This window comes from Cognatundibacterium jejuense (assembly GCF_014284255.1).
GTDB lineage: Bacteria > Pseudomonadota > Gammaproteobacteria > Burkholderiales > Burkholderiaceae_D > Undibacterium > Undibacterium jejuense.
This window is the reverse complement of the sequence record NZ_JACOFV010000012.1, coordinates 57,672-164,399: the sequence shown is the minus strand read 5'-3', so window position 1 is coordinate 164,399 and position 106,728 is coordinate 57,672. Positions and strand designations below refer to the sequence as shown.

General features: G+C 46.1%; 93 protein-coding genes and 1 tRNA gene (1 of these 94 cut by a window edge). 41 read left to right on the top strand and 53 right to left on the bottom strand.

Features of this window, described 5'->3' with window-relative positions; genetic code table 11:
* Positions 1-124 precede the first annotated feature (124 nt).
* From tnpB to H8K32_RS13815, 6 genes are all read right to left on the bottom strand, one after another.
* Complete coding sequence (gene tnpB, locus H8K32_RS13840) at positions 125-457, bottom strand: IS66 family insertion sequence element accessory protein TnpB (protein WP_186913129.1); 333 nt, start codon at positions 455-457, stop codon at positions 125-127.
* Entirely contained in the window at positions 454-825 is a 372-nt protein-coding gene (tnpA, locus tag H8K32_RS13835; RefSeq protein WP_186913128.1) for an IS66-like element accessory protein TnpA, read from the bottom strand. The genes tnpB and tnpA overlap by 4 nt, the downstream gene beginning before the upstream one ends.
* Positions 826-880: 55 nt before the next feature.
* On the bottom strand, positions 881-1,348 hold the full coding sequence (locus tag H8K32_RS13830) for a DUF7946 domain-containing protein (RefSeq protein ID WP_186913127.1): 468 nt from the start codon (positions 1,346-1,348) through the stop codon (positions 881-883).
* Positions 1,349-1,798: 450 nt separating this feature from the next.
* Positions 1,799-2,020: a hypothetical protein gene (locus H8K32_RS13825; protein ID WP_186913126.1), complete on the bottom strand. Its 222-nt coding sequence runs from the start codon at positions 2,018-2,020 to the stop codon at positions 1,799-1,801.
* 416 nt (positions 2,021-2,436) lie between these two features.
* Complete coding sequence (locus H8K32_RS13820; protein ID WP_186913125.1) at positions 2,437-3,342, bottom strand: amidohydrolase family protein; 906 nt, start codon at positions 3,340-3,342, stop codon at positions 2,437-2,439.
* Between the two features lie 184 nt (positions 3,343-3,526).
* Positions 3,527-4,747, bottom strand: coding sequence for an MFS transporter (locus H8K32_RS13815; RefSeq protein WP_186913124.1), 1,221 nt, complete (start codon positions 4,745-4,747; stop codon positions 3,527-3,529).
* Between the two features lie 168 nt (positions 4,748-4,915).
* Here H8K32_RS13815 and H8K32_RS13810 point away from each other — a divergent pair, with 168 nt between their 5' ends.
* Both H8K32_RS13810 and H8K32_RS13805 read left to right on the top strand, forming a co-directional pair.
* Positions 4,916-5,641, top strand: coding sequence for a GntR family transcriptional regulator (locus H8K32_RS13810; RefSeq protein WP_186913123.1), 726 nt, complete (start codon positions 4,916-4,918; stop codon positions 5,639-5,641).
* Positions 5,642-5,673: 32 nt separating this feature from the next.
* The gene (locus H8K32_RS13805) at positions 5,674-6,519 is read left to right on the top strand and encodes a DMT family transporter (RefSeq protein ID WP_186913122.1); all 846 of its coding nucleotides are present in this window, start codon (positions 5,674-5,676) and stop codon (positions 6,517-6,519) included.
* 82 nt (positions 6,520-6,601) lie between these two features.
* On the opposite strand, the gene H8K32_RS13800 is transcribed toward H8K32_RS13805, so the two are convergent.
* On the bottom strand, positions 6,602-7,921 hold the full coding sequence (locus H8K32_RS13800; RefSeq protein ID WP_186913121.1) for a M48 family metalloprotease: 1,320 nt from the start codon (positions 7,919-7,921) through the stop codon (positions 6,602-6,604).
* A 334-nt stretch (positions 7,922-8,255) separates the two neighbouring features.
* Between H8K32_RS13800 and H8K32_RS13795 the strand changes: the two genes are divergently transcribed.
* On the top strand, positions 8,256-10,418 hold the full coding sequence (locus H8K32_RS13795) for an alkaline phosphatase family protein (RefSeq protein WP_186913120.1): 2,163 nt from the start codon (positions 8,256-8,258) through the stop codon (positions 10,416-10,418).
* Entirely contained in the window at positions 10,418-11,095 is a 678-nt protein-coding gene (locus H8K32_RS13790; RefSeq protein ID WP_186913119.1) for a hypothetical protein, read from the top strand. Before H8K32_RS13795 ends, H8K32_RS13790 begins: the two co-directional genes overlap by 1 nt.
* Positions 11,096-11,191: 96 nt before the next feature.
* Here H8K32_RS13790 and H8K32_RS13785 read toward each other — a convergent pair whose 3' ends face one another.
* Positions 11,192-11,950 (bottom strand): phosphodiester glycosidase family protein, encoded by a 759-nt coding sequence (locus tag H8K32_RS13785; RefSeq protein ID WP_186913118.1) that lies wholly within the window; start codon positions 11,948-11,950, stop codon positions 11,192-11,194.
* A 147-nt stretch (positions 11,951-12,097) separates the two neighbouring features.
* Positions 12,098-12,292 (bottom strand): hypothetical protein, encoded by a 195-nt coding sequence (locus tag H8K32_RS13780; RefSeq protein ID WP_186913117.1) that lies wholly within the window; start codon positions 12,290-12,292, stop codon positions 12,098-12,100.
* Positions 12,293-13,491: 1,199 nt separating this feature from the next.
* On the opposite strand from H8K32_RS13780, the gene H8K32_RS13775 reads away from it, so the two are divergent.
* The 5 genes from H8K32_RS13775 to H8K32_RS13755 all read left to right on the top strand — a co-directional run bounded on the left by H8K32_RS13775 (position 13,492) and on the right by H8K32_RS13755 (position 19,385).
* Positions 13,492-16,059 carry a TonB-dependent receptor domain-containing protein gene (locus tag H8K32_RS13775; RefSeq protein ID WP_186913116.1) on the top strand — a complete coding sequence of 856 codons (2,568 nt, stop codon included), beginning with the start codon at positions 13,492-13,494 and terminating at the stop codon, positions 16,057-16,059.
* Between the two features lie 192 nt (positions 16,060-16,251).
* Positions 16,252-16,635, top strand: coding sequence for a thiol-disulfide oxidoreductase DCC family protein (locus H8K32_RS13770; RefSeq protein WP_186913115.1), 384 nt, complete (start codon positions 16,252-16,254; stop codon positions 16,633-16,635).
* Between the two features lie 194 nt (positions 16,636-16,829).
* Positions 16,830-17,279: a DoxX family protein gene (locus tag H8K32_RS13765; RefSeq protein ID WP_186913114.1), complete on the top strand. Its 450-nt coding sequence runs from the start codon at positions 16,830-16,832 to the stop codon at positions 17,277-17,279.
* 30 nt (positions 17,280-17,309) lie between these two features.
* A complete protein-coding gene (locus H8K32_RS13760) occupies positions 17,310-18,578 on the top strand; it encodes a sensor histidine kinase (RefSeq protein ID WP_222613111.1) in 1,269 nt (422 codons plus the stop codon).
* 3 nt (positions 18,579-18,581) lie between these two features.
* On the top strand, positions 18,582-19,385 hold the full coding sequence (locus tag H8K32_RS13755; RefSeq protein WP_186913112.1) for a LytR/AlgR family response regulator transcription factor: 804 nt from the start codon (positions 18,582-18,584) through the stop codon (positions 19,383-19,385).
* 154 nt (positions 19,386-19,539) lie between these two features.
* Here the strand turns inward: H8K32_RS13755 and H8K32_RS13750 are convergent, their stop codons facing one another.
* The 6 genes from H8K32_RS13750 to H8K32_RS13725 all read right to left on the bottom strand — a co-directional run bounded on the left by H8K32_RS13750 (position 19,540) and on the right by H8K32_RS13725 (position 23,955).
* Entirely contained in the window at positions 19,540-19,986 is a 447-nt protein-coding gene (locus tag H8K32_RS13750; RefSeq protein ID WP_222613110.1) for a hypothetical protein, read from the bottom strand.
* 114 nt (positions 19,987-20,100) lie between these two features.
* Positions 20,101-21,417, bottom strand: a complete 1,317-nt coding sequence (locus H8K32_RS13745) for an Nramp family divalent metal transporter (RefSeq protein WP_186913111.1) — start codon at positions 21,415-21,417, stop codon at positions 20,101-20,103.
* Positions 21,418-21,469: 52 nt separating this feature from the next.
* Complete coding sequence (locus H8K32_RS13740; protein ID WP_186913110.1) at positions 21,470-22,729, bottom strand: MFS transporter; 1,260 nt, start codon at positions 22,727-22,729, stop codon at positions 21,470-21,472.
* 2 nt (positions 22,730-22,731) lie between these two features.
* Positions 22,732-23,040, bottom strand: a complete 309-nt coding sequence (locus tag H8K32_RS13735) for a 4Fe-4S dicluster domain-containing protein (protein WP_186913109.1) — start codon at positions 23,038-23,040, stop codon at positions 22,732-22,734.
* A 2-nt stretch (positions 23,041-23,042) separates the two neighbouring features.
* Positions 23,043-23,366 carry a hypothetical protein gene (locus tag H8K32_RS13730; RefSeq protein ID WP_186913108.1) on the bottom strand — a complete coding sequence of 108 codons (324 nt, stop codon included), beginning with the start codon at positions 23,364-23,366 and terminating at the stop codon, positions 23,043-23,045.
* 10 nt (positions 23,367-23,376) lie between these two features.
* The gene (locus H8K32_RS13725) at positions 23,377-23,955 is read right to left on the bottom strand and encodes an RNA polymerase sigma factor (protein WP_186913107.1); all 579 of its coding nucleotides are present in this window, start codon (positions 23,953-23,955) and stop codon (positions 23,377-23,379) included.
* A gap of 369 nt (positions 23,956-24,324) precedes the next feature.
* Here H8K32_RS13725 and H8K32_RS13720 point away from each other — a divergent pair, with 369 nt between their 5' ends.
* A complete protein-coding gene (locus H8K32_RS13720) occupies positions 24,325-26,061 on the top strand; it encodes an ABC transporter permease (protein ID WP_186913106.1) in 1,737 nt (578 codons plus the stop codon).
* Positions 26,062-26,075: 14 nt separating this feature from the next.
* Positions 26,076-27,410: an ABC transporter ATP-binding protein gene (locus H8K32_RS13715; protein WP_246447358.1), complete on the top strand. Its 1,335-nt coding sequence runs from the start codon at positions 26,076-26,078 to the stop codon at positions 27,408-27,410.
* A 64-nt stretch (positions 27,411-27,474) separates the two neighbouring features.
* Here the strand turns inward: H8K32_RS13715 and H8K32_RS13710 are convergent, their stop codons facing one another.
* Complete coding sequence (locus tag H8K32_RS13710; RefSeq protein ID WP_186913104.1) at positions 27,475-29,937, bottom strand: TonB-dependent receptor; 2,463 nt, start codon at positions 29,935-29,937, stop codon at positions 27,475-27,477.
* A 706-nt stretch (positions 29,938-30,643) separates the two neighbouring features.
* On the opposite strand from H8K32_RS13710, the gene H8K32_RS13705 reads away from it, so the two are divergent.
* Positions 30,644-31,489, top strand: coding sequence for an undecaprenyl-diphosphate phosphatase (locus H8K32_RS13705; protein ID WP_186913103.1), 846 nt, complete (start codon positions 30,644-30,646; stop codon positions 31,487-31,489).
* Positions 31,490-31,580: 91 nt separating this feature from the next.
* Here H8K32_RS13705 and H8K32_RS13700 read toward each other — a convergent pair whose 3' ends face one another.
* The 5 genes from H8K32_RS13700 to H8K32_RS13680 all read right to left on the bottom strand — a co-directional run bounded on the left by H8K32_RS13700 (position 31,581) and on the right by H8K32_RS13680 (position 38,478).
* Complete coding sequence (locus H8K32_RS13700; RefSeq protein WP_186913102.1) at positions 31,581-32,978, bottom strand: MFS transporter; 1,398 nt, start codon at positions 32,976-32,978, stop codon at positions 31,581-31,583.
* 107 nt (positions 32,979-33,085) lie between these two features.
* Entirely contained in the window at positions 33,086-33,451 is a 366-nt protein-coding gene (locus H8K32_RS13695; protein ID WP_186913101.1) for a hypothetical protein, read from the bottom strand.
* Between the two features lie 127 nt (positions 33,452-33,578).
* Positions 33,579-34,589: a glycoside hydrolase family 18 protein gene (locus tag H8K32_RS13690; RefSeq protein WP_246447356.1), complete on the bottom strand. Its 1,011-nt coding sequence runs from the start codon at positions 34,587-34,589 to the stop codon at positions 33,579-33,581.
* Positions 34,590-34,957: 368 nt separating this feature from the next.
* Complete coding sequence (locus H8K32_RS13685) at positions 34,958-36,793, bottom strand: AMP-dependent synthetase/ligase (RefSeq protein WP_186913100.1); 1,836 nt, start codon at positions 36,791-36,793, stop codon at positions 34,958-34,960.
* Between the two features lie 413 nt (positions 36,794-37,206).
* Positions 37,207-38,478, bottom strand: coding sequence for an O-acetylhomoserine aminocarboxypropyltransferase/cysteine synthase family protein (locus H8K32_RS13680; RefSeq protein ID WP_186913099.1), 1,272 nt, complete (start codon positions 38,476-38,478; stop codon positions 37,207-37,209).
* Positions 38,479-38,701: 223 nt separating this feature from the next.
* Between H8K32_RS13680 and H8K32_RS13675 the strand changes: the two genes are divergently transcribed.
* The 16 genes from H8K32_RS13675 to H8K32_RS13600 all read left to right on the top strand — a co-directional run bounded on the left by H8K32_RS13675 (position 38,702) and on the right by H8K32_RS13600 (position 55,403).
* The gene (locus tag H8K32_RS13675) at positions 38,702-39,925 is read left to right on the top strand and encodes an acyl-CoA dehydrogenase family protein (protein WP_186913098.1); all 1,224 of its coding nucleotides are present in this window, start codon (positions 38,702-38,704) and stop codon (positions 39,923-39,925) included.
* Positions 39,926-39,940: 15 nt separating this feature from the next.
* Complete coding sequence (locus H8K32_RS13670) at positions 39,941-40,738, top strand: methionine ABC transporter ATP-binding protein (RefSeq protein WP_186913097.1); 798 nt, start codon at positions 39,941-39,943, stop codon at positions 40,736-40,738.
* Positions 40,731-41,393 (top strand): methionine ABC transporter permease, encoded by a 663-nt coding sequence (locus H8K32_RS13665; protein WP_186913096.1) that lies wholly within the window; start codon positions 40,731-40,733, stop codon positions 41,391-41,393. Before H8K32_RS13670 ends, H8K32_RS13665 begins: the two co-directional genes overlap by 8 nt.
* A 28-nt stretch (positions 41,394-41,421) precedes the next feature.
* Positions 41,422-42,249: a MetQ/NlpA family ABC transporter substrate-binding protein gene (locus H8K32_RS13660; protein ID WP_186913095.1), complete on the top strand. Its 828-nt coding sequence runs from the start codon at positions 41,422-41,424 to the stop codon at positions 42,247-42,249.
* A gap of 3 nt (positions 42,250-42,252) precedes the next feature.
* Positions 42,253-43,647 carry an LLM class flavin-dependent oxidoreductase gene (locus H8K32_RS13655; protein WP_186913094.1) on the top strand — a complete coding sequence of 465 codons (1,395 nt, stop codon included), beginning with the start codon at positions 42,253-42,255 and terminating at the stop codon, positions 43,645-43,647.
* Positions 43,648-43,925: 278 nt separating this feature from the next.
* Positions 43,926-44,681, top strand: coding sequence for a septum site-determining protein MinC (minC, locus tag H8K32_RS13650; protein ID WP_186913093.1), 756 nt, complete (start codon positions 43,926-43,928; stop codon positions 44,679-44,681).
* Between the two features lie 65 nt (positions 44,682-44,746).
* Positions 44,747-45,562 carry a septum site-determining protein MinD gene (gene minD, locus H8K32_RS13645; RefSeq protein ID WP_186913092.1) on the top strand — a complete coding sequence of 272 codons (816 nt, stop codon included), beginning with the start codon at positions 44,747-44,749 and terminating at the stop codon, positions 45,560-45,562.
* Position 45,563: 1 nt separating this feature from the next.
* On the top strand, positions 45,564-45,827 hold the full coding sequence (gene minE, locus H8K32_RS13640; protein WP_186913091.1) for a cell division topological specificity factor MinE: 264 nt from the start codon (positions 45,564-45,566) through the stop codon (positions 45,825-45,827).
* Between the two features lie 302 nt (positions 45,828-46,129).
* Complete coding sequence (locus H8K32_RS13635; RefSeq protein ID WP_186913090.1) at positions 46,130-46,822, top strand: response regulator transcription factor; 693 nt, start codon at positions 46,130-46,132, stop codon at positions 46,820-46,822.
* Positions 46,823-46,879: 57 nt separating this feature from the next.
* Positions 46,880-48,583: a FecR family protein gene (locus H8K32_RS13630; protein WP_186913089.1), complete on the top strand. Its 1,704-nt coding sequence runs from the start codon at positions 46,880-46,882 to the stop codon at positions 48,581-48,583.
* A gap of 10 nt (positions 48,584-48,593) precedes the next feature.
* Complete coding sequence (locus tag H8K32_RS13625; RefSeq protein ID WP_186913088.1) at positions 48,594-50,987, top strand: CHASE2 domain-containing protein; 2,394 nt, start codon at positions 48,594-48,596, stop codon at positions 50,985-50,987.
* 89 nt (positions 50,988-51,076) lie between these two features.
* Positions 51,077-52,363: a glutamyl-tRNA reductase gene (gene hemA / locus H8K32_RS13620; RefSeq protein WP_186913087.1), complete on the top strand. Its 1,287-nt coding sequence runs from the start codon at positions 51,077-51,079 to the stop codon at positions 52,361-52,363.
* A 90-nt stretch (positions 52,364-52,453) separates the two neighbouring features.
* On the top strand, positions 52,454-53,533 hold the full coding sequence (prfA, locus tag H8K32_RS13615; protein ID WP_186913086.1) for a peptide chain release factor 1: 1,080 nt from the start codon (positions 52,454-52,456) through the stop codon (positions 53,531-53,533).
* Between the two features lie 110 nt (positions 53,534-53,643).
* A complete protein-coding gene (locus H8K32_RS13610) occupies positions 53,644-54,144 on the top strand; it encodes a disulfide bond formation protein B (RefSeq protein WP_186913085.1) in 501 nt (166 codons plus the stop codon).
* Complete coding sequence (gene prmC / locus H8K32_RS13605) at positions 54,144-54,977, top strand: peptide chain release factor N(5)-glutamine methyltransferase (RefSeq protein WP_186913084.1); 834 nt, start codon at positions 54,144-54,146, stop codon at positions 54,975-54,977. The genes H8K32_RS13610 and prmC overlap by 1 nt, the downstream gene beginning before the upstream one ends.
* A 9-nt stretch (positions 54,978-54,986) precedes the next feature.
* A complete protein-coding gene (locus tag H8K32_RS13600; RefSeq protein ID WP_186913083.1) occupies positions 54,987-55,403 on the top strand; it encodes a GNAT family N-acetyltransferase in 417 nt (138 codons plus the stop codon).
* Positions 55,404-55,508: 105 nt separating this feature from the next.
* Here H8K32_RS13600 and H8K32_RS20600 read toward each other — a convergent pair whose 3' ends face one another.
* From H8K32_RS20600 to cyoA, 8 genes are all read right to left on the bottom strand, one after another.
* The gene (locus H8K32_RS20600) at positions 55,509-55,634 is read right to left on the bottom strand and encodes a hypothetical protein (RefSeq protein ID WP_281388555.1); all 126 of its coding nucleotides are present in this window, start codon (positions 55,632-55,634) and stop codon (positions 55,509-55,511) included.
* A gap of 84 nt (positions 55,635-55,718) precedes the next feature.
* Positions 55,719-56,255 carry a response regulator transcription factor gene (locus H8K32_RS13595; protein ID WP_186913082.1) on the bottom strand — a complete coding sequence of 179 codons (537 nt, stop codon included), beginning with the start codon at positions 56,253-56,255 and terminating at the stop codon, positions 55,719-55,721.
* A 13-nt stretch (positions 56,256-56,268) separates the two neighbouring features.
* A complete protein-coding gene (locus H8K32_RS13590) occupies positions 56,269-57,606 on the bottom strand; it encodes an ATP-binding protein (RefSeq protein ID WP_186913081.1) in 1,338 nt (445 codons plus the stop codon).
* An 81-nt stretch (positions 57,607-57,687) separates the two neighbouring features.
* The gene (locus H8K32_RS13585; RefSeq protein ID WP_186913080.1) at positions 57,688-58,512 is read right to left on the bottom strand and encodes an SURF1 family protein; all 825 of its coding nucleotides are present in this window, start codon (positions 58,510-58,512) and stop codon (positions 57,688-57,690) included.
* The gene (gene cyoD, locus H8K32_RS13580) at positions 58,509-58,961 is read right to left on the bottom strand and encodes a cytochrome o ubiquinol oxidase subunit IV (RefSeq protein ID WP_186913079.1); all 453 of its coding nucleotides are present in this window, start codon (positions 58,959-58,961) and stop codon (positions 58,509-58,511) included. The genes H8K32_RS13585 and cyoD overlap by 4 nt, the downstream gene beginning before the upstream one ends.
* Positions 58,958-59,593, bottom strand: a complete 636-nt coding sequence (cyoC, locus tag H8K32_RS13575; RefSeq protein WP_186913078.1) for a cytochrome o ubiquinol oxidase subunit III — start codon at positions 59,591-59,593, stop codon at positions 58,958-58,960. Before cyoC ends, cyoD begins: the two co-directional genes overlap by 4 nt.
* A complete protein-coding gene (cyoB, locus tag H8K32_RS13570; RefSeq protein WP_186913077.1) occupies positions 59,586-61,589 on the bottom strand; it encodes a cytochrome o ubiquinol oxidase subunit I in 2,004 nt (667 codons plus the stop codon). Before cyoB ends, cyoC begins: the two co-directional genes overlap by 8 nt.
* Positions 61,589-62,614 (bottom strand): ubiquinol oxidase subunit II, encoded by a 1,026-nt coding sequence (gene cyoA, locus H8K32_RS13565; RefSeq protein WP_186913076.1) that lies wholly within the window; start codon positions 62,612-62,614, stop codon positions 61,589-61,591. The genes cyoB and cyoA overlap by 1 nt, the downstream gene beginning before the upstream one ends.
* A 149-nt stretch (positions 62,615-62,763) precedes the next feature.
* Between cyoA and H8K32_RS13560 the strand changes: the two genes are divergently transcribed.
* On the top strand, positions 62,764-64,110 hold the full coding sequence (locus H8K32_RS13560; RefSeq protein WP_186913075.1) for an MFS transporter: 1,347 nt from the start codon (positions 62,764-62,766) through the stop codon (positions 64,108-64,110).
* A gap of 230 nt (positions 64,111-64,340) precedes the next feature.
* Here H8K32_RS13560 and H8K32_RS13555 read toward each other — a convergent pair whose 3' ends face one another.
* The 5 genes from H8K32_RS13555 to H8K32_RS13535 all read right to left on the bottom strand — a co-directional run bounded on the left by H8K32_RS13555 (position 64,341) and on the right by H8K32_RS13535 (position 68,949).
* Positions 64,341-65,174 carry a hypothetical protein gene (locus H8K32_RS13555; protein WP_222613109.1) on the bottom strand — a complete coding sequence of 278 codons (834 nt, stop codon included), beginning with the start codon at positions 65,172-65,174 and terminating at the stop codon, positions 64,341-64,343.
* A 55-nt stretch (positions 65,175-65,229) separates the two neighbouring features.
* A complete protein-coding gene (lpoB, locus tag H8K32_RS13550) occupies positions 65,230-65,844 on the bottom strand; it encodes a penicillin-binding protein activator LpoB (RefSeq protein ID WP_186913073.1) in 615 nt (204 codons plus the stop codon).
* 60 nt (positions 65,845-65,904) lie between these two features.
* Positions 65,905-66,300, bottom strand: coding sequence for a YcfL family putative periplasmic lipoprotein (locus H8K32_RS13545; RefSeq protein WP_186913072.1), 396 nt, complete (start codon positions 66,298-66,300; stop codon positions 65,905-65,907).
* Positions 66,301-66,333: 33 nt separating this feature from the next.
* Positions 66,334-67,827, bottom strand: a complete 1,494-nt coding sequence (locus tag H8K32_RS13540; protein ID WP_186913071.1) for a COG3014 family protein — start codon at positions 67,825-67,827, stop codon at positions 66,334-66,336.
* A gap of 144 nt (positions 67,828-67,971) precedes the next feature.
* Positions 67,972-68,949 (bottom strand): acyl-CoA thioester hydrolase/BAAT C-terminal domain-containing protein, encoded by a 978-nt coding sequence (locus H8K32_RS13535; protein WP_186913070.1) that lies wholly within the window; start codon positions 68,947-68,949, stop codon positions 67,972-67,974.
* A gap of 122 nt (positions 68,950-69,071) precedes the next feature.
* Here H8K32_RS13535 and H8K32_RS13530 point away from each other — a divergent pair, with 122 nt between their 5' ends.
* Entirely contained in the window at positions 69,072-71,420 is a 2,349-nt protein-coding gene (locus H8K32_RS13530) for a Tex family protein (RefSeq protein WP_186913069.1), read from the top strand.
* A 115-nt stretch (positions 71,421-71,535) separates the two neighbouring features.
* Here the strand turns inward: H8K32_RS13530 and H8K32_RS13525 are convergent, their stop codons facing one another.
* Positions 71,536-72,402, bottom strand: coding sequence for a LuxR C-terminal-related transcriptional regulator (locus H8K32_RS13525; protein WP_186913068.1), 867 nt, complete (start codon positions 72,400-72,402; stop codon positions 71,536-71,538).
* A gap of 602 nt (positions 72,403-73,004) precedes the next feature.
* On the opposite strand from H8K32_RS13525, the gene H8K32_RS13520 reads away from it, so the two are divergent.
* From H8K32_RS13520 to H8K32_RS13510, 3 genes are all read left to right on the top strand, one after another.
* A complete protein-coding gene (locus H8K32_RS13520; RefSeq protein ID WP_186913067.1) occupies positions 73,005-74,087 on the top strand; it encodes a PAS domain-containing sensor histidine kinase in 1,083 nt (360 codons plus the stop codon).
* Positions 74,088-74,449: 362 nt separating this feature from the next.
* Positions 74,450-74,761 carry a Grx4 family monothiol glutaredoxin gene (grxD, locus tag H8K32_RS13515; protein ID WP_186913066.1) on the top strand — a complete coding sequence of 104 codons (312 nt, stop codon included), beginning with the start codon at positions 74,450-74,452 and terminating at the stop codon, positions 74,759-74,761.
* A 10-nt stretch (positions 74,762-74,771) separates the two neighbouring features.
* Positions 74,772-75,356 carry a UbiX family flavin prenyltransferase gene (locus H8K32_RS13510; RefSeq protein WP_186913065.1) on the top strand — a complete coding sequence of 195 codons (585 nt, stop codon included), beginning with the start codon at positions 74,772-74,774 and terminating at the stop codon, positions 75,354-75,356.
* A gap of 200 nt (positions 75,357-75,556) precedes the next feature.
* Here H8K32_RS13510 and H8K32_RS13505 read toward each other — a convergent pair whose 3' ends face one another.
* From H8K32_RS13505 to H8K32_RS13490, 4 genes are all read right to left on the bottom strand, one after another.
* Complete coding sequence (locus tag H8K32_RS13505) at positions 75,557-78,229, bottom strand: EAL domain-containing protein (protein WP_186913064.1); 2,673 nt, start codon at positions 78,227-78,229, stop codon at positions 75,557-75,559.
* Positions 78,230-78,361: 132 nt separating this feature from the next.
* Positions 78,362-81,508, bottom strand: a complete 3,147-nt coding sequence (locus tag H8K32_RS13500) for a response regulator (RefSeq protein WP_222613108.1) — start codon at positions 81,506-81,508, stop codon at positions 78,362-78,364.
* A 141-nt stretch (positions 81,509-81,649) separates the two neighbouring features.
* A complete protein-coding gene (locus tag H8K32_RS13495; RefSeq protein ID WP_186913062.1) occupies positions 81,650-82,453 on the bottom strand; it encodes a substrate-binding periplasmic protein in 804 nt (267 codons plus the stop codon).
* A gap of 466 nt (positions 82,454-82,919) precedes the next feature.
* Entirely contained in the window at positions 82,920-85,106 is a 2,187-nt protein-coding gene (locus H8K32_RS13490; protein ID WP_186913061.1) for a S9 family peptidase, read from the bottom strand.
* 1,071 nt (positions 85,107-86,177) lie between these two features.
* Between H8K32_RS13490 and H8K32_RS13485 the strand changes: the two genes are divergently transcribed.
* From H8K32_RS13485 to H8K32_RS13465, 5 genes are all read left to right on the top strand, one after another.
* Positions 86,178-86,555 (top strand): hypothetical protein, encoded by a 378-nt coding sequence (locus H8K32_RS13485; protein WP_186913060.1) that lies wholly within the window; start codon positions 86,178-86,180, stop codon positions 86,553-86,555.
* Positions 86,556-86,639: 84 nt separating this feature from the next.
* Positions 86,640-87,428 carry a hypothetical protein gene (locus tag H8K32_RS13480; RefSeq protein ID WP_186913059.1) on the top strand — a complete coding sequence of 263 codons (789 nt, stop codon included), beginning with the start codon at positions 86,640-86,642 and terminating at the stop codon, positions 87,426-87,428.
* A 157-nt stretch (positions 87,429-87,585) separates the two neighbouring features.
* A complete protein-coding gene (locus H8K32_RS13475) occupies positions 87,586-88,059 on the top strand; it encodes a (2Fe-2S)-binding protein (protein ID WP_186913058.1) in 474 nt (157 codons plus the stop codon).
* A gap of 10 nt (positions 88,060-88,069) precedes the next feature.
* Positions 88,070-90,310, top strand: a complete 2,241-nt coding sequence (locus H8K32_RS13470) for a xanthine dehydrogenase family protein molybdopterin-binding subunit (protein WP_186913057.1) — start codon at positions 88,070-88,072, stop codon at positions 90,308-90,310.
* A 20-nt stretch (positions 90,311-90,330) separates the two neighbouring features.
* Positions 90,331-91,371, top strand: coding sequence for an XdhC family protein (locus tag H8K32_RS13465; RefSeq protein WP_186913056.1), 1,041 nt, complete (start codon positions 90,331-90,333; stop codon positions 91,369-91,371).
* A gap of 81 nt (positions 91,372-91,452) precedes the next feature.
* Here H8K32_RS13465 and H8K32_RS13460 read toward each other — a convergent pair whose 3' ends face one another.
* The 7 genes from H8K32_RS13460 to H8K32_RS13430 form a co-directional block, all read right to left on the bottom strand.
* Complete coding sequence (locus tag H8K32_RS13460; protein ID WP_186913055.1) at positions 91,453-94,617, bottom strand: CusA/CzcA family heavy metal efflux RND transporter; 3,165 nt, start codon at positions 94,615-94,617, stop codon at positions 91,453-91,455.
* Positions 94,618-94,649: 32 nt separating this feature from the next.
* Complete coding sequence (locus tag H8K32_RS13455; protein ID WP_343068004.1) at positions 94,650-95,873, bottom strand: efflux RND transporter periplasmic adaptor subunit; 1,224 nt, start codon at positions 95,871-95,873, stop codon at positions 94,650-94,652.
* Entirely contained in the window at positions 95,870-97,192 is a 1,323-nt protein-coding gene (locus H8K32_RS13450) for a TolC family protein (RefSeq protein WP_186913054.1), read from the bottom strand. Before H8K32_RS13450 ends, H8K32_RS13455 begins: the two co-directional genes overlap by 4 nt.
* Positions 97,193-97,302: 110 nt before the next feature.
* Positions 97,303-97,725, bottom strand: a complete 423-nt coding sequence (locus H8K32_RS13445; protein WP_186913053.1) for a hypothetical protein — start codon at positions 97,723-97,725, stop codon at positions 97,303-97,305.
* A 19-nt stretch (positions 97,726-97,744) separates the two neighbouring features.
* Positions 97,745-98,926, bottom strand: a complete 1,182-nt coding sequence (locus tag H8K32_RS13440) for a sterol desaturase family protein (RefSeq protein ID WP_186913137.1) — start codon at positions 98,924-98,926, stop codon at positions 97,745-97,747.
* A gap of 271 nt (positions 98,927-99,197) precedes the next feature.
* Positions 99,198-99,767 carry a DUF4760 domain-containing protein gene (locus H8K32_RS13435; RefSeq protein WP_186913052.1) on the bottom strand — a complete coding sequence of 190 codons (570 nt, stop codon included), beginning with the start codon at positions 99,765-99,767 and terminating at the stop codon, positions 99,198-99,200.
* A gap of 48 nt (positions 99,768-99,815) precedes the next feature.
* Positions 99,816-100,412 (bottom strand): hypothetical protein, encoded by a 597-nt coding sequence (locus H8K32_RS13430; protein WP_186913051.1) that lies wholly within the window; start codon positions 100,410-100,412, stop codon positions 99,816-99,818.
* A 135-nt stretch (positions 100,413-100,547) separates the two neighbouring features.
* Here H8K32_RS13430 and H8K32_RS13425 point away from each other — a divergent pair, with 135 nt between their 5' ends.
* The gene (locus H8K32_RS13425; RefSeq protein WP_417851977.1) at positions 100,548-100,724 is read left to right on the top strand and encodes a tyrosine-type recombinase/integrase; all 177 of its coding nucleotides are present in this window, start codon (positions 100,548-100,550) and stop codon (positions 100,722-100,724) included.
* A 51-nt stretch (positions 100,725-100,775) separates the two neighbouring features.
* On the opposite strand, the gene H8K32_RS13420 is transcribed toward H8K32_RS13425, so the two are convergent.
* The 6 genes from H8K32_RS13420 to petA all read right to left on the bottom strand — a co-directional run bounded on the left by H8K32_RS13420 (position 100,776) and on the right by petA (position 105,101).
* A tRNA-Thr gene (locus H8K32_RS13420) sits at positions 100,776-100,851 on the bottom strand.
* A gap of 58 nt (positions 100,852-100,909) precedes the next feature.
* Entirely contained in the window at positions 100,910-101,389 is a 480-nt protein-coding gene (locus tag H8K32_RS13415; RefSeq protein ID WP_186913050.1) for a ClpXP protease specificity-enhancing factor, read from the bottom strand.
* A 130-nt stretch (positions 101,390-101,519) separates the two neighbouring features.
* Positions 101,520-102,131, bottom strand: a complete 612-nt coding sequence (locus H8K32_RS13410; RefSeq protein WP_186913049.1) for a glutathione S-transferase N-terminal domain-containing protein — start codon at positions 102,129-102,131, stop codon at positions 101,520-101,522.
* Between the two features lie 153 nt (positions 102,132-102,284).
* The gene (locus H8K32_RS13405) at positions 102,285-103,049 is read right to left on the bottom strand and encodes a cytochrome c1 (RefSeq protein ID WP_186913048.1); all 765 of its coding nucleotides are present in this window, start codon (positions 103,047-103,049) and stop codon (positions 102,285-102,287) included.
* A 25-nt stretch (positions 103,050-103,074) separates the two neighbouring features.
* Positions 103,075-104,487, bottom strand: a complete 1,413-nt coding sequence (locus H8K32_RS13400; RefSeq protein ID WP_186913136.1) for a cytochrome b N-terminal domain-containing protein — start codon at positions 104,485-104,487, stop codon at positions 103,075-103,077.
* The gene (gene petA / locus H8K32_RS13395; RefSeq protein WP_186913047.1) at positions 104,487-105,101 is read right to left on the bottom strand and encodes a ubiquinol-cytochrome c reductase iron-sulfur subunit; all 615 of its coding nucleotides are present in this window, start codon (positions 105,099-105,101) and stop codon (positions 104,487-104,489) included. The genes H8K32_RS13400 and petA overlap by 1 nt, the downstream gene beginning before the upstream one ends.
* A gap of 319 nt (positions 105,102-105,420) precedes the next feature.
* On the opposite strand from petA, the gene mscL reads away from it, so the two are divergent.
* A complete protein-coding gene (mscL, locus tag H8K32_RS13390) occupies positions 105,421-105,840 on the top strand; it encodes a large conductance mechanosensitive channel protein MscL (RefSeq protein ID WP_281388552.1) in 420 nt (139 codons plus the stop codon).
* Positions 105,841-105,906: 66 nt separating this feature from the next.
* Here mscL and H8K32_RS13385 read toward each other — a convergent pair whose 3' ends face one another.
* Positions 105,907-106,674, bottom strand: coding sequence for a Nif3-like dinuclear metal center hexameric protein (locus H8K32_RS13385; RefSeq protein ID WP_186913046.1), 768 nt, complete (start codon positions 106,672-106,674; stop codon positions 105,907-105,909).
* Positions 106,675-106,684: 10 nt separating this feature from the next.
* Between H8K32_RS13385 and H8K32_RS13380 the strand changes: the two genes are divergently transcribed.
* Positions 106,685-106,728: the 5' portion of a Do family serine endopeptidase gene (locus H8K32_RS13380; protein ID WP_186913045.1), read on the top strand. Its footprint extends 1,120 nt past the window's final position; only the first 44 of its 1,164 coding nucleotides appear in the window; the start codon lies at positions 106,685-106,687; the stop codon falls past the right edge of the window.

Below are 106,728 nucleotides of genomic sequence, written 5' to 3'. Positions count from 1 at the left end.
GAATCAGTTGTTCTTTGGTGTAATCGTCGATGGCGGTAGCAAAGTTCATGTCTGGCAGTGTGCCAGAGCAGAGGTGATTTAATCAAAGACGTTTACAGAAGTTTACAACTTTGTGGTCTCAGTACTACAGCACCGAAATCGAGTGACCGTGAGCCAGGTTCTCCCATGGCAGTCCGGTCACTAATGCCCTTAATTGTTCCGGATTAAGTTCTGCCATATCGACGCCATGACCAACCCACGTAAAGCGGCCTTTGTTCAAACGACGACTCGCCAGCCAGATGCCAAATCCGTCGTAGACCAGTACTTTGATACGTGTCGAACGCTTGTTGGTAAACAGATAGGCATGATGCGGTCGCGCTGCACCGAAGACCTTAACTACCTTGGCCAGTGCAGTGTCCATACCGATGCGCATATCAATTGGTTCGGTTGCCAGCCAGATGGAATCTATCCGAATCATCTTAGCCAATTCTGCAGCCAACTAGCACACTCTGCGGCGGCAGCTTGCGGCCAGCGTACAGTCACATTAGCGGCTCCTCGTTTGATTTCAATCACGATGTCCGGAGTCACGGTAGCGGCGCTCGGCGCAGGTAATGGAATTGGAATAAATTCAGGAACTGAGGTGACTGGTGTAGCTTGCGCCGACTGTATCGTCAATTGTTCATGAGCCCTGATCCAAATGCGGACCTGATTGGCGTTTAACTGGTAACGTAAAGCCGTAGCTGCAATTGAAACTCCCGGTTGTTTGCAGGCTTGAATTACCTGAGCCTTGAATTCGGCACTGTGTCGCCGACGCCGTCTAGGCGTATTGATTCCATCTTCCATCATGTACAAGTGTCCACTTAATAAGTGGACACGATCATCTACGCTTACGCTCTTAACTTCAAGATGACTTCACCGGGTGCTTACTATGAATCAACTGCAATGGTGCTTCTAAAGCATCTGCAATTTCATAAATAAAAAGATCATTCTTATGTGCAATTTTTTTAATTTGCGATGTTTGTGGTTGATAGTCATCACCAATCGCATATGACCAAGACCAGGCCATGTAGTCCCAGAAGACATTGGGGAGTACAGAAGGACCAATTTTATTTGTTATTTTAGAGTCAAAGAAAATATCAACTTGTTCTTCAAAACAACCTTTCTTTGAAGAGTGTATAAATGCTTTTGCTCCATGCGCACTCTGATTTTTCTTCCTAACCTCTTCATCGTTTCCAAATGAATGAGAGACTAAATTTACAGCTCTAGCAAGTCCATAAATGGTGTTTGCTGCATCATAAACGTCCAACAGTCCTTTATCTGCAATTCCACCCTCAATACGCAAAATCAAACTTATCTCTTTTTCTGACATCCTTAACCTCCATCTATTTATCTAAATGAAATTTCAAAAAAATATTATTTTTTGATAATTATCACATAGTTCCAAACTTCAGATGTTGATATCCGGCAATGATGCAAGAAAATACTTTTTTTATTCTACAAATATTTAAGCACTAATACTGGTCAATAAGAATTAATAGACTCGATGCAATATTTTGCAGAACGGAAATACTACAACTCATTGAAATAATTGAAGATTTTGAATAATTGAAAATCCTTGTGTCGGTGGTTCGATTCCGCCCCGGGCCACCAAGTATATAAAGGGTTAGAGCCGTAAGGTTCTGACCCTTTTTTATTTTGGTCGTCATTTCCACAGGGATACGCACACATCCATTTTTGTCGTATGGATGTGCCCCCTCCCCTCCAAGGTGAGCGAAGATTCAACATCGAATCCATTGCCGATGCCGATCTTTCTCTTTGCTCACGGGAACGTCAAATCCAACCCAAGCGTACTTGCTAAGACGTAAGTAAAAAGTCCCAGGAACGTTAGCGCTATCGCAAAGACGATGATTACTTTGCCGCTTTTGCGCAGCGCCACGCGCTTTTCCTTTTCTTGATCGTAATGCCATTTGATGGCGAAAAACATGCCCGTGCCGAGCACGAGAAGCTTGAATGTTACGAAGACTATCGGTACCCAATTCATGATGTGACTACTTTCCAGGCGGTTCATTAACACGATTTATCGTGCGGAGCACCATCTCAAAACGCTGCTTCAGCAATGTGTTTTTTTTAACGATCCGTCAGACAATCTGCTGCATCTGTCATGACATTAATCGATGAGAGCAGAATAGCATCCGGTGGAATAACTTACCGGTTGCAGATCTGAGGGAAGAAAACGTCAACGACTGCCATGTAGGAATGGCGTCGTTGTACGTCAGAGGCATGCTACTTGAAAGCAATGTCCATACATCGGGACAAAATGTCTCAGTTGTGAAATATGCAAGATGGCATTCGCCAATTTGGTCGCAGTGATGTGTCGTCAACGGCGGGGCGCGTGATTAGCAGCTTAAGTCGTAACGTTGATCGCTAACGCTACGACTCCCTGCAGCGAAACTAACTCTAAAACCGAAATAACTTGCGTGGCACATCCGCCAACACCGTATGCCTGTCGTTCGCATCGGGCAACCATTGATTAAGCAAAGTACGCTGGTCGGAATAAAAAGCGGTTTTTTCAAACAAGGTATGCGGCCAGTCGCTGCCCCAGATGAGTTGTTGGAGGCCGTAGCTTTCGCGCAGCAATGGCAACGCATCGAGGGCGATTTGTTGGCCGCGGCCATCGGCACCGTTTCTGTATGCACCAGATAATTTGATCCACACGCGGCGGGTTGCGCCGAGGGTCAACAAATATTGAAAGCCGGGATCATTGATCCCCAGCTTGGGATCAGGCCGACCGAAGTGGTCAATGACGACGTTGACACCGCTTGAAAGCAAAGGATCGACAATCGGCTTTAATGATTGTGCCAATTGATGTACTTCGACTTGCCAGTTTCGGTACCACAGTTCTTTAAGCAACGCTGCCCATGCAGGTGAAGCAAAATCAGGAGCGGGTAAGCCGATTTGATTGAGTCGGATGCCGACCACGCCGGCATCTTGCAATTGATCGAGTTGCTTACCGGTGACGGTCGGATCAACCACAGCGATGCCGCGAAAGCGATTTGGATATTTGCGTAAAGCGGCGACCAGATAACTATTGTCCGTCCCCAGAAAACTCGGTTGCACCAGGACGCCATGCGTCATGCCATTTGCTTCTAACCTATGCAGAAAATCTTCTGGCGAAGCATCGTAACCAGAGGGAGCACGGCGCGGATCTGGCATAGGCAGATTACGCAAGAAGACATGCGCGTGGCAATCGACAGCCATCGACGATATAGTTGGTTTGATTGCTGTGCATGCGGCGAGCGAAGCAAGGCCGGCGCTGGCTCCGGTGGCGATCATTGACATGGTAAATTCTCTTCTGGTCAACATGGTTTACTGCTCCTTACGGTGTCAGCTGCCGCACGATCACGATGCGGCAAATTAACCTTTAAGATGTTTAGTTACGATGCTTAGTTACGATGCTTAGTTACGATGCTTAGTTACGATGCTTAGTTACGATGCTTAGTTACGATGCTTAGTTACGATGCTTAGTTACGATATTTATCGACGCTATCTAATTGAGACTGCGGCCAGTTGTCTCTGGCAAGAACATAATCGTCAGCACCACGATGCCATAGGCGATACCGGCATCAATACCAATTGCCTGTCCTAATGGCATGGATTTGCTCATATAGCCAACCAATACCGGGAAACCCGCCGACGCGATGCGTCCAAAGTTATAGCAAAAGCCAACGCCCGTGCCGCGTATATGTGCTGGGTACAATTCGTTGAACAGCGCTCCCAGACTGGCTGGAATACCTGCCGCAAAAAAACCGAGCGGAAATCCAAGGAACAGCATTTCGGTATCACTTAGAGGAAGCAACAAATACATGCACACGGTAATCGTGCAGCAAATCGCAAACAAGGCGACGTTACGGCGGCGGCCTATGCGGTCAATCAAGGTCGCGCTCGCCATACAACCAAACCAGAATGCGACGATGATCACGGCGAGATAGCCGCCGGTACTTAACACCGAAAGATGGCGTTCGGTTTTTAAATAGGTCGGCAACCAGGTCATCAGTGCGTAATAGCCGCCATGTGCGCCCATGCCCAACAATGCGCCAAGGATGGTGGTCTTTAATACTTCGGGGGCGAAGATACCGACGAGGGGAATTTTTTCACCGGATGATTGCGGGACAGCACGTTTTTCTGGCTCGGGAATAGAGCGTCGCACATAGACTACCAATAGCGCAGGCACCAGGCCGATCATGAACATCGCACGCAGGGCGGTTTCTGGCGGTAAAAAGTAAAACAATGCCGTATAAAAAATTACCGAAGCCCCCCAACCTACAGCCCAGGCGCTTTGTACCGTTGCCATGACTTTGCCACGACGCTCACTGCGGATGGTCTCTGCCATCAAGACTGCGCCAGCCGCCCATTCGCCGCCAAAGCCAAATCCTTGCAGCGCCTTAAGAAAAATCAACTGCGGAAAAGACTGCGCAAAACCGCACAGAAAGGTGAAAACAGAAAACCAGAGTATCGTGATTTGCAGTGTACGCACGCGACCAATGCGATCTGACAAGGTGCCCGCCACCCAACCACCCAATGACGACGCCACCAACGTAACACCACTAATGAGGCCTGCTTGCGTCTTGTCTATGCCAAAAACGGCGATGATGGTAGGAATGGCGAGCGTGAACATCTGCACATCCAGTGCGTCCAACCCCCAACCGCTAAAGCACGCCCAAAAGGTTTTTCTCTCTAACGATGATACTTGTCGATACCACTTAAACATGTTTTGTCTCCGGAAACCAGTCTTGAATTATTCTTATAAACATACAGTCATATATATGTTTATATGAAAGTTAAACCTATCTATCGGCGATGTCAACCAAAGTTTAGCTCTGGACGAACAACGGGGCTTCGGGTTACAGTGCAAACAAGTAATCATCTATATGTAGATATGAATCAATCTGACGACCGCCTTCCGCTCTACCACCGCTTACGCGATGACATGATAGAAAAAATCATGAATCGTGAATGGCAACCTGATTCCGCCATTCCGACTGAGGCCGAGCTCACCAAAACTTACAAGGTGGCGATTGGCACCGTTCGCAAGGCAGTTGATACGCTGGTCGCAGATGGCTTGCTTGAACGCTCACAAGGACGCGGCACCTTTGTGCGCAGGCCAAATTTTAATTCGTCGCTGTTTCGTTTTTTTCGGCACCAGACGGAAGGAACAAAGAATAAAGTCCCCGAGGGACGCATTCTTCAACGCGCGTTGTTGACACCACCAGAGCCAGTCGCATCTGCATTAGGTCTGACTAAGCGCGCGAAAACGATCCGACTGGATCGCTTGCGCCTGGTGGATGGTCAAGCCGTTTTGCTAGAAGAAATCTGGTTGCCTTACGCACAATTTGGCGCGCTGATGCATTTGGAGTTGCCTGATTTTGGTGATCTGCTGTACCCGCTGTATGAAGAAAAATGCGGACACACAGTCGCCTCAGCGCAAGAAACATTGACGGTAGAAACCGCCGATGCTGAGGTTGCAAAACAACTCGGTATATCCAAAGACAAACCAGTCATCGTGATCGACAGGCTGGCACTTGGTTACGACAGACAACCGTTAGAATGGCGACGTTCGCGCGGGCCTGCTGATCGCTTCCGTTATCAAGTAGAAATTCGCTAATGCGAAATAAAGCAAAGTAAAACAAAAACCAGATGAAATCAGATCTCCTGGCTCTCTCCGCTATCGCCCTTTGGTCTATCCTCGCGGCTCTTGGGCTCACGCTATCGCACGTACCGCCGTTTTTACTGACCGGTATTGCATTGATTATCGGTAGTTTGATTGCTGTTCCGCTTTCCGGCTTTCGTCTTTCAGCATGGAAAGTACCTCCGTTGACCATGCTATTAGGTGTCTACGGTCTATTTGGTTTTCACTTGCTATTCTTCATCGCTTTGCGCACAGCACCCGCGGTGGAAGCGAATTTAATCAATTATCTGTGGCCGCTTGGCATAGTCGTGCTTGCGCCATTAATATTGCCGAAAACCCGATTACGTCGCGCACATATCGGTGCAGCGTTGTTAGGTTTTAGCGGTGCGGCCGTTGCTATTATCGGACGCAGTAGCAATGCGGGATTAAGCGGTGGATTTCATATCGGCTATCTATTCGCCTTTGGCTCTGCGCTGATCTGGGCAACGTATTCATTGGGTACACGGCGCGTTGCGCATTTTGACACAGCGGCGGTAGGAAGCTTTGCTGCCATCTCAGGCATGCTGTCTTTGGCATGTCACTTTTTGTTTGAACCTGCGACAACGCTATCGTCTGGCGATTTATTCAGAATCGCAGTGCTGGGTTTGGGGCCATTGGGCGGCGCGTTTTTTCTGTGGGATGCGGCAATGAAAACCGGTGATCCACGCCGCATTGGGGTATTCGCCTTTCTGACGCCCTTGCTATCAACTATTGTTGTGGTGAAGACCACGGGGCAGCCGTTTAGTTTCAATATCGTGGTATCAGCAGCGATGATCATTGCTGCCGCAGAATGGGGACGACGGGCGACAAAGTAATAAGTCTAAGCAAGCTATTCAAAAAAATAGACCTGATGGCAGTCTGGTCTATTTTTTCAACAAATCACTTCAATGATCGTCCTCAAGGTTTTAATTGTTCCGCTCTCCAGCGCATTGCAGCGTAGATGCGCTTCTTTGGGCTTGGATGATCGAAGAAAATAAATTCTTCGACATGACCGGGATCAGATTTGCGATATTCAGTTAACTTCAGCATAGCTTCTGCAAAACCGAGAGGCTCCGCCGAGGCGTTTAAACCAAACATATCAGCTTCGGTTTCTTGCGTCCGTATCAACGTATTGTTAATCGGTGTGGCAATAAACATGAATACTGAAAACAAAGCGACAAATAAAGGGAAGCCAGCAATATCGGCATGATCTTTGATACCAAACTCGACTCCCCATTTAGCAATAGACCAATCCAATGACCATTTAACGAAAGCAAATCCGATAACCAGGACGATCGCAACTTCCATCCAGGCTTTATAGATATGGTTCATCGTGTAATGACCAAGCTCGTGCCCTAATACCGCCTTGATTTCGCTCACAGTGCTGCGGTTAAGCAGGTTGTCATTCATCCGTACTGCGGCGGAACCAAAAATTCCGGACACGTTGGCACTGACGCGATTGCTTTGTTTAGAGGCGTCAAACTGATACAGATTATCAATCGGCACACCATTGGCGCGCATCATTGCCATCACCGGTGTTTTGATGCGTTCTTCTGTAATCGGCTTATAGGTATTAAATAAAGGATCAATATAAGTTGGCGCCAACAACATCATGACACCGATCAACACAACGCCGATACCAGCGCCCCAAATCCACCAATTGCGGCTCGTGCGACGCAGAGCAATATAAAGAAGTCCAACCGCTATCCCCATCGCTACCGTTGAAATACTGAGCATCATGATATTTTCAACAAACCAATCAATCGCACTCAGGTTGGACAGGCCGTATAGATGTTCGCGATAGTAGCCTTCATAAGCCGCCACCGGAAATGTAATGAGCGAAACCAAAACGCTATAAACCATCGCTGTAAAGGTATCGATCAGCCACATTGGGCGTACTTTTTTTGCAATCCAATCACGCGTACTTGCCAGTGCTCTGGTTCGCAACAAAAGAAGTGCAGCAGCCAGACCAACGATGAGATCAAGCAATTGTAGCCAATATCCACCTTCAAAATACGCATCTGAACGTGCTTTTGCTGCTGGCGAAATACGTGACATGTAGGCCTCTGTTGCCGCCACCGGATCACGCGGTAATGCAGCTCTCCATGCATCATCCACTACAGCGATTTGTGCCGTGGCACGCGACGCATCGCCTTGAGACGTTGGTGCCATCGCCGCGATCACTATCGAGAACAGTACAGCCAAGGCTATCACTATCCATAAAATCTTTTTACTCAATTCAGTCTCCTCTTAACATTATTCGTTTTTGTAAAGCCATAAGAACTTGAATCACGTACGCCGGGTCTTGCTTAATATCTTTTTCAAAAAAAACAGAAAGATTCATTAGCTGAAGTGACTAGTTAAGCAGTCAGCCAATGTGCGAAGAGAATAATTTAATAATTTCAAATTAGCAATAATTTATTAATATATCTAAGCCAATAAATTACATAGCAAACCCCGTTCAGCTACACCTTGTCACTACTGTGTAACTTTATTCCAATAACATCAGCCTGCCTGATTTAGCACCCCACCTGTCATACCACTGTTCCTTATACGCACGGAGTTCATTTCCATGAAATATGCAATGTCTATGGTTGCCACACTGACTGCCAGCTTAATGCTAGGTGGTTGTGGCAGTTCCTCTACTACACCAGCAACACCAGTAACGCCAGTAACACCAGCGATCACTGCAACACGCACGATCATTATGGTGTGGGACGGTTTGCGTCCAGATTCTGTTAACGCCACCGACACACCCAATTTGTACGGCTTGCGTCAATCCGGAGCCAACTTTACCGATAACCATTCGACGTATCCAACCTTCACAATGATGAATGGCTCATCATTTGCCACAGGTTCTTTTCCTAAAACCAGCGGTTTTTATGGCAATACATTCTGGACGCCGCCACAAGGCACAGGCAATACCATTCCTGTCGGTAATGGTGCTGGTGGTAGCGCACAAGATTACGTTGATCCAGTCTTTACCGAAGACTATCAAGTACTCAATACCTTGAACAATTACTACAGTGGTCAGTTGTTGCTCGTAAAGAGCTTGTTTGCGACGGCGCAAGCGGGTGGCCTGGTGACTGCGACCATCGGTAAGAGTGGCGCGGCGTATATTCAGGATTTGGGTAAGGGTGGTTACTTTCTGGACGAGAATACGGTCTCGCCACGTAGCCTGGTAACAGAACTTCAGACGGCTGGATATGCATTGCCTACCAATACTGTACGCGGCTATTCAGGTACTGATGCAGTAACGCTGTCTGCCACAAACGGCAATCCAACTGCACGTGCTGGCTATGTGACATTCAATACCACTGCATTTGATCCTAATGGTGTGCAAGCCATTGCGTCGCGCGATCCTAGTGATGCGACCCAAGGTGCACCAGAAGATGCAGCAAATAAATACATGATGTCCGTATTTACTTCCTATATTCTGCCAACCAAAAAACCAATGTTGTCTCTGATCTGGTTCCGTACCCCAGATAATGTCGAGCACGGCTATGGACCAGGCACTGCCAATGCCAAAGCAGGTTTACGTTCACAAGATGCTCGTTTAGGTGAATTGATCTCGGCCTTACGCAGCAACGGTTTGGACAGCACAACTAATATTATCGTTGTGTCGGATCATGGCCACTCCAGCGTTTCTGGTCCATTGAATCTTTACCCATTGCGTACTATCAATGCTTCCACAGCACTGCCAAATGGGCCGTTGGTCAATGGCTCCACTAGCGGCACCAACACTGCGAGTATCGGCGGTGTTGCTGCGAGCGGTGGCTATTCATTCTCTGGTGACGTGCGTTCCGCAGATTTGCTGACCTATCGCGGCTTCAGTGCTTACGATGGCACTAAGTGTGCTGTTTCTCCTATGTACGGTTTGAACGCTGCAGGTACCCCAACTTTAGCAGTTCAAGTGGATACAACAGGATCACTGTGCGGCGCGGCTAACACGAAATACCAGGCAATCAGCGCAAGCCTCGCCAAGCCTGTTGCAGCATTTGCAGTTCCAGCACCAGGTTCACTGCCTGCAAATGGTATCGTTGTAGCCGCCAACGGTGGTTCGGATTATTTCTATGTTCCTGGTCACGACGCAACTACAGTAAAAAATCTGGTCAAGTTCCTGCAACAACGTGAAGAATACGGTGCGATCTTTGTGGATAGCCGTTATGGTTCGATCCCAGGCACATTAACAATGGCGCAAGTCAATCTGGAAAATGCAAATCGCCAGAACAATGGTCAGCCAGACGTTGTGGTCAGCTTTAACTGGGATAGCACGGTATCCATCCAAGGTATGCCAGGCATCGAATTTGAAAGCTTTAGCGCCGGTCAACATGGTATGCATGGTAGCTTCGGCATCACTGATGTCCACAATACCTTGATTGCATCGGGTCCTTCATTCAGCAACGCGACCATTGCCGGACCTTCTGGTAACGTTGACGTTGCACCGACTGTTGCCTACTTATTAGGTTTGTCGATGCCACAAGCGGATGGTCGTATCCTGAATGAAGCCTTGGTGACGCCAGCCAGCAAATCAGCGCCAAGTGTTGTTGTCAGCACTGTTTCCCCAACAAGCCCAGCGACAGGTCTGCGTTTTGAATTGCCAACCGATCCAACTGGAGCAACTGCGGATTCTTCGTTGACTGGTAGTTACAACATTAACCTCGGTGTTAAAGATCTGACCGTTGATGGTAAGACTTACCGTTATTTTGATTACGCAAAAGCGATTCGCCAATAATGAAATTTTTTATCCCTCGCACAGCGAAGGGATTCAGATTGTGGCTCGCGATAGGTGCTATCGCGAGCTTTTCTCATCTGAATGCCCACGCAGATTCTCTAAGTTTTAATAAAATTTTTAGCGACAAAGGTGAAAGCAAGCGCCTGCATTACCAAGCCGTATTCACGGCAAAAGGTGAAGAGCACCAATTAGAAGTTTGGCGTGATGGTCAACAACGTTTAAAACGGCGTACTGACGACACGATAGAAATCTATGCGAATCGCAAACCTGGTGATGTTGAGTACAGCTTATCGATTTTGGATCTAAAAAAACACATCCACACCCGAATTGATCGCACTAATTTGTACCGTATAGGAAATTTTACGGATTGGTTTGATTTGGCACACGGCTTGAAGCATCCAAAGGGTGAATACCGTTTAGAAAAAGCTAGTGCTCCGGCTAAAGCGCCTGAACCATTAAGTGCATGTCAGTGGTACGACTTGATTCAATCGGATCGGGCAACCCATATCTGTTGGAGTGCTCGTTACCGCTTACCGATGCTGATCGTCACATCTGAGGGTCAAACGGCATGGCGAATCAGCGTGGTCGATGAAAAATCGATTGCACCTGGTACTTTTACGATTCACGATGAAGGATATATTCGTAATGATGCGAATCAGGATATTGAGAAGGATTAATTTCCTGAGTTGTTGTCGATGACAGAAAAAATGCCGCGAATGAATTCAGCGGCATTTTTTTCGACAAAAGACTATTTACTATCGATCGTGATTCACTTATTTAACGACCCCAATCATCGCACCAAATTGTGGCCCGATATCTGAAGCTAACCCAGGGTAAAAACGAGAAACACTGCCATCCAGATAAAGTGCGTCAGTACAGTTCAATTTATCTTTCAGAAAATGGGCGAAGTCAAAAAAACTGATCGGTCCACGCGAGAAGACCAGTGCACTTTCATTGATTGAAAGCGTACATATCGCATTACGGACTAAGCGATTATCCGAGCCTGCGGAGAACATAGGATTGATACGTCCATGCTCAATCAACAGAGGACCAGATTGCGTGGCAAAGGTTACATCGGACCACTGCATACTGCGCTCAGCTGCAAATTGATCGGTATTAATAATATTCGCTTGCGTTCCACGAATAACAAAGACACCATTCGGTTGCAAATAGAAGTTTCCGTACGCGTTTTTGCGTACATTAAGGCGACGCAATTCAATGCCATTCTCGATATATAAACCCAGAGGGCGAAGGCTTTCTTCATAAATCCCTGCATTTGTTGCACATACCAAGGATTTACCGCGTTGATTGAGCCATTGCTGCAATACACCGAATTTGCCAAAAACATTTTTTCGTTCATCGCGCCAAAACATCTGCAATTGATCTTTATGCAAATCGACTTTACAAACGGCAATTGAATTTTCCTGAAACGGATAATCAATGATACTCGCGGCCTTGCTAGCTATAGGTAACGATAAGCAGCCAAGCAAAAGCAAGCAGGTAAAGCGCGACAATATCGATATGTTTAGCATAAAAAATTTGTAGCTACGGTAACTGAAAATAATGAAATTGTTCAACTGATGCTAACTCTCCGAGCAAGCTTGCACAAGGTTTTTCCGATAGACTATATTCAGTTCCAATATACGCCGTTGAGCACGCATAATTTTGACAGAGCTGGCCTATCGTCCGGATGGAATTTTACTCAGAAAGCTACCTGATTCATTGCCACTGTTTCTGGCGCTGTGATCAACTGATAAACGTCGGCTTTTTATTGCTGCATCCACTTGCCGGCTAGACCATCCAAAATTCCAGTTGCTGGATTTTTCTGCGTGTCGGCCATTGGCGACCAGGCTTAAGGTTTCTATTTTTTTCATTTTTAGTACTCGCTTGCAAAAAGAATGCCCACAAATGAAAAGGTCGATGTGTTATCGAACACTCTTCGTTTTTAATCCGCTTCAAAGTAAATGCATGCTGCGGGACTCAGGTAGATAGACGCAGTCTTATTTCCGAACAGGCGACAAGCTGGCTGACGAAGAACTCGCAAGGAGCAAAGGTCAACACTAGCGCATACGCATCGTGTGGCAAACAAGTTTGGAAATGACCGTGATGGTCGGTGACACTACAGCGAAATCGTCGCTGCAGCAGAGATGACTACAGAGCTTAAACGATATTGGCTGGGGTGTATCCCAAATTCAGCAAGCGACAACTACAACTGTCCAAGATCAAAGCTCCATGTTTTTTCGATGGCGAATTTTAGTTTTTATTACAAAAGCAAGTCAAGTAAAAAAAATAAATTTATTTCGACGAATTTTTTATGCCGCCCCGGTTGATTTGCAATGAAAATCAAAATTAAAAAAATCCTACAAAAAATTAGCAATAATTTTAGTTAAAGATCATTGCAAATTCAATGTAAATTCAATGTAGTTTTGGTGTTGATGAACATTAAAAAAATGATGAAAACGATTAAAATTTTTTCTTCACGTTTACACTTTATTTACTTGACACATCAAAACTAAGGCAATTAGAATCCGCCGCATTATGTCACATAGGAGGTCCGATCTTGGACAGTTATAGTTGTAGATACACACCGTTATCCGGTGGATGGGTAATCAGCCCCGTAGTGATCGCAAGCTCCAGGTAGACTTCTCTCCTGCAGCTTGCTTATTGCGAGCTGTAGCATTCTGGCGTATCGCCAGTTTCATTCCCTATCCAAAAAAATTGATTAATTTATTGATCGGCACGCTCGTCGCTTTTTTCGACTTTGCGTCATGATCAAGGTCGCGCTTCGCCTTTGTTCGCGAGTCGTGCTGATGCACGCTCACGTTCTGGCTAAACACGTCCTGTGATTGCAGATGTATTGAGCAAGGCATCGTCACGCCTCTATGTTTTGAGTCTTGATGCCATGTCGTTTTACGTACTCACCACTTCCGAGCATTTTCAAGGCATATCATTTTTTCTCCATCGGATTTTCTGTCCACACAATATTAACGAAACACTTTCTCATTGCCCTGAAGTGATTTCTTTCGTCAATGACGAACATCGCAAATTAAAAATATTTACAAAGAAAATTCGTATGAAAAAACTTATTTCAACGCTAGTCGCTAGCACACTACCACGCACACTACCTCGTACTTCGACTCTACTCTCTCATGTTGCTAGCGGTACCGCATTGACATTGTCATTCGGTGTGTACGCTGGCACAACCGACGCGACCGATAAGACACCGATGCAACGTGTTGAAGTGACTGGATCGCTGATACGTGCTTCAGACCGAACCGAATATAACCAGGTGCAACGTGTCACCGCGGCTGATATTCAGGAAAGTGGCGCCTCAACCGTCGCTGATTTTTTGCGTGATATCAGCGCCAACTCAGGCAGTAGTTACAACGAGAGCACAGTGCTCAATCAATCGCCGGGCGCAACAGGTATTGCCTTACGTGGCTTGAGCGTCAAATACACGCTGGTATTGATTGACGGTCAGCGTGCGACACCATATGCATTTGCATCTGGTGGCACAGACACCTTCACCGATCTCAACACTCTGCCATTGAACATCATTGATCATATTGAAATCGTTAAAGCAGGTGCGGTATCACAATACGGATCAGATGCTATCGCTGGTGTCGTCAATATCATTACCAAGAAAAATTATCACGGAACTGAAGTTGACGGTAACGTGGGTGGTACGCAATTGGGCGGTCAATACACCAAAAGTTTGAGTGTTTTGAATGGCTTCGGCAATCTTGATACAGATCGTTATAACATAACGACTGCATTGAGCTATCTGAATCAAAGTGGTATTTCCATGGCGCAAAGAGACATAACCAAAACGCAGGATTACTCTGGCAAGAAAGGCGGTCTATTTTCGCAGCCAAGTTCATTTGTGATGACGCCAAATGGCCCACAAGCACTGCCTGTTTGCGGTTCTGACGCGCAGGTAACCTCTGGCGCAAACAATTTACAGACAAAAAGTGAAGGCACAGTTTGTTCACAAAATGGTGCCAGCGCACAATCACTGGCAGCGCAGGTAACTCGTAGTAGCGCCAAGGTGCATGCGGATTTCCGTATCGGCGACTATAGCCAAGCGTTCATTGATCTGATGGATAGCCACAATACCACGTCTCTCGCCGCGGGTCAGGCTGGCTTCGGCGCGAATGCGTTAGTGCCATCGCTGTACTTCGTGCCAGGCACCGGATATACACCGTTTGCGCCTACGCTTGGTGGCAATCCATTGAGTTACTACTTCCCTGATTCTCAGGTACTTAACACCACCTCTGACTTCTATAGAATTTCATCCGGTATCAAGGGCTCTTTTGCGACTGAAAAATATGGTGACTGGGATTGGGCAACTTCTTACGGTCATTCACAAAGTAAAGTATCAAACGCCTACAGCAATCAAATCAATGCGTCGGCAGTGCAAAATTATTTGAATGGCGTCACACCCGCTACGTTTAACCCAGCGACATTCAATGCGCTGCCGGGTTTGTTTGGCACGTCCAATTATCACGCACTGTCTAAGCTTGATACCTTGGACGCGACAATCTCTTCAGGGAATGTGTTTAAAGTCCCGGCTGGTGATGTTGGCTTGGGCTTTGGTGCGCAATTCCAACACCAGAGTGAATTCATCGGTGCGGGTTCGTTTGACTTTGTTAATCCGATTACGCAGCGCGTTGAAGGTCAAAGAAATGCCGCGGCACTCTACTATCAAGTTGACGTGCCACTCTTGAGCAATTTGTCCCTGAGTCAGGCTGGCCGTTATGATCACTATAATGATTTTGGTGGCGTGTTTTCACCACGCATTGCGCTGCGCTATCAACCAACAAAATCGTTCACGATGTATGGCTCGTACAATGCCGGTTTCCGTGCACCGACCTTGATTGAACTCGATCAAAAAGAAAGCGTTACGTATCAAGTCGTAGGCAATCAAAACGTGAATGAATATTTTACTGGCAATCCTAATCTGCAGCCTGAGAAAACAAAAAACTACAATCTTGGTTTTCAATTTTCGCCAACCAAAACGACGGACATTGGATTAGATTGGTATAAAATCTATGTCAGCAATGTCATCAGCCAACCAAATATTGAAGCCATCGTTACAGCCAATCCGGGACAGCCATTATACAAACTGCCCTACTCAAACATTTCATTTTTAAATACAGATGGCTTCGAAGCGACTCTGAAACAAGTCGTGCCAAGTAGCATCGGTACCTTCACTTTAAACAGCGACTGGGCCTACGTCTGGCATTTCAAAATTCCTGATAGCATCGTCCCTGATTTTGCTGGTAATAACGGTGCTAATAACACCGTGTTCGGCGGTGCGTTGCCACACTGGAAAGGCAATACCAGCCTTAGTCTGACTAAAAATAATTGGACTACTTCTCTGAGCTGGCAATTCACTGGCGGATATAAGCAAGTGATTAATACTGCCAGCTCCGATGCGCCGTCTTATAGCTTGTTTAATTTAGCAGCCAGCTATTCCGGCATTAAAAACTGGAGACTGTATGCAAACGTCAATAATTTGCTGAATCGTGCGCCACCATTTGACGCCGTATGGATGACCACTTATCGTGGTTACTACGATCCTTCCCTGTATCAGTACATTGGTCGTAGCGCACAAGTCGGTGCAACATATAAGTTCTAAAAGTTTAATAAATTTTGTCCCTCTGGCATTCCAAATTGTGTTGTTCTTCATCAATCTGGAATACCAGACAGCACAATATCTGTGCCAAAAAAATATAATCTGCATTAGTGGCATAATGGTGATTGATAACGTCGATTTGCACAGAAAATCGGCGGCATATCATGTTGTTGCATTACCTCGACAGGTATCATCATGACCACTTCTGATTCTTCAGCAAGCACACCTCGAAATAGCTGCACCGTGTATTTTGACGGGGCATGCCCTATCTGTTCCAAAGAAATTGCGACTTATCAAAAATTAAAAGGTGGCGAGCAAATAAAATGGATAGATGCCAGTGTCTGTAATGAACAAGAACTAGGCACAACTCTCGATAGACCAGCCGCGTTAGCGCGATTGCACGTCAGAGACGCAAGCGGGAATTTAGTACACGGAGCAGCCGCCTTTGTCGAAATGTGGAAACATTTGCCCGCCTTGTCGTGGATCACGCCGCTACTTTCCAATCGCTTTGCGCTCTCTATTTTAGATCTGCTTTATAATTTTTTCTTACGCGTTCGACCGCTCTGGCGCAAAGCCTAGAGCAACATACACAAGTTCAGGTAGTGCGGGTTACACCCGTCCTACAAGAAATTAAATCTACCGCCATAGAAACCACTCCAAACTGAGACGCCAAAATTCCTCCCAGAATATCGGAGTTTCGTCACATCTTGCACCACATCTTTTACATTTAATTCCATAATTTCTCCTGCAATTTTTAACCTTTAGGAGACTCTATGTTAAGTAATCACAGTAATCACAGTAATCAAAAAATGATGATATTTTTACGTGTTCTTATTGCTGCACTCATCACGATCCACGGTTGGGCACGACTGTTTTTTGCTGTTCCGGCGTTTTCAGGGCCAGCAGACCTAGGCGGTGCCATCACAGATATGGGCTTCCCGGCAGGGCTCGCTTTAGGTTGGCTTATTACCATCGTAGAAGCATTTGGAGCCCCCCTGTTTGCATGGGGACGCTTCGTCTTTCCGCTCGGCTTGTTCTTTACTTTCATTTATACGATGTCGACCATTTTTTACCATGCACCTCATGGATGGTTTTCATCTGGTAGTGGCAGCGATGGCTGCGAATATGCTGTCTTGCTCGTGGGCTCGTTGATTTGTGTGTGGTCACAATATATACCAGCCCATATCAGAGAAAGTCGACTGAATTTTTGGCAAAAGGCGTAATACCTAGAAAACAAGTTTCGCTTTGTTTGGATGAATGCGGTACCCGAGGTAGCGGTGCCGCAACAGATCTTGGGATACGTATCTTTGTTGAATGATGCACTGACTTGCTATTTGGCACCGCTGCTATACTATTCCAAAATGAAAACCGAACCGAAAATAGTAACCAATTCACAATTAACGAATTGGTCTTACTGGCAAAAGCTGGCTCAAATTCTTGCACTGAATTTTGCGGCATGGCTGGTCTTTACCGCCATTGGTGCATTGACTTCTTACAACGATGATTTGCGTTCGGGATTCTTGCCTGACTATTGGGAAATTTTCAAAGATTGGGGTCGCAGTGCCATCGCATTGTGTATCCTGAGTTTCATTCTCTATGCAGTTTTTTCGCGCTTTCCGGATTGGATTTGCAACGGCAAAAGGATCATCTTAAGCTACGGGCTTTTATTGCTCTCTTTCTTGCCGTTAAATTTGTTTTTTGTGCTCAAACTATTTTTGAGCGATGGCAATCAACAGATAACCTGGGAAACAATTCAAACCCACATCACCGCATTGGATGACTATTCTTCATTATTACGATTATCGTCAGTGACTGCGGTTTTCTTTGCGGTTGTGATCGTCAAGAATTGGCAAAGAACACAATTACGAGAAAAAATTTTGGAACAAGAACGTATCTCAAATTTGCATCTGCGTTTGGAATTGGAACAGCAAAAATTGTCTGCTTTACGAGCACAACTTGAACCCCATTTTATGTTTAATGCACTTAATGCCATCAGTGCATTGGTTTTAACAGATAGTAAAGAAAAAGCATTGAACGGCATTCAAGGTTTAAGCGAATTATTACGTTATGCTCTTGATGCAGCAGAAAAAGATAGCGTACAATTTTCTGATGAACTTGCCTTTTTACAAGACTATATTGGCTTGCAAAAATTACGTTATGGATCACGTTTGCAATTAACTATCACTGGTATTGACGATGTGATTAACAATGCAGAATGCCCTCCATTGCTACTGCAACTCTTGCTGGAAAACGCGCTGCGCCATGATCTGGATTGCCACCAGGGAGCCAGTGATATATTGATTGAATTTAGCCATACGGAAACTCATATTGAAATTTACATCAGCAACCCCTTGCACGATCTGGATGGTACTACCAGCATTAATCAAGGTGCTGGCCTCGGCTTACGCAATATCAGCGCGCGCTTAGATCTGCTATATGGTGGGCAAGCCAGTATAGAAACGCAGCGAATCAACAAGCGTTTCGAGGTCAACCTACGCTTACCTCGCTTCTTGAATCGTTAAAAAATGAATACGAATGCTACATTGACTGAGAGAGAAATCAATCGTGCAATCATTGTCGATGATGAGGAATCCGGCCGTATTATGTTGCGATATTTTTTGTCAGCAAAAAAAAACTGGACGATAGTTGGTGAGTTTTTTGATGTAGCGACAGCGCGTTCATTCTTAGATACTCAGAAAGTCGATATCATTTTTCTCGATATACAAATGCCAAAAGAAAATGGTATTGAGTTTGCACGTAGTTTAAGCAATTCCGAACAACCGCCCCTCATTATCTTTGTGACTGCCTACAACACTCACGCGATCGAAGCTTTTGAAGTACACGCTTTGGATTATCTGCTTAAACCAATTAATCCACGTCGTTTTACGCAAACCCTTCAACGGGCATCTGAAATGCTCAACGACAAACGTGGATATGCAAATGCACTGCGCGATTACTTCGATAGAGAACAAGTTCCAACGCTTACGGATAATAATTCCAACTGTTATTTAAAAAAAATAGTGGCACGTTCCGTCGGATTAATGGAGTCGATTTCTATTGACGACATCGATTGGATTGCCAGTGCTGGAAATTATGTGGAACTACATTTAAATCAACGTATCGTCCTTCATCGCATCGCCTTAAGTATTTTAGAAAAACACCTCGACCCACAGGTATTTATTCGTGTACATCGTAGCTTTATAGTCCGCATCGATCAATTGAAAAGTATAGAAGTAGTGGGAGATGGTTCGTATTCAATTAAATTAATATGTGGCGCCCAGATTCCGGTTAGCGAGCGCTATGTTGAGAAGGCGAGAAAATTCTTTTAGCTTCTGCGATTAAACAAATTGCGCAAGAAAAAACAGGTCTTGTTAGTCGACCAATTGGAAATTTTTTAGTGCCTTTTTTTTAAAAAATTGGTTGAAAAAAACCTCTTTCCCGCATCGACAGAAAAGAGGTCGCTACTTCAAAAAAAATTTACTATTACGACGCAGGCGATGTTAAAGGTAATTTTTGACCTGATTTCACAATCGCCACTGCTTGTGTAAAGCGACGATGGAACCCTTCTTCTGACAGCGGGATAAAGAGGTCAGTTTTAACGCGACGTTTGGTGACGACAGTGACCTTCACTTTTCCATCTGCACCGTTTTCTACCCAGGCACCCATCACCGAACCAGAAGAAGCTAAACTTACACCAGAAGAAGTCAGCATATAACCTTCAGTGCGATGTTCTTCAATACCGTCAGCACCTTCCCAACGAAATACGGTTCTTGCAATGTCCCACGCCTGATCTTGAGTAATCGCATATTCATGGGTCAGCCCCTCTTTACCGCTTTCCTTTGCGACGAGCACGTCATTGACAGATGCACAGCCGGATAAAACCATACAGGTGGCAGCCATACATATACTGATAAGGCGAATTAATTTCACGTCGAAACTCCTTGAGGTTGGAAAAATGAGAGCACATATTAACTTATCACCAATGAAAGTTGATACGTTTTGAAATAATTTTTTCACAACTTTTAGAACTTCATGAAACGATACTTAAATGACGTCAAATGTATGCAATACCAACCAGAGATTTGCTGCAGAAATCATCGCAAAGAGTATCCACGCCGCCAGTTGAACTATAACTGAGCTTTTAAATCTGCCCATCAGGCGCCCATTTGCCGCCATTTTAATCATGGGATACATCACAAATGGTAACTGTAAGCTCAACACTACCTGACTCAGAATCAACAGCCTTCCGACCGAATGCTCACCCCAGATCGTGACGCCGATCAAGGCAGGAATCAGCGCCAGACCTCTTGTCACAATACGTCGCTGCCAGCATGGGATTTTCATTTTCAGAAAACCATCGAGTATCACCTGACCGGCAATGGTTCCGGTAAAGGTTGAACTCTGACCAGAAGCCAATAAACCAATACCAAAGATCAATCCTGCAAACGCACTCCCCGTCACAGGATCAAGCAAATGGTAGGCATCATCTAATTCCATCACCACCGATTTCCCATGAAAAGCCGCAGCCGCCAGGATAAGAATGGCGGCATTAATCAGTAAGGCAAAAAACAAAGAAATGATCGAATCAATATTGGCAAAGCGGATTGCTTCACGGCGACTGGCTTCGCTGTTGCCAATTTTTCTGGTTTGTACAACAGAAGAATGCAGGTACAAATTGTGCGGCATAACAGTGGCGCCGAGGATGCCGATAGCAAGATACAAACCGTCGGTATTCTTCAGCGCACTCATGGAAGGAAGAATGCCTTGCGCGACACATTCCCAGCACGGACGCAATAGAATGAGTTCTGCTAACAGGCAAATGCTGATGGTGGCGATTAGCGCCAAAATGATGGCTTCTACTTTACGAAATCCAGCACCTTTTAATCCCAAAACTAAAATGGTATCGAGAGCAGTAATACCGATTGCCACTGGCAAAGAAACGCCTAAAATTAACTTAAACGCCAATGCGCATCCAAGGACTTCAGCGACATCACAGGCAATAATGGATAGCTCTGCAAACGCCCACATAACGAGCGCGGTTGGTCGCGGGTACTGCTCGCTACAGAGTTTCGCCAGATCTTTACCAGTGACAATACCTAATCTAAGGCTGATACTCTGTAACAACATCGCCGCCAAACTGGATAAAACAACGACAAATAGCAGCGCATAGCCAAACGAAGATCCGGCAGAAATCGCGGTTGCCCAATTGCCGGGATCCATATAGCCAATCGAGATTAACAAACCAGGTCCAGCGAAGCGCAGTACTTTTTTCCACGCAGGATCGGTCGATATAACTGTGACTGTACCCGTCACTTCTGAAGGGCAGAATGGCGCGGTGGCCACGGTGGGCAACTTAAACACTGATCATCCTTTGACTTTAGCTCGCGTGATGGTTCCTCTTCGCTATTTTCTCTCAAACAGGACGGGTGCCACTTAACAACGCAGCGCGGCCATTGACGTGCTGCAAGCGCCACAGGATGCAAAAAGCAATGATCGACGTGCCGATCACTACGTAACCCAAACTATCGTAGTGGAGAAGTTTTCCGTTGGCATCGAAACTCACAATATGGCCTGCGATCACAGATGCAACGCCACCAGACAATTGCTGTATCGACGCACTAATAGCACTGAACGAACCGCGCTGTACTGGTGTTGGCACAGAAGCTATCATCGCCTGAAAGGGAATCATGCGCGAGAAAATGCCAACAAACAGCAGTACATTCACAAGCACCAACAGTGGAAATGATACTGATTCCATGTGCGTATAAATCACGACCATCAGCATTGACATCAAGGTGCCAAAAATGAAGACCTTGAATTTACCCACTGCATCGGAGATCTTACCTATCATTGGTCCAAAAAAGATCGTGCATAGACCAGTGATCATGTACAAAGTCGGCAACTGATGGATGCTAATATTCAGATTATTGACCACAAAAGTGCTGCTGAAAGGCATCAACATAAAACCACCAGTAGTCAATAACGACACCGCTGCAAACGCCAATAAATAGCGTGGTTCAGTCACGGTATGGAACAAATGTTTAAAGGCGCTATGCTCTTGCGGAATCGCCAGATGAGCATCGACTGGCTTCAGCTTCCACAGCACTAACAAGCCGCCAATCAAACCTAACAAGGCCATCGCAAAAAACGGCATATGCCAATCCCAACGATTGGACAAATACAAACCAAAGGGGATACCCAATACCTGGCTGGCCGCAAACGCGGTTTGTATCATGCCCATGACGCGGCCGCGCATTTCCGGTGCAAATAAATCGGTCGCAATGGCCAATACGATAGAACCAATCACGCCACCAAACAAGCCCGTCACAATACGCGCCAGCAACAGCGTTTCATAGCTCTGCGCCAGCCCGCACCAGACGGTACCAAGTATGAAACCAGTGTAAAAAAATAAGAGCAGTTTTTTTCTGTCGTAGCGATCAGCAAAGCCCGCAGTGAGTAAACCAGAGAGTCCGGCGCTAAATGCGTAGGCTGACACCACCAGCCCAAATTGCTTGGCAGAAATCGCCATTGAAGGCATGATGGTCGCGCCCAAGGGCGACATCAACATGAAATCAAGAATCACAGCAAACTGTAAAAATGCCAGCATAGCAACGACCAACTTTTGATAGGTCGAGAATACTGGTTTGGAAGAACTGGGATCTGTCGTCGTCATTTTTAGTTTTTACGTCCAAGAGTAATGGCCTTTTCCGGGCAAGCTGTCACGCAAAGACCACATGCACGACAAGCATCAGCGTTGGGAGTATACGCGACTTGCATGCCGTGCACACGGAGCTTGAGTTTCTGCAGCAAATTCAGGTGGTCAAAATCTGCTGCATCAATTGTGCGAATTTCAAACACGTTTTCTGGGCAAACAGTCAGACAATCACCTTTGCCTTCGCAACGTTTTAAATTCACGATAGGCATCAGAAGACCAGGCGATTGCTTGCAATCAGACTTGCGCCTTGGCTTAGGGTTTAAACGCATTTTTATTGCTCACGCTGACCAAATGGACGGCGACGATGTTGAAAAAATTGCTCCCGCTCTTCGGGCGTCATGTCGTTGAGCTTTTGCCATTTATGCCAGTGTCTATGGCCATGCCAGCCACCGTGTCCCGCGCCGTGCCCGCGAAAGCCGCCAAACAGTATCCGACATAACACCAACAAACCGAGTGCATGCCAGTAATCAATTACCTGCACACCTTGAAACAAGGCAGGCATGACCCAGTTCCATAACCACATCACCACTGCAGCGAGTGCTGCAAAAATGACTAACATTAAAGCTTTCATCCATCTCATCCATGCGTATTTCATGTCATTCTCCTTAATTTTCCAATGCATCATAAATTTCTTGCAAACGGCTACGCAGCGCCAGCACTGCATAGCGTTTGCGCGCAAGCAAGGTATTCATTGCAATGCCGGTTTGCAAAGCCATATCTTTAAAACTCTGGCCGTCCAATTCGTGTGCAATAAAAACTTCGCGCTGCTTGTCTGGCAATTCATCGATGGCAAGCTGCAATTCTTGTAGCATCATCGTCCGGGCGAGGGCCGCTTCTGGCCCCTCATCCGGCGATGGCAACAATCCATCGAGGCTATACTCATCTTCTTCACCCAGATCATCACCAGGCTCAGGCAGGGATAGTTCTTTTTTCTTGCGAAACCGATCAATTATCCGGAAACGAGCGACCTGATATAACCAGGCACTGACCTGCTCTACGGTGTCCGGAAACTGATATGCCTCAACCAATTCATAAAAAACATCCTGCAAAATATCTTCTGCCTCACTAGTATCACCAACACGGCGCACAATGAAGCCCGCTAGTTTCTTGCGGAAACGAACGACTACCTCAGTGATGGCACTGTGCTGTTGATGCGTGTTGTTTGGCTTATTTGGTGATGTCATACCTATGAAGACGTTTGAGATTTGAAAATATTGTATGCAAAACAGAATATTTTTTAATTTCGTGAAGTTTCAGGACTGGCCATGGATTTGTCGGCGATATGTCAGCAATTTGCTCAATATCAAAGAGTCATCTCCTTGTCATCAACTTGCCACAATCTACGCCTAAGCTCGTTTCGCTCTTACCCTTTGCTGTACGTTTGATATGGCACAGTTTCCACTGACTTTATGTGTTTATATTTACACAGACGAGTAATTGCGGACACCGAAGTGAGAGATCATTGCGTCGACTTAATCTCAACAAGCCGTATCAGCATCAGATTTCCGTTTTTCAACATACCGAATTGTCGTGCAAATTCATCGAGGTATCGTATGCATCAAAACCTCACCTTGATAGTGAGAGATGGCTGGAATCAGCGTGTGCCGGGATGGCGTGACTTATTCGCCATCCTTTTGGTTTTGACGGTGGTGATCTTACTCGGTTCAGGTGCACGGCAGATGTTGCAACCGTTTGCCGTTGCGCATCAACCTGAGATTTCATTATCAATCTCTGCTTTACCTAATTATGCATTGCGCACCATTATGCGGATGTTAGCAGCTTTGCTGGCTTCCTTATTATTTACGTTCGTATATGCGACCTTAGCCGCTAAGAGCCGTCGTGCTGAGATGGTGCTTATTCCTATCTTAGACGTGTTGCAATCGGTGCCAGTTTTAGGTTATTTGTCATTTACTACGGTGTTTTTTATTGCGCTATTTCCAGGCAATGTGATGGGGCCTGAGCTGGCGGCAATCTTTGCTATTTTTACCAGCCAGGCATGGAATATGACTTTCAGCTTTTATGAGTCCTTGCGCATGATCCCGAATGATCTGGATGAAGCAAGTCGTAGTTTTCGCTTCTCTGGCTGGCAGCGTTTCTGGCGTCTGGAAGTACCGTTTGCGATGCCGGGTTTGATCTGGAATATGATGATGTCGATGTCAGGCGGTTGGTTCTTTGTTGTTGCCTCAGAAGCGATTACTGTGGGTACACTACAAGTCACGTTACCGGGCATAGGTTCCTACGTAGCGACAGCGATAGAGCATCGCGATCTGCATGCGATAGGCTGGGCGATTGTGGCGATGAGCATCACGATTCTGATGTACGATCAATTGCTGTTTCGCCCCTTAGTGGCATGGGCAGAAAAATTCCGCTTTGAGCAAACCTCCGCACAGGTTAATGCTAAAAGTTGGTTGATTTCACTGATCCGCAGTACACGTTTTTTACGTCCTCTCGCTGCGCATTTCGCCCACGCTCTGCAACGTGTTGGACGCGCACGTTTGTCCTGGATAGATAACATTCCTGCTCTGACACGACCCACGGGTTCGCGTCACATTATCGACCGTCTTTGGCTTACTTCGGTGCTACTGGGATTGGCTTACGGCTTATGGATATTACTGCATTATTTTAAAAATGAAGTATCAATGAACGATCTTCTCGTTGTATTTCAGGCGGGTTTATTGACGTTAACTCGGGTCATAATCCTTATGATCATTGCCAGCCTGATCTGGGTACCGATTGGTGTCGCGGTCGGACTAAGGCCACGCTGGGCGCAGATCGTGCAGCCGTTTGCACAATTTCTGGCAGCGTTTCCGGCGAATCTGATGTTTCCTATCGCAGTCTTTTTAATTCTGCGTTACAACGCCAATCCACGTATCTGGTTATCGCCATTGATGATACTTGGAACGCAATGGTACATCTTGTTCAATGTGATTGCCGGCGTATCGACCTTTCCGAATGATTTGCTAGAGTCAGCGCGTAGCTTCCGGATTAAAGGTTGGAGGTGGTGGCGTGATGTGATGTTGCCCGGGATTCTGCCCTACTACATCACTGGTGCCATTACAGCTTCAGGCGGCGCATGGAATGCCAGTATCGTCTCGGAAGTCGTCAGTTGGGGTCCGACCAGATTAAATGGATCAGGCCTTGGTGCCTATATCGCGAACATGACCGAAACTGCCGATTACCCACACATCGCCTTAGGCATCACCTTGATGTCGTTGTTTGTTATTGCAATGAACCGTTTGCTTTGGCGTCCTCTGTATGCATTTGCAGAACGCCGCACTAAACTGGATTGAAAATGGAAAACATAATGACATCAAGCGTGATGAAGACGAATGTTGACGATGTCAACAAAGAAGCGATTATCGATTTACGACACGTAGGCAAAACTTTCTCTAAACCCGAAGGTGGAAATTTGCCGGTGTTAGAAGACATCAATGTCACCGCCCGTTCGGGTGAAATTTTGGGTTTATTAGGGCGTTCTGGCTCCGGTAAATCAACCTTATTGCGTATCGCCGCCGGTTTAATACAAGCCAGTAAAGGCGAAGTTCTCTACAAAGGCAAACCGCTCAATGGCCCAGCAGAAGGGATCGCCGTAGTGTTTCAGACATTTGCTTTGTTCCCGTGGCTTACGGTCTTAGAAAATGTTGAAGCTGGTCTTGATGCGCTGGGTTTACCAGCCGATGTGACGCGTCAACGGGCATTGGCTGCGATTGATGTGATTGGTCTGGATGGTTTTGAATCTGCGTATCCACGCGAGCTCTCTGGCGGTATGCGACAACGGGTGGGATTTGCGCGGGCCTTGGTCGTACAGCCAACCATCTTGCTCATGGACGAACCTTTTTCCGCACTGGATGTGTTGACTTCTGAAATTCTGCGCAGCGATTTGCTTGATCTCTGGCATGGTCATCAATTGCCAATGAAGTCGATTTTAATGGTGACGCACAATATAGAAGAAGCGGTACTAATGTGTGATCGCATTTTGATACTCGCCTCCAATCCAGGGCGCATTGCCGCCGAGATTGAAGTATCTTTAGCGCATCCGCGCAACCGACTCGCGCCGGATTTTCATGCAATTGTTGATCAAGTCTATTCGATACTGACTTCACGCGCGATAGCATCGAGCGATGCACAACACCAACTAAGCGGCAGCTTTACGCAAATTCTGCCTGGTGCTTCAAGTATTCGTATTTGCGGTTTGGTGGAAACCTTGGGATCAAATTATTTTAACGGTGAAGCTGATCTGGCAAAATTGTCCCGACCTTTTGTACTTGGTGTAGATATGTTATTACCGATTGCAGAGGCACTGCATTTGCTTGAATTTGCTGAACTGAAAGAAGGAACAATACGCCTGACCGCGTCTGGGAAAATTTTTTCCCAAGCCGGCATGGAAGAGCGCAAACGTATGTTTCGTGAACACCTGCTGCATTACGTTCCGCTGGCGGCACATATACGGCATGTACTGGACGACAGAGAAGAACATCAGGCACCTCGTCTCCGTTTTATGTCCGAACTGGAAGACCATCTCAATTCTGCGGAGGCGAATCGCACCTTACGTACAGTAACAGACTGGGGGCGCTATGCAGAATTGTTTGAATATGATGCGAAGACGTTGAGATTTTCTATTGATGCGATCAGGTCATAATTCGCTTGCATAAAAAAGCCCCGCGTTTGTTTAACAACGCGGGGCTTTTTTTGCGCTACCAGAATCAGAACTTGGCTGACAAACTCATGCCTATCGTTCTTGGGTTAATACGATACACTTCATTCGCAGTCCCTTGAACTTGCGGACGCTGAATCACGTTTTGATTGTTAGTCAGATTTTTAACGTACAAAGTCACTTCCCAGATATCACGACTCAAACCAATGCTTGCATCATAGGTTGAATAGGATGGACGTTGATAATCAGGATTAGCAGGATCAAGTGCGCCGTAGCTTGAACCTGTCCAATGACCCGCTGCACGGGCAAAACCATATACATCGTCATTGACGAAGAAATTGTACTGTGCCGTCAATGCCATATTGTACTTAGGCACGCCCGGTACTCGCGCACCTTTTACCGCACCGACCACACCCGCATTCGCACCAGCACTATCGGACAAGGTGGCATCGGTATAACCAGCAGCCAGATCCAGAACGATGCTCTTAGTTGGTTTGAATTTGATTTCAATTTCTGCACCAGAACTTGTCGCATTGCCCACATTGGTGTTGTAGGCGTAGCCGCAGGCGGGGATGTTAATCGCCTGTTGCAGATTTTTCCAGTTAATGTAGAACAAGTCAGCATTGACCGACAGCGTGTTATTCAGGAAGCGCGATTTGTTACCGACTTCGTAACTCCACAAACTATCCGGACCATAACTAACTGGATTCGCCGCTGTCAGTCCACAGTAACCCAGTGGCAATGGGAAATTGGATCCACCAACACGGAAGCCTTCGGTGGCCGACGCGTACAAAGTATTGCTCTTATCCACTTCCCAGGTCAAAGAGAGCTTAGGTGTCAGCTTGTTGCCGCTGGAAGAAGACGTAGAATGGGCAACACCATCATTCGTCGTATCGTTGGCAAAATAACCGAGCGCATCACGAGTGAAGGTCTGGCTGGCTTTCAAATAACGTGCACCCAACGTTGCGTGGAGTTCGGGGCTGAAATAGTAATTACCTTCGCCAAATACTGCTTGCTGCGTATCATGGTAGAAACGTCCGGTGTAATACGAATTATCATTCGGAAAACCGCCGCTGACCGGATTGGCAATCACATTCGGATCAGTAATGCTCACGCCAGCAGTTTTAAATGCGGCATTAATACCGATCACAGGCTCGTTATCAAACAAGGTTGTATGTTGATTCGACGCATAAGCACCAACCAACCAAGTGTATGGAGAAACGTTAGGATCGTAAGGCTTAGAGAGCAGTCGCACTTCTTGTGAGAATTGCGTCACTTGATTATTCAAAAAAATGGTCGAAGGCAAACCACCAACGACACTTGCCAAATTTGGATAATTGCTATTGATCTGGCTGCCAAGATAAGAGCTATTGACTGTCGTACCATCCTGGGTACGATCAAAATTACGTTTAAAGTAACTGGTCACCGAAGTCAGATCACCGAAGCCAGTGTCGTAACTCACGGTCAATGACGGAACAGTTAAGACATCTTTACCTGGTTCACGTACTGTTTTACTTGTCGTATTGTCAGGCAGTGGCACGCCGTTGAGCGTCTTCGTATAAGCGACATCAATGTCACCTGTCTTCACTCGCTGATAGAAAATGGATGGAGTGATAGTCAATGCTTTAGTCACATTCCATTTTAACGCCATTCTGACGACAGCATCATCTTCCGTATTGATGCCATTGGCAATCGTCGCCGTCGTATTTGGATCAACCTGATTGATAAAACCACTATTATGTGCAGTCTGAATGCCGACGCGCAATGCCAGCTCGTCAGTTTTCAATACCTTGTTAAATACGACATTGCCGAGGTAATTAGTGCCACCACCTTTAGTCGAAGAAACTTCGGTATAGATGTCAGTAGAATTGACCTTGGTATTTGGCTGGTTCGAAATAAATTTAATCGTTCCACCCATGGAACTCGCACCGTACAGCGTTCCTTGCGGCCCACGCAGTACCTCAATGTGATCCAAATCGAAAAATTTCGGCTCTGCACTACCCATACTGTACAAATTACCTGAAGTCATCGACACATCATCAAGGTAGATACCGACGGTTGCGGAACCTGCCGCAGAACTAATACCGCGCATTTCCACGTTAGATAGTCCAGGACCGTTACCGGCATTTCCACCGCCACCGCCACCAGAGAAAGAGATATTTGGTATCGAGCGTGTTGCATCGACAAAGTCAGTAATATGTTGCGCATTTAATTCATCACCGCCAATAACAGATACGCTCAAAGGCACTTTGCTGGCATCTTCTTTACGTTTAGTCGCGGTAATATTAATGGACTGAATCTGGTCAGTTAAAGCACCAGACTTCGCCACCGGTGCTGTTGATGCCGCGGGTGTAGTCGTTTCAGCAGCCTGTTGTGCCCAGGCAGGATTGGCCAGCATCAAAGAGCTGGTTGCCAACGCGCAAACAACCGTACCTGTATTTTGCCGTGCTCCCTGATAGTTGGAATACAGTGACGCCAGTGAAAGATTTAATTTTGTTCTTCTGAGATTCATGTTGATCCTTTGTGTATGTTGCATTTCTTATTTACACCTGACACAGATAAATCACGCATCAGTTCTCCCCCAATTAAGGCCAGGCAGGTCGAAAATCCTGACAATAAAAAAGTGTAAACTGGCTTTTACCAATTTAAATTTTGAATCGCGCCGAATTTCAATCGATATGCCAGTGTGTCTCACTCACGAGCAAGCAAGTTTGATGCCTGTTGCTATGCACCAAAAACACACATCCTTCAGAATCGTATTGAAGGCCTATCTCGCTGGCACCACCTGCAAAAAGGCACTAAACATATAATCGCAAGAAGCAAAAACAAAGTAAATCGTTAAAACCTATTGATTGTTTTATCAGATGCTCGCGTCCAATCACCTCAATATAAGGCAATTCAGAAGTCGATTTTCACTCTCAGAAAGAAGCGTAAAAGGACAATGTTTTTTACTCAGCAAGATAGAAAAAAGTAGGAAACCAAGCACGGATAGCGTTGTACAAAGTCCACATAATCGGGATCAGTTCGGTAAATATCCGCGAAAAAACAAGCAAAAATTTAATAATAAAAACATGAATAAATGCATTCAAGACAACTTCCATTCACGTTACTACCGAAACCTCAAAAAAAACAGGTAAAAAAATTAATCATTTGGGCAAGCATGGGATGACAAACGCATCAGAATAGGCGATGCTTGCGCTTTTTCCCGAAAGAGCTGCATGGAATTTTTCTACATCCTCATTCTTGCTATGGTTCAGGGCATCGCTGAACTTTTGCCCGTCTCCAGTTCAGCGCACGTCATCGTGGCTGAAAAATTAATGGGCCTCGACCCAACGTCACCTCAAATGACGATGATTTTGGTAATGTTGCACACTGGCACGATGTTCGCCGTGATTGCCTATTTCTGGAAATCCTGGCGCGAAACATATTTCGCTTCTGCACAACAATTTCGCACTAACGGTGCCAATCTGGTGATTGCGACGATCGCCACAGGTGTCGTTGGATTCGGATTAATGCACATCATCAAGCATTTTTTCGTCGCCAATCCAAGCACGTTTGAGATAGAACATTTATTTGGCAATGCCAAACTGATGGCAACTGCACTGGCGTCGGCTGGTGTGTTGATCATCGTTTCATCACGTATGAAAGATCGCGGCGACAATGAAGTCAATACACGGAGTGCTTTGATCATTGGTGCAGTACAAGGTTTATGTTTGCCTTTCCGCGGCTTTTCGCGCTCTGGGGCAACCATTTCTACTGGTCTGGCATTAGGCGTCAATCGTCGTCGCGCAGAACAATTCAGCTTTGCGCTGGCCGTAGTATTAACGCCAGCTGTGATCGTTAAAGAAGCGTATCGTCTGTACCAGGTAGAAGCCGCTTCTGCTGGCAGCGACATTGCTGTGTTATTACATGCTTTGGTACCTGGCTTGTTAGGCATGGTATTAAGTTTTCTGACCGGTCTGGTTGCGTTGCGTTGGTTGTCACGCTGGTTGGAACAAGGCCGCTGGCACTTCTTTGGCGCATATTGCTTATTCGCATCGTTAGTCGTTCTCTGGGTCGGCTAAGACATCTTTTTGTGGTGATACGCTGGTGTCACCACAAATCAAGACATCCATCAGGATATACACTAAGCGTTATCTGATAGCGCTCAGTACCTCAAACGCTGTTCTTCCCCACAAGCAAACGCGAAAAGCTCGCGACGCTGGCGACAGCGGCGAATACCGCTCCCATGCCTAAAGCATAATGCGTTGCTTTATCTGCAAATAAGCTAAAGCACAGTGCCACCAAAGCAGCACCTGACGCTTGCCCGATCAGACGTGAAGTACCAACCACGCCACTAGCACTGCCCGCCCGTGCCAGAGGTGCGGCTCCCATCATTGCTTTAAGATTTGGTGTCTGAAAAAAACCAAATCCAATACCGCAAATTGCCATTCTCCAGACAATATCGATTACTGCTGGATGCGCTGGTATGCCAAGCAAAGACCACATTCCGACAGATAAAATCACCAGTCCAATACCCCCCAGGACACCGGGAGAATAATGATCACTCAAACGACCCGCAATGGGTGCCATTACCGCCACCAAAACCGCCCATGGTGTCATTAGAAATCCTGTTTCAACGGGTGAACGACCAAGTACAGTTTCAAAATAAAATGGCAAAGAAACGAAGGCCAGACTCTGGGTTGCGAAAGTGCAAATTGAAGTAATAACCGATAGAAAGAAAACAGGATGACGAAACAAATCTACGGGTAACATCGGTGCCTGATGCCCCGTCTGGCGGCGCAGCAGTAAGACAAAAAAGATGACTGTTACGATCAATTCTAACAACAGTGTCTTTACATCAGTGAGATGCGCTGCGTCGCCAAATAACAAAACTAACATGCTGAACGCACCGACGTTGTATAACGCGGTCAAACTATCAATTCTGTGCGTGGAACGATGGGTAATCGGCAAAACCTTTTGCCCCAGAAAAACTGCAAACACCCCAAGCGGGACATTAATGGCAAACAACCATGGCCAGCTCCATGCCGATAAAATTAATGAAGCCGTGGTGGGTCCGATTGCAAATGCCACGGCGACCACCAGTGAATTCAAGCCGAAACCCCGTCCTTGCAAACTGGCTGGAAAAATGGATCTGACCATTGCCACGTTTACGCCCATAATCGCGCTTGCCCCTACCCCCTGAAACAAACGGGCAACGACCAGCGATGACAATGACCACGAACAAGCACAAGCTAAAGACGCCAGAGTAAACAAAGCCAGACCAGCAATTGAGACGCGCCGGTATCCTATGATTTCTCCCAGCGCAGCAAATGGTAGCAGTGTTGCCACCATCGCCAATTGATACACATTGATAATCCAGACCGAAGCGGCTGGTGTTGTATGTAACTGATTGGCAATCGCAGGTAAAGCAGTGTTCGCAATCGCCGTATCTAATGAGGCCATGCCAACGCCAATTGCCAGTGACACCATTGCAAGATTTCGTTCCCCTGTCGGCAAACCATCACGATCTACGACACTCAGTCTTTCATCTGCGCTTGCTTGCGTCGGCATTGATTGCTCAGTATTTAAAGAAGATTTTGTATACAGTCTTATTAATTTAACTTTAATAAGTTGACTGCACTAAGTTGACACCACTCAGCTGAGAATATTGAGGTGAATTAAAAACGATATTCAGCAACAATATTTTTACTCAATCCATGCTTACTTCCGCCTGGAAGAATATCCCCGAGTCTTCGCATATTGGCAGCAGGAATAAACATTTCCGCCATTTGTTCTGTACAGCGAAATTTCATTGCCGGACTCAGTATTTCACGTGCTCTGATTTTCAAATGCAAAAAAACCTTGCTGCTTTCACGGTTCAAAATGATGTGAATATCGCTCTTAAAGCTTGCCAACGGTATCTTTAGCCACCAACCTTCATCACCGCCGTAGCGCCCGCAGGCCGACCAAAACGTATTATTGTCGTACAAGGTCACCGCGCCAAGGCGGCCGTTTATTCTTTGCATTGCTTCAATTTTAGTCATCGTTATTCTTTGCTATGAATCTCTTAATCAATATCGAATTATAGACTTGATTGAAACAAAGCCTCAAAAACACCGGAAACAAAGGTAATTCGCCGTTTCAATTACTTTGATATTCGCACTCTCTACATCAATAAAGAAATGCTTTGGTAAAGCCAAGAAGACCTGCTTGCCCGTATGTATTGCAATCAGGAGACGCTGGCCCCGGTGCACAATCCGTATCGCGATCCAATGACCAAAAATGCAAACCTGCCAAACGATTTTTTTTCGCAAACAACTTGATGGTTGCGACATCGCTTAAAGTGAATACTTCATCTTCCGTATCATTCCCTCCTATCATTGGCGTCAATTCAATGTGATCGAATGGGACGCCAAAATAGCGATTGAGATTCATCGCCGCTTGTATTGCCGATACCCCCATATCGCATCGTGCATCGGCACCCAGCACGCAAGCATCCGTGGATGAAACGCCATAATCCATGACCATCAGATTGATATAGTAATCATGTAACTCTGCTTTCTTAATCGCTTGCATCACGGTCAAGCCAATAGCACCAAGAGCAGGTTTATCAACAATAGCCAACGTTGGTAAAGTAAAAGAAAACCGCAAGTTTGGATAGGCCACTTGTGCCAGCTTGATTCTCTGTATCAGTTGATTGATTTGTTCCTCTGTTTGGCCGGCTTCAATATCAAAATCAAAACCTGACAGCTGTGCGCTATGATAGCGCTCAATAAATTTTTTAAATCCAGCATCACTACTGCAAGTAAAAGAGCCCGCCTGGCCTCCGGTCGAAATGATGTAGTTGATTTCTTTTCTCGCTAACAATGGCATATTTGCCTCAGCAAAGACTGCGCCTGACAATCCATCCCAATTTTCTTCGCCGCATTCACCAGTTGCAAATGCCAAAGTAATTGTTTTTAATTGCTTAGGGATCACATCTAACAGTGGCGTGCTCTTGCCCGTTACCCCGATGATCAGTTGGTTTTGATTCGAGGCCATGTTATTTCTGACATATTTGTAGGGGCTAAATATCTGTCTGGATGATGCAGAATTGTGACCAACCCCATCGATACTGGAACAGGCGGTGAGCATACCAGTTGCTAACATGAATGCGGTGATTCTCTTTGAGGCAATTTTCATTACGTATATCTCCTTGTAAATCCTTGGCATAGACTGAGGATTTTTGATTTGTAGAGATATGAGATTGGAAGAAGCAGCTGACGTCAATTAAAAAATGCTGATTCAGGAATTTTTTGAAGAAAATTCGAGGTAATTCAGACGATTTTAATCAGATTGAAAAAAATAAGATAAATCACGCAAACAAATAATTTTTCGCTTAACAAAAATAAATTTCCGCTATTACTGACATTAATCGGAAGAAAAAAAAAGAGAAAAGAAAGAAAATCTAAGCTTATCTAATACCAGTAATATCAGTACGAAAAAAAACAGGCATCAAATCAATTTGCATGCCTGTTTCATTTATCAACCGTTACGCTCAACAATGAACATCAATGACGTGGTGCATAGAGACGTACGATATCATCCGCAAAGTGGTTGGCCAGATTATTGCGTTTCAATTTCAGCGTTGGCGTAATCAGGGTATTTTCTATCGTCCATGGTTCCAGGGACAAAATCGCTGCCTTAGGCTGGGCATAAAACGGCAAACTATTTGTCAATTCACGCACCCGTTTTACGACGACATCGACAGCCGCTGCATCTTTGAGGCTCTTAGGATCGTGAGGATCCAATCCTAAGGACGTACTCAATTCTTGCCAATAACGCTGACTCAACACGACAGCACAGCCGATAAACGGTGAGTTTTCACCGAACGCATAGGCTTGTTCAAACGACGAATCAGTGAGAATTGCCAATTCAAGATCGACTGGCGCGATTTTTTCACCGGTAGAAGTCACGATAATTTCTTTGACACGTCCGAGGATACGTACACGACCATCAGTAACAGAAGCCTGGTCACCGGTACGCAACCAGCCATCAACGAAAGCTTTGGCGGTGTCTTCGTCACGTTTCCAATAGCCACGCATCACGTTGGGGCCACGGACTTGCAATTCTTTGTTCTCGCCAATACGGACCTCAACGCCAGCCATCGTACGTCCTACCGTGTTAGGATCATTATCATCCGGCGAGTTAAATGCAACAACTGGCGAGGTTTCGGTCATACCGTAACCTTGTACGATAGGAATACCCAAGCCCAGGAAGCAACGTGAAATCACCGTCGATAAAGCAGCGCCACCACTCACTGCAACGCGCAAACGTCCACCAAATTGCTGCTTTAATTTAGTTGCAACCAGCGGGTCAAGAATGCTCCAGGCGATGTCATCCACAGTGGCGTTGAATACGCCATCCGACAGATTTTTTTGTGCACGTAAAAAACGACGCCAGCCAACGGCAATGGCCGTATTGAATAAAGTCGCAGCAAATTTAGACGTCGCCAACTTAGTTTGAATCACGCTATACACACGTTCATAAATACGCGGCACAGAAATCAAAATTGTAGGTTTAACGATGGTCAAATCTTCAGGCAATTGCTTCGTCGAGCGAGAAAAGGCAACGCAAGCACCGGCAGCCACTGGCAAGTAGTAACCGGCGGTTCTTTCAAACGTATGTGACAAAGGTAGGAATGACAAAAACACATCACTGGTGACCGGAGCCACACGTTGTACCACGGCTTTTACATTTGACAGTACATTCAGGTGGGTCAGCATAACGCCTTTAGGCTTGCCTGTTGTGCCGGAGGTATAGACCAAAGCTGCCAGATCATCCTGAGTTGGAGCTTGTGCTGGCAGTGTAGTCTGAGCGCCTTTTTCCAGCCAATCTTGCAACATAAGCATAGGAACCGGACTAGTAAATTGCGCGTCTTGAATGGTTTTTTCTAACACCACCACCTGACGCAAAGCAGGCATAGCGATGCCTGTTTCAGAAATATCTTTCCATTGTTGATCCGTCGCCGCAATCAACAACGTGGCATCGCTATCACCGACGATGTAGCCGATACTGGCGGGATTATCCAACGCATGCATAGGAACCGGAACACATGCCAATTGCATTGCCGCCTGATCCATACACACCGCATGCAATCCATTCGGCAGCAGGATCGCGACTCGTGCCCCACGCTCAGGTTGCAGCATTGCTAAGGCTTGCGCAAATTGCTGAACTTTTTTATGAGTTTGCTGCCAGGAGTAACTCATCCATTGTTGGCTGCCTTCGTCAAACTGGCGATATGCTTCTACATCAGGCGTCTGAGCTACACGCCAGCTAAATAACTCCGCCAGCGTTTGCAAAGAGTTCAATTCGTTTACCTGCGCGGATAAGTTGGTGGTCGACATGAGCGTATGTGGGTAAGTGGTAAGTCGTGGATAAGCGGCACGGTATCTGGCGGCAAGGAGTCTCTTAATTAATTATTATATAAGATGATACTACTTAGACTCATACACCGCACTATCATGCTGTCAATCACACAGTTATGCAACGTCGGGCAAAAATTGCAATGCAATATAAAAAATGCCTGCGGCATCGCTGTGCTAAACCATAGAAAATCACGCGAATTATATGGGGCAACAAGCATGCGACAATGATCCACATCATTGACAAGCAATGCAAAAGTGTGATTTTTTGATTTATAACAAAACGGGCGGCAAGCCTGATGATGGGGAGGAAGCTGAAAACGGGGTATTTCTTACAAATAGAAAACTCCCTTCCTGATCACCCCGGTAGACGAACAGGAAGGGATACAAGAAGATCAGGACGCTTGTATTGCCTGTTCCAGATCCGCCAGTAAATCATCGATATGCTCAATGCCAACCGACAAGCGCACTGTATCTTCTGTCACACCTGCCTTGAGCAACTCTTCGGAATTGAGTTGTCTATGTGTGGTGGTCGCCGGGTGGCAGGCAAGTGACTTGGCGTCGCCAATATTGACCAGACGCGTAAATAGTTTTAGCGCATCCTGAAAGCGAGCACCAGATTCACGCCCGCCAGCCAATCCAAAAGTCAGAATACCCGATGGTTTTCCACCGAGATATTTCACTGCTAAAGCATGATCTTTATGATCAGGTAGGCCTGCATAATTGACCCATTTAACTTTAGGATGACGGCTGAGATATTCGGCAATTTTACGCGTGTTGTCTGTAATTCTGTCCAGCCGCAATGCCAGCGTTTCTATACCTTGTAAAATCAAAAATGCATTGAACGGGGACAAGGCCGCACCAGTATTACGCAATGGAACGACACGTGCCCGTCCAATGTAAGCAGCGGCTCCTAATGCCTCGGTATACACCACTCCGTGGTAAGAGACATCGGGTTCATTTAATCGCTTGAATCTTTGCTTATGTTCCGCCCACGGGAACTTGCCAGAATCAACAATAATCCCGCCGATAGAATTACCATGTCCGCCCAGATACTTGGTCAATGAGTGCACCACGATGTCGGCACCGAATTCAATAGGACGCAACAAGTAAGGCGAAGGTACGGTGTTATCGACAATCAGCGGCACGCCGTGCTGATGCGCGATCTTAGCAATCGCTTCGATATCAGTAATATTTCCTAAAGGATTGCCTATCGATTCGACATAGATGGCTTTAGTTTTTTCATCGATCAATTTGGCGAATGAATCCGGATCGCGATAGTCCGCAAATCGCGTCGTAATGCCAAACTGCGGAAACGTATGCGCAAATAAATTATAGGTACCACCGTACAAGGTCGACGCGGAAACAATATTATCACCGGCTTCGGCAATCGTTTGTATCGCATAGGTAATCGCGGCCTGCCCGGAGGCCAGCGCTAACGCGGCGATCCCGCCCTCTAATTCGGCAACGCGTTTTTCAAGCACATCATTGGTCGGATTCATGATGCGTGAATAAATATTGCCCTGTACTTTTAAATCAAACAAATCTGCACCATGCTGCGTGCTATCAAACGCATACGCCACCGTTTGATAGATAGGTACTGCAACAGCGCGGGTCGTCGGATCCGGTGTATAGCCACCATGTACCGCAATTGTCTCCAGTTTCATTGATATTTCTCCTTAGATAAGATTTATTTTGAAATACATTGCTGAATAAGTCAGATCGATCATAAAAAGCAAAGTCACTAGAGACAAGGAAGATTTTCAACTATCTAATGTCATTTTTTGACATAGGAGTTTTACGCATAAGCTGCGTGAAATATCTTCGTGTACGAAATCATGACCTGAGTGCAATACTGGAATGTATTCAAGCATCCAAGTCAGGTATTTTATGTCTCCTTCTTTACAAAAAATTGAAAGCATCGACCACATCTCTTCAGATCAACATCAGGAGCGCGATGACGTGTTGGTGATTGCACGTGCCTTAGCACAACGACTAGCACAAACAGCGGTAGAGCGCGATCATGCTGGTGGACACGCTGCAACGGAAAGAGAATGGATACGCAATTCAGGTTTACTGACATTGTCAGTGCCTAAAGAGTTCGGCGGTCAGGGCGCGAGTTGGGAAACCATCAATCACGTTGTGCGTATTCTGGCGCAAGTGGATAGTTCACTCGCCCATGTATTTGGCTTCCATCATTTGCAGGTCGCAGGTTTGTCATTGTATGGCAACGCGCAGCAGCAAAGACGCTTGCTGACCGCCACGGTAGAGAAGCAACTATTCTGGGGCAATGCCCTCAATCCCTTAGACAAACGCACGGTTGCAGCGCGATTGGAAGATGGTTATGTTTTAAATGGCGTGAAAAGCTTTTCTTCGGGTTCGGTTGGTTCTGACTGGCTCACTATTTCCGCATGGGATGAAGTGACGCAAAGTCCGCTGATTGCCGTCATACCAAGCAAACAACCAGGAATACAAATTCAGTCCGATTGGGATGCCTTTGGTCAAAAGCAAACGGATAGCGGCAATGTGCATTTCAATCAAGTATTTCTACCTGATGATCTGGTTTTGCAGCCGCCCGCTAAAAAACCAACTGCGCAAGCCACAGTGCGTTCGCAAATCGCTCAACTGATCATGACCAATCTGTATCTCGGCATTGGTCTTGGTGCATTTGAAGCAGCACGCACATACACAAAAGAGCAAGCCAAACCGTGGTTTTCTTCTGGCGTAGAACGTTCCTCGGATGATCTATTTATTCAACGTCGCTATGCAGAACTTTGGTTGCTGCTCAAACCGGCAATCGCCCTTGCTGATCAAGCCGGACGAGAACTCCAACAAGTCTTCGAAAAAGGCGCTTTGATTACTGCTGAAGACCGGGGGAGTCTGGCGATTTCTGTCGCTGAAGCCAAATGCCTCGCGCATCGTGCCGGCATAGAAATCAGCACACAATTGTTCGACATCACTGGTGCACGTTCGACTTCAGAAAAATTTGGATTTGACCGCTTCTGGCGTAACGTCCGGGTACACACGCTGCATGATCCTATCGATTACAAATTGCGTGACCTGGGGCGCTATTTATTGGACGGCACAGTGCCTGAGCCGACACCGTACTCATAAAAAGAAGGAATGTCCATGTCGCAACCCGTGATCCGACTGTCAGCGGTTAGCAAATCTTTTCCTGTTCACGATGGCAGCACTTTTCATGCCGTCAACAATGTCAGCCTGGAAATTGCTCAAGGAGATATTTTTGGATTGATCGGAAAAAGCGGTGCTGGCAAATCTAGCCTGCTTCGACTGATCAATCTGCTGGAGCAGCCAGATAGCGGCAGCATCGTCGTCGCCGGACAAGAATTAACGCAATTGAACAAAAAATCCTTGCGTTCAGCTCGCCAGCAGATTGGTATGATTTTCCAGCAGTTTAATTTACTGCAAAACGCCAATGTGTTCGATAACGTCGCATTCCCGTTAAAAATTCATGGCGCCTTGAGTAAGCAAGAAATAGCTGAGCGCGTGAAGCAATGTCTGGCAATTGTGGGATTAGAGAATAAAACCTTCAGCTACCCCGCACAATTATCTGGCGGGCAAAAGCAACGCGTCGCGATTGCACGTGCGCTGGCCTCTCGTCCGCAGGTCTTGCTCTGCGATGAACCAACCTCGGCATTGGATGCCGAAACCACCCGCGAAGTACTCAATACCTTACGCGATATCAACCAACGTTTAGGAGTCACTATTGTGATTGTCAGCCATGAATTATCTGTACTCAGTAGTTTGTGCAAACACGTCGCCGTGATCGCCGATGGCGAAATTGCTGAATCTTTTGCCATTGCTGAAACGAGTCAATTACGTGTCACAGCTTTAGGACGTGAATTGTCTTGCCATTGGCACGAGGAGCACAGCAACACTCACCACAAGGATGCCGCTCATGTTTGACAATATCATCGCGATTCTGCCGGAACTAGGAATAGCGATAGGGCAAACACTGACCATGATGGCAATCGGTTTATCCACTGCCATCGTGCTCGGTGGCCCCTTAGGCATTTTGTTGTTTCTGGTCGATGAAGGTCAATCATTACAGCACCGTCCTATTTCTATTGTCTTGAGTTGGCTGGTCAATACCATACGCTCCTTTCCATTCATTATTCTTTTGGTGGCATTAGTACCATTTACGCGATGGCTTATTGGGACATCGATAGGACCAGTGGCGGCATCGGTGCCATTGTCGATTGCTGCTATTCCTTACTTCGCGCGCCTGGTAGAAAAAAGTTGCAAAGAAGTCCCGCGTGGCGTGATTGAAGCGGCGCATGCGATGGGTGCTTCTGAATGGCAGATTGTGTGGCGGGTATTGCTGGTCGAGGCGCGAGCAGGTCTGGTGTTAGCGCTCACAGTATTAGCGATCAGCTTTCTTTCCTACTCTGCCATTGCGGGCGTCGTCGGTGGTGGTGGGATTGGTGATCTGGCGATACGTTACGGTTACTACCGCTTTCAAACAGATGTGATGGTTGTCACGGTCGCCATCTTAATCACCTTAGTGCAAGTGATTCAATACTCTGGCAATCATCTTGCACACAAACTCGATAAACGTTAATTAACGGTCATTATTTCAAAGGAGTTGTATGTTAAAACGTCTTCTAATCGCGTCAATCACTACCAGTGTATTGAGCTTGGTATCTACATCCGCCATTGCAAAAGATGCGAAAGAATTAGTCATCGGCACCAGCGCGGGTCCGTATGCAGATCAGGTCAAACTCGGCATCAAACCGATTTTGGAAAAACAAGGCTACAAAGTTAAAGTGATTGAATTCAATGACTACATTCAACCTAACTTTGCCTTGGCAGAAGGATCGCTGGATGCAAATGCGTTTCAGCATATAGTGTATCTGACGAAGTTTTCTACCGACAATAAATTAGCCTTAAGCGAATTAATCAAAGTGCCCACCGCACCAATTGCGATTTACAGTAAAAAGCATCGGTCTTTAACCGAGGTTAAAGAAGGCACGACGGTTGCCCTTCCAAATGATCCAACCAATCAGGCACGTGCCCTGGTATTGCTGGAGCAGTTAGGTTGGCTTAAGCTCAAAGCCAAGGTCGATCCGGTGCGTGCTTCAGAAAACGATGTCGCTGTGAACCTCAAAAAAATCAAATTGATCCCATTAGAGGCTGCGCAATTACCTCGCTCACTCGAAGACACAGATTATTCATTCGTGAACGGCAATTATGCGCTCGCTTCTGGCCTTAAGCTTACCGAAGCCTTAGCACAAGAAAAAATCTCGACACGCTATCAAAATCTGGTTGCGATACGTACTGCGGATAAAGACAAACCGTGGGTAAAAGATCTCGAAGCCGCATATCGTTCGCGTGAATTTTTAGCTGTCACTAATCAATATTTTTCTGGCTTTGCGAAACCAGATTATCAGCAAGCACTAGAAGCGACAAAAAAATAAATCATGAGCAAACTCATCCGTTTTAATGCATTTCAAATGAATACACCGGGGCATCAGTCTCCGGGTTTGTGGCGACATCCACGCGATAACAGCCATCAATATACCAGTGCTCAACATTGGACCGAATTAGCGCGTTTGCTGGAATACGGCTTGTTTGATGCGATATTTCTGGCTGACGTCTTAGGTGTCTATGATGTTTATCAAGGCAATATTGATGCTGCTTTAAAACATGGCATACAACTACCCTTGAATGATCCGCTCGCACTCGTACCATTGATGGCGAATGTCACACGGCATCTGGGTTTTGGCGTGACGTGCGCGCTCAGTTATGAACATCCGTATCCATTTGCGCGTCGCATGTCTACCCTCGATCACCTGACCAAAGGGCGCGTAGGCTGGAATATCGTCACGGGCTATCTGGATAGCGCCGCACGGAATCTGGGATTGCATCAGCAATTGAGTCATGATGAACGTTACGATCTTGCCGATGAATATCTGGATGTAGTCTATAAACTCTGGGAGCAAAGTTGGGACGATCAGGCGGTTCGGCATGACAAGAAAAATGGTGTCTACACCGATCCCGCGCATGTCCATCCTATCCGCCATCAAGGTCGCTTTTTTAACGTACCTGGTATTCATTTATGCGAACCTTCACCTCAGCGCACGCCTTTGCTGTTTCAGGCGGGCACCTCAAAACGCGGCACTGCTTTTGCAGCCAGACATGCGGAATGCAGCTTTGTCAGCGGTCCGAGTAAAAAAGTGGTCAAGCGCTATGTAGACGAAACCCGTGCTGCCGTTCTCGCTGCGGGTCGCCAAGCGGAGCAGATTTTAATTTATGCGCAAGCCTTAATTATTACGGCCGAAACATCAGAGGCCGCCCACCAAAAATATCAGGATTATCTGCAATACATCAATATCGAAGCATCCCTGACCTTGTTATCAGGTTGGACTGGCGTTGATTTCTCACAATTCCCGCTCGATGCAACCATCGATTACATTGATTCGGATGCCGGACGTTCAGCACTGGCCTCGTTTAGCGCGGCAGATCCTGACAAAGTCTGGACCGTACGTGAAGCCGCACAATTTATCGGCCTTGGTGGGCGTGGCCCGGTTTTGGTTGGAAATCCACGAGAAATTTCCGATCAACTGGAAGCCTGGGTTGATGAAACTGGTATCGATGGCTTCAATTTGGCTTTTGCGCTGTCACATGAAACCATCAGCGACGTGGTGAAATTAATCGTTCCCGAATTGCAGCGTAGACACCGCTATAAAACCCATTACACCGATGGTACTCTGCGCCATCAATTGTTTGGGCGCGGTAACCACCTCCCCCTCAATCACATCGGCCGACAAACGAAAATCACCGCCGCTACAGTGCAAACGGAACTTGCGGCATAAAAGAAATAACGAAAATGTGTGCACCTATCGACGCAAGAATCTGTTAAATTAATAAAAAAGAAATATTTATTTCATTATAAGAGCGCATAAAGGTGAATTTGCTGTGCTGTTTCCAACAAAACAGGCATATTTTTGCAATCCTGCTCATCAATTGGTAGGATGGCTCCTTTTAGGGCGAACTTACAAGTTCGTACGAGCATTTTGCTTCTCTGTGGCAATAAAATCCACGGAGATGCAGTATGTGCAAGTGACAGTTTTTCCTCTTTTCCCTTGGACCTATGCAAAACAGTCTGACGCGCAAGCCTATAGAAATAAAGATTTCCACCGTTGTCGCTGTCGCAATTTTGTTGCACGATGCGTCCACCTCCGTGCTCGAGGCAGCACTGCAAGAAATGACTGCGGGCTCACCAGATTTTTTTGACGATGAGTTTGCCGTGATTGATGTCGAAGCGATCGCCGATGCTGAGGTCGATTGGAATGCCTTAATTCCTTTATTTAAAGCCCATGGCTTAAATCCAGTAGCGGTCCGCAATGCACGCGAAGAAGATTACGACACCATACGGTCACATGGTCTGAGCATTGATGTCGTCAGCAAACCAAGATTAGAAACCGAACAAGCAACGGCACCTGCGCCCGTAGTCGTGGAAGTGCCAGCAACGGCGCCTGTCGAACCGCAGATCATTGTTCGCAATAACCCAGCGATGGTGATTGATACGCCAGTACGCGCCGGACAACGGATCTATGCGCGTGGTGCGGACTTGATTATTACCGCGTCCGTCAATAATGGTGCTGAAGTGATCGCTGATGGCAGCATACACATTTATGCACCTTTGCGCGGTCGCGCGCTGGCGGGCGCCACTGGCAACACCGAAGCACGTATTTTTGCCCTGACTATGGAGCCTGAATTGGTATCCATCGCAGGAATTTACAGAACATTTGAAAACGGTTTTCCACCATTGCAAGCAAATCATCCAGTACAAGTGAAGCTCAATGGGGATAGTATTGAAGTATCATCAGTAAAATTAGTCGGCTGACGCCCTTTAAACAAATAAATGAAGCAAATGATTGCAGTTATTTCGGATAGAAAAAGGAGTTTTTTGTGGCAAGAATCATCGTTGTAACATCCGGCAAGGGCGGAGTTGGAAAAACGACTTCCAGTGCAAGCTTTGCTTCTGGCCTCGCTATGCGTGGACACAAGACTGCCGTATTGGATTTTGACGTTGGTCTGCGTAACCTTGATCTGATCATGGGTTGCGAACGCCGCGTGGTCTATGACCTGGTCAATGTCATCAGTGGCGAAGCGACACTGAACCAGGCACTAATCAAAGACAAGCATTGCGACAACTTATTCATCCTGCCTGCCTCGCAAACCCGTGATAAAGACGCGTTGACTGAAGAAGGCGTAGAAAAAGTTCTCAATGATCTGATCAAGATGGATTTTGAATACATCGTCTGTGACTCTCCGGCAGGTATCGAGCGTGGTGCAGTCATGGCGCTCACGTTCGCCGACGAAGCCATCGTTGTCACCAACCCAGAAGTATCATCGGTGCGCGATTCTGACCGTATCCTTGGCATTATCCAGGCCAAATCCAAACGTGCACAAGCTGGTGGCGAGCCTGTTAAAGAACACTTATTAATCACCCGTTACTCTCCCAAACGCGTAGAAGCGGGCGAAATGTTATCGCATACCGACGTGCAAGAAATCTTGCGTATCCCATTAATTGGTGTTATTCCTGAATCAGAAGCAGTATTGCACGCTTCCAACCAAGGTAATCCTGCAATTCATATGAAGGGTAGCGATGTTTCCGATGCTTACGAAGACGTGGTATCACGCTTCTTAGGCCAGGATACCCCATTGCGTTTCATTAACTATGAAAAACCGGGATTGCTGCAGCGCATTTTCGGAGGTAAATAAAATGGCTCTGCTTTCTTTTTTATTTAACAGTAAACCTAAAACCGCCAATATGGCGAAAGAACGCTTGCAAATCATCATTGCACGCGAACGCACAGGCCGTGATGGTTACGATTTTTTACCGGCATTGCGTGAAGAATTGATCGCTGTCATCTCCAAGTACACCAAGGTCAATGCGGAAGACATTAAAGTTTCCCTAGACAAACAAGGTAACCTCGAAGTACTGGATGTCAACGTGGTTTTGCCAGACCTGGAAATGCGAAGTTAAAAGAAATATGCCGTCAGATCAATTGAAAAGTGATGATTTGGCGGCAAATTTGTTGCATATTGTCCTCATTTTTGAAAATTAAATATTCCAAGTTTTTGTGCAATTTTATTGATGTTGTGGTACCTGCAATCAAGTAAGTACTAGCCACCAACTACATTTTTGCGAATCATAGAAACGCTACTGATCGTTGCTAAGACACATTTTATCGGTCACATATTTTCACAATTTTCAAATTTTTCACTTGCTTTCGATATAATGATAAGCATGACATTTTAATTGCCGGACATTAACGGTAGCTACCCATGAGAATCGCTGTACTAGACGACGACAACAACCTGCTGGAATTGGTCTGTACCATTCTGAATGCAGCAGGTCATACCTGCCACCCGTTCCTGAGTGGCAAAGAAATGCTGCACCAATTACGCCGCGAAAGCTATGACATGCTGATTCTGGACTGGCAGGTTCCTGACCTGAACGGCACAGAAATTTTGCATTGGGTCAGAGAAAAACTCTCTCCGACACTACCAGTGTTGTTTATGACCAGCCGCTCCGGAGAAGACGACATCGTCGCCGGTCTGGCTGCTGGTGCCGACGACTACATGATCAAGCCTATTCGTCGTAGTGAACTGGTGGCGCGCGTACAAGCTTTGTTACGCCGAGCATATCCAACACAAACTGCATCTGAACACCTGCAATTTGGTGTCTATAAGTTTGAAACCCGCGCGGGTCGCGTCAGTATCAATGATGTGCCGGTGGAAATGACACAGAAAGAATTCGACCTCGCCTTATTGCTGTTCCGCAATCTTGGCCGCCCACTGTCACGTGCTTACATTCTGGAAGCGGTCTGGTCGCGTGATGTCGATATCCCATCCAGAACCATGGACACCCACATCTCACGGGTACGTAGCAAACTGGAATTGAGACCAGAAAATGGTTATCGTCTCGCTCCTGTTTATAGCTATGGCTACCGACTAGAACAAGTCACTCCAGAATAAATTATCCGGGTCAGTAAATCTGACCCGGATTGCATTTCAACTTTAGGATTTTCGCGCATGAGCATTTCGAGAACAACACTCCTGCGACAATGTCAGACCAGCTTACTGGCAGCAATTTGTCTCTCATTTTCCCCACTAAGTTTTGCGCAGACGCCGCGTGGCGAACCTGGCAGTGTGCTTGCCACACCACCCGATATGACGTATTTCGCGCAGCAAGGCGACACTTTATCCAGTATTGCTAAGCGATTCACCGATAAAGCACCTAACTGGACAATACTCGGTAAGCGCAATCACATCGCAGATGACCGCGCCATCCCCATAGGCACAGCAATATTGATCCCCTTAGAACTACTGCCGGAAGAAGAGAGTGAAGCAAAGGTGCTGGCACTTGCTGGCAACCCGACCTACAAGCCCGTCAACGGGGCCGATACACCATTAGCGATTGGTACGGTGGTGAAGGAAGGTACGCAAATTTTTACCGGTAAAAATGGTTTTATCACGTTGTCATTCCCAGACAATTCACGCGTTTCTATACCATCGAATAGTCAGATCAGCTTCGCCAAATTACGTAAGACCAAATATACAGCAAGCCCAAGAACTGAAATTTCATTACTTGAAGGCAAAGTTGAATCACATGTCTCTAGCTTGCTGTCCAACAAAGGCCGTTTTGAAGTGCGCTCACCGCTGGCGGTAGCAGGCGTACGGGGAACCCATTTCCGCGTTGGTGTGACCGCAGCTGGTACAGCCAATGAAGTGCTGGAAGGTGGGGTTGCCGTCAACAATCCTGCATTGAAGAAATCGACTGGTATCATTTTACCAGCGGGTAAAGGCAATATCATCAGCGCCAGCATTGTGGGTAAAGCCGTCGATTTGCTACCTGCGCCAAAACTTAGCGAGCAATACTTACTGCAAGTCCGCCCTACTATCCAATTTCTGATTGATAAATCGGAAGCAGCAACTGGCTACCATGTACAAGTATCCAGAGATGCGCAAGCACTGGATGTGTTGACGGAGAACACGTTCAAAGACACTCGCTTTAAGTTCGATGGTGTCGCAGATGGCGCTTACTATGTTCGCATTGCTGCGATAGACCAATACGGTTTGGAAGGCATTCCGCTGACACAAGCATTTACGCTAAAAGCGCGTCCGGAACCACCATTTACCGTACAGCCAAAAAACAAAATCCGTAGCGATAAAACTGACTTTGTCTGGACCGAAGCCAGTAACGCTGAGTCTTATCACTTGCAAGTCGCCAATGATGATCAGTTCAAAGACATCGTACTTGATCAAAGCAATTTAAAAGACGTGCAGTTCAGCAGTGATGCCATCAAAGTAGGAAACTATTTTTGGCGTATTGCCACTGTTGTCATCCAAAAAGATGGCAAGTCAAATCAGGGGCCGTTCAGTGATCCACAAGCATTCAGCCGCCTGCCAGCACAAACTGGCGCCGCATTTGCAGATTCAGAAGGAAAAGAGATTTCCTTCAATTGGGCGGCAGAACCAGGCCAAAAATTCCTGATTCAGATTGCCAAAGATCCTGAGTTCAAAACCATATACCTGGCACGTGACACCAGTGCTGCTGAATTGAAAATTCAGCGACCTGATGCCGGACAATACTACATTCGCGTTCAAGCGACCGATCCGGATGGCTACGTCGGGGCATTTTCTTCTACCCAAAAAATCACCATCAAAGCGCGTTGGGTCGATAGCGATGGTAATGCGATTTCTACTGGCGGTGGAACACTGGGAACTGGCTTTTGATTGGTAAATAATGGCGAACGCACCGCTACAGGTTAAACATATTGCTTTTCGCGAGTGGCTGATACTTAGTTGCTTATTAATGGCATTAACGGCCGCACTGAGTTTTTCCAATGTTCTGAGTCGGTTCAATATGGTGCTGTACGACCATTTTATGCAGATTAATTCGCATGAAGCGCGCGACGACATCCTGATTGTTGCCATTGATGACTTTAGCCTTAGCGAATTGGGGAAATGGCCGTGGCCGAGACAACGCCATGCTGAATTGCTCAACAAAATCAATGCCGCCCAGCCTCTGGCTATCGGCCTGGACATGGTACTACCGGAAGAAGAGGGCAATAATCCCGATGGTAGCCCAAGTGGTGATCAGGCATTGGCGAACGCCATAGCGCAAAGTAACCGCGTCGTTTTGCCGGTAGTTTCCGCAAGTGCTGGCAAAGGTTTAGCAGCGACTTTGCCATTACCTTTGTTAGCTTCTTCTGCGCGACAAATTGGTCATAATAGTATTGAACTTGATCCAGATGGTGTACTCCGTAGTGTCTTTTTGCGCGAAGGAATCAAGGGTGAATGGTGGCCGCATTTTGCGCTGGCGCTCAAAGACGTTGGGCAAAACTCTGCCGCGGGGACAGAGAAATATCTCCCTGGTGAACGTCGTCCAGCAGGGTTGCATAACACTCCCCAGCCCGGTACCTGGCAACGTGATTATCAGATGCACATTCCGTTTTATGGCGATAAAGGGCATTTTCGAACGATCCCTTATGTCTCGGTCTTACGCGGCGAAGTCCCTGCTGATTATTTCAAAGGAAAATATGTTCTGGTCGGAACTACCGCGGTGGGAATGGCGGATTCTTTTCCCACTCCAGTTTCCGATACTGAAGGCAGCATTCCAGGCGTAGAAATCAATGCGAATATTCTTGCCAGTTTGCTCGATGAACGTAGCATTCGCTTTGCACTGCTATGGCAAGTCGCCTTGTACAATGTGGCCATACTGAGCCTCGCCTTAATGGCGTATCAAATGCTTTCACCAAGAAAAGCACTGATCACCACAGGCATGCTGTTTTTGCTTGCAATTACCGGCAGCCTTTTATTCATGCGTTATCTCGGAGTATGGTTGCCATCCTCGTCAGCATTGGTATCTTTGCTAATCGCCTACCCGATCTGGAGCTGGCGCAGACTCGAAGCCGCCATTCAATATCTGGGTGAAGAATTTAGCTTGCTGGAAAAAGAACCGCACTTACTGCCAGAATTTGTCGAAGATGAACAAAAACAGGATGTCGCTCTTACCGACACGTTAGAAAACAGTATAAATGCCATGCGCATGGCGGCAAACCGGGTACGCGATCTGCGCCAATTTATTAGTGACAGCCTGGCCAGTTTGCCAGATGCGACGCTAGTCACGACCACCGATGGCAATGTGTTGCTCTCCAATCAGGCGGCACGCGCTTACTTTGCCGGTCTCGGCATGCCTAAAGTGAATGACGCCTTATTGCCGTATTTATTTGCTCAGATGTCGCCCCCGCAAGCGAATGATCAGACGAGCTTTAGCTGGTGGGACATTCTCGATCTGAAACATACAGCAAACATGAAACTGGGGATAGAAGTTCGCGACCCCAAATTGCAAGACGTTTTAATCAAAAGCGCACCGTGTTACAACGCGGATAAAGTCCTCGTAGGTTGGATCGTCAGCATCATCAACATCACCGCAATCCGCGCTGCGGAACGTAGCCGTGATGAGACCTTGCATTTCATTTCTCACGACATGCGGGCACCACAAGCGTCGATTCTTGCATTATTGGAAATGCAAAAAGAAACAGCAACCGCATTACCAGCCGACGAGTTCATGGCACGAATCGAAAAGGCGTCACGCATTACTTTGGGTCTGGCTGATAATTTTGTCCAGTTAGCACGAGCCGAATCGCAAGACTATCGCTTTGATGAGGTCGATTTCCAAAACGTACTGATGGATGCCACAGAAGAAATGTGGTCTTTAGCAAAAAGCAAAAATATCCGTATCAAAACCGATATTCCTGACGCTGAATTTCCGGCGCGGATTGACCGCTCTCTGGTCACACGAGTTTTGACCAATTTGTTGTCAAACGCAATCAAATACAGCCCGCGCGATACCACAATTACTTGCAGGTTATCCTTGGAGCAACATTTAGCCGATGCTGTAATCGTTTGCAGTATCATCGATCAAGGTTATGGGATTCCACGTGCCGAGCAAAATAAGCTGTTTCAACGCTTTCAACGCTTTAAAACCAACGAGCAGCCTAAGAACGACGGCGTTGGCCTTGGCATGGTGTTTGTGAAAGCGGTTTTGGACCGTCACCACGCCAAAATCGACTTTACCAGTGCTCCGAATGAGGGATCGACGTTCAACCTGCGTTTCCCCGCTAGCTTAGTTTGAGATAGATCAAGAGAGATCAAAGTGGCGGACACAAAAAATATTGTCCGCTACGCGCTATAATGACGACTTAATCCCACGCACACTTTGGCATGCAACTAACTGCTGTTGGACTCAACCATACGACTGCACCGCTCTCATTGCGGGAAAAAGTCGCCTTCTCGCCGGAGCAAATCGCTCATGCGGTGGCGGCTGCGCGTGCGTGGTTTGGTAACAATGCTGCAACGGCACAACGCAATAGCGTGACAGAAGCTGCCATTTTGTCTACGTGCAATCGCACAGAATTGTACGCAGCGTGTCCGGCAGCGAATCCTATCGATGCTACCGCACACTTTCTGGCTGACTATCACCACTTGCCTTACGCCGATTTACGGCCACATCTGTACACCCTGCCACAAGACAATGCCGTAAGACATGCGTTCCGCGTCGCGTCCGGTCTGGATTCGATGGTATTGGGTGAACCGCAAATTCTCGGTCAGATGAAAGATGCCGTAAGACAGGCTGAAGCGGCTGGTGGTCTTGGCACATATCTGCATCAAATGTTCCAACGCACGTTTGCCGTTGCCAAAGAGGTACGCAGTACCACAGAAATCGGTGCGCATAGCGTTTCTATGGCAGCCGCTGCAGTGCGACTTTCACAACGTATTTTTGACAAAATTGCTGACCAGCATGTTTTGTTTATCGGTGCGGGTGAAATGATAGAACTTTGTGCAACGCACTTTGCCGCGCAAAATCCTAAATCAATCACCATCGCCAACCGGACGTTGGAGCGTGGTGAAGCACTCGCTCATCGTTTTAATGCCAAAGCGATACGACTTGCCGATTTACCACAGCAATTGGCTCAATTTGACATTATCGTTTCATGTACCGCGTCCTCCCTGCCTATCATTGGTTTAGGCCTGGTAGAGCGCGTAGTCAAAGCGCGCAAACACCGCCCTGTGTTTATGGTCGATCTGGCAGTTCCACGCGATATCGAGCCAGAAGTGGCCAAGCTTGATGACGTGTTTTTGTATACCGTCGATGATCTTGGCACCGTAGTTCAGTCTGGTATAGAAAATCGTCAGGCAGCAGTTGCACAAGCCGAAGCGATTATTGAAACCCGCGTGCAATCATTTATGCACTGGATTGATGGCCGCGCCATCGTTCCTGTGATTCAGGACTTGCACGAAAGCAGTGAACAAGTCCGCATGATGGAACTCGACCGCGCCCGCAAAATGCTGGCACGCGGCGACGATATCGATGCCGTATTGGAAGCCTTGTCTAAAGGTATTACTGCAAAATTCTTGCATGGCCCACAACAGGCCTTGCATCAGGCCAGCGGCGACGAACGTGCGCGTCTGGCAAGCTTACTCCCACAATTATTCCGCACTAAACGTTAGCGACGCCGGTCTTTCCAGCGTTCTGCGATTGTACGAACAGTACGCACGCTTTTGGGCACATGCCCTCCTCTACTTTCACTCAATTCAAGTATGAAACCATCAATGCTTTCCAAGCTAGATCAACTAGCTGAACGCCTCGACGAAGTCGGTCATTTGCTGATGCAAGAAGGGGCCACCAACGACATGGACAATTACCGCAAACTCAACCGTGAGCATGCGGAATTAGATCCTTTGGTCGCGCTGTATAAAAATTTCCAGCAAGCGCAAGCCGATATCGATGAAGCGCAAGAAATGTTGAATGATCCTGAAATGAAAGCCTTTGCTCAGGACGAAATCGAAACAGCAAAAGTCAATATGCAAAATCTGGAAGCGGATTTGCAAAAAATGTTATTGCCGAAAGATCCCAACGACGAACGTAATATTTTGCTGGAAATTCGCGCCGGTACTGGCGGTGACGAAGCAGCATTATTTGCCGGCGACTTATTGCGTATGTACACCCGATTTGCTGAACGGAATCGCTGGCAGGTGGAGATGATGTCTGAATCCGCTTCCGAATTAGGCGGCTATAAAGAGGTCATCGTCCGTATTGCCGGGCTGGGTGCCTATTCCAAGCTGAAATTTGAATCCGGTGGTCACCGCGTACAACGCGTGCCAGCAACAGAAACCCAAGGCCGCATTCATACTTCAGCGTGTACCGTAGCGGTGATGCCAGAAGCGGATGAACTGGCCGACGTAGTGATCAATAACGCTGATTTGCGTATTGATACGTTCCGTGCCAGCGGTGCTGGTGGACAGCATATTAATAAAACCGATTCTGCAGTGCGTCTGACCCACATCCCGACCGGAATCGTGGTCGAGTGCCAAGATGGTCGTAGCCAGCATCAGAATAAAGCCCAGGCAATGCGCGTGTTAGCAACCCGCATCATGGACGGTCAGTTACGCGAAAAACAAGCCAAAGAAGCAGCGACCCGTAAGAGTCTGATCGGCTCTGGCGACCGTAGTGAACGCATACGTACTTACAACTATCCCCAAGGCCGGATGACGGATCACCGTATCAATCTGACTTTATATAAACTCGACTTTATTATGGATGGCGATCTGACGGAACTCAGCAATGCGCTGATCGCCGAACATCAAGCCGAATTATTGGCGGAACTTGGCGACGATTAAGTCGTCCAAGTAGTAATTATGATTTACGCCAGTTTGTCGACACAGCTTTTGCGCATCAGCGATTAAAACCGTGTAAGCTGGCAACCGCTCTCATTTTCCGGATGAAATTCATGCGTTCTTCGAAACCCGTATTACTTGGCATTGCCGCATTCTGCATTGGTTTGATCGGTGCTGCACTCTATTTACAAATCGTCGAGCACATGTTGCCTTGTCCGCTGTGCGTTTTGCAACGTTATGCTTTTATTGCGATTGCGATCTTTTGCCTGATTGGTGCAGCAATGCCACGTGGCACACGCCGCATCAGCATTGGTTTAGCGACAGCATCCGGGTTCACCGGTATTGGTATTGCGGCAAAACATTTATACGTTTTAGCAAACCCGGGATTTTCATGCGGTATTGATCCTTTGGAAACTGGTCTAAATAAAATATTTCTAGCCAACTGGTGGCCGACTTTGTTCCGCGCTGATGGCTTGTGTGAGATTCCTTACCCACCTACGCTGGGCTTATCTCTGCCTGCCTGGGCGATGATAGGATTTGTATTGATGACTTGTACTTTGCTGTTTCTGTTTTTCTCGCGTGAAAAAACTGGTATGTTTGGGAAGCACCGCTAATGCAAACGTGGCAACAATCGGGTCTGACTATTGCTGACTATGAACGGTTGTCACCCTTAGAAAAATTAGAAACACGCATCTTATTGATGCATGTGACAAAATTGAGCCGCATACAGTTAATTACCCAGTCAGAACACCTACTCACTACGCAGCAAGCACAAGATCTGCAAGCCTTGCTGCAACGCCGTCTTGATGGAGAACCGATTGCCTACCTGACTGGTGAGCGCGAATTTTTTGGTCTCACGTTTCATACCTCAGCCGCTGTTTTGATCCCACGTGCCGATACCGAATTATTGGTGGAGTTAGCACTGAACTATGCTCCGGATAACTCAGCACTACTAGATCTGGGTACTGGCTCGGGCGCTATCGCGATTTCCGTTGCCCACGCGCGACCAGATTTGGCAGTAACGGCAGTGGACATCAGCGACGCAGCACTAGAAATTGCTCGTAAAAATAGCGATCGTAATCTGACAGGAAATCGCCTTCAGTTACTGCAAAGCGATTGGTACAGCGCTGTGACCGGGCAAATTTTTCAAACCATCGTCAGTAACCCACCCTACATCGTCAAAAATGATCCCCATCTGACGCAGGGGGATTTACGCTTTGAACCGATCAATGCGCTGACCGATCATGGTGATGGTTTGAGTGCGTACAGGCATATCGTCAGACATGCACCAACCCATTTAGCACAGCACGGCTGGTTGCTGATGGAACATGGCTATCACCAGGCTGCCGAAGTCCGCGAATTATTATCTGCGCAAGGCTTTATGCAAGTCCAAAGCTGGCGTGACCTTGCGGGTATAGAACGGGTATCCGGCGGGCAATGGAATTAGGGCGATTAAATGGAAATATCGACCGATAAAGCAAGACTCAATGTTTCACTGATACACCAATTTCTGTCTGAACAATCAGCTTGGGCAAAGGGTATACCTTTAGAAAAGGTACAGCGTTCGATTGAACACTCTTTGTGCTTTGGTGCTTACATCGATGGGAAACAGATCGCTTTTGCCCGCGTTGTCGCCGATAAAGCAACCTTTGCCTATTTGATGGATGTCTTCGTACTGCCCGCTTATCGCGGACAAGGTCATGCCAAAACCTTGATGCATGCGGTGCAGGAACATCCAGATTTACAAGAGATACGCCGCTTTATCTTAGTCAGTAGCACAGCACGTGGTTTGTACGAAAAATTTGGATTTCAAGCCCCAGCCAAACCGGAGACCTTTATGGAAATTAATAGGCCAACTATTTATTTACGCTAAGTTATCTGCGCATCATTTCCCAATCAGTATCCAATAAAAAAACGACTTCGATTAGTGAAGTCGTTTTTTTATGTGGCCGAGGATAGGGCTTTAGAACAAGAAATTTCAACGAGCGCCGATAGGAATAGACACACCAGCCGATTTTTTCGCATCTTTTGCCGCTTTTTTCTCTTTCGGAGAGAGTAAAGCCTGTTTCTTCGTTTCTTTGTTGGTCTTGGTCACTTTACTCATGATATTGCTCCTGATAGACACCCGCGAATACGGGGGTTGCCTCAGTATAGGTGAATAAGATGCAAAGGACGGGAATTTAAAAGATTATTTCACCTGCTGCTTATTGAGCTTACGCGCCAATGTCCGTCGGTGCATACCGAGACGGCGGGCCGCTTCGGAGATATTAAAATCGGTCTCGACTAACACTTCGTGAATACGTTCCCATTCCAAGGTTTTGATCGATGTGGAACGGTTGGTCAGTTCGGGTTCAGAAACCCCTGCAACGTGCCCGAATGCAGCTTCTATGTCATCGGTGTTCGAGGGTTTGGCAAGGTACTGACATGCGCCTAGCTTCACTGCCTCAACAGCAGTAGCAATACTTGCAAAACCAGTTAATACTACGATCAACATTTCAGGATCGTGTTTGTTCAGCATTTGCACACAGGCGAGGCCAGAAGCATTACCATTTAATTTCAAGTCGACCACAGCATAACGTGGCGAATGTTTGCGCAGTAAGTCCGCTGCATCTTCGAGATTGGCAGCATGAATTACAGTATACGAGCGACGTTCAAACGAACGTGCCAAAGTACGAGCGAAAGCAGTATCGTCTTCGACTATCAACAACAGACGATTGTCCGACATTTTGTTTAACCCTTTAAAGCATGATTGCTGATAGCGGCAGCACAATTTTGACCACCGCTCCACCTTCTGCGCGATTGCGGGCAGAAACGGCCCCCCCCAATTTACGCGCCACATTCACCACAAAAAATATCCCTAAACCGCTACCGGGACGCCCTTTGGTCGATTGGTAAGGCTGTCCTAACTTTTCCAGAATTTCTGGCAAAAATCCCGGGCCCTGGTCTGCTACAACGATACTCAAAGAATTGGCATCGCTGCTGACCTCCAAAGAAAGCCAATGTGGTGATGCTTCAAGCGCATTATCTAACACATTGCACATCATCTGCTTGAGTGCTGAATCAAACACAACCGGAACATCCTGTTGCAGGTGATTTTCAAACACAAATGTACCCACTGGACGGGTAGTTCGGAAATCCTCCGCCAGGTTACTCAAGAAGGTATTGAGCGTGGTCTTTACCGAAGACTCACCGCGTGCCTCACCAGCAGACAGCAAAATACTGCTGACGATACTTTTACAACGTTGCAGTTGCCTCTGCATTTCGCTGATTTCCTCGAGCAATTCAGGGCTTTTACTAAATTCTGGCATGCGTCGCCAGTCGCCTAAAATCACTGATAATGTCGCTAAAGGGGTGCCGAGTTCATGCGCCGCTCCCGAGGCCAGGAGACCCATTTTGACAATGTGTTCTTCTTCCGTTGCGTGCTGTCTTAAATCCGCCAATTGCGCATCACGACTACTGAGATTCCCACTGATGCGTGTTAAGAAAAAAACTAATAGAGCCGCATTGACCAGAAAGCAAATAATCATGCCATCCTGATACAAACCCGGCATGCTATCGATATGCTCGACTGGCAAGGTCAGCGGATAATAAAATAAAGATAGTCCAAACAAACAGACACCAGAAATAACCACGATCAACCAGGTCGACCATGCTTCCAGCAGCACTGCACTTAAAATGACTTGCAGCAAATACAGAAACGCAAACGGATTATGAATACCACCGGATAAATACAGTTGCGCAGTTAAAATTGCGACATCTACCAGCAGGGCAAAGAATAACTCTCTGTTCGATACTTTTACTTCTTCATGCCAACGCAAATGACTGGCAATATTGAAGGCAATGAGTAGCGCAATGACATATGATATTTGCAACAACGGCAATTTGATATCAAAAACCAAGGTCGCCAGCGCAATCGTTGATACCTGCCCCAGCATTGCAATCCATCTTAAATGGATCAGCTGCAACATGTTTTTATGACCGGCAGAACTTTCGTAGTCGGATGCGGCATACAACACCCGTTTCTGATGCGTCTGGATTTCGCGTTCGTCAGTTTGCTGTACCGGGCTAGCCGTCATTCCTGCGTCTCCTAAGGATGCTGTGGTCTTGCGCTTGCTGAAACTTGCCAGAACAACCCAGCAACACGCTATGTTAACAGACTATGAGACTTGACGAGAGCTTCGCTGCGCGTTGAGGCGCTTGTCTTCGCGCCAGACGTAGAAATAGGCACCGGCAACCATCAATGCCAGCACATACCAGGTCAAGGCGTAGACTAAATGGCTATTATGAAAGGCGATAACGGTCAGACCGGGAACTGGATATTCATTAGCTTCCGGCAAAGATGAGGATGAATGCGCTTCAAGATCAACAAAATACGGCGCCGCAAAAGTTAAACGATGAGAGGTACTCATTGCCTCGATATCACGCGAAAACCACCGTTGTGCGCTTGGATCGTTGTGGCGTAAAAAGCCACCATTCGGTTCGCTGATACGTAATAAACCAGCGATCATCACACCAGCATCAGCAGTCTTGGTATTCGTTGATTGAAATTGTCCTGCCATCGCAGTTGGAATATAGCCACGATTGATCCAGACGATGTTGTTATCGTCCATTCGCAATGGCGTCATGACCCAATATCCAGGGCCTAATTCCGTCGATGCCAACACCAGACTAGTGTACTGGTAGAGGTAAGTACCACTGAGACGCACATGACGATACTCATCTTGTGCCGCATTTACTTTTGCCCAATTTGCGGCAACAGGTACATCTTGCGGAGCAGCATGCACTCTTTGCTCTACGCGCGCAATCAGATCAAGCTTCCACTGCAGCCGCTTAATTTGCCAGGTGCCAAGCAAAAAGAAGCTCAAAAATAACAACCCCGCGCAAATTGTGAGGGTGACCCTCACAAATTTGGAACGGGGTTGGGAAGCATTGACTACTAATGCATCAGCATCAGTAGTCGCATGATTCAAACGGTCAATCATGACATGCCAGGCATTTTCTTCATTTCTTTTTCTACCGGTGCCATCTTGATAGATTCAGGTACTGTTTCGTGATCCATCCCTGGCATCATGTTGTGATTCAGGTGATACATGACCCACAAAGAACCACTCATCATGATCACAACAACCATGGTTGTGAACAGCAATGCCAGCATCGTCCAGCCGCCTTCTGACTTCGAGTTCATGTGCAAGAAATACACCATATGAACAACGATCTGCACTGCTGCCAAACCTAGTAACACAAAACCTGTGGTACTGGATTTATCGAATACTTTACCCATCACCAGCCAGAATGGAATCACCGTCAAAATAACAGCGAGGATGAAACCGGTTGCATAACTTTTCAGACTACCGTGATCAGCATGGTCGTGGCCATGCTGATCATGATGGTCATGGTGGCCATGAGCCCCGTGATTGTGGTGTGCACTCATGGCAAAACTCCCATCAAATAGACAAAGGTAAAGACACCAATCCAGACAACGTCAAGAAAGTGCCAGAACATAGATAAACACATCAGGCGACGGCGATTTTCTGGTGTCAGGCCATGACGCTTCAACTGGAATAACAAAGTCACCAGCCAGATAATACCGAAGCTGACGTGCAAACCGTGAGTGCCCACCAACGCGAAGAATGACGTCAGGAAACCACTACGTTGTGGGCCTGCGCCTTCCAGGATCAGATGTACGAACTCGTACAATTCAAAATAGATAAAACACGCGCCCAAAACACCGGTAACAGCCAACCAGATCATCGTGTTACGCAAACGATCTTTTTGCGATTCCAACATCGCAAAACCGTAAGTAATCGACGACAGCAACAACAAAGAAGTATTCAGACCAACCAATGGCAGATCAAAAATTTCTGCACCAGTCGGACCACCTGCATAATTGCGCCCCAACACAGCATAAGCAGCAAACAAGCAGGCAAAGACCAGACAGTCACTCATCAGGTATAACCAAAAACCCAACATAGTGCCGTTTTCAGGATGGTGTTCCCGAACAAAGTAGCGTGAGCCGGAAGCTGCGCCCATCGCGTTATGAGTAGAAGTAGATGTATTAGACATGGCTCGCTAACAAACGTGTGCGTTCTGCTTCAGTGCGGGTAACTTCGTCCGCCGGAATGTAGTAATCGCGGTTGTAATTAAAGGTATGAGTAATGATCGCTACCATCATTGCGATAAACGCGACAACAGCAGGCAACCACATCTGCCAGATCAGAGCAAAGCCAACAGCCGCACTCAAGCCAGCGATAATCACACCAGCGCCTGTATTTTTTGGCATATGAATAGAGACAAAACCATCAGTAGGACGCTGATATTTATTGCTCTTCATATCTGCCCACGTGTCGATATCGTGCACCATTGGTGTGAACGCAAAGTTGTATGCTGGAGGTGGAGAAGATGTCGACCATTCCAGAGTACGACCACCCCATGGATCACCAGTAAAATCGCGCAATGAATCACGACGCATGAAGCTGACGCCCAACTGAATCACGAAGCAGGCAATACCGAAGGCAATCAACACCGCACCGAACGCAGCGATCTGGAACCAGATCTGCAAGGATGGATCTTCAAAGTGACTCAGGCGACGGGTAACGCCCATCAGACCCAATACATACAAAGGCATGAACGCAAAGTAGAAACCAATGGTCCAGAACCAGAATGAGCACTTACCCCAGAACGCGTCGAGCTTGTAGCCAAACGCTTTCGGGAACCAGAAATTAATACCAGCAAATGTACCAAATACCACGCCACCAATAATCACGTTGTGGAAGTGAGCAATCAAGAACAAACTGTTGTGCAATACGAAGTCAGCAGGTGGAACCGCCAGCAACACGCCCGTCATACCACCGATCACGAACGTCACCATAAAGCCCATGGTCCACAACATCGGTACTTCGAAGCGGATACGACCACGGTACATCGTAAACAACCAGTTGAAAATCTTCGCACCGGTCGGGATAGAAATAATCATCGTCGTGATCCCGAAGAACGAGTTAACACTCGCACCGGATCCCATTGTGAAGAAGTGATGCAACCATACCAGGTAAGACAAGATGGTAATAACGACAGTCGCGTACACCATGGAGGTGTAACCGAACAGACGTTTGCTGCTGAAAGTAGAAACGATTTCTGAGAACACACCAAAAATTGGCAATACCAGAATGTACACCTCTGGGTGACCCCAGATCCAGATCAGATTCACGTACATCATGGAATTACCACCCATGTCGTTCGTGAAGAAGTTCGTACCGAAGACGCGATCCAGAGACAACATCGCCAATACCGCAGTCAACACTGGGAAAGCAGCAACGATCAGAACGTTCGTACACAAAGCTGTCCATGTGAATACTGGCATTCTCATCATTGTCATGCCAGGAGCACGCATTTTGATGATCGTGACGATCAGGTTCACACCGGATAACAAGGTACCAACACCGGCAATCTGTAAGGACCAGATATAGTAATCGACTCCCACGTCCGGGCTACCGAGTATGCCTGACAGCGGTGGGTAAGCCAACCAACCTGTACGAGCAAATTCACCAACGAACAAAGATGCCATCACCAATACTGCACCGAAGGTCGTCATCCAGAAGCTGAAATTATTCAGGAACGGGAAAGCCACGTCGCGGGCACCAATTTGCATAGGCACGACGTAGTTCATCAAACCAGTAACGAACGGCATTGCGACGAAGAAAATCATGATCACGCCGTGTGCCGTGAACACCTGGTCGTAGTGATGCGGTGGCAAGAAACCGTGTGCGTCACCGAACGACAATGCCTGCTGAGCACGCATCATCAACGCATCAGCAAAACCGCGCAACAACATCACGATACCGAGGATCATGTACATGATACCGATACGTTTGTGGTCAATACTGGTGAACCAGTTGTTCCACAAGTTGCCCCATACACGGAAATAGGTCAAGGCACCTAACAAGGTGATTCCACCCAGCGCCACCATTACAAAAGTCGCTAACAAAATCGGTTCATGGAAGGGAATTGCATCCCAGCTCAGACGGCCGAATATCAGCTTAGTCATATCAATTTGGTCTAACATTATTTTTTCCCACTAGTAATTGACGGCGTGGTACACACTTCAGCATCAAGCGTGCGTCCGTTACGCTGATTCTGCGCAAGCAAAGTCAACCCTTTTGTATCGCTATTCTTTGCAGATTTAACGTTCATGTCGGTTGCCATTAACTGGTCCATACAAACCTGATCAGCTGCAACACAACGATTGACAATCGCATGGAACAAATCTGCATCCACGGTTCCATAATGGCGCACAGCATCTTTAATGCTTGGTTCTTCCAACTTCATGTAGTCAGCACGTTTGAGCGTGCTGGCATTTGCTTTCGCAGCGGCAACCCAGCCATCAAAGTCTTGCTGATTCATGCCGTGGAACTTGAATTTCATGTCAGAGAAACCTGCACCGCTGTAGTTGGCGGAGAAACCGTCATACACACCAGGTTTGTTGATCACAGCGTGCAATGCGGTTTGCATACCTGGCATCGCATAAATCTGACCTGCCAACGCTGGAATGTAGAATGAGTTCATTACCGTTGAAGCAGTAATTTTGAAGCTGACTGGCACATCAACCGGAACCGCCAATTCATTCACTGTGGCGATACCTTGTTCTGGATAAATAAACAACCATTTCCAGTCCAATGCAACAACTTCCACCACTAGTGGTTTCACGTTGGCAGGGATAGAACGATTTTCATCTAAACGCGACAACTTTCGATATGGATCAAGAGTATGCGTAGAAATCCAGGTTATCGTGCCTAAAGCGATGATAATTAACAACGGTGCACCCCAGATAATCAGCTCCAGCATTGTGGAGTGATCCCAATCGGGTTCGTAGGCTGCCTCCGTATTGCTTGCGCGATAGCGCCATGCAAAAAAGAGAGTGAGTGCTATCACCGGAACGATGATGATCAGCATCAATATTGTTGAAACGACAATCAGTTTGCTCTGCTGGGCGGCGATATCGCCAAAAGGATTTAACACAATCGTGTCACATCCAGCCAACAGCGCAACGCAAAACAGCATAAGTCCGCGCCGCAATAGTAGGGAAATCATAATGAAAAATCCAATTTAGACTGAGATTCATGGTAATGTACATGGACTGACTAGCATTAGCGATTGGACGTTTTGTCCTACCTTAGCAAAGTTATATCTGCGAGGGTTCATGGCGTCCATCGATCAGACCATAACTACGAGAGACGACTATGCCAAGTATCAGCCACCACGGCGAACATAACGCCGAATTTCCCCTCCGTTCCAACACTGGTTCAACCAAAAACACCAAGTCTGACCACACGACAATTGCGCCAGGAGAAATTGCAATTGGCGTCGTTATCGGACGCGCGTCGGAGTATTTTGACTTTTTTGTCTACGCCATCGCTTCGGTACTTGTTTTCCCGATGGTATTTTTCCCTTTCGTACCGCGCCTTGAAGGCACTTTGTACGCATTCACTATATTTTCTTTCGCGTTTCTTGCAAGGCCTTTCGGCACTATTATCTTTATGTCTATCCAGCACCATCTGGGGCGAGAAGCAAAATTGACCATGGCGCTGGTCTTGTTAGGTTTCTCGACAGCTGGAATTGCATTTTTGCCGACATTTAGTCATTTAGGCGTGACTGCCATTGTACTGCTTTCAGTTTTGCGCGTCGGACAGGGCATTGCTTTGGGTGGTGCATGGGATGGACTACCTTCTTTGCTGGCATTGAACGCACCGCAAAACAAACGCGGCTGGTATGCGATGCTAGGGCAACTTGGTGCCCCTTTTGGCTTCATGATCGCCGGTAGTATCTTCGCCTTTTTGATATCGAACACAACGGCAGAGGATTTTCTGGAATGGGGTTGGCGTTTCCCGTTTTATGTGGCGTTTGCGATTAACGTAGTGGCCTTGTTTGCCCGCTTGCGCCTGGTTTCCACCAATGAATACGCTCGTTTGTTGGATGAACGTGAATTAGAGCCAACCAAAGTCACCGAACTAGTAAGCTCCCAGGGACGCAATGTACTAATCGGCGCACTGGCAGCACTGGCAAGTTATGCCTTATTCCATCTGGTGACGGTTTTCCCTTTATCGTGGATTACTTTGTATTCGCCGCGAAATTTAAGTGATTTTTTGTACATTCAGGTGGGTGGTGCTGCATTGATGGCGGTGTCAGTCGTTTTATCTGGTTTGATCGCCGATCGCTTTGGACGCCGCAATACCTTGGGTACACTTGCGCTGATGATTGCCGTACTAAGCGGTTTTGTCCCAACATTACTTGATGGTGGCGAACAAGGGCAAAACATTTTCATCCTGTTGGGCTTTGTATTGCTGGGGCTGTCTTACGGCCAGGCTGCTGGTGCAGTGACTGCAAATTTCGCTGCCAAATACCGCTATACCGGCGCAGCATTAACTTCAGACCTGGCATGGCTAGTCGGTGCTGGTTTCGCACCCTTGGTCGCTCTTGGCCTATCCTCGCATTTCGGACTGGCCTACGTCAGCCTCTATTTACTATCTGGCGCCGCCTGCTCTATGGCTGCATTGAGCTTAAACCGGGCACTGGAAATCCGGGATTAGTTGCGGCCGGGATTATTCAATTAGTCATATAAATAGTAAGGGTGGGATGAGCAGATAATCTACTCATCCCACCCTTAACACTTATACGCAGTTCATACGGGTACCACCCGCCTCAATGAAAATTTTTCTAATTCCCTCTAAAGCAATGAACTGACGTAAAAAAGGCCAGCAATTGCCAGCCTTTAAACTTTATATACTCACCTGATTTTACCGACTGTCATCAAAATTTATCAATGATAGACTGTGACCGGCTCAGAAACTGGTGGCGGTGCAACCATCTGACCATTTGTGTTTTGATATTGCGTACGATTGGTACCACGCGGTACGCCAAACTGCGCCATCAATTCACCATAGGCAGCATCAGCAAGACTGCGCGAAGTTTCCTGAATGACCTTGCCACGATTAAATGCAACACGATCACCCGCACGGCTAATGATTTTCGTATCGACACCGGAGCCACTAGCGCTAAACGCCGCCTTCACTTCGTAAGTCTTGGTATTGATCAAATTAAAATCAGCAACCAGATCAAGTGACAGACTGGCCGTCATTGAATTGCCGTACTGCAGTTGATTACTTTCTTGACGGAATTGAATACTGCTTACCGTACCAAACAAAACATAATCAGCGCCCGGATACATCCCTTGCTTAATGCGGCTAATGATGTCGTAAATCTTTTCCATCGGTTTGCCAACATAAGGACGTGCTTCCATAATATGAACGCCACCACCTCTAATCATCGCACCTTTCAGATCAGCTGTATAATTTTTAAGTTCGCCTCGATCGATATACGTATAGGTGCCTTCGGCTTCATAATAATTACTCTCGCTTTTGGCATTTACGTTGCCGCGTTGAGAGTAGCTGTGATCCGTTTCACGTTCGCTATAGCTGCCTTTGACGCTACTTTTACTGCTGGCAGCAACCACGTGAAAATACTCGCTAACTTTTTCTTCATAGGTCAAATCAGTGACTGCAATTTTTGGCTCTGCCGCATATGCACTGAGTGCACTGAGTACGCTGACTGAGCAAAATGCTGTCGCAATTAAGGTTTTAACTTGGAACATCATGCTTCCTTTTTCGGGATACAAGCTAGTGGGCGTGTCAAAAGACTTCCCACCGGAATTATTTTTTAGACGTTTTACGAATTTCTTTTTCTTCTTCCCACTCAATCGAACCATCTTCAATGTCATACAATTTGAGTGTCATTTTATAAAACACGTCTTTAGTTGTCGCATTTTGTTTAACGATAGAAACGATTTCACCCTCAAGTGAATACTTGGCGGCAGCCATATTACCGATTTTTGCCTTACCTTGAGATTTGTACAGGCCACTTTGATTCTGACGCTGTAACTCATCAACACCTTGCTGCATTTCGTCAGCGCTACGTGTCATTTTGACTTTGCGGCTTTTTACCAACGCGGTTTGAATTGTATTCATAATCGATTTGGTATCGATGTATTCGCTGGTCTTGTTGCGCACGCCAGCCAATGTCAAAGTCGGGCGACCGCTAAGAACTGGATCTTCCAGGAGTGAACCCACCATCTTTTCTGCGATCATCTGCAAATCAGTAGAACCAAATTCATTAGTAACGGTTTCAACCGCTTTATTATCACCATAACTAACCTGACGAGCCAAGCTGACGGTTGGTTGAGAAACACGGGTCTGGCAAGCAGACAAGGCGCCAGCGATTAACGCCAACAAACACAGAGATTTTGAAATAGAAACAAAACGGGACATGGAAACTCCTTAGTTCTTTACTTTATTTGGAAGCGACAAAAATGATCAACAACAAGCTACTTAGCGTGGTTCTGCACTCATTTCAATTTTGAAATCAACTGCTTGCGGACCATAAGCTGTTCCCTTAATTAACTGACTTTGTTTGCCAAGTACGGTAAGAGGCTTCCAAACTTCACCATCACCAACCTGCATACCACCGGCATCAGTCCAGCGAAAGCGGTAGTAAACCCGCACGTCATTGACTGTGGTGTTATACATTTCTGCTTGCACCACCAACACATCATTGCGCTTTTGAGAACGCAAATCGGTCACCTGTACGCCCTCCAGCGGACCACGAACCATCAGTTTGGCGGCGATACCTGGTGAAATTGCAATGGGTAAATTTTCCGCCAGCACTGGCGCATTACTGCAGGCGAAGCTGAGAGCGACCGCCGCAGCGCATAATTTGAAATTCATTGGTATTCGTCCTTATCAATTAAATCATTTAAATTAATTCGTCGGACTGCGAACTGCTGTCGCAGCTGCAGCAGCCGTAGATTTATTACTTTTAGCCGCAGGTTTCTTCGATGCTGATTTAGATGCTGGCTCAGGCGCAACTTCCGCTACAGGCGTCACGGTACCAAATTTTGCCTGATCACCGACATAAGTTTGGTTAGGATACAGGCGCACAGGAACGACCATATAACGTCCATCAACAGTCACCTTGGTGGTATCTCCAGCACGGCCAGAAAAATTAACGTTATAGTCACCAGGCGGCAAAAATGCACGGGCAATGAACACCCGCTCCGGCAAACTTCTCCACATGCGGTCATCAGCTGGACTTTCAGTAGCAGCAACCGCAATATTGGCTGCCAAGCCAGCAAGTGCTCCAAAATGCTTATTTACCTGATCTTGGGCAACAGCTTTCGTCACTGCCCGGATAGCTGCACGTGTTTGAATACCTGGCAACTCATCTTTCAGTGCACGACGTGCCATCACATTAAAATCTGCGACCATTGCCGTTGGTAAAATCTGGTTGCCAACAGCAAAAGAATTAATTACCGGCGCGTCATTATCAGGATAAATAACTGGGAAAGCAAACGAGACCGTGATCAATCCATGGCCAGTAGGAACAGGAAACGCAATTTTTTTCGACTGACGTGCTGGAGAATTACCAGCTTCGATCACAAACAATACGTCCGTTACACCTTTTTTACGTCTAAAACTAGTGCGTTGATCAAGCCCCTTCAAACCATCTTCAAGGACTGGTAATTCCGGACGTAATTCGATAGCCTTGCGATAACCAGGCGCAGCCAAACCAGGCTCATTCAACGCCTCGTAGACAAAACCGGCCAGGTAATGACCCAATGCATTCTGGTAGCCATTTTTTAGCTGCAACACGGCTGGATCATTGAGCGTTTCTACAGGGTACCCATTCAACTCTTTGTTACCAGTAGTGACGCCTTTACTCTTTGCATCATTTTCCGCTTCCAACGTTTCTTTAGAACGGAACTCAGCAATAACTGCTTCGCGTTCGTGCGTGCGCTTGATATCGACACGGGCTGTATCGAGGTCGCCAAGATTGATGCGATCCATCGCCATTCTGATGGTCAACATGACTTTTTCGTAATCCTGGCCTTCATAATCACGACTTGCATCCCCCATAATCAAAGCACCGATCTGACCCATGAGTTTTTGAGGATTCGACTTTGCCGTTTCTTCCCAAGCCTTGACGCTGACGTCAGCAACACCAAAAGCATCAAGACTTTCTTGATAGCGTTTGCCGACACGCATGAGTTCGCCTTTTTCTAAATTCAGCAATAAGTCTTTCTCATTTTTCCCTTGAGTTTGTTGCTCGACTTGCTTAATAGCTTCATCAATATTGCCCGTTTTGACCACAGCGATTGTATTGCCGACTTGACTATCATGAGTGGGAGCGGTCGCACAACCGCTCAAAATCAGTGCAGCAAAGATTGGGGAAAATTTATTTGCAGAAAGGCGCATAGGGAGCGATCAGAAGAATATAGAAATGAGTGAGCAGGCGATTACCTGATTTGTTAATTATATGAAAACTATGTTTTCCTGTCATTTGATTTTTATCCAGCAAGGTGCATGAAACAACAAAATCAAGAAAAATATATTGTGGATTCAAGGGGTCAATGTTTTGCTTTCAGACAACCAAAGATCGAGTTGCCACATGAAGTCAGGTAAATAGTTATGAGTTGGCCCCATCAGACCGTGATCAGCAAGCGGATATTGGAGTATACGTAAATGATCATTTCCGGCCTCGATAAACTGATGCCGCAATTGATCCAAAGAATGTGCTGGAATCAACCGATCCGCCCCTCCTGCACCTAATAATATGGGCAATTTGCTTGCCAATAAACTCTCGGTCTCCGGTAAATCGAGGATTTCTTTCCAGTAGCGCCAACTACGACTATGAATAGATACGCCGTCGGGATCGGCCGGTCGAGACGCCAGTACCGTTTGCAATTCCTGCCAGCCGCGTGCCATATGCGGGTAATCCGCAGCTAATGCATGATAGACACGACCAGCATTCATCCCGCTGTGCGAAAGCAAGGCCATGTGCGTAACTTGTGGTAAATCGGCCGCTATTAAGGGTACTAGTTCGGCTCCCTCAGAAATGCCTAACAAGACCACCCTGCCAGTTGCCACATCTATTTCCGCCAGTCGCGCACGAATGAACTTCAATTGATCCACATGCCATTGCGAAATATGGTCGGCACGCACAAAATCGTCACTACATTTCTGACCATCTGCCATTTCAGCGATAAAACGCTTTTGCAATACAAAAATCCGGGTTCGCCCAGACTCCCCTTCTAATCCAGTAAAATATTCTGGCAAGAAGCGTCCCATGCTGCCACAACCGGAACCAGCAATAACAAAAATTAGGTTTTTAATCGGCCCGACGACGTCACCCGGACTGGTTATGCTTTTATCGAAAGAGTAATAAATCGCACTGCCCCCATCATCAAAGTTCATCGTCATTGGTGACAATCCACCAGCAACTCCTGGCATTGATACTAGCAAGAGCAATATCAAGCTCACGACCCGATACAGATACAGATACAGATACAAAACCTTATCCTTTTTCATCATCAACATTGACAGACTTGCACGTTTCTATCTTTTAACTCCAGTCTTTCACGCTGTCAAGACTGGCGCAATTGCACAAATTGCGTATCATCTGCGCCTTGATTGCTTTTTATTGTCTGGATTCTGGATTTATGCTGCCTTCGATTGAACAAAGACTCGCCTTAGAACTCGCTGCAAAGCCAGTTCAGGTTGCTGCTGCCGTTGCCTTGCTGGATGAAGGTGCTACCGTACCGTTTATTGCCCGCTACCGGAAAGAAGTTACCGGTGGACTGGATGATATCCAACTGCGCCTACTCGAAGAGCGTCTGCGATATTTACGTGAACTCGAAGACCGTCGCGCTGCGATTGTGGCGTCGATCGAAGAACAAGGCAAAATGACGCCAGTTCTGCTAGATGCGATTACCCACGCCGAAGACAAAACGCGTCTCGAAGATTTATACCTCCCGTACAAACCCAAGCGTCGCACTAAAGCGCAAATTGCTGTAGAGGCTGGTTTGTTGCCACTCGCCGATGCTTTGCTGGCAAACCCCCTGTTGAATCCGGAAACCGAAGCGGCAGTATATTTAAAACCTGCCTTCACGACGGATAACGGCGACAACCCTGGTGTACCAGATACCAAAACGGCACTCGATGGCGCGCGCCAGATTTTGATGGAACGCTTTGCAGAAGATGCGACACTACTGCAATCCCTGCGCGAATATCTGAACGATCACGGCGTCGTCGAATCCAAAGTGGTACCAGGCAAAGAAGAAGCTGGTGAAAAGTTTGCCGATTATTTTGACTACTCAGAAACCCTGGGCACGATCCCATCACACCGCGCGCTGGCCTTGTTCCGCGGCCGTCGCGAAGAGATGCTGACAGTTACGTTGCGTCTTGATAGCGAAGAAGAAAAACCAACCTGGGCTTCGCCATTAAATCCTTGCGAAGGCCGAATTGCAGCGCATTTTGGCATTAGTCAAAAAGATCGCCCGGCCGACAAATGGCTGGTCGATACCGTACGCTGGGCATGGCGTGTCAAGGTGTTTATGCATCTGGATACAGAATTGATGGGCAAATTGCGTGAACAATCCGAGATCGAAGCGATCAACGTGTTTGCACGTAACCTGAAAGACCTGCTGTTAGCAGCGCCTGCGGGTCCACGTGCGACCATGGGACTCGATCCTGGTCTACGTACTGGCGTCAAAGTCGCCATTGTCGATGCCACCGGTAAAGTCATGGAACACGCAACCATTTACCCGCATCAGCCACGCAATGACTGGGATGGTTCTTTGCATGTCTTGGCGCAGCTGGCCGCCAAACACAATGTGTCGTTGATTTCGATCGGCAACGGCACGGCATCACGCGAAACCGACAAACTGGCGCAAGACCTGATCAAACTCAAACCAGAGTTAAAACTAACTAAGATCGTCGTTTCTGAAGCAGGTGCGTCGGTTTATTCTGCTTCTGAATTTGCTTCTAAAGAATTACCTGACCTCGACGTCTCGATCCGCGGTGCAGTATCGATTGCACGTCGCTTGCAAGATCCGTTGGCAGAATTGGTCAAGATCGACCCCAAATCCATCGGTGTAGGTCAATATCAGCATGATGTGAGTCAAAGCCAGTTAGCCCGTTCTTTGGATGCTGTGGTTGAGGATTGCGTAAATGCAGTTGGTGTCGACGTCAATACCGCATCTGCTCCTTTATTGGCGCGGGTTTCCGGCTTGTCTGCTAGTGTTGCACAAAGCATTGTGAACTTCCGCGATGCTAAAGGGATGTTCAATTCACGTGCCGATTTGCGTTCTGTTCCACGCCTTGGTGACAAGACATTTGAACAAGCGGCGGGTTTCTTGCGCGTCATGAACGGCACGAATCCTCTCGACGCGTCTGCGGTGCATCCAGAATCGTATCCGTTGGTTGAAAAAATTCTGGCTGACATCAAGAAAGATGTCAAAGGCGTCATTGGTGACAGCGGCTTGTTAAAATCATTGAATCCAGCCAAATACGCTGATGAAAAATTCGGTGTACCAACGATTACTGACATCATCAAAGAATTGGAAAAACCAGGCCGCGATCCACGTCCTGAATTCACTACCGCCACCTTTAAAGAAGGCGTGGAAGAAATCAAAGATTTGCGTCCGGATATGATACTAGAAGGTGTTGTGACGAACGTGGCAGCCTTCGGCGCCTTTGTTGACATCGGGGTTCACCAAGACGGGCTGGTGCATATTTCTGCCCTGTCGAATACTTTCGTAAAAGACCCACACACCGTCGTCAAAGCAGGTCAGGTTGTGAAGGTGAAAGTGTTAGAAGTGGACGTCAAACGTCAGCGTATTGCCCTGACCATGCGTTTGACCGATGCTGCACCGCAAGCGGGCAGCAAGCCAGAACAACGTGGTGATCGTAACGATGCGAAACGTCTCAATCAACATCGTTCACAAGCGCCTGCGGCAGCTCCTGCAGGTAATGCAATGGCGGCTGCATTTGCAAAGCTGCGTGGCTAGATCCGCACTTACGTAAGAAAAAAACCGGAGCACAGTCTCCGGTTTTTTTCAACAATCAGCGCCAGAACAATACAAGCCAGCCACAATTAAAATCACTTCAAATCAACAAACATAGTCAAAATTTGACCTGCTGATAATGCAGTATGGCGTATTGCATCATTTGATTTGTCGTCGTCACATTAAGCTTTTTCTTCATATTTCTGCGATGAGCGTTGACCGTGGTCAAGGCAATATTCAGCTTATCGGCAATACTCTTTGAGGTTCCACCTTTAGCAATTAACATTAAGATTTCTAACTCTCTTGCTGACAAACTTTCCCCACTGCGTGCAGCTTTTTTACTACGAATAAATGGGTCTGCGTTCACGTCAATTGGTGATGGCGTATTTGAAATTGCAACGGACTTGTCATGACAAACGCCAGGTTGCACTTGATCCGATAAAAAACGACGTCGAAGATTATCGAGAAAATGAATTTCCCTGCCTATTTCGGTTTGCCGGATTTTAAGAGAGTCTTCAAATTTTTGAATAAATTCAATTACCTGGCTTTCATTTCCAATCAAATCTGTCACATCGGTCAATACACCTGACCAGAGACTACCGTCGATATTCGTTTCAGATAACGACGCCTGGGCAAATACCCATTTGAGGGTACCTGATGGGGTCCGTATGCGATGAAGGTGCGCCCAGTTTCTGCGTTGATTAACCGCGTCTTCAATCGACTTTCGGTGATCAGCTCTGTCATCGGGAATAATCTGATTGGTAATAACGAAATGATTTTCGTAGGCCTCTTCAGGTGATACCTCATACAGATCACGAATGTGATTACTGAGCAGAAGAAATTTCCAGTCACCATTCTTAAAGACAAAAAACTGATAGATCACGCCAGGAAGCTGATCGATAAACAATGATAAATCCTTGGTAATTTGACTTGGCATTTTCTTTATTTTTCTTCTGTAAGAATCTCTTGATGAATCAATGTTCAATGAATTAATCAAACGAAAACATGACCGCTATTTCTGAAATCTTATTGAAGCTAAGGCATTTCCGATTGATATTCGGCGGCGCTACTACACAATATTCCTAGAAAGCTAAGTTCAATTGATACACCTCAAACCGCCCTCTAGAAAGAATAAAGCTATTTTCGGTTTTATGAAAACTTATTGTTCTACCTCAAGAGCATTAGAAAATTAAATTAAATTTACACGCTAATACTAACTATTTTGATAGTCACTTATAACTATTTCACTTCCTGCAAACTGTCACAAAAACTGCCTAATTTAATTTCAATCACCTAAACGTTCGCTATGAAGAATGTCGTTTTCCTTAGCTTTTCAAGGCTACTCTTACGCTACATTCACACTATCAAAAAACATTAGAAGTTATGTTGGTATTGTTGCGAGTGAATCAAAATAGAAGGATACTTTGACAATATAGTAGTTTTATTTTTCCTTGGCACATAAGCGAATATTTTGAGGTTCGCTTTTTCGACAATGCTTTGGACTTTTGCACAAGCCGCCAAGTATGACTAGCACGATTCACTATTATCTTTTTTACGTTCCTCATTTCACTCTTTGTATTTACCAGCATGAATAATAATGAACAAGAATTGCAGTCTAATCTTAAGCGTTTTTCTGGGATTGTTGCCAGCGCCAAAGACGGCATTATTACCATCGATTCAGATCATAAGATCATTTATGTGAATGCGGCAGCTACCATGTTTTTTGGGTATGGGTCCGAAAGCACAGATGAAGCAATGTTAGGGATGAATTTAGATCAGATAATTCCTGGTCGGCATCGCGAAAATCATAATCAACACGTTAAAAATTTTGGGAAAACTGGCGTTTCCATTCGCGAGATGGGAGCTAATTTTGAAGATTTTTATGTTACTGGACTAAAAAAAAATGGCCAGGAATTTCCAATTGAGGCCAGTATTTCTAGTTTCACCGAAGGTGAGCAACGTTTTTACACGGTCATTTTTCGCGATATTACAGAACGCAAAATCGCCAAGCAAAAATTGGATCAGTACCATCAAGAGTTAAGCAATCTGACCAGATCAATACAGACTGCTCGCGAAGAAGAGAGAAAACATATTGCGCGTGAATTGCACGATAACCTTGGACAACTTCTGGCTGCGCTACGTATCGATTTGCACTTTTTACGAAATAAGCAGTCCGAAAACACAGACGCAGTGACACATATTGATGGCATGGATAAGTTAATCCTGAAATCCATTGCCAGCTTGAGGCAACTCGCCTCTGATTTGCGCCCAAACTCCTTAGATGAAGGTGGACTCTTTTTTTCTTTGCGCGCGCTCTCCAAAGAATTTACCCAGCGTCACTTGATCAACTGTCAGTTGATTGCAGTTGAAGATGATTTGAATTTTTGTGAAGAAACCTCAACGACGATATATCGGATTGTTCAGGAATCCTTATCAAATATTGCTCGCCATGCGTATGCAACGCATGTAGATATTGAACTCGTTAAAAATAGCGAGGGCTTATACTTCAAGATTGCTGATAACGGCATAGGAATTTCTCATTCTGACCTCAACAAAAAGCAATCTTTTGGTTTAATTGGAATGCGTGAACGTGTACATGCAGTGAAGGGCGAGCTAAAAATTCTAAACGGACAACCCGGCACCATTGTCGAAATACGAATGCCTGTATAGATAAATTCGATTTAACAAGGTAGGGTCGCAAGAATCTGAAATGAAAAAATAAAATTTAATGATTTCATGATTTCATGATTTCATGATTTATTGTTCGATACCCAATGAAATGATGCTCCAGACATACAACAGTAAGTTGTAGGCACCACGCCGACATGAACATTGGTTCTAAACTTGGAAAGACGGAAGATTAGAAAAAATCCAATAAATTCTCAAGTCTGCTATCGCTTTATGGTTATTTTTGAAAGTAATTTGCGAATAAGTCACTGATAAACAAGTTATAGATTCGATAGTAGATGCTAAGCACATCGTTTTTGGCTTTCCACTATAATGGTGGAATTCGTTTTATAAGGAAGATTGCCATGAGCGACGTTCAAAGCTGGATCAAAGAAACCGTAACCCAAAACCCTGTTGTACTGTTCATGAAGGGAACTGCGCAATTTCCACAATGCGGCTTTTCTGGTCGTGCGGTGCAATTGCTGAAAACCTGCGGTGTGCAAAATCTGGTCACTATCAACGTACTGGAAGACCCTGAAGTACGCCAAGGTATCAAAGACTTCTCTAACTGGCCAACTATTCCCCAGTTGTATGTTAAAGGGGAGTTCATCGGTGGTTCTGACATCATGAACGAAATGTACGAAAGTGGCGAATTACTGACTTTGCTCAAAGATTAATATCAATACCATGCAGCCGTCTACCACGCCAAAACGCCTGATCATCGCCATTACTGGCGCGACAGGCTCAGTTTATGGCGTGCGGCTGCTGGAAGTATTGCGAGATTTGCCTGAAGTAGAAACCCATCTGATGATTTCTGAGGCTGGTGTCCTCAATTTGCATCAGGAAATGGATTTCAAACGCAAAGACGTTGAAACCCTGGCAGATGTCGTGCATAACGTGCGGGATGTTGGTGCCAGCATTGCCAGCGGCTCGTTTTTGTCAGACGGAATGATCATTGCACCCTGCTCGATGAAAACCCTGGCTTCAGTGGCACATGGAATGTCAGACAATCTGATCACTCGTGCAGCTGATGTGGTGCTCAAAGAACGCCGCCGCCTTGTCTTAATGGTGCGCGAGACACCGCTCAATCTTGCACATTTACGCAATATGACCGCCGTCACAGAGATGGGCGGCATTATCTTCCCACCGCTTCCTGGTTTTTACCAACGCCCACAATCGATTGCCGAGATGGTCGATCACACCGTTGGTCGCGTTCTTGATATGTTCGCCGTTCCGCATCAACTCACGCCGCGCTGGCACGGGATGAAATAATTTCTGCAGGGTGGCGAATCTATTTTTTTGGCTGTTCCAGGCCACAACGCTAGCCATTAACGGTCCTCGCTCACCTAAAAAAAAAGTCTGCTGTTTGAATTCCAAAATTCTTATAGGCGAACACGTTACTTTGAGTTGGTACTATTCGCCTTCTACCAGCAAAAAAATTCTTCATACGAAACTGTACATGGTGGAATCAATTAAATGACTACCGACACTTCCCGCAACATCGCCTTTTTTAAAATATCCAGCAAATGATCCAGATCAACTGGCTTACTTAAAAAATGTTCAACGCCGGCAAAATTAATAGCCTCCCGCAACAGTTGTGTATTGGGTGTACCAGTAATAAGTATACGGAGAACAGCAGGTGAAATTTTTCGCGCCTGAGCAAGTAATTCTACGCCTGACTGACCTGGCAAATAATTGTCAGCAATGATTGCAAATAATTGATGTGACAGTATGATCGACATGGCTTCATTTGCATCTTCAGCACATAAAAACTCAACCGGTATTAAATCAGCCAAGCCTTCCACTAAGAATTCTCGCATTGTCGAGCTATCATCCACCACCAACACCTTGAGACGTTCGCTAGTAGGCATTAATAATTTTGGATCAAACATCCGTGCTTTTTGTAGCATGGGAATAACATCTTCCGGCGGTACTGGTCTTGCAATCCAATATCCTTGAACGCGATCCGCACCAAGTGCGCAAAGCTGCCTGGCCTCACTTTCTGTTTCCGCTCCTTCCGCTAAAGCGACCATTGACAAGCTATGGGCTAGCTGAATCACTGTATTAACAATTGCTCGATCTTCAGGGTTGTGGCATAAGCCCCTCGTAAATACCTGATCAATTTTTAAACAGTCAGCAGGAAATAATTTGAGATAGCCAAGATTGGAGTAACCCACACCAAAATCATCGATAGCTAAACGAACACCGAGCTTTTTTAGCTTATGCATAGTTTCTATGCTTGCTTCAGGATCGTTCAGCGACAAACTTTCTGTTAGCTCTACCTCCAGGCAAAACGCAGGAATATTATATTTTTTTATTGCATCTTCAATGTACACAACTGTTTCACCATTGCAGAATTCCGCTGCTGACATATTAATTGCGACTGATAGCCATTCATAACCGAGCTCATGCCAATCACGAATTTGTTTGCACGCGGTGTACAGCACCCAATATCCTATCGCTTTGATGATATCTGTTTCTTCTGCAATTGGGATAAAACGACCAGGAGGCAATAAGCCATATACCGGAGAGTTCCAACGTATCAACGCTTCGAAGCCCGTCAAGGTGCCACTACGCAGGTCTACCTGTGGTTGGTAATAGAGAACCAACTCGTTATTAGGAATTGCTTCACGTAAACGTTTTTCCAAAAGCATTCGATCCTCTGCCTCGGATTGCATTTCGCGCAAATAATAGTGAACTTTATTATTTTGCTCACTTTTTTTTGCGCAATGCATCGCCAACTCGGCACTTTTCAATAATATCTCTGCGTTGTCGCCGTCTTCCGGGTAAACAGAAATTCCAACGCTCCCCCCCAACACCTGCGTTGAGCCGCCCAACTGTAATGGTGTACGTAAACATTCAAGGACACGCTGGGCATTCAAATTGGAATTATCATTTTGCTTGATCTGACAAACTGCAAGAAACTCATCGCTTCCCAATCTACCGATAATATCGGGGTCTCGTATGATGTCGCTAAGACGTAATGCGATTTCGCGTAATACCTGATCGCCATATTCACGGCCTAAGCTGTCATTAATGGTTTTAAATTTATCTAAATTAATGAAAAATACCGCCACCTTAAATTTATCTTGATACGCGAGCTGAATGACACTGTTTATGCGATCAAGCAACAATAAGCGATTTGGCAGTTTAGTCAGTGGGTCATGCATTGCCTGATACTGCAAGTCGTTCTGATATTTTTCTTGCTCGCTTATTTTTTTACGGTGAGAGCGATAGTGCGAGAAGAATATAAAAGAGATTAATGCTGCCAGTAATAAATCGATGAAAAAAATAAAAATTACTTCCTTCCACCACGGAGAAAATACATCTTCAGCATTCAACCCAACGACAACATAAAAGGGAAGCTTAGGAATTTGGTTAAAATAAGTAAAGCGCTTATTTTGATCAAAAACGGTGTATGTAATTTTCACATTCGGGCTTGAAGTTAGGTTCTTCGAACCCACAAAATCATCGAAAGCCATCTTCTTACCGATAATTTCCCTTGATTCACGGCCATTGAAGAAAGCACCTAGCGTTGCAAATTCCGAATTGAGAATCAGCAAAATATCACGACTACTTATCTGCAACATGCTTCCGAATAATTGAGAAATTATTCGATCGGTTTTTAACGTTGCAAACACCACGCCACCAAATTTCCCATCTGGAAGGACGTAACGCCTGGCGCAAACCAAGAACCATTCGTTTGTATCCGGATCGCGAAGAGGACCGCTAATTGCCATATTAAAATTAGCGCCCGACTGCAGTCCTTTGAAATATTCCGTGTTGGCGACATTCATTGAAATATTTCCTCCCGATAGAACATTTCCACTTGCATCCGCATATTTGAGCAAATTCAGTCCTGGTACCCTTCTTTCTAACGTGTAGAGCTGCCTATCCAAAAATAAATTATCTAGCTTCTCCTTTCCGATATTTAATTGAATTTGATCGACTGCTGCGAGTAAGGTGACATCAATAGGACGGAAGTAAGCTCTCGTCTCCTCCGCCATCATGATGCCCATATTTTGGGCGTTCAGGATCGCACGCTCTTCGTACTTGCCATGACTATCGCGCAAGTGCCCGAATGAAATACCAAAAACTAAAAAGATCAGTATGAGCGGAACTATGATTGAATAATATCGGACCATGAAACCTTCTCCCACCAAAAAACGTATGCAGTTGTATGCGCTTGTTCGTTAGAAATGAGCGTTGCAGATCAGCGATTAAAAATCATCGCATTTGAATCGATTTACAATAAAATTCATTTCGATGCTACTAAACTATGGCGTTTTATTTTTCTCATCAAAATATATTCGTAGAGCAGAAATAATTTGCATCAGTTGTAATTCCACATTGGAAATTTGTGATTCCAATAATTCTGGCGATTCAATATCGTTGAACTGTTGCTCTAAGCGTTCAGCACTTTGTTGAAGTTCAATAGCCCCAAAATTGGCTGCATTACTTTTTAGCGAGTGTGCCAACCGTTGCGCAGTTTTAAAATCTCCCTTAGCGTAGGCGTCCCGCATAAACGCAAATTCGTCTTCTTGCGATTCCAGAAATTTTTTCAAGACTTTATCAAGCAGAGTGGTTTTACCCATCATATGCTTAAGTGCAATGTTTAAATCCAAGCCGGCTATTTCTGTTCGAGCTACCACAGGTAACACATGTGATTGATCTTCATCATCGTCACGATTTGTGGTTGCCTGCGGTTGAATTACACCTAGCCCTGGTCGTGGTTTTATCCACGTTAGCAAAGTTCTCCAAAGTTCATCCTGATCTATAGGCTTAGTAACAAACGCATTCATACCTGCATCCATACAGCGGTCACGATCAACTTTCATCGCATTAGCAGTCATCGCAACAATCGGTAAATCGGCCGACGTATGCGATTGGCGAATATGTCGTGTTGCAACGACACCATCCATCACTGGCATTTGCATATCCATTAAAACGATGTCGTAGGGCTGCCCCTCAAAAAACCTCGCCTGAACCAGATCAATGCTTATTTTTCCATCTTCTGCGACATCAACCTCAATACTGGCGGAATGCAATAATTCGCATGCAATTTCCTGATTGATGACGTTATCTTCGACAAGTAATACACGAGCACCTTTAATCAAATCAAGGTTGAGTGTTGGCGTCGATGGCTTCATATAAGTTTGCTTGGCCCCATGTTGCGGATAGTTATATCTCAACATTTGAGTCATGGTGTCAACCAATTCCGATGCACTTACGGGTTTACGTAGTACATGCTCAATGCCAAGACCTTCCGCGTCGCTCACGAGCTCCTGACATCTGTGAGCTGTTGCCATTAAAATAAACGGGGAACTTTTCAAATGCATTTTCTGAATGGTTTCTATGGTTTGCAAACCATCCATGTCGGGCATCCGCCAATCCATCATGACAAATTCAAATGATTTTTCACTGTTTTTTGTCTGTTGTAAGAGGTCGATACATTCCTTACCGGAATGGACGTATTCTGCATTGAAGCCCATACCAGATAACATTGAGCAAAGACCCAATGCTGCGGCTTCATTATCGTCAACCACTAAAACACGCTTACCGCGCAATTCCTCTTTGGACGTAGTAAAGAAAGTTTCATTTGAACCTATGCCAAGGCGCGCAGTAAACCAAAAATTTGCTCCTTTTCCCTCTGTACTTTGAACACCTACCGTTCCCCTCATACTTTCGGCTAATTTTTTGCTAATAGCCAAACCTAAACCAGTTCCACCATATCGACGTGTTGTGCTGGAATCCGCTTGCTCAAAGCTATTGAATAAGCGTCCTATTTGCTCTTGGGTCAGACCAATACCTGTATCCATCACTTGAAATTTCAATAAGGCGTCAGCATCACTTTTTTCTTCAACGGAAATATCAATACACACTTCGCCCGCCTCAGTGAACTTAATGGCGTTACTTACATAGTTGATGAGTATTTGTCCAATGCGCAAAGGATCTCCCAGTAACACCGCAGGCAGGCGTGGATCCAATTTCAGCAGTAACTCCAATCCTTTGTCTTCCGCTTTTGAAGAGAGTAAATTGAGTAAGTTGTCGGTTACTTGATGTATGCCAAACGGGACTGTTTCTATATCGAGCTTCCCTGCTTCAATCTTAGAAAAATCTAGTATGTCGTTAATAATTCCCAATAAGTGCTCACCGCTTTGCTTTATCTTTTGCAAATAATCGGCGATACGCGTTGGCATATCGTTTCTCAAAGCCAGACCTGATAAACCAATAATGGCGTTCATTGGTGTTCGAATTTCATGGCTCATGTTGGCCAAAAAACCACTCTTTGCCTGACTAGCAGACTCAGCGAGCTCTTTAGCATGCAGCATTTCACGTGCAGCCTGGCGCTGCAGTGTAATGTCCTCCACGAGCCACATAGCACCTTTGGAATAGTCGTTGATATCGACCGCCAATGCTGTATGCGCCACCTCAACAACCGTACCATCTTTACACTTCAGAAGTCCTTCCGCTCTAAAGGTGTTACCGGTAGCAATGACTTGCTGTGCTTCTCTTAATTTTTGATGTTCCGTATCATTGACGTGTATTAAGCGTGTATTTTGACCTTCAAGCTGCCCGGGTGCGTAACCAAGCATTCTTTCGAATGCAACATTCGGTCGCCGGATATACCTGTCATCTTTATCGCCGTCAATATTACAAATACCAATCGAAGCATTATTGAGAACCAAATCTATCTCACTTAAGCTGGTATTCAAATTCGCCCGTTCAGCTTCTAATTCTAAAGTGCGTTCTTTGACAAGGTGTTCCAGATTTTGCTGTGTTTGCAGTAATTCTTTTTCTGCTAATTGTCGCGTATTTACTTCATTTTTCAATTCTTCGATGGCAAGGCGTAAACGCAAAAAAACGTCATCCAGAACATGATCAACGAGGTCTATTTCATCCCCCTCAATGCGATAGAGATGGGGTGCAGAATCTAATTTTTCTGATGATTCTGTCTGGGTCAAAAAATTCAAACCATGTACTTTTTCTGCCAGAAGTTGCACCCGCCGGGTAACCAATCGGCGCATAACATACATCATGAACAAAGCGACCAAAAAAGTCTTTACAGCATTACTCACCAATATTGAGATAGCTTTTTCCGCGATACGCTGGTATATCAAATCAATACTTGCGGTAACGTACAAATTGGCAATCGTCTCTTTTTCGCCACCTTCGCTTTCATGCTGCAGAGCAAACGTACGTTCAACAACATGTGAAGATACGCGCTCACCGTGCTCCCAGCTCTTACCATTCGTCGTCACTATTCGGGCGAGCTCGATACCAGGCAGTTGATCCATCGCCTGCAGACCTAATTCGATTTGCTTCTTATCGTAATGCCACACACTGTCAGTAGCGCTGGGTACATATGCAGCGACCTCCTCAAGCGTCTGATATAAGTCTGAACGTTGCTGTCGATAGTCCATACTTAACTGAATTACCGTTATCACCAACGTTAGCATTGAGCTAAACAGAATGATCTGCACAATCAGACGTTTACTCAACCGATCTTTATCGATAAGCGCAGACATATTAATGAAAGAATATTTAATTTTTTGAGATATTTTCTACATTTTTGGCATCTTAAATTGCGGCAAAGTTTGCAATTCTTTAAGTGTTTTCTCAATTTGCTCTACCATCTTCTGGCCTTCGGCATTTTTTGGCGCTCCAAGAACAACGAAATCCAATTTATAAACCGTTTCAGCACGAATATTCGGATTGTTGAGTTGACTAAGTGCACCAGCAACGGGACCAGCATAGTCCATGAAATAGTCAGCGCGCCCGTTCAACATCATCTCAAGACCTGCCTCGCGAGTGGATGCTTCTTCTACTGTGGTTTTTGTCTCTTTATTTGAAAGAAAATCTAATACACCACCATAGCCATAGCCAGCCATTCGAATGATACGTTTGCCAGCCAAATCTTGTACGTTCTTAATGTTTGGGACACTACTCAAGTGTATAGCGCGCAATTCATCGACAAAAATTGGTAACTTCCCCACCGCACAAAATGCCTCACGCTTTGGACTGTTACCTAATATCGTGAAATTCACAGATCCATCTTTCAGGGATTCTTCAATGCGCGTGGTTGGTAAAATTCGTAGGCGCGGTTGGTAACCTAGCTTCTTAATTGCAGCCTCTGCTAGTCTAAACAAATAGCCATCTGGATTACCTTGGGCGTTTGTAATCCCAACAGGAGGATATTCCGCGAATCCAAATACCATTTCGCTTCCCCGTGAAGGCACGCTGGATTCTGATAGAGCTATTGTCGGAAGCGCTAATGCAAAAATCGTCACGACAACTTTGATTGGAGTTTTTAAAACAAGGTGATAAACAAATGAAAAACATTTACGTATCAAAGATAAATCGCACATAAAACTCTCCCGAGAAAAATGTCTGAATCGCGAAATCTAGTTGCTTACGCTCGAATTAACTTCAGCGGAAATGATCCGATACGCATTAACAATGCGTAATCTTGATTGAATTTACAAAATATATAATAGGCATGTTTAGCGAAAGATGCCCAATTTAAAGTGGGAATACTCTTTTTTTAACAATTTGTAAAACTTACATGCAAACTGTCGCAAAACAAGGCAATTGCTTCCGGGAATTTTTTATATTGTTGTAAGTCTTGCATAAAATCAAGACGAACCTCTATGTCAAAAAACGAATATCGTGAGTTCAAAATGATGTAGGTGGGATAAAGCCAGAAGCATTGTGCAATCAAGCACATCGATAATTTAGACACTGATTCTGAACCTGAGAGAAGTCTTCGCCAGGTAATTGTAATGTTTTTATTTGCTCCATAAAACCAGGGAACCTTTATTCGCCCCCATTTTTTTAAAGATTATTCTTCAAAAATTCCCATTTATTTTTTTGTAATGACCAGATCATCCAATCTCCGCGTGGTCCGTGAGCCTGGCCTGGGTACAATTGCAGGCTGTAGTCTTTACCATTTTTAATCAATTCATTGATCAGCATAATGGTATTTTGTGGATGTACATTATCGTCCATCGTGCCATGCATCAACAAAATTTTTCCATGTAGATTTTTAGCGGCTTTTTGTACGCTGCTATTGTCGTAGCCTTCTGGATTGTCCTGCGGCAAGCCCATGTAGCGTTCGGTATAGACGCTATCATATAAACGCCAATCGGTCACGGGGGCACCGACGAAACCGACTTTCCAGGCATCGCTATGCGTCAACGCATATGACGTAAAATAACCGCCATAGCTCCAGCCATCGAGCGAGATTCTGTCCATATCGGCCCAGCCCTGCTGACGTAGCCATGCCAGGCCATCAAGTTGATCTTGCAATTCCAATTGACCTAACTTTTTATGGATAGGCCAAGCGCTTGCCATCCCTTTATTACTGGCACTACGGTTATCGAGTATCCACACAACATAACCTTGTTGCGCTAAAAAGTGGAAGTACAAGTCATTACTCCAGCGATCCACTACTGTCGGCGCCATAGGCCCTGCATATAAATGCTGATAGACCGGATATTTTTTCTTTGCATCAAAATCTGGCGGCAAATACAGCAGGCTTTCCAGAGGAAAACCATCACGCGACATGATCTGCTGTTGCTTGACCGTCGCTAAATGCAAGGCCTTCATCGTTGCTGGCATACCGACATCATCAACCAGCTTCAATTGCGTTCCTGCATCATCGAACAAAGCTTGCTTTGGCGTTTGCTTGATGCTGCTCCAGCTATCTAAGAATTGGGTGAAATTCTTATTCCAACGCACTGCGTGTGTACCGGATTCGGTAGTCAGACGACGTAAATCGCTGCCGTCTAAATTGACTGAATAGACGTCATTGCCTATGGGATTGCGTTCATCGGCGGAGAACAAAATTCTGCCATGCTGTTCATCGATACCATAAGCTGTGCGCACCTCCCAATTGCCTTTAGTGATCACTCCCTGCAATTGATAATCTTTGTCATAGCGATAAAAGTGGCGGTGTCCAGTGCGGTCTGATTCCCAGACAAAACCACCATCTTTCAAAAATACCGGGAACGGCAATCGCTCAGTCCATGCGGGGCTGCTCTCATGCACGATGACTTTACTTTGCTGCATAGATTGGTCATACAAACGTAAATCTAACCAAGTCTGCACCCTATCCTGCCACGCAGAAAGCAGACGACCATCTGGTGTCCAACCCACTTGTACGATCAGCGTTTCTTTACCTTGATAAGGGTTCTCTGACCATGTCAGCTTGCCATTCAAGTCAACCACACCCAGCTTAACTATCGGGTTTGGATCACCTGCTTTTGGGTAATGTGTGCGGGTTGTTTGTGCTGGTTGCAAGTGGTCGCCACTGAGCGTATAGACCGGAACTCTACTCTCGTCAAAATTGAGTAAAGCCAATTTGCTCGAATCTGGTGACCACCAGAACGCCCGCAAGACGCCACGACCATAAATTTCTTCCATGTACACCCAGTCTAGCCGTCCATTCAAATTGGTATCGCTACCTCCTGTGGTCAGACGCTTTTCTGTTGCACTGGCAATGTCGGTGATATAGAGATCATTTCCCTTCAGATACGCGACCGATTTAGCATCGGGTGAAAGAATTGCCTCATCTTTGCTCACTTCAGGAGAATGGGTCAACTCACGCGCTTTGGTGTTTCTTAAATCGAGCAACCATAAATCATTTTTGTAGGTAAACAGGTAGGAGGTGACTTCCGGTTTTATTTGCGGTCCCAATTGTTCTGCCAGAGTGAGCGCCTCTTTGTCAGTAATTCCCGCTTTTTTCAAAACACTCATCACTTGGGTGTCGGCTTTTAATTCTTGCTTCCCCCAAGTCTTAGGATCAACTACAAATAGCTTCACATTTCCTTCTTGGATTTGCGTCTCAATCAAGCGATTTTGCACGTCCCAGGATAAACGCGTGAGTGGTGCTGTTGTGAACTTCTCTTTTTTTAGCGGATGGTATAGCGTCTCTAAACTCAATTGCCCATCACTCGCCATAACTTGACCTACGCTAAAAAACAGCATCGGTAAAACGCACCAACCCCATCGCTTATCCATTCATCCCCCTGAAATTTTATTTTGAATTAGAAATGCCACGCTAAACAGCTCTTAGCCAGCATTATGACCAAAGAAGAGCGAAGGAGTTCGCAATTTTGTCGTTTAAGAGTGCAATTTCTTTCAGACATAAATCAAACAAAAATCTGCGAGAAGCAGAGGGTAAGGAGCGCCCAGAAGCGAGCAAAACAAGCTTTAATGCGTATTGAATTTCACGCATTTTTCTTACATCACATAATTCAATATTAAATGTCATTATGTAACAAAATATACATATTAATATTTCAATAAAATTAAAATAAAAGCTTACCCAACTAATATGTTCTCAAATCATTCATTACATTATCTTTTGTGAAATTTACCTCTACTATCGATGTGAATGAAAACAACACATTAATAAAGTTGCCTCACTTTGTAACAATTCATTTCAAAATCACTGAATTCAATTTAAAAAATGATTTCCACTAGGAATTTATTAGGAATTTTTGTTTACATAAAATGAAACAATGTTTTCAATTTCATGAAATACCACATATCTATACTGATGTATTAATTTAAAAAAATAGTTCGATTTATCAATAATATTGAGCACCAAATAAAAAACATTTGTCGCAAATCAATTAATACCACTTAGTTTTACTACATCAAAAAAATAAACTAACTATTTGAAGAGAAATTGATAATTTCTGCGTATGTAAATCCGCAGTAATTTCGTAAATTTTTCTGCAAAAACGGATGACGCTATTAATTGAAGAAAAAAGTAAAAACAAATTTTCAAAAAATACGCTCAGATTTTTTTCTATAGAAAAAAGATTCATTTCGGATCACATCAACAAGTCCAATCTGTAAATTACATTTGCTTACATTAAAGTGTTCCCAGAAACTTATCGATCAGTAGAATTTATCGAGTCATTTTATTAACAAGCAACACTGCCAACAATAATTGCAATATTGAGCTGGTCATGGACCAATCAAAAAAGAAAAGCAGACTCATTCGAAATAGCAAACGTTTGCGGCTAAACAAAAAATATAGCAAGTCGCTGCGTTGATGAGTTCACGAATGGAGACAAACATATGAATTTGAAGGCATTTCTGTTCTTAAAAAACTTTTTGCTGTGCCTTCTTAAAAATGAAAAGGCACTAGCCATATGCGCAGCATCCATCGCAATTTGGTCACTGGATTCGGTGTATTCACGGACCAACAGCGAACGTTTGATTGAAATAGCCACACAAATGCAACATAGTCGGGATGGGGAAACCTATACTCAGGGCAATTATCAATGTCGATCACAGATACAGGATAACGCCCTTAATTTCAGAGATTCTACAGAGCTGGCCTGCACAACTCGTCCAAATGCGATCAAAAGCAAAGGTCACACAGATAAAAATTTTATCGTCTTGGGTTTCTTATTCCTGCCATTTCTCCTCCATGTTCCTGACCTTGTTACTTAGCAAGGAATTGCATCGCTGTTTCATTTCTGCGGTTCAAATATAGCGTAAGCAAGTTCACACAAGAAGGCCTAGGCCTTCGTTGCAGTGCAACGAATTTTAATAATAAAACAGCTTTTTTTTGCTAAAGCGACTAGTGGCTTTTCCATGTCGGACATGCAGCCAGAGGACATCGTGACTTTTAATTCATCTAATAAGAAAAGAGACGTTATTGCAACTACGGAGATAGAGATATATCCATGCAAGACGGAACACCTGCGTTCACCATTAACAACAAAAACCTGGCAACAATCAACTGAAAATAGCTCTACGCTAAAAGTAATTTTTGACAACCTGGTGATGCGCGATACACCAGATCATCACGGATATGCATTACTGGAACTTCCTTACAACACAGTCGTAAAAGAAGGGGCAGAGGAACCACAATTCACAGACAACATCTCGTGGACGAATGTCGTTTCAGATAGCATCAAAGGCTGGGTATTAGCTGAGGGTGTCGTCACCTATACGCCACAGACACGATTCAACACAATCGCAGCCTTTAAAACAAACGAAAAAGCCGACGAAGCCAAACAAAAATTCAAACCGCCTGAAAAACCACTTAACACACTAAAAAAAAGTAGAAGTATTTCTTCGCAAGCGACAACTGAAGCAGCTGACGCAATGTCAAGTTGCTCACTATATCGTGTAATGTTGAACGACCTCGCGATGCGTTCAGCACCAGAAATCAACGCCCAACTTCTAAAAAAATTACAATTAGGCCAGCTCGTGGCTGGACTACCTCAAACAGTACGCGGTAGCTGGATAGCGGTACATGTCGACGGGCACATGGGTTGGGTCAATCATCAATGGATACAGGCAATTTCTATCAATTAGGACTTATCTTCACTAAATAATGTTACTTCCAAGAAGTATTTTTCAGCGTTGTAGGGGATGATTTCTTTATTAAAAGTATCCAGCACACATTTTCGAAATTAGTACTATCATCTCACAGCTTGGATTTATTCTTTCCCGTTCCCACCTGGAGGTTTTCATGATCAGTACCAATATCAATGGCAAAAATACCGACGTTGATGTCTCACCTGATACACCAATTCTATGGACGCTACGCGACTCGCTTGGGTTGACTGGCACCAAGTTTGGTTGCGGTGCTGCATTATGTGGCGCCTGTACCGTACATCTGGATGGTCAAGCCATCCGTTCTTGTGTGACGCCTGTTTCTGCAGCGCAAGGTAAAAAAATAACCACGATAGAAGCAACGACTGGTGGCGAAGACAAAGTTGGCAATGCGGTACATGCAGCGTGGGTGAAACACGATGTGGCTCAATGTGGTTATTGTCAGAGCGGGCAGATTATGAGTGCCACTGCATTCTTAAAATCGCTGCCACACGGCAAACAGCCTAGTATCGCTGAAATTGATTCAGCAATGGCGGGCAATATCTGCCGCTGTGGAACCTACGCACGCATTCGTGCGGCGGTTGCAGACGCTGCTAAAGCCATCATCTGAGGACAAAACCATGCTACCAAATATCAATTACAGCGAACTCCCACGCGCACTACAACACATTCTCGATCGCGATAACAACAATGTGCCAAGTGCACCATCACGTCGTAGCTTTTTGAAACTTGCCGGTATTAGCGGTTTTGCCCTCGGTGCTTTTCCTGGCTTAGTGCTAGCAAAAAATGCGACTGAGGCGACTAAACCACTAGGCCCAACGCAACTGCCTTCTGCGTTTGTAGAAATCGCTGCCAATGGTGAAGTAACGATCACCATTAATCGCCTCGATTTTGGTCAGGGCGTGCAAACTGCTCTGCCAATGATATTGGCGGAGGAACTGGACGCCGACTGGTCTAAAGTAAAGAGCCGTCACGGCACGAATGACGGCGCCTATGTAGACCCGAGCATGGGCATGCATCTGACTGGTGGATCCAGTTCGATCAAAAACAGTTTTACGCAATACCGTGAACTCGGTGCACGTGCGCGTGCCATGCTCATCTCAGCAGCAGCAACGCGCTGGAACGTGGATGTAGCACAATTACGTACTGCGAACGGTGAAGTCATTGCACCAGATGGTCGCAAACTCGGCTATGGTGAACTGGCAGAAGCAGCGATGAGGCAAGCTGTACCAGAAACCGTAGTACTGAAAAATCCTAAGGATTTCCGCATTATCGGTCACGCAACGACGCGCTTAGATGCGGTGGCAAAAAGCAGTGGTCAACAAAGCTATGGCATCGATATGCATTTGCCTGGCCAATTGACGGCGGTGGTTTTGCGTCCTCCTGTATTCGGCGCCAAAATCGCGACGCTGGATGATGCAGCGGCAAAAGCAATTCAAGGCGTCAAAGCAGTACTGCGTGTGCCGCTAGATCGTGGTGCAGAAGGCGTAGCCATCATTGCCGATGGCTACTGGCCTGCGAAACAAGGGCGGGATGCTCTTAAAATAACATGGGATACCAATGGCGTTGAAAAAGTCGACAGCGCAAAACAGCTGATACAGTATCGCGAGCTCGCAAAACAGCCGGGCAACCGTTACTTTGAAGCCGATATGGCACCGATGAATTCTGCCGCCAAAAAGATAGACGCCGAATTTACCTTCCCTTACCTCGCTCATGCACCAATGGAACCATTGAATTGTACCGTGCGTTTCAATAGCGATCTGGCTGAGATATGGGTCGGCAGTCAGATGCCTGGGCTCGATGGCATGATGGCGGCGCGTGTATTGGGTTTAAAGCCTGAACAAGTCAAAGTCCATGTGCAAATGGCAGGTGGCGGTTTTGGTCGTCGCGCGATTGCCACCAGCGACTATGTTTTTGAAGCCTGCTCCATTGCGAAGGCAGCCAAATCTGCAGGTTTGGATGTGCCAGTGCGCACCATGTGGAGTCGCGAAGATGATATTCGCGGCGGTTACTACCGTCCGGCACAACTGCACAAGGCTCGTATCGGTCTCGACGCGCACGGCAAGGTCTTAGCCTGGGATCACGTCATCGTTGGTCAATCCATCACCGCGGGTACGCCATTTGAAGGCTTCATGATCAAGAATGGCATTGATAGCACCGGCGTCGAAGGTATGCGTGAACCGTATGATATTCCTATGCGGTTAACTGTCCATCATCCTAAACTGAATGTGCCTGTACTTTGGTGGCGCAGCGTTGGTTCCACGCACACGGCTTTTGTGATGGAAACCCTGGTCGATGAAGTTGCTCACGCCAACAAAAAAGATCCGGTGGCCTACCGCCTCGAATCCTACGGCGACAAACACCTGCGTCACCGCGCCGCACTCGAATTAGCGGTAGAAAAAAGTGGCTATGGTAAAAAGAAATTACCTAAGGGCCAAGCCTGGGGCGTGGCAGTTCACGAGTCCTTCAATACTGTCGTTGCGTATGTGGTTGAGGCATCCGTCAAGAATGGACATCCTGTCCTGCATAAGGCAACGGCAGCCGTGCACTGCAATCTGGTCGTCAACCCGCGTACGATAGAAGCACAGGTGCAAGGCGCGGCCTTGATGGGCTTGTCGATGTGCTTACCAGGGGCAGCAATTACGTTTAAGGATGGCGTGGTTGAGCAAAGCAATTTCAGCGATTACGTGGTGCCGCGCATCACAGATATGCCAGATATTGCGGTGTACACCGTTGCCAGCGGCGACGCCCCCACTGGTATGGGCGAACCTGGCTTACCACCATTGGCACCGGCATTCGCCAATGCGATCGCTAAGCTGACTGGTAAACCAATTCGTCAATTGCCTTTTAAACTAAGTTGAACATCAGCTAAACGGAAGAAATGGAAGATCTCGATACCATCGTTTTACGTACTGCCCTGAACTGGCATCAGCACGGGCAGTCGGTGATATTAGTGACGGTAGCCCGTACCTGGGGATCGTCACCTCGTCCGCCGGGCTCACTGCTTGCCGTCAATCATCGTGGCGAAACGGTGGGCTCGATCTCTGGCGGATGTATCGAGGATGATCTGATTAGCCGGATTAAAGAAGAAGGTGTGCAGGCTGTATGTAAAGACGGCCTGCCAGTCGTACAACGCTATGGCATCTCTGCGGATCAGGCACATCGTTTTGGTCTGCCTTGTGGCGGTACGATAGAGTTAGTGCTGGAACCTGTTTCTGAACTTAGTCAGTTGGATCAATTATTATCCGCCTGTGAGCGACGTCGTAATGTCGAACGCAGGCTGGACTTACGAAATGGGTACACGCAATTGCAAGCCAGTACGCGTGGTGGTGTCCCGATACTCGATGAGCATCAACTTATGACGTATTTTGGTCCACAAGTGCGTCTGATCGTTATCGGCGCGAGTGATTTGTCGCGTTTTTTGTGTCAATTTGCACTGAGCTTAGGCTTCGAAGTGATCGTCTGCGACCCGCGTGAAGAATACCGCGCCAGTTGGCAATTAAGCGGTATCACTGTCAGCGCAGAAATGCCGGATGATCTGATACTGCAACTCAAACCTGATACTCGCACCGCCATCATCGCCCTATCGCATGACCCCAAACTGGATGATCTGGCATTAATCGATGCGTTGCAATCCAAGGCGTTTTACGTCGGCGCAATTGGCTCACGCCGCAACAGCGAACAACGACGCGAAAGACTACGCACCCACTTCGATATTTCTGACGATAGCTTGCAAGCCCTGCACGGTCCGGCAGGTATCTACATCGGCAGCAAGACCCCTGCCGAAATTGCCCTCTCCATCATGGCGCAAATTGTCGCTGTTAAAAACGGCATCCCCGAATCGCTGGCGACCGAAGTCGCCTCCGGAAAATTACAACACGAAGATGTGCAACATATCGAGACTTTTCAGTGCGGTATTTAAATCACGGGTAAAATCTCGCACGTTGGTATGACTCTCCGAAGAGTCAGGACAGCGTGCGAAAATTAGTCTTATTTTTCGATGCTAGCTCATCGCAATGTGCTCCTCAGAAGTTGTCGCATCCTTATGGTCTTTAGCATGTACCAACCGGTACAACAAAGGCAGCACGAGCAACGTCAAGAAGGTCGAAGACAAAATCCCTCCTATCACCACCGTTGCCAGCGGGCGTTGCACTTCAGCGCCAGTGCCAGTCGCAAGCGCCATGGGAACAAAGCCCAGCGAGGCAACCAGCGCTGTCATGAGTACCGGACGTAACCGCGTCAGCGCACCGGTTGAAATGGCTTCGTCTAAGGACATATGCTGTTCTCTTAATGAACGGATATATGAAATCAGTACCAAGCCGTTTAGGACCGCGACACCGGATAAGGCAATAAAGCCAATGGCAGCCGAGATCGACATCGGTATCCCACGTAGTGATAAGGCAAAGATACCACCGGTCAGGGCAAAAGGAATACCAGTGAAAACGAGCAAGCCATCTTTGATGTTGTTGAACATCACAAAGAGCAGTGTCAACACCATGAATAACGCGATGGGAACAACGATTTGTAAGCGTTGCGTCGCCGACTCTAATTGTGCAAAAGTACCACCCCAACTTGTCCAGTAACCCGAGGGGACGCTGACCTCTTTTGCGACTATTTGTTGAGCCTCCGATACGAAGCTACCAATATCACGATCACGCACATTGGCACTAACAACCAGATAGCGTTTGCCATTTTCACGACTGACCTGATTAGGGCCTGGCGCGATATCAAGTGTCGCCAGCGCACTGAGTGGAATAAAGCTGACAGGCATCCCAGCTTGTGGCGGCAAAGGAACCGGCAACTGTCTCAAAGCATCAAGATCACTGCGCAAAACCTCAGGTAAGCGAACCTGGATATCAAAGCGGCGATCACCTTCAAAGATCATGCCAGCTTTTTGTCCACCTGTGGCGGTTGCCAACACATCCTGAACGTCACCAACATTCAAACCATATCGTGCCGTCTTCGCTCTGTCGATATTCACGGTCAACATCGGTAGTCCTTCCGTTTGCTCTCCCTTGACTTCGATCGCTCCCGGAATTTTTTGTAATACGCTGGCGATTTTCTTCCCGGTCTGTGCCAACACCTCCATGTTATCGCCATAAATTTTGACTGCCACGTCGCTACGCACACCCGAGATCAACTCATTGAAACGCAACTGTATCGGTTGTGAAAATTCATAGGCGTTACCGACATACCGCGCGGCTTCTGTTTGAATTGCTGCGATGAGTTCTGGCCGTGTTTTCTTAGGTTCAGGCCAATTTGATTCTGGCTTGAGCATAATATAGGCATCAGAAATATTCGGCGGCATTGGGTCGGATGCAATTTCTGCCGTACCTGTTCGTGCAAACAAGCGATCAATTTCCGGAAATTTTTCTTTCAACCCGGCTTCGAGTTTTTTCTGCATGTCCAATGACTGGGTCAGACTGGTACCCGGAATCCTCAAGGCTTGCATCGCAATGTCGCCTTCATTCAGACTTGGAATAAACTCACTCCCCATGCGGGTCACAAGAATGCCCGCAGCGAGCATCACGCCAAGTGCACTGACGAGTACCAAAGAACGATTCCGCATGACCTTGTTGAGCAGTGTGGCGTAAATGTTCTTTGCCATCAACATCAGCCGATTTTCTTTTTCAGCAACGCGCTGACCGATAAAAAGTGCAACGGCAGCCGGGACAAAAGTGATTGAGAGCAGCATCGCACCCAACAATGCAGTCACCACCGCAAACGCCATTGGATGAAACATTTTCCCTTCGACACCGGTCAATGCAAAAATGGGCAAATACACGACCATGATAATCAACTGCCCAAACATCAGCGGGCGCCGAGCTTCTTTTGCTGCTGCAAACACTTCATCAAAGCGTTCATTCAGAGTGAGTTCCCGCTGCAACCTATCCTGTGCATGGACCAGACGTCGCACACAATTTTCAACGATCACCACAGCACCATCGATAATGATGCCAAAGTCTAAAGCACCCAGACTCATCAGATTGGCACTCACTTGATAAGTGACCATGCCACTAAAGGTGAACAGCATGGAAAGAGGAATGACCATCGCCGTAATGAAAGCAGCACGAATATTTCCCAGAAACAGAAACAAGATCGCAACCACCAGCATCGCACCTTCGATCAGGTTTTTCTTGACGGTATAAATGGCTTTATCAACTAATACAGTGCGGTCATACACCGTCACCGCTTTAACACCTGGTGGGAGTGAGCGATTAATTTCCACCATGCGTTTCGCCACTGCTGCGGAGACAGCCCGGCTATTTTCACCGATCAACATAAACACCGTACCTAACACAACTTCGCGGCCATTTTCTGTTGCGGCACCGGTGCGTAACTCGCGTCCGATAGCGACCTCTGCAATGTCACGAACGCGAATCGGAACGCCTTGAACATTGTTGACTATCGTGTCACGCATATCGTCCAGACTGCGCACCTGACCTGGGGCTCTGATCAGGAATTGTTCTCCCCGTCGTTCGATATACCCTGCGCCTATATTGCTATTGTTACGGTCAATGGCATTCACCACATCTTTGAACGTCAACCCATAAGAACTCAATTTAATGGGGTCTGGTGTGATGTGATACTCTTTTGCGTAACCACCAATTGTATTGATTTCAGTAACACCATCAACTTGCCTCAATCGTGGCTTAATTATCCAGTCCTGAATTTCGCGCAGGTCGGTTGATGTGTAAGGTGTTCCATCGGCTTTCTTTGCATCGGGCTCACTTTCTACGGTCGAGAGAAAAATCTCACCCAGTCCGGTCGAAATCGGCCCCATCATTGGCAGCACGTCGGGTGGCAAATTTGCTTTGGCCTCCTGAATACGTTGGTTGACCAATTGACGTGCAAAATATATGTCTGTCCCATCTTTAAAAATGACGGTCACCTGAGACAAACCATAACGCGACAAAGAACGTGTCTGCTCCAGATGTGGCAAGCCTGCCATCACGGTTTCAATCTGAAACGTTACCCTTTGCTCGATTTCTAATGGCGAATAGCCGGATGCAGCCGTATTAATTTGCACCTGCACGTTGGTGATGTCAGGCACTGCATCAATCGGCAAACGTTGATAATTAAAAACCCCGATCGCTGCCATGGCAAACACCGCAAGCATGACCAACCATCGATGTTCAATAGCGAGACGAATGATTCGTTCAAACATAGTGATCCCCTTGATTTGCTTGATTGTGTAAATTAATGCGCATGTTCAGCACTTTCCTTTCCTGCCTCGGCTTTCACCACAAAACTACCCGCCGCCGCATAAGAAACATCAATCGGCATGCCATCCAGAATTTCAGTCAACTTGCCATCACTGACGCCAGTGGTAACCACTCGCGCCTTAAAGCCATTGGGAACTTTGATGAAGACAACGGTTTTTCCCTCGAGCGTTTGGATAGCATCAGATTGCACTGTTACCGCGAGATCTTTTTTTCCATGGCTCAAAGCAACGTTCACAAACAAGCCAGGTCTCCAGGCAAGGTTTGGATTAGTGATGACAACACGTGCCTTTGCCGTGCGCGTCTGTTCACCTAAGAGATTGCCGATATAGTTAATTTTTCCAACCGCAGATAAGTTTGTAGAAGTAGATCGGATAGTGACTTCGTCGCCAATCCGTGCGCTTTCAAGGTCTTTGGGGGTGAGTACCACCTCAACCCAGACGCTGGACAGATCCGAGATAAGAAAGACATTGGCGTCCTCTTTGACCGCTTCACCTAGCGCGATGTGTTTTTCAATCACGATGCCGTCAAAAGGCGCACGCAACACATAGCGATTCAGTTTTCCTTCAGTGTCATCCGCATTGAGCGCAGACAATGTAGACTTGCTGGTTTGCGCGTTAATTTCAGCTTCACGATAGGCCTGCTGTGCCTGCAAATAATCCTGCTCTGCGGAGATTTTATCTTGCCAGAGCTTCTTCTCACGTTCATAAGTTAACCGTGCTAAAGAAAGACGTTTTTGCGCTGCCATCGATGTGCTGCGTAATTCTGCTAACTCAGGGCTAGAAATGACGGCGAGGACTTGTCCTTTTTTAACCCTTTGCCCCAGATCAGCGGAAACCGATTCAGCAACACCAGATAATCGTGGAACAATATGCGCAGTACGATCCTCATTGAATCGGATTTCTCCTGGCAATGTGATGGTGTTGGTGATACTTGCCGGTGCTGATTGAGCGATCTGTATATTGGCAGTTTGCATTTGCTGCTGATCCATGTGGATTACATCATCGTCTGCTTCTTCTGCTTCATCGTTGGCTTTTTTTGTATGATCTGATTTTTGTTTGGCCGCATTTTGTACTGTATTTTCATCCGCCTTTGCAGTCGTTTTTTTATTCCAGAACATGGTCGCTGCAATGATCATGACGATGGCAAGCACGACATAAATAATGATCATTTTTTGATTGAAATTTTTGTTCATCTTCATTTTTTATTCCTCCCATTCAGGAAAAAATTTTCACCCGACTCAATACCTTCAACACTGACATAGCGCTGCATTTCTGCAATCGAACGATAGCGATCAGACACGGCGCGTAAATACTGGGTGCGGCTTTGAAAAAGAGTTCGTTGTGCATCAAGTACATCCAGGAAATTAAATTTACCCAATTCAAATCCCTTCACTGCAGCATCAAATGCAGCTTGTGCGGCAGGTAAGATGTCCTGACGGATGGCTGATATCTGGCGCCCGGATACTTGCGCACGTTCGTAAGCATCTGCTAATTGCTGACTCATACGCAGGTACTCAATTTCAACAGTGGTTTTTGCTTTCTCGACACGATTGAGGGCGGACAGCACGTTACCTTGGTTGCGATTAAATAATGGTAAGGGGACGGATATACCGACCACATTCTGCGAACGGCCTGTCTCACCATCCTTCTTATTACCGATCACCACGGTTACATCAGGCATTTGGAGGGCACGTTCCAATTTGAGCTGTGCCTCCTCACGCGCGATCTGGTTACGTGCTTGCCGCAACTGCGGCGAGGTATCGAGGCGGGCTTTGAGGTCGTGAAGTGAAGGAATTTCAGCCAATTCAAATTCAGGCATGACAAGCGTCTCTGTCAGGTCACCAGAGCGTCCCAACAATGCCGCTAAGCGACGTCTGGCGTGCTTTAGCTCGACATTTGCTTGTACAAACTCTAATCGCACATTCGCTTCCGCAATGTCAGAACGTTTTTGTTCTAACGGCGAGATTTTGCCAGCAAGTAATCGCTTCGCTGCAGCATTGCTGGCTTTTTGGCCGAGCTCTAAGGATGCGCTGACAAGATTCGCCCGTTCGCTTGCATTGAGTGCCTCCAGATAAGCAGCAACCACTTCTGCACGTAACTCAGCACGGCTGATCGTGACATGATTAGTCGCTAATTGACGCTCCTGCTCAGCGACATTAATTCTGGCTTGTCGCTTCCCGCCAAGCTCCAGCGTCTGGCTCAATTGAATGGTTTGTGTACTCGTCGATTTTTGTAACCCTTCTTTCAATACAGAAATTTCAGGATTAGGAAAAGCACCTGCTTGTTCACGTACACCATTCGCGATATCAACGCTTTGCTGCGCCGATCTTAGCTCGGGGTTCGATTCCAGCGCCAATAAAATAGCCTGGTTTAACGTTAATAAATCACTGGTAATGCTGGCACCGGCCTGATCATTAAAATGAGAAGCTTTTTTTTCTTGCTCAGTTGCATAGGCACGAGCATGAGGTAACAACTGCATCAGCAATGCAGCTGCAAAGACAAAATGTATGGATTGCATAGATAACTCCGAAAAATAAAATACGAAGAAAATCCAGCGGCAAGGCTTACGCCCGGCAGAGTATGCCTGGGCGCAGAATCAGCGAGAGAGACCGAACATTGCCACCGGAGTTAAACCGGCAGCGACCACTGAGGGCGTTCTGGGGGGGATTTGTAATTAGAAGGGAGTCCGGGATCTGTTGCGACAGCAGCATATCCTAGCAACAAAATACCGAAAGCGTGAACAGCAGGCTCATCTAGAAACACGATGCCATGTGCGCAGAGCGAGCAATGCATATGCGGAATGGATTTCGTCGCAGACTTGGGGTCCACTTTAGAGATAGAAAAACTCTCGTCGGCATCCATCTCATGCGCATGGTGCCCAAAGTGCTGTGCAGGCTTGCCTGTTTCATGTTCGCAATAGGCTGACGCGGCATTCCAGATGAACTGAAAGGCCACGATGCTTATCAACAGAAACAGGAATCGACGTGTCATGTGGCGGATTGTATCACGACCGATTTCACGCGCAATGATCTGGCGAAGTATCAGTAACATTGCGCTTGTTATTCATGCCTTAAGAATCCGCCTTCGGAAGTGACTTAAAAGGAAAAGCTTGTTGCTTGAGAAAACCAATCGGAACATAGTCGCCCACGACCCCATATTTTTCTGGGAACTGCTTCTCGGAATCCACCGCCGTTCCAAACATCCAATCAATAAACGCGAAGTGCGCTGCATAATTTTTGTCGATCGCCTCGTCATCCGACGAATGATGCCAATGATGAAAATCTGGCGTTACGAACACCTTACGTAGCGGTCCCCAATTGATGTGGACATTGGCATGATTAAACACCGCCTGAAAACCTACAACAATAATGTAGGCGTCCAACACTGGTTTGGTAAAACCCACGACATACAAAGCACCGAGGATAACGACACGCGTCGCGATGATTTCAAACATGTGCAAGCGGCTGCCTGCGATCCAATCCATAACCTCCGAAGAGTGATGCACCGCATGGAATTTCCACAGGAAAGGCACCTCATGGTATGCCCTGTGAGCCCAATACTCCACAAAATCAGCCACAAACACGGCAAGTAAAAGTTGAGGAACAAACCAGATCGCGCTGACAAATTCTTGCACCTCATGTCTCACCATCCAGCCAAATACGTTATGTATCAGATAATTCACAACTAACAGCATGAAGCCAATCAGTAAATGGTTCACCACAAAATGAACCAAATCGTTCTGCCACGCTTTTCTGAATATCGCTTGCCCTATATAGAGTGGGAATGCCTTCTCCAAAACGATGAAGATAATCGACGATCCAAGCAAATCCAGAATCAGCCAATCGAGCCCGAGATAAGGCGTGCCATCTGCAAAATCCCCGACCGGCACGCGCGAGCCACCCAACGCCACCGTCGCCAACACCAAAAAAAGCGCTGCACAATTGACACCACGGCTACGGTTTCTGGCGACATTTGCCAGCGACCAACTACCTGAAATGATCAAAGCCACGAACATCACCTGCCGTATCACAGTCACGTTGTATTTGACCCTGAGTTCTGGCGTCGTTAAATATTGTGGGAAATGAAATGCCAGCACGCCTAAAAAGCATAAAATCGCCAAGGCCAGCGCGAAAACACCACTTGCAAGACCACTTCCAGGCTTAAGCTCGCCATCGGCATGAAGCATATGCGTCGTTTCCTCGACCACTTCATGCGCCACAACCAGCGGAGCATTTGCCACTGCTGTTGCCATGTGTTTGAAATTTCGTTTTAGCTTTGCTGCAGATTTCTTATCCATGTGCCCCCCCTTCTTTATTAGATAGCGCTTCTATAAACTCATGCCCTGAAGCTGTCAGTCGAAGTGGCAGAACCGAGCTTACCCCGAAATTTAGTTCCCCAAAGGTGACGTAAAATAAACGTAACTTTGGAAAGACAAATGATGAACAGGGTATCAAAAAAAGCTTACACGACCGAGTTTAGAGAACTGGCCGTTAATAAAGAGTCTACAAATATTTTCTTCAAAATTATGAGATTTCAGATTGTAAGAATTCACTTAATTCTTTGTCCTTACTCTCTACAGTCATCATTCTTTGCGCTTCCTCGCGATTGATGAATGTTTGAGCTAAAAATTGAAATTTATCGTAATACTCAGCAATACCGGCATCCCTTCCCTCAATTATGTAACCTTCTAATGCGTACCACCATTGCATGACAGGATATGAGAATGAATTGTAGACAAGCGAATTATCTAACCAACCACGTTGATACAAAATACCTACCGATTCCAAAATATCAATGACATATTCAACGCCGGCAATATATATACCTGTCTTATTTACACGGCCATATTCCCTCTCCTGCATTAAATGCTTCGCTAATTCTCTTCTTTTTTCTCTGATATGAGGGCTATCGTATTTGTCAATAAATTGCATTGTCAAATTTAGCCTCGTCATCTCTTTTTGTGATTCAATTGAAGCATTTGCGACACGATTATTTGCTTTAATTTGGCAAACTGAAACAATTACAGTGCAAAAAGCAAAAAACGCGGCACCTATACTTCCCCATGTAGACAATGAGTTCAAATCCGTAAACATACATTCCTCAAATTAATTTTTACTTTTTTATGACAATTTAGGTCTGAATCAAACTAAATTTGGACGCTGTTTTCCACTTGCGTCATAAAAAGCTCGAAGCACAAGTTCAGGTATTGAATCAAACGCTAATTCAAATGCTTCACCAGCATGTTCACCACCAAGCAATTCATCATTTGTTGAATGTGCCAATCGCTGATGGGCTGCGGCAAAGGTTTTGCCCCAAGCCTGGGTCAGAACGTTAAAATCATCCGCTCTATCCAAAATTTCAACTGCCGATTTGGGGCTGAGTTTCTGCAAACTCACGCCATCACGATTAAAGAAATGTTCAATACCAATATCGCTTTCTTTACGTGCTCTATTTGAAGCCTTCACATTAAGTTGTTTAGCGCTATGATCTAATGCCAAACCGAGAAACTCAAGTAAGCATCTACTATGCAAAATAGCGCAAGACACTACCGGCTGAGTGAAATCCCCAAGAAATCCATGATATTTAGAATTTGCCTGAATACCAATGTTCAATTCAACCACCTCATTGATGGTATATTTTTTTTCAAGAGAAATCGCAGTTTTTCCGAAAGCGATAGCTCTTAATCTATAAGGTATTACCAAATCGCTTATTCGGATAAGATTTTCGGGCGTAAGCATTGAGCTCCTTAGCCTAATTTTTCATATTAAGGTAAATTAATTATATGCAAAAAAGTTAAATCTTTTTATTTGAATTAGTAAAAGTTTTTCTATAATTATTTCGCAAATAAACTTGTCCAAAGAACGCTATAACATGTGCTTCGGCACACTTTTGCTAGTCACTTCGTAATGAATGGAGGGAATATTTTGACCTTGCAGAAAGTCTTAGGCCATAGAGATTTGAAAACGACAATGATATATGCGCACCTAAGCCCAGAGCATCTTCAAGAAGTTAGGGTATTAAACCCGCTTTCTCGGTTGACACTTGGTTGACAGTTTCGGAAATAAAAAAGGGCTCACATTGCTGTGAGCCCTTAGTCTTACTGGTGCCGGCTGCCGGAATCGAACTGGCTACCTGATGATTACAAGTCAACTGCTCTACCAAGTGAGCTAAGCCGGCGGAAATCTTATCGTCTGCACTTGATTGCTCAAGCACTTCCGAAGACCAAGATTATAGTCTACTTTATTATTTTTAGCGAGGGCTTTTCTGATTTTTTTTGATCTTTTTCAGAATTTGTATTTGTGACACTGCCAGAACCGGAACTTACGGCGGCTAAACCAAGGCTAGGTTTGGTCTTTTCTTCGACTGGCGGCGGGGTATCTTCCTCTTCGGAAACGGGTTCGCCGAGTTCCAGTTCAAATGCCATACCCTGGCCATTTTCGCTGGCGTAGACCGCGATCACGTTGGCGACAGGTACATAGATTTCGCGCGAAACACCACCGAAGCGGGCTTTGAATGTCACTGCTTCATTATCCATTTTGAGGCCGCTGGTGGCACCAAAGCTGATATTGAGGACAATTTCGCCATTGCGTACAAATTCCATCGGTACTTGCGCTGCACCACCAACTTTGACTGCCATGTAGGGGGTGTAGCCGTTATCTGTGCACCATTCGTAAATGGCACGCATGAAATAGGGCTTAGTAGATGTTTCTTGCATAAGAGATACTCAAACGTATAAATAATTAAGCATAGATTGCAGTTCAGAAAACAACAAGGCTGACCTGATGCAACTAGTCAGCCTCGTGCTATGACCTGCAAGGATCAATCTGCTCATTTAAACAAGCAGATTAACGACGCATTACTTTTTCAGATGGCGTCAATGCTTCGATGTAAGCAGGACGGGAGAAAATACGTTCTGCGTACTTCATGATAGGTGCTGCTGTTTTAGACAACTCAATACCGTAGTGATCCAAACGCCATAACAACGGCGCAACCGCCACGTCTAACATAGAGAACTCATCACCCAGCATGTATTTGTTCTTGATGAACAAAGGCGCTAATTGTGTCAGACGATCACGAATTTCTGCGCGTGCTTTGTCCTGAACCTTCGCGGAGCTGGTATTTTTGTCGTTTTCTAAAGTATGAACGTGAACGAACAATTCTTTTTCAAAATTGAACAGCATCAAACGTGCACGTGCGCGTTGCAATGGATCAGCAGGCATCAATTGTGGATGTGGGAAACGCTCGTCAATGTATTCATTGATAATATTGGATTCATACAATATCAATTCGCGTTCAACCAAAATTGGCACCTGACCATATGGATTCATGGTCGAAATATCTTCAGGTTTGTTGAATAAATCAACATCACGGATTTCAAAATCCATACCTTTTTCAAACAATACCAAACGGCAGCGTTGAGAAAATGGGCAAGTTGTGCCCGAGTAGAGAACCATCATTTTTATAGTTCCTTAAAAACGATCAGGGCGAGGTGCCAATTTTGCGCACCTCACCCTAGGGATTACTCGCCCGTTTACGACGGAGAAAAACGGGCGATCTGAGAAAATTCTGACTTGTTATTTAACTCATTTCGCAAGACAGAAACATTGCTTTTACTTAACTTCCTTCCAGTAGGACGCATTCAAACGCCATGCAAGTGTCGCTAAAAACGCCATGAATATCACAACTATAGCACCTAAACGCTTGCGAGTTGATTGTGCTGGTTCACCCATCCACTGTAGATATGCTACCAGATCACCCACTGCGTTGTCATATTCTGCTGTAGTTAATGTCCCATCGGAAACTTTTTCGAAGCCGTCAAACTTGTGAACAGACTTAGATTCATCATGCGGATCTTTCTCTTCGACAAACTTTGCGGTACGAACACCTTGCAATTGCCACAACACATGCGGCATGCCAACGTTAGGGAAGACCATGTTATTCCAGCCAGTCGGACGAGACTCGTCTTTGTAGTAAGTACGCAGATAAGTGTAGAGCCAGTCGGCACCGGAGCCTGCTTCTGATGCTTTGGCACGGGCGATCACTGACAAATCTGGTGGAACCGCACCAAACCAGGCCTTGGCATCTTTCGGTGCCATGGTGGTTTTCATCAGATCACCGACTTTTTCACCAGTGAACAACAAATTGGTTTTGATTTGATCTTCAGTCAAGCCAATGTCACGCAGACGGTTGTAACGCATCGCTGAAGCAGAATGGCAGTTCAAGCAATAATTGATAAACAATTTAGCGCCATTTTGTAAAGCAGCCATATCTGTGGATCGATCCGGTGCGTGATCTAAAGGAAAACCTCCTTCATTTGCCATCACCAAAGCCGGAACGAAAGCCAGAGTCGCGATCAGTTTTTTAAGTAATTTCATGCTTATTCTTCCTCGCTTAATTTGCTCAATGTGGCGTAAAAGTTACACGCTTCGGTACTGTTTTAAAGGTACCCATCGCACTCCACCAAGGCATCAACAGGAAGAAGCTGAAGTAGATGACTGCGCAAACCTGAGAGATACGTTCACGAATTGGTGATGGTGGTTGTACCCCCAGATAACCGAGAGTCACGAAAGTAATCGCAAATACGATATACACCAATTTGTGCCAATCAGGACGATAGCGTATGGATTTTACTGGTGACAGATCAATCCAAGGCAAGAAGGCCAGGATAACGACGGAGCCACCAAACAACACCACACCCCAGAATTTCGCATCCAATGCGCCAGGCATCATGCCTGCTATCACGACCAACCCCAAGCCAGCTATCGCAAATTTGATGGTCTGCGGTAATTTTGTAGTCAGGTAGATCAATGCTACGTAGGCCGCAATACCAGCCTGCGCTACGAACAAAAACTCTGAAGTGGTGGCACGCAAAATCGAGTAGAACGGCGTGAAGTACCAGGTCGGCGCAATGTGTGGAGGGGTCTTCAGTGAGTCTGCCGGAATAAAGTTATTGTATTCCAGGAAGTAACCGCCCATTTCTGGCGCAAAGAAGATCACAGCACTGAACAAGGTCAGGAACACTGTCACGCCAAAAATATCGTGGAAAGTGTAGTAAGGATGTGAAGGAACACCATCAACAGGATGACCATCAGGGCCTAAGTTTTCTTTGATCTCAATACCGTCTGGATTGTTCGAACCCACTTCATGCAAAGCGATCAGATGCGCGGCAACCAGACCCAGCAATACCAAAGGAATGGCAATCACGTGGAACGAGAAGAAACGGTTCAGTGTCGCATCAGAAACAACATAGTCACCACGGATCCACAAAGACAGATCTGGGCCAATGAATGGAATCGCACCAAACAAGTTAACGATAACCTGCGCACCCCAGTATGACATCTGACCCCAAGGCAACAAGTAACCGAAGAAGGCTTCAGCCATCAGGCACAAGAAAATCGCGAAGCCAAACAACCAGATCAACTCACGTGGTTTGCGATAAGAGCCATACATAAATGCACGTGCCATATGCAGATAAATCACGATGAAGAAGGCCGAGGCGCCAGTCGAGTGCATGTAGCGCACTAACCAACCCCAAGGCACGTCACGCATGATGTATTCAACCGATGCGAAAGCCAATGTTGCATCAGGCTTGTAGTGCATGACCAGGAAAATACCGGTAACGATCTGAATGACCAACACCAACATGGCCAGTGAGCCAAAGATGTACCAGAAATTAAAATTCTTAGGTGCGTAGTATTTACCCCATTGATCGTTCCACAGTTTAGTCAGTGGAAAACGGGAGTCGACCCAATTAAGGGCTTTATCGACAACGGGTGCATCAGCTGGAAGCTTTTTTTCAACAAACGCCATGATTACGCCTCGCCTTTCTCATCTTTACCGATGATAATTTTGGTATCCGATAAAAACATGTGACGTGGCACATCCAGATTTTGCGGTGCTGGTTTGTTTTTATACACACGACCGGCCAGATCGAAAGTCGAACCGTGGCATGGGCACAAAAAACCACCTTGCCAGTCATCTGGCAGCGAAGGTTGTGCGCCGGCTTGGAATTTTGAACTAGGCGAGCAACCGAGGTGAGAACAAATACCTACGGCAATTAACAAATCTGAGTGCTCTTTACGCGAACGGGTTTGCTTATCGCAATACTCAGGTAACTCCATGGTGTAAGGTTTTTTAGACTCTGGATCAGCCACCTTATCTTCTGTTTTTGGCAGACTGGCCAACATTTCTGGCGTCCGTTTTAAAATCCATACAGGTTTACCACGCCACTCAACAGTGGTCATTTCACCTGGCTTTAGAGCGGAGATATCTACTTCCACCGGAGCGCCAGCTGCTTTTGCACGCTCTGATGGCTGGAAAGTGCTGACTAGCGCCCCAGCCGTTGCCAATCCTGCCACACCACCCGCCGCGCAAGTGGCGACGAGCAAACCGCGACGGCCGGAATCGACCTGCTTTTCATTACTCATACCAACCCCAATCTGTCAAAAATCGAAACTTGATGAAGTTCAAACCCGCATCTAGCAACATTAAATTATAAAGTAGCGAGATATGGTTTTAAAGCAAATACTACCCAAAACAGCAACACTTTCCCTTTATTTTTACAAAACCGTCACTATTTGACATAGTTCATATTGGCACGTGATTTTATGTGCTAAATGTGAAAAATCAGTGATTTTCTGTAAAGATAATTGACAAACTATAGCGGCAAATTCAACGATTTGCGCATTAAAATATGGACAATTGATCGAACGGCACATTTGCCATTAATTTTTACGGAGACCATCAATGAGCATGATGCAAGAATTCAAAACCTTTGCCACAAAGGGAAATGTAGTCGATTTGGCTGTGGGTGTCATCATCGGCGGTGCATTTGGCAAAATTGTTGACTCTTTAGTCGGCGACGTTGTCATGCCTGTTATTGGTAAATTATTTGGCGGCCTGGATTTTTCCAACTACTACCTGCCACTGAATGGTCAAAGCGCACAACTGACTTTGATTGAAGCTAAAAAAGCCGGTGGCGTCTTGGCGTATGGTAATTTCATTACCGTAACGGTCAATTTTATTATCCTGGCTTTTGTGATTTTTCAAATGGTCAGACTGGTCAATAAACTGCGTAATGAAGAACCAGCACCCGCGCCTGCACCAGCGCCAACACCAGAAGACGTCATCTTACTCAGAGAAATTCGAGATTCCCTGAAAAAATAAAGTCGCACTGCATTCTTACCAGGAGCAGCCACTGATTCACCCGATTCAATGGCTGCAAACCAGACATCAGACTGGATTATCGATATCAATGAAATGGTGTTCGATGCCAAACTCTTGCGCAACCAACTCCCCCAGCGCCTTGATCCCATAACGCTCTGTCGCATGATGACCACAAGCGAGGTAGGCAACACTCGCTTCACGCGCGAGATGTACAGTAGGTTCAGAAATTTCCCCACTGAGGTACACACTGGCACCAGCAGTAATTGCCTGATCTAACATGTTATGTGCAGCACCGGTACACCACGCTATTTTGCCTATTTTTTGTGCACCATCACCAATCAACAAAGGTTTTCTGCCCAGACTTAAAGCGACATGGTCTGCCAGATCTGCCATCGTTACCATCCCCGGCGCCTCAATTTCCCCGAGCCATCCCAGGTCATCCTCACCAAAACGTCCCGTGGCACGCAAACCTAAAACCTGCGCAAGTTGTGCATTGTTACCGATCCGCGGATGCATATCTAATGGCAAGTGATAACCAAATAAGGAAATATCGTTTTGCAATAAGAGCTTGAGGCGACGTTGCTTGTGACCAATGACGCGCATATCCTCGCCGCGCCAAAAGTAACCATGATGTACCATAATGGCATCGGCACGCAGTTCAATGGCGGCTTCGAGCAAGGCAATACTGGCAGTAACGCCAGTCACAATACAGCTAATCTCATTTCGCCCTTCCACCTGCAAGCCATTTGGGCAATAATCACGGACACGTGTTACTTGCAATTCCAACTCTAGAAATTTTGCAAGTTGATCCCTATTTACCAATTTTTTACTCATCATTCACCTTATGCGACGTCTTTGGTTATTATTTGCCCAGACTGTGACAGTTGG

What these genes read in the sequence shown, in the direction of transcription:
- tnpB (WP_186913129.1), bottom strand. Translation starts at nt 457, where the DNA reads ATGATTCGGATAGATTCCATCTGGCTGGCAACCGAACCAATTGATATG.
- lpoB (WP_186913073.1), bottom strand. Translation starts at nt 65,844, where the DNA reads ATGTCCCGTTTTGTTTCTATTTCAAAATCTCTGTGTTTGTTGGCGTTA.
- H8K32_RS13790 (WP_186913119.1), top strand. Translation starts at nt 10,418, where the DNA reads ATGAAATTTTTTATCCCTCGCACAGCGAAGGGATTCAGATTGTGGCTC.
- H8K32_RS13825 (WP_186913126.1), bottom strand. Translation starts at nt 2,020, where the DNA reads ATGAATTGGGTACCGATAGTCTTCGTAACATTCAAGCTTCTCGTGCTC.
- H8K32_RS13785 (WP_186913118.1), bottom strand. Translation starts at nt 11,950, where the DNA reads ATGCTAAACATATCGATATTGTCGCGCTTTACCTGCTTGCTTTTGCTT.
- H8K32_RS13595 (WP_186913082.1), bottom strand. Translation starts at nt 56,255, where the DNA reads ATGTCGGACAATCGTCTGTTGTTGATAGTCGAAGACGATACTGCTTTC.
- H8K32_RS13755 (WP_186913112.1), top strand. Translation starts at nt 18,582, where the DNA reads ATGAATACGAATGCTACATTGACTGAGAGAGAAATCAATCGTGCAATC.
- cyoC (WP_186913078.1), bottom strand. Translation starts at nt 59,593, where the DNA reads ATGTCTAATACATCTACTTCTACTCATAACGCGATGGGCGCAGCTTCC.
- H8K32_RS13710 (WP_186913104.1), bottom strand. Translation starts at nt 29,937, where the DNA reads ATGAATCTCAGAAGAACAAAATTAAATCTTTCACTGGCGTCACTGTAT.
- H8K32_RS13405 (WP_186913048.1), bottom strand. Translation starts at nt 103,049, where the DNA reads ATGAAATTACTTAAAAAACTGATCGCGACTCTGGCTTTCGTTCCGGCT.
- cyoB (WP_186913077.1), bottom strand. Translation starts at nt 61,589, where the DNA reads ATGTTAGACCAAATTGATATGACTAAGCTGATATTCGGCCGTCTGAGC.
- H8K32_RS13830 (WP_186913127.1), bottom strand. Translation starts at nt 1,348, where the DNA reads ATGTCAGAAAAAGAGATAAGTTTGATTTTGCGTATTGAGGGTGGAATT.
- prfA (WP_186913086.1), top strand. Translation starts at nt 52,454, where the DNA reads ATGAAACCATCAATGCTTTCCAAGCTAGATCAACTAGCTGAACGCCTC.
- H8K32_RS13600 (WP_186913083.1), top strand. Translation starts at nt 54,987, where the DNA reads ATGGAAATATCGACCGATAAAGCAAGACTCAATGTTTCACTGATACAC.
- H8K32_RS13455 (WP_343068004.1), bottom strand. Translation starts at nt 95,873, where the DNA reads ATGAAGATGAACAAAAATTTCAATCAAAAAATGATCATTATTTATGTC.
- H8K32_RS13500 (WP_222613108.1), bottom strand. Translation starts at nt 81,508, where the DNA reads ATGGACTATCGACAGCAACGTTCAGACTTATATCAGACGCTTGAGGAG.
- petA (WP_186913047.1), bottom strand. Translation starts at nt 105,101, where the DNA reads ATGAGTAATGAAAAGCAGGTCGATTCCGGCCGTCGCGGTTTGCTCGTC.
- H8K32_RS13530 (WP_186913069.1), top strand. Translation starts at nt 69,072, where the DNA reads ATGCTGCCTTCGATTGAACAAAGACTCGCCTTAGAACTCGCTGCAAAG.
- H8K32_RS13635 (WP_186913090.1), top strand. Translation starts at nt 46,130, where the DNA reads ATGAGAATCGCTGTACTAGACGACGACAACAACCTGCTGGAATTGGTC.
- H8K32_RS13485 (WP_186913060.1), top strand. Translation starts at nt 86,178, where the DNA reads ATGAATTTGAAGGCATTTCTGTTCTTAAAAAACTTTTTGCTGTGCCTT.
- H8K32_RS13775 (WP_186913116.1), top strand. Translation starts at nt 13,492, where the DNA reads ATGAAAAAACTTATTTCAACGCTAGTCGCTAGCACACTACCACGCACA.
- H8K32_RS13670 (WP_186913097.1), top strand. Translation starts at nt 39,941, where the DNA reads ATGTCGCAACCCGTGATCCGACTGTCAGCGGTTAGCAAATCTTTTCCT.
- H8K32_RS13560 (WP_186913075.1), top strand. Translation starts at nt 62,764, where the DNA reads ATGCCAAGTATCAGCCACCACGGCGAACATAACGCCGAATTTCCCCTC.
- H8K32_RS13795 (WP_186913120.1), top strand. Translation starts at nt 8,256, where the DNA reads ATGAAATATGCAATGTCTATGGTTGCCACACTGACTGCCAGCTTAATG.
- H8K32_RS13740 (WP_186913110.1), bottom strand. Translation starts at nt 22,729, where the DNA reads ATGACGACGACAGATCCCAGTTCTTCCAAACCAGTATTCTCGACCTAT.
- H8K32_RS13725 (WP_186913107.1), bottom strand. Translation starts at nt 23,955, where the DNA reads ATGACATCACCAAATAAGCCAAACAACACGCATCAACAGCACAGTGCC.
- cyoA (WP_186913076.1), bottom strand. Translation starts at nt 62,614, where the DNA reads ATGATTTCCCTACTATTGCGGCGCGGACTTATGCTGTTTTGCGTTGCG.
- H8K32_RS13505 (WP_186913064.1), bottom strand. Translation starts at nt 78,229, where the DNA reads ATGGTCCGATATTATTCAATCATAGTTCCGCTCATACTGATCTTTTTA.
- H8K32_RS20600 (WP_281388555.1), bottom strand. Translation starts at nt 55,634, where the DNA reads ATGAGTAAAGTGACCAAGACCAACAAAGAAACGAAGAAACAGGCTTTA.
- H8K32_RS13415 (WP_186913050.1), bottom strand. Translation starts at nt 101,389, where the DNA reads ATGCAAGAAACATCTACTAAGCCCTATTTCATGCGTGCCATTTACGAA.
- H8K32_RS13630 (WP_186913089.1), top strand. Translation starts at nt 46,880, where the DNA reads ATGAGCATTTCGAGAACAACACTCCTGCGACAATGTCAGACCAGCTTA.
- H8K32_RS13660 (WP_186913095.1), top strand. Translation starts at nt 41,422, where the DNA reads ATGTTAAAACGTCTTCTAATCGCGTCAATCACTACCAGTGTATTGAGC.
- H8K32_RS13435 (WP_186913052.1), bottom strand. Translation starts at nt 99,767, where the DNA reads ATGTTTACGGATTTGAACTCATTGTCTACATGGGGAAGTATAGGTGCC.
- H8K32_RS13625 (WP_186913088.1), top strand. Translation starts at nt 48,594, where the DNA reads ATGGCGAACGCACCGCTACAGGTTAAACATATTGCTTTTCGCGAGTGG.
- H8K32_RS13490 (WP_186913061.1), bottom strand. Translation starts at nt 85,106, where the DNA reads ATGGATAAGCGATGGGGTTGGTGCGTTTTACCGATGCTGTTTTTTAGC.
- H8K32_RS13545 (WP_186913072.1), bottom strand. Translation starts at nt 66,300, where the DNA reads ATGAATTTCAAATTATGCGCTGCGGCGGTCGCTCTCAGCTTCGCCTGC.
- hemA (WP_186913087.1), top strand. Translation starts at nt 51,077, where the DNA reads ATGCAACTAACTGCTGTTGGACTCAACCATACGACTGCACCGCTCTCA.
- tnpA (WP_186913128.1), bottom strand. Translation starts at nt 825, where the DNA reads ATGATGGAAGATGGAATCAATACGCCTAGACGGCGTCGGCGACACAGT.
- H8K32_RS13675 (WP_186913098.1), top strand. Translation starts at nt 38,702, where the DNA reads ATGTCTCCTTCTTTACAAAAAATTGAAAGCATCGACCACATCTCTTCA.
- H8K32_RS13720 (WP_186913106.1), top strand. Translation starts at nt 24,325, where the DNA reads ATGCATCAAAACCTCACCTTGATAGTGAGAGATGGCTGGAATCAGCGT.
- H8K32_RS13470 (WP_186913057.1), top strand. Translation starts at nt 88,070, where the DNA reads ATGCTACCAAATATCAATTACAGCGAACTCCCACGCGCACTACAACAC.
- H8K32_RS13410 (WP_186913049.1), bottom strand. Translation starts at nt 102,131, where the DNA reads ATGATGGTTCTCTACTCGGGCACAACTTGCCCATTTTCTCAACGCTGC.
- H8K32_RS13695 (WP_186913101.1), bottom strand. Translation starts at nt 33,451, where the DNA reads ATGACTAAAATTGAAGCAATGCAAAGAATAAACGGCCGCCTTGGCGCG.
- H8K32_RS13680 (WP_186913099.1), bottom strand. Translation starts at nt 38,478, where the DNA reads ATGAAACTGGAGACAATTGCGGTACATGGTGGCTATACACCGGATCCG.
- H8K32_RS13555 (WP_222613109.1), bottom strand. Translation starts at nt 65,174, where the DNA reads ATGATGTTCCAAGTTAAAACCTTAATTGCGACAGCATTTTGCTCAGTC.
- H8K32_RS13475 (WP_186913058.1), top strand. Translation starts at nt 87,586, where the DNA reads ATGATCAGTACCAATATCAATGGCAAAAATACCGACGTTGATGTCTCA.
- H8K32_RS13655 (WP_186913094.1), top strand. Translation starts at nt 42,253, where the DNA reads ATGAGCAAACTCATCCGTTTTAATGCATTTCAAATGAATACACCGGGG.
- H8K32_RS13730 (WP_186913108.1), bottom strand. Translation starts at nt 23,366, where the DNA reads ATGAAATACGCATGGATGAGATGGATGAAAGCTTTAATGTTAGTCATT.
- H8K32_RS13810 (WP_186913123.1), top strand. Translation starts at nt 4,916, where the DNA reads ATGAATCAATCTGACGACCGCCTTCCGCTCTACCACCGCTTACGCGAT.
- H8K32_RS13510 (WP_186913065.1), top strand. Translation starts at nt 74,772, where the DNA reads ATGCAGCCGTCTACCACGCCAAAACGCCTGATCATCGCCATTACTGGC.
- H8K32_RS13765 (WP_186913114.1), top strand. Translation starts at nt 16,830, where the DNA reads ATGTTAAGTAATCACAGTAATCACAGTAATCAAAAAATGATGATATTT.
- H8K32_RS13700 (WP_186913102.1), bottom strand. Translation starts at nt 32,978, where the DNA reads ATGCCGACGCAAGCAAGCGCAGATGAAAGACTGAGTGTCGTAGATCGT.
- H8K32_RS13780 (WP_186913117.1), bottom strand. Translation starts at nt 12,292, where the DNA reads ATGAAAAAAATAGAAACCTTAAGCCTGGTCGCCAATGGCCGACACGCA.
- H8K32_RS13685 (WP_186913100.1), bottom strand. Translation starts at nt 36,793, where the DNA reads ATGTCGACCACCAACTTATCCGCGCAGGTAAACGAATTGAACTCTTTG.
- H8K32_RS13805 (WP_186913122.1), top strand. Translation starts at nt 5,674, where the DNA reads ATGAAATCAGATCTCCTGGCTCTCTCCGCTATCGCCCTTTGGTCTATC.
- minC (WP_186913093.1), top strand. Translation starts at nt 43,926, where the DNA reads ATGCAAAACAGTCTGACGCGCAAGCCTATAGAAATAAAGATTTCCACC.
- H8K32_RS13465 (WP_186913056.1), top strand. Translation starts at nt 90,331, where the DNA reads ATGGAAGATCTCGATACCATCGTTTTACGTACTGCCCTGAACTGGCAT.
- minE (WP_186913091.1), top strand. Translation starts at nt 45,564, where the DNA reads ATGGCTCTGCTTTCTTTTTTATTTAACAGTAAACCTAAAACCGCCAAT.
- mscL (WP_281388552.1), top strand. Translation starts at nt 105,421, where the DNA reads ATGAGCATGATGCAAGAATTCAAAACCTTTGCCACAAAGGGAAATGTA.
- H8K32_RS13705 (WP_186913103.1), top strand. Translation starts at nt 30,644, where the DNA reads ATGGAATTTTTCTACATCCTCATTCTTGCTATGGTTCAGGGCATCGCT.
- H8K32_RS13715 (WP_246447358.1), top strand. Translation starts at nt 26,076, where the DNA reads ATGACATCAAGCGTGATGAAGACGAATGTTGACGATGTCAACAAAGAA.
- cyoD (WP_186913079.1), bottom strand. Translation starts at nt 58,961, where the DNA reads ATGAGTGCACACCACAATCACGGGGCTCATGGCCACCATGACCATCAT.
- H8K32_RS13735 (WP_186913109.1), bottom strand. Translation starts at nt 23,040, where the DNA reads ATGCGTTTAAACCCTAAGCCAAGGCGCAAGTCTGATTGCAAGCAATCG.
- H8K32_RS13820 (WP_186913125.1), bottom strand. Translation starts at nt 3,342, where the DNA reads ATGTTGACCAGAAGAGAATTTACCATGTCAATGATCGCCACCGGAGCC.
- H8K32_RS13665 (WP_186913096.1), top strand. Translation starts at nt 40,731, where the DNA reads ATGTTTGACAATATCATCGCGATTCTGCCGGAACTAGGAATAGCGATA.
- H8K32_RS13690 (WP_246447356.1), bottom strand. Translation starts at nt 34,589, where the DNA reads ATGAAAATTGCCTCAAAGAGAATCACCGCATTCATGTTAGCAACTGGT.
- H8K32_RS13445 (WP_186913053.1), bottom strand. Translation starts at nt 97,725, where the DNA reads ATGTTACTGATACTTCGCCAGATCATTGCGCGTGAAATCGGTCGTGAT.
- H8K32_RS13590 (WP_186913081.1), bottom strand. Translation starts at nt 57,606, where the DNA reads ATGACGGCTAGCCCGGTACAGCAAACTGACGAACGCGAAATCCAGACG.
- H8K32_RS13385 (WP_186913046.1), bottom strand. Translation starts at nt 106,674, where the DNA reads ATGAGTAAAAAATTGGTAAATAGGGATCAACTTGCAAAATTTCTAGAG.
- H8K32_RS13540 (WP_186913071.1), bottom strand. Translation starts at nt 67,827, where the DNA reads ATGCGCCTTTCTGCAAATAAATTTTCCCCAATCTTTGCTGCACTGATT.
- H8K32_RS13815 (WP_186913124.1), bottom strand. Translation starts at nt 4,747, where the DNA reads ATGTTTAAGTGGTATCGACAAGTATCATCGTTAGAGAGAAAAACCTTT.
- H8K32_RS13520 (WP_186913067.1), top strand. Translation starts at nt 73,005, where the DNA reads ATGAATAATAATGAACAAGAATTGCAGTCTAATCTTAAGCGTTTTTCT.
- H8K32_RS13430 (WP_186913051.1), bottom strand. Translation starts at nt 100,412, where the DNA reads ATGCTTACGCCCGAAAATCTTATCCGAATAAGCGATTTGGTAATACCT.
- H8K32_RS13460 (WP_186913055.1), bottom strand. Translation starts at nt 94,617, where the DNA reads ATGTTTGAACGAATCATTCGTCTCGCTATTGAACATCGATGGTTGGTC.
- prmC (WP_186913084.1), top strand. Translation starts at nt 54,144, where the DNA reads ATGCAAACGTGGCAACAATCGGGTCTGACTATTGCTGACTATGAACGG.
- H8K32_RS13495 (WP_186913062.1), bottom strand. Translation starts at nt 82,453, where the DNA reads ATGTGCGATTTATCTTTGATACGTAAATGTTTTTCATTTGTTTATCAC.
- grxD (WP_186913066.1), top strand. Translation starts at nt 74,450, where the DNA reads ATGAGCGACGTTCAAAGCTGGATCAAAGAAACCGTAACCCAAAACCCT.
- H8K32_RS13760 (WP_222613111.1), top strand. Translation starts at nt 17,310, where the DNA reads ATGAATGCGGTACCCGAGGTAGCGGTGCCGCAACAGATCTTGGGATAC.
- H8K32_RS13535 (WP_186913070.1), bottom strand. Translation starts at nt 68,949, where the DNA reads ATGTTGATGATGAAAAAGGATAAGGTTTTGTATCTGTATCTGTATCTG.
- H8K32_RS13585 (WP_186913080.1), bottom strand. Translation starts at nt 58,512, where the DNA reads ATGATTGACCGTTTGAATCATGCGACTACTGATGCTGATGCATTAGTA.
- H8K32_RS13610 (WP_186913085.1), top strand. Translation starts at nt 53,644, where the DNA reads ATGCGTTCTTCGAAACCCGTATTACTTGGCATTGCCGCATTCTGCATT.
- H8K32_RS13440 (WP_186913137.1), bottom strand. Translation starts at nt 98,926, where the DNA reads ATGGCAACAGCAGTGGCAAATGCTCCGCTGGTTGTGGCGCATGAAGTG.
- H8K32_RS13770 (WP_186913115.1), top strand. Translation starts at nt 16,252, where the DNA reads ATGACCACTTCTGATTCTTCAGCAAGCACACCTCGAAATAGCTGCACC.
- H8K32_RS13450 (WP_186913054.1), bottom strand. Translation starts at nt 97,192, where the DNA reads ATGCAATCCATACATTTTGTCTTTGCAGCTGCATTGCTGATGCAGTTG.